We start from the raw sequence: 115,343 nt of genomic DNA, 5'->3' as shown, positions 1-115,343 counted from the left end.
GCCGACGCCCTTGATCTGTCCGCCGTCCGCGGGGGGCTCTGTGGAGTCGCCGCCGTTGAGCGCGTTGAGGACGGAGGTGTAGGCGGGCTTCTTGCTGCCGTCGTTGTTGAACAGCAGCGGCGTCTGCTCAGATCGCCAGGAGTCGCTGTCGCGCACACCCCAGACGGTGACGCCGAGGCAGCGGGAGACGGCCAGGCAGTCGTTGACCACGTTGGCGTAGGTCGTGGGCGAGGCGCCCTGGATGTCGAGTTCGGTGACGGCCACGTCGACGCCGAGGGCGGCGAAGTTCTGCAGGGTGGTGCGGAAGTTGCTGTTGTAGGGGCTGCCGCTGTTGAAGTGCGACTGGAAGCCGACGCAGTCGATCGGCACGCCGCGCTGCTTGAAGTCCCGCACCATGTTGTACATGGCCTGGGTCTTGGCCCAGGTCCAGTTCTCGACGTTGTAGTCGTTGTAGCAGAGCTTGGCGGACGGGTCGGCGGCGCGCGCGGTGCGGAAGGCGACCTCGATCCAGTCGTTGCCGGTGCGCTGCAGGTTGGAGTCCCGCCGGGCTCCCGAACTGCCGTCGGCGAAGGCCTCGTTCACGACGTCCCACTGCGCGATCTTGCCCTTGTAGTGAGTCATCACGCCGTTGATGTGGCCGATCATCGCCTGGCGCAGATCGCTGCCGCTGAGGCTCTGCATCCAGCCGGGCTGCTGGGAGTGCCAGGCCAGGGTGTGACCGCGCACCTCCTTGCCGTTCTGCACCGCCCAGTTGTAGACGCGGTCGGCGGCGCTGAAGTTGAACTGGCCCCGCTGCGGTTCGGTGGCGTCGATCTTCATCTCGTTCTCGGCCGTCACCGAGTTGAACTCACGGTTGGCGATCGACGTGTAGGTCGAGTCGCCCAGCTTGCCCGAGGCGACGGCGACGCCGAAGTAGCGGCCGCTCTGCGCCGCCGCCGCGCCGAGCGTGCTCTCGGCGGCGTGTGCGGTCGGCGGCGTGACCAGGGCGGTGGCCGTACCGGTGGCGCCGACGACCAGCGCCAACAGCAGGCCGCGGATCTTCCGGCGGACAACGGATCTGGGAAGGGCGTACGAGCCCATTACTGTGCCTCCAAGGTAGACGTCGGGGAAGGACTGGAGCGCAGGGGAGTGCGTCGTCCGCTCCCTTGCGGCAGACGGAACGGGGCGGGCCTGAGCCCGGGCGGCACGGAGCCACCGGACACCGTGGTCATGGAACGGGACGATCTGCGGCTCGGGCACGGGCACGGGAGTAATCCATCGCGGCTCAGCCGGATGCGCGGGTGCGGACATCACCGGAACGAAACGGGGTGGTGGGGGTGGTGGGGGGTGGTGGTGGTGCGGGTGCTTCGGTGCGCGGATCTGTGGTGCGGTGGTGCGTGGATCTGACGGGCGACGTGGAACACCCACGGTGGTGCAGGTCGAGATCTCGATCTGTGGCCGGTTTCCCAGACAGGAATGATTGAGGTGTTGACGATGCATCGTCAATACTCTCTACAGAAAAAGTTTCTGTTCTTTGTCCGAAACTTTCGAAGCTCCGATGGGCTGGACGGTGAAACCTCGGCGCTGCCGTCGGCGGGCCGGGTCGGAAGGTCGTGAACGCGTCGGCGCCCCGGCCCGAAGGGGTGGCTGGATCCGGCCAGGTCTGCGCGGTGTGGCCGGTGGGCTGGTGGGTCGTGCGCCGGCTGTCAATCGGTGGATCCGCGGCACCGCGACGACTGGGCGGTCCTCGCGATCCCGGGTGAGGCGACGGTGCGGTATCTAAGGTCCGCTCGCCGGTCCGCCGGATCCGTCGATCCGGCGTGACGTGCGGCGTTTCGTGTACGGGTCCCCGTACGGATTACCCCTAATGTTTCGGCGTCCATAGCGATACGTGCGAGAGGTATTGACGTCGTTCGTCGACTCCCTATCATTCAGGTTGCTCGATCCATCGACATTCGTTCGATATATCGAACCCGTCGACGTCTCATTGCACAGTAGGGCAACTCCGGGCCGTGACGCCCGGACGCGGGAGCCGCAAGGGGTTGTGCCGCGAGGTGTATGGCATGCGCATGTCATGGCCTCGACAATCCCTGTCGTCGCCCTCTTCGGCCGTGTCACCCGGACGCTCGGCTGCCGAGCTTCCGCCTCCGGGCGCCCGTGCCGCCCGAAGGTGCCGGGCGTCACCGGTCTTCCGAAAGGTCGCGAAGGGCCGGGAAGCCGCAAGCGGTATGCCGTGGTGCTCACGGACGGCTGTACACCGCACCGCACCGTCAGTCCGGGCAACCTCTGACGAGGCTGACCGGAACCGTCCATTCAAGGTTGAGGAAGTGCCCATGCACAGAGGAAGTCTCAGCCGCAGGCATCCGTCTGCGGTGCTCGCCGCCGTGGTCGCGGCCCTGGCCGCGTTGGCGGCGATGCTCGGCGCCACCCCGGCCCAGGCGGCCACCAGTGGCGCCTTGCGCGGTGTCGGTTCGGGCCGGTGTCTCGATGTGCCGGGCGCCGGCCAGGCCAACGGCACGTACCTGCAGATCTACGACTGCTGGAACGGAACCAACCAGCAGTGGACGTTGACGGACGCCAACCAGCTGACCGTGTACGGCAACAAGTGCCTGGATGTTCCGGGCCACGCCACCACGGCCGGTACCCGGGTGCAGATTTGGAGCTGCAGCGGTGCCGCGAACCAGCAGTGGCGGGTGAACTCCGACGGCACGGTCGTCGGTGTGGAGTCCGGGCTGTGCCTGGACGCGAAGGACAACGGTACGGCCAACGGCACGGCGGTGCAGCTCTGGACGTGCAACGGCGGCAGCAACCAGAAGTGGACCGGGCTGACCGGGACGCCGCCGACGGACGGCACGTGTTCTCTCCCGTCGACGTACCGCTGGACGTCGACCGGTGTCCTGGCGCAGCCGGCGAACGGGTGGGCCGCGGTGAAGGACTTCACCACCGTGACGCACAACGGCAAGCACCTGGTCTACGCGTCCAACTTCTCGGGATCGTCGTACGGCTCGATGATGTTCAGTCCCTTCACGAACTGGTCGGACATGGCGTCGGCCGGCCAGACCGGGATGAACCAGGCCGCGGTGGCGCCCACGCTGTTCTACTTCGCACCCAAGAACATCTGGGTGCTGGCGTACCAGTGGGGTTCGTGGCCCTTCATCTACCGTACGTCGAGCGACCCCACCAACCCCAACGGCTGGTCCGCTCCGCAGCCGCTGTTCACCGGGAGCATCTCCGGCTCCGACACCGGCCCGATCGACCAGACCCTGATCGCCGACGGTCAGAACATGTACCTGTTCTTCGCAGGTGACAACGGCAAGATCTACCGGGCGAGCATGCCGATCGGGAACTTCCCGGGCAACTTCGGCTCGTCGTACACGACGATCATGAGCGACACGAAGGCCAACCTTTTCGAGGGCGTACAGGTCTACAAGGTCCAGGGCCAGAACCAGTACCTCATGATCGTGGAAGCGATGGGTGCGAACGGGCGCTACTTCCGCTCCTTCACGGCCTCCAGCCTGAACGGGTCGTGGACCCCGCAGGCAGCCAGTGAGGGCAACCCCTTCGCGGGCAAGGCCAACAGCGGCGCCACCTGGACCAACGACATCAGCCACGGTGACCTGGTCCGCAACAACCCTGACCAGACCATGACCATCGACCCCTGCAACCTGCAGTTCCTCTACCAGGGCAAGGACCCCAACTCGGGCGGCGAATACAACCGGCTGCCGTGGCGGCCGGGCGTCCTCACCCTGCGACGCTGACCTTCCCGATGCACGGCGGGGTCGGTTGCACCTGCTGACCGGCCCCACCGCCTCGAGGAACCCCGGCCGTGCGGCGGCCGGGTTCCTCGAGAGGCCTCCGGTTCCGGGAGGTGCGGGCGGACTGGCACCACCCCACCCCCAGATACCAGTCCGGTATCATCGCAGTATGGCGATGACACTACGGCTCCCCGACGATCTCGACGCGAAGCTCACCGAGCGTGCCCGTCGCGAGGGTCGCAGCAAGCAGGAACTCGCCATCGAGGCCATCCGCGACGCCCAGGACCGGGCCGAGCTGAAGGTCGACGACGTCCTGGCCGAGCTCATGGACAGCGATGCGGAGATCCTGGACTACCTGAAGTGACCGGCGTGCGCCACATCCAGACCGACGAGATCGTGGCCGTCGCCCGCACGGTCAACGGCACCGAGCACAGCGTGCGCGACATGGGTCTCCTGGTGTCGGCGATCGAACGGCCCCGGACGAACGTGTTCGGAGCCGAGCTGTATCCCACGCCGTACGAGAAGGCGGCGGCGCTGCTGCACTCCGTCGCCCGCAATCACGCGCTGATCGACGGCAACAAGCGCACCGCCTGGCTCGCCATGCGCGTGTTCCTGAGGTTCAACGGCGTCAGTGCCGGTGTCGCCCCGCCGTCCGTCTCCGTGGCCGGCCCGTTCGTCGAGGAGGTCGCGCAGGACCACATCGACGTACCGTTCATCGCCAAGCGGCTGGCGGAGTGGTTTCCGGTCTCCTGAAGACCTCCCGGTGCGGTGCGCGGGCCGACGCGCGTCTCGCGGGCGGCACGGCACCGCCCTCCTCCTCGGCAGCCCCATGACGGCCCGCTCTTCGTCTCCGTGGCCCGGCGAACCGGCCGTACCTCACGTCGCGGTCCTTCAGCGCGCGTCGCTGCTGCGAAGCGTGAGGATGCGGATGGTGCGTTCACCTCGGTGGGCCTCCCGCCCGTGCCGGCAGCGGTAGTTGTCGAGGACGAGGATGTCGCCCTCGGCGAGCCGGAACCGGGGCAGTGACGCTTCGGCGCCGTGCACGGCCTCGCGGAGACGGGCGAGCTGCCGGTCGACGTGTTCGGAGGCCGGGTCGCGGTGGAGGGGCACGCGCCGTCGGTGCGGCGGGCGATGCGCCGGCCGGTGCGGGTGTACTCGACGTGCCGTGCGACGCGCGGCGGGGCCGGCAGTCCGCGCGGTCCGGCCCAGGCGCCGTACAGGTCGACGTCGGTGCCGGTGAGGAAGTCGTACAGCACCGGGTCGGACGTGGCGAGGCCGTCGACGAACGCGTAGGCGTCGAGGACGAAGGAGGCGCCGCCCTCAGGTGCCGGCCGGGCGCACTGGACCAGGACGTGGTCCTCGTCGGGGTGGCGCCGCCGGTGGGGCACCCCGACGATGTCGACGGTGCTGTCGAAGCTGTCCGCGTGCAGGTGGACCAGGCTGCCGTTGTGCGAGGTGCGGACCCGGTGCGGGTACAGCTCGCGCAGGCGGTCGCCGATGACCTGGGCCGCCGCGACCACCAGGGCGTCGGAGGTGTTCCCGTGACCGGTGAGGATCACCGCCCCGTCGCGGGAGAGCAGTCCGGGTGCCTCGCGGACACGGTCCCCAGGGACGCGGGCCGGGGTGATGCCCGGGCCGCGGGCGGGGTTCTCCTGTGAGGGGGAGGACTGAGCGGGTGCGTGCATGCCCACAGGTTGTCCCATCAAGGGGTTGTGCTTCGCCGGGACGGGTCAGGGGCGTCGTGGTGGGCGGGATTCCAGGAGAAGGTGCGGGCGCCGGGGGCGAGGGCGGCGGCGGCCGGTGCCGCGAAGCAGACGACCGCGCAGCCCGCGAGGACCGCCCTGGCGCCGAAGGTGTCGATGGCGGGGGCGATGACGGCGAGTCCGACCGGGGCGAGGCCGTAGGAGAGCAGGAAATCCAGGGAGGAGACCCGGGCCAGCTTGTCCGGGGCGACTTCGCGCTGGGCGGCGGTGAACCACGGGACGTTGAACAGCTCGATGCCGATGCCCGCGACGGCGTAGGAGGCCATCACGACGACCGGGTGCACGGGGAAGACCAGACTGAGCGGGGCGAGTCCGTAGGCCGCGAGGCCGGCCAGGGCGGCCCAGCCGGGGGAGCGCGGGTGCCGGCGGGCGATGAGCAGCGCACCGGCCAGCGCACCGGCGGTGTAGGCGGTCAGCGCACCCGCGAGGACGACTTCGGTGCCGTACTCGTCGCGGCTGACCAGGGGAAGCGCTACGCCGGTCGCGGAGTACCCGGTGGCTATGACGGCGGTCAGAGCGCCCAGGCCGGCCAGGAACCACGGGTGCCTGCGCGCCTCGCGGACACCTTCGGCGAACTCGTCGAGGAACGACGTCCTGCCCGTCCCGGCCGAAGGCTCCGACGCGTCCTCCGCGGTCCCGGAGCGTGCACCACGCCCGGGGACGAACGCGGCGACCAGCCAGAGCACTCCGATGCCCGCGAGCAGTGTCCGGGTGGCCAGGAAGACGGCGAGCAGGGCGGCCAGGGAGGGGCCCACGAGGGTGGTGACCCGCACGGCCAGGGTCATGGCGGCGTTGGCCTGTTGCCTGCGGTCGGCGTCGACCACCTCGGCTGTCAGGGCCTGGTAGGCGGGCCGGCAGGCGCCCTGGCCCGCTCCCGCCACGGCGGCGGCCGCCGCCGTCAGCAGCACCGAGCGGTCCAGACCGACGGCGATCACCGGGGCCGAGAGGCCGGCGGTGAGCCCCGCCCACAGGACCACGCCCCGGCGGGAGTGCCGGTCGGCCAGCACCCCGGCCACGGGCACCGCGGCGAGGAACCCGACCGTGCGTGCCGCGAGGAGCAGACCGAGATCGGTGGCGGCCAGGGTCCGGTCGAAGACGGCGAGGCCGAGCACGAAGGGCAGGGCCCACGTGGCGAGGCCCGACGCGGTGGCACCCGTCCAGAGGCGGAGGAAGGACGGGTCGAGCAGGATCGAACGCCGCCCGGGGCGTGGAGCCTCGACGGAGGAGGGCGGGGTGGAGGGGGTGGGCACGGGCAGGCACTCCTGTCCTGTCGGGGGCGACGGTGAGGACGCGAAGCGGCGTCAACTGCCGGCAGCGACAGTGAGGTTGCGGGACGACGTCGGCCGGTGCGCACGGCGGGCAACGCGGCGGCGCCGTGCCGGACGACACGCTACCGCAGTGATAATCATTTCCATTAGGGTGTCTTCGGTCGATGTCGCGCGGCGGCCGGTTCGGGGGTGCGTGTTCTGTCGCTCCAGACTGCCTGCCGCGTCCGGAGTGTGTGCCGGATTCCCGCTCGTGGTAACGATTTCCATTATCTGGAGGAGGTGAGAGTAGTGCACATGTCTCCGCCCTCGACCTCCGCCTCTGCTGACGGAGGGACGGTCGAACCGGCCGAAGTGCCGGATCCCCGGCCGGTGTCGGCCGCACACCGACTAGCGTCCCGGAAGGCGCTGCTGCTCGTTTGTGCGGTGCTGGCCGCCGTTCTGCTCCTGTCCGTCGTCATCGCCATCGGGCTCGGCCCCGCGGTCGTCACCCCGGGGGAGACCGCTCGTCATCTCTGGGCGGCTCTCAGCGGCGGGCGCGTCGGGGCCGACGAGGTGACGACGTATCAGATCATCTGGCAGATCCGTACACCGCGCGTGCTGCTGGCGGCACTGGTGGGGGCCGGGCTGAGTGCGGTCGGAGTGGCCGTCCAGGCCATGGTGCGCAACGCGCTGGCCGATCCCTTCGTCCTCGGTGTCTCGTCCGGCGCCTCGGTGGGTGCCGTCGGCGTCACGGTCACCGGAGGGCTTGCGGCACTCGGCATCTACGCCGTTTCCGTCGGTGCCTTCGTGGGGGCGCTCGTCGCCTCGCTCCTGGTGTACGCCGCCGCCTCCGTCCGGGGCGTGCTGTCACCGCTGCGCCTCGTGCTGACGGGCGTGGCCATGTCCCTGGGGTTCCAGGCTGTCATGAGCCTGACCATCTACTTCGCGCCGGACAGCGAGGCGACGAGCATGGTCCTGTACTGGACCATGGGCAGTTTCGGTGCCGCGACCTGGGGCGCGCTGCCGGTCGTCTCCGCGGTGGTGACCGTCGGACTCGTGGCCCTGTACCGGTACGGGCGGGTGCTGGACGTCCTCTCCCTCGGCGACGAGACCGCCGCGAGCCTCGGCTTCGATCCCGACCGGTACCGCAAGGTGCTGCTGGTACTCGTCTCGCTCGTCACGGGCGTCATGGTCGCCGTGAGCGGTGCCATCGCCTTCGTCGGGCTCGTCATGCCGCACGTGGTGCGGATGGCCGTCGGTGCCACGCACGCCCGGGTGCTCGCCGTGGCCCCACTGATCGGCGCGATCTTCATGGTGTGGGTGGATCTGGCGGCGCGAACCCTGGTGGCCCCGCGCGAGCTGCCGCTCGGGGTCATCACCGCGCTCGTGGGAGTGCCCGTCTTCATCACCCTGATGCGCCGCAGGGGCTACACGTTCGGAGGACGCTGACGTGGACCTGAGACTGGACGCGCTCTCCGTGGTGACGGACGGCAGGAGTCTCGTGCGAGGGCTGTCCCTGGAGGTGCCGGACGGTCAGGTCGTGGGGCTGGTGGGGCCCAACGGGAGCGGCAAGTCCACCGCGCTGCGGTGCGTGTACCGCGCGCTGCGGCCCAGTTCGGGAACCGTCTGGGTGGGCGAGCAGGACCTGGCGGGGCTTCCGCCGCGCCACAGTGCCCGCACCGTCGCGGCCATGACCCAGGACGGCGGCGTCGACTTCGACTTCACGGTCGAGGAGGTCGTCGCCCTCGGACGCGCGCCCCACCTGCGCGGCAACCAGGCGCTCAGCGCCCGGGAGCGCGACCTGTGTGCGCGGGCGATGGACCAGCTCGACATCGGACACCTCGCGCACCGCGGCGTCCTGACCCTGTCGGGCGGCGAGCGCCAGCGCGTCCTGCTGGCCCGGGCGCTCGTGCAGGAACCGAAGATCCTCGTACTGGACGAGCCGACGAACCACCTGGACGTCCGCCATCAGGTCGGCCTGCTCTCGCTTCTGCGGGATTCCGGGCTCACCGTCCTCGTCGTCCTGCACGACCTCAACCTCGCGGCGGCGGCCTGCGACCGGCTCGGCGTGCTCTCCCGCGGTCGCCTGGTGGCCTCCGGCGCGCCCGCGGAGGTGCTCACGACCCAGCTGGTCGGTGACGTCTTCGGCGTCAGGGCGAGCGTCGTCGCCCACCCGCTGACCGGGGACCCCCAGCTGCTGTACTCGCTCGACTCCACCTGCTGAAAGGCTGCTCACGCATGCGTACGTCCCAAACCCCCGGCACGTTCCGCCGGCCGGCCGCTCTCGGGACCGCCCTGGCGGCCGTGCTGGTGCTCGGCGGGTGCGGCGCCGAGGTCGAGTCGGACGCGGAGGAGTCCGGCAAGGTCACCGTCAAGCGCTGCGGTGAACCGGTGCAGTACACGGTGCCCGAACGCGCTGTCGCCTACGAAGGCGGCAGCGCGGACAAGCTGTTCGCCCTCGGCCTGACCGATCACGTGTACGGCTATGTGATGCCGCCCGCGAACCCGCCGGTGAGCGAGTCCCCGTGGGCGTCCGAGTACGCCAAGGTGAAGATGCTCAGCGACGACCTCCTCAACAAGGAGGTCGTCGTCGAGGCCGAGTCCGACTTCGTCGTGGCCGGCTGGAACTCCGGTTTCAAGGATGAGCGGGGCATCACACCCGCGATCCTGGACAAGCTCGGCATCCAGAGCTTCATGCACACCGAGAGCTGCTTCAACTACCCGGGTCACCCCGAGAGGATGAGCCCCTTCGAGGCCCTCTACTCCGACTTCGAACGGCTCGGAGCGATCTTCCGGGTCGAGGAGAAGGCCGAGGAAGTCGTCGACGGGTTGAAGAAGCGCGTGAAGGCGGTCGAGGCCAAGGCCCCGGAGAGTGATCCGGTGCCCGTCTTCCTCTACGACTCCGGCACCGACCAGCCGTTCACCGCGGGCAACCAGGTGCCCCCCAACGACATCATCGGGACGGCGGGCGGCCGGAACATCTTCGACGGCCTCGACGAGCGCTGGACCCAGGTCAACTGGGAATCCGTCGCGGCGGCCGAACCCGAGGTCGTCGTCATCCTCGACTACGGTGACCTGCCCGCCGAGAAGAAGATCGACTTCCTGAAGAAGTCCCCTCACACGAGAGGGCTCCCCGCCGTGAAGAAGAACAACTTTTTCATCCTCGACTACAACGAGGGCATCAGCGGCCCCCGCACCATCGACGGCCTGGAGAAGTTCGCCGCCTACCTGCGCGGACTCGAGGGCTGAGACACCCCGCGCCACGGCCTGCCCGGCCGGGGCGGAACGCCCGCCCGCCCGGCAGGCCGCACTCGGGCACGGGCGCGTGCCACCCCGTCGTGTGACGAGAAGGCCCCATGGACCGCTGAGTGATCGGCCAGGCTCTGCCGGCGCCGCAAGTCCCCCGTCCGCACGGACAGAGCGAGCCGGCCGGCCGGACCGGAAGCCCGGCCGGCCGGACCGGAAGCCCGGCCGGCCGGACCGCAAGCCCGGTCGGTCGGCCGACGTGGAGCCGGAGAGCGCGGGCGGGCGTCCTTGGTGGTAAGCAACCACCACGGAGGGGTAACCCGATGGATCAGCGAACGTCCGACCGCACCGCCGACGCGACCACCGAGTTCGAGAGGGACGTCGTCAAGCTGCTGCTGGAGACGATGCGCGCGGTGGCCAAGCAGGACCGTGAGGACGTCGGTACGGAAGGCCTGTTGTACGCACTCGTGTCGGGTGACTGGGCCGCAGGCTCGGCGATCGCCCCCGGTATGAAGGCCTCCGGCTCACTCGGCGGCTCGATCGCAGGCCGGGGGACCTCGGTGTGGATCAGTGGGGACGCCGGAGACGGCGCGGTGGGGAGTCCGGACGACGAGCGGGAGATCGACGCCTGCTGGCGGGAGGTCCGGCAGGAGGAGGCCAAGAGGCTGCGCTGGAAGAACCGGAAGGAGGAGGAGCCGGAGAGCTTCGCACTCCCTCCGATGACCGCCGCGTTGCGCACCTGTCTGCGCAGGGCGCTGGAGGCGGCACGGGAAGAGGGCACCGTTTCCGTACGCGTCCGCCACGTGGCGCGAGCCCTGGTGGAGCTGCCCGATACGCGTGCCCGCGAGGCCATGGTGGTGGAGAAGCTGGACGTCTCGGCGGCCTCGGCCCGGCTCGACGCGCTGCGGGGGAGCGACGAGGCGCCGGAGCCCGGTCCGGTGCTGATGATGCGCAAGGCCGGAACGTTCGGGAAGAGCGGTAATCCACTGACCCGGAAGTTCATCGCCTGGGTATTCGGGGGCGGCGCCGGGTTCGGCTCCGCGGTCGTCGGCGCGGTGCGCTCGGAGGCACAGCGGAGTGCGGTGCGGCGCGGGGCGCCGGAGACGGAAGCGGTCGATGTGCTGCTGGGGATCCTGGCGCTGGACCGGTCGTTGACCGTCGCGGAGCGTGAGCTGCCCGAGGAGCTGACGGGAGCGAACCGGGGGGCGGAACTCCTGCGCCGACACGGCGCACGGCAGGGTGCCGTCGCCCGGGTGCTGCTTCCCTCCACCGGGGTCGCGGAGGGGGTGCCCCCGGAGGTCGCCGGCTCCGCCGAGTTCGAGCGACGGCTCCTGCACGTCACGCAGTTCACCGCCTCCGCCCAGGGCTCGCCGACGGTCGGCACGACTCATCTGCTGGCGGCCCTGCTGGACGAGACCGGGACGGACCCGGAGTCCGCGGCGGAGGTCGGGCGGGTGCTGACGGAGAGCGGGGTGGACGTCGACGGGCTGCGGGCGGAGCCGGAGCTTCGGGTCCCGGTCCCCGGAGGAGCGGCACAGGGAGACTGAGACGGCCGCGGTTCACCCACGCGTACGACGAGGGCGGCTGTCGGGGGCGCCGCCACTCGTACGGAGGAAGCCATGGGCCCGGCGGTGCGGCCGTGGAGGCTGCCGCAACGCCGCAACGCCGGGCCGCCGGGCTGCCGCAACGCCGCACCGCCGCAACGCCGCACCGCCGGGCCGCCGGGCTGCCGCACCGCCGGGCCGCCGGGCTGCCGCACCGCCGGGCCGCCGGGCTGCCGGGCTGCCGCACCGCCGCACCGCCGGGCTGCCGCGAGAGCGTGGAACGGACAGGACGCACGGGACGGTTCGGCCGGCCGGCCCGGGAGAGTGCGCGTCACCGCCGGGGGTCTTCAGGGGCGGTCCACCGCGGTTGCCGCGCTCGTCGTTCTCCGGGTGCCCCCGGGCGGTCCTCCCGCTGGAGGAGGTGAGTTCCGTTGTGTCGCGTCCGATGGCTTCACCGAGCGGGACCGGGAGCGGGGCGCTCCAGACGGGCGGACGGGGCGGTCGCCCGGGAGAGCAGGTGGAGTGCGGCCTGCGACGGGGAGTCGGGTTCGGCGATGGCGAGCACGATGTGCCGTTCCTCGTCCTGCGGGGGACGCAGGCTCTGCTGCGTCACGGTGAGGCTGCCGACCAGCGGGTGGTGCATCTCGTACGTCGCGGAGTCACAGGGACTGACCCTGTGATCGGCCCACATGGCGGCGAACTCCGGACTCCTCATGGTCAACTCGCCGACGAGTGAGGTGAGCAGCGTGTCGTCGGGGTGTCGGCCGGCCGTCATACGGAGGTTCTCGACGACCGCCCTCGCCTTGCTCGGCCAGTCGGCGTACAGCGCGCGGGTGTGGGGGTCGAGGAAGACGAGGCGGGCCAGGTTGGGGCGGTCGCCGGGCTCCGCCGGGCCGGCCGGGTCGATGTGGGAGGCGAACAGCGCGTGTCCCATCCGGTTCCAGGCCAGTACGTCACCGCGCCGTCCGCTGACGAGGGCGGGGACGTCACCGAAGGCCGTCAGGAGGTTGAAGGTCGCCGCGTCGGCGTGTTCGGCGGGCGGGCGGCGGACGACCGTACGCCGCTTCGCGCTGTCCGCCAGGTCGTGGAGGTGACGCTGCTCGGCCTCGTCCAGGCGCAGCGCCCGGCTGATGGCGTCGAGGACCTCCGGTGAGGCGCCCACGGACTGGCCCTGTTCCAGACGGGTGTAGTACGAGGAACTCACGCCGGCCAGCAGTGCCAGTTCTTCACGGCGCAGACCGGGCACCCGGCGCCGGTCCCCGTAGTCCGGCAGCCCCACGTCCTCGGGGCGCAGCTGAGCCCGCCGGGTCTGCAGGAAGTTCCCGAGTTCTCGCTGTCCGCTCATGGGACCCAGTATGTGGATCCCGCCGGCCGGGAGCCTGACCCGGCCAGGGATAGGCACCGCCGGGTCTGGCTCGGCCGCCGTGATGCCGCTGACATGGGTCCCGCACCGTTCACCTGCTGCGACGACGGCACGCCCCGCGCAGCGCACATCTCCTGAGGACGACCCCATGACCGAGATCTCTGATTCGATCTCTGATTCCTCGGCGGGCCCCGGCGAAGCCGGCGGCGAGGCACCGGACCGCACCGCCGAGCGAGGCGGCACCACCAGCCCCTGACGCCGGGGCAGCATCCCCCGCCCCGCCCCGCCACGACAGCCGTCCCGCCGGACGGACCTCACGCGAAACACATTGGGAGACCGACCGTGAACACCATCACCCTGGGTGACGTCACCCTCACCCGTGTCCGGGAGTACTTCGGACCCGTGGACATGACTCCCGAGACGTTCTTCCCGGACAGCCCCGCGAGGGCGTGGGAAGAACACCGCACCATGCTGGTCCCGGACTTCCTGGCCGACGACACCCGGATCGTCAACTCGGCGATCCAGACCTGGCTGCTGCGCAGCGAGGGCAGGACCATCCTCGTCGACACCGGCGTCGGCAACCACAAGGAGCGCCCGTACGCCCCTGTGTGGAGCCGGATGGACACCGGATTCCTCGACAACCTCGCCCGCGCCGGGGTCCGCCCCGAGGACGTGGACATCGTGATCAACACACACCTTCACATCGATCACGTCGGCTGGAACACGTATCTCGACGGGCGTACGTGGGTCCCCACCTTTCCCAACGCCACCTACCTGATGCCGAAGGACGACTTCGACTTCTGGAACCCGGAGAACGGCCACGAGAGCGTACTCGGCCGCGGCAACCAGAACGTGTTCGAGGACAGCGTCCTCCCGGTGCACCGGGCCGGCCAGGCACTGCTGTGGGAGGACGGCCACCAGATCGACGCCGCTCTGCGCCTGGAACCCGCCCCGGGCCACACCCCCGGCTCCTCCGTGCTGACCCTCACCTCCGGGACGGACCGCGCGGTCTTCGTCGGCGACCTGCTGCACAGTCCGGTGCAAATCCTCGAACCGGACTCCAACAGCTGCTTCTGCGAGGACCCCGCGCAGGCGCGCGCCACCCGTCACAAGGTGCTGGGCCGGGCAGCGGACGACAACGCGCTCGTCATTCCCGCGCACCTGGGCGGCCACGGCGCCGCTCAGGTGGTGCGCGACGGCAGCAGGTTCGCCGTCAAGGGCTGGGCCCCCTTCACCCCGTACACCGAACAGGGCTGAGCCCTGCGGAAAGGCACTCCCGTGAACCAGCACACCGACCCCGTCGTCACCACGACGCGGGGATCCGTACGCGGCCTGCGCCAGGGCGGCGTCACCACGTTCCTGAACATCCCCTACGCCGCCCCGCCCCGCGGCGCCGGCCGGTTCGCGGCGCCCCGCCCGCACGAGCCGTGGGGCGGCGTACGGGACGCCACGAGGCCGGGGCCCAACGCCCCGCAGGCCGAACGCAGGCTCGGCCGCGTGGACATGTCCCCCTACTTCGGGGACGGTTGGCACCGTGGCGAGGACTACCTCACGGTCAACGTGTGGACACCGGCCGACGCGGACGGTGACCTGCCCGTCATGGTGTTCGTCCACGGCGGTGGATTCGTCGCGGGGTCGACGAGGTCCGCGCTGTACGACGGCTCCGCCTTCGCCCGCGACGGAGTCGTCCTCGTCACCCTCAACTACCGGCTAGGCACAGCGGGGTTCCTCGACCTTCCCGGAGCGCCCGCCAACCGGGGCCTGCTCGACGTCGTGGCCGCGCTGCGCTGGGTACGGGACAACATCGCCGCCTTCGGTGGCGCCCCGCACAACGTCACCCTCTTCGGCCAGTCGGCGGGAGCAACCGTCGTCGGGGGAGTCCTGGCCGCTCCCGAGGCCGCGGGACTGTTCCGCCGGGCGATCGTCCAGAGCGGCAGCGGCCTGGGCGCGTTCACGACCGAGCAGGCCGCCCGCGTCACCAGGGCGGCGGCCCGGGTCCTGGGCGTCGAGCCGCACGTCGACGCCTTCGCGGAGATCCCGGACGAGCGCCTGGTGGAAGCGGCCTCCGCACTCGCCGGCACGGACCTGCGGACGGCTGCGCACCACGACCCGCTGATCGGGCTCAGCCCCTTCAGCCTGGTCCTGGACACCCAGCCGGCCGTATCCGTCGCCGCGGGCCTCGGTGCCGGCGTCGATCTGCTCGTCGGCACCAACACGGAGGAGGGAAACCTCTACCTGGTCCCGGTGGACGCGTACGCCACCTCGACCCGTGCGGACGTCGACGCCGTCGCGGCACGCGCGCATCCCGATCCGGTCCGGCTCGTGGAGACGTACCGCAGGACCCGCCCGAGGGCGTCCTACGGCGAGCTGCGGTCCGCCGTCATGGGCGACGCCCTGTTCGGCGCGGGCAGCCGGGCCCTTGCCGACGCACACGCCGACCGGTCCGGTGCCGCCACCTACCGCTACGAGTTCGCGTGGCGCTCCCACGCCCTGGACGGACAGCTCGGCGCCGCCCACGCGGTGGAGCTGCCCTTCGTCTTCGATCTCACGCGGCTGCCCGGGTTGCACGGTGCCCATGCCCTGCTCGGCCCCGACAGTCCACCCGCCGATCTCGCTCCCCGCGTGCACGGGGCATGGATCCGGTTCGCCGCGACGGGCGATCCCGGCTGGGACCCGTACGGCCCCGAGCGCCGGGCCACCATGCGCGTCGACGCGGACTGGACCCAGATCGACGACCCTCGCGGCCAGGAACGACAGGCATGGAACTGACCCGGCACGCACGACGCGCTCCTTCGCGCGGTGAGCTGTGGGCAGGGCGTGGGCGGTCCCACGCGGGGCCCGGCCTTCGCGGTCGAACACCGCGCTGCCTCCGGTTGCCGGGCGGTCCTCAGCCGGGTGGCCCTCAGCCGGGTTGTCCTCAGGTGAGCGGCCAGTTGCGCAGGGCGGCGTCGGCCATCTCCTGGAGTTCGTCGCGGGTGACACCGCTCGCGGCTTGCACGGAGATGCCGAACGCCAAGGTGGTGACGTAGCGGGCCAGCAGTCCCGGATCGGTCCCGGGAGGCAGTTCGCCTTCGTCGACGGCCCGCTGGAACCGCTCGCGCACGCGGGAGCAGCCGTCGTTGCGCCAGGCGGCGAGCAGGTCGCGGACGTCGTGCCCGGGGTCGCTGGTGGCCAGGGCTCCATGGACGCCCAGGCATCCATGGGGACCGGCCGGGCGGGTGGTGGTCCGGACGGTGCCGGCCAGGACCGCGGTGGCGACGCCGAGGGCGGTCGGCTCCTCAAGAGCCCGGGTCAGGTAGGCGCCGGGGCCTTCGGTGTAACGCTCCAGGGCCTTGCGGAACAGCTCCTCCTTGTTGCCGAAGGCCGCGTACATGCTGGTGGTGGAGATGCCCATCGCCCGGGTCAGGCCGGACAGGCTGGCCCCTTCGTAGCCGTGCTCCCAGAAGACCACCATGGCGCGCTCGAGAGCCTCGTCGGTGTCGAATCCCCGCGGCCGGCCGACGGGGCCGCTCTGTTTGGTTCCCACCCCCGCAGCCTACCTCTTCCGCATCGAGCGATACGGAAGTGCTACTGTTCGACTTCCGCATCGATCGATGCAGAAACCGAAGGGGGTTGTTCACATGGGACTGCTGGAGGGCAAGACCGCTCTGGTCACCGGCGGCGGCAGCGGAATCGGCCTGGCCAGTGCGGTACGGCTGGCGGCCGAGGGCGCACACGTGTTCATCACCGGCCGACGCAAGACCGAACTCGACGCGGCCGTCGAAGTGATCGGATCATCGGCCACCGCGTTGACCGGCGACATCTCGGACCTGGCCGACCTGGACCGCCTGTACGAGACGATCCGCGGCCGGGGGCGGGGCCTGGACGTACTGTTCGCGAACGCCTCCGTCGCCGAGTTCCTGCCGCTCGAGCAGGTCACCGAAGAACACTTCGACACTCTCTTCGGTATCAACGCCCGGGGCACGCTGTTCACCGTCCAGAAGGCGCTGCCACTGCTCAACGACGGCGCGTCGGTGATCTTGAACGGCTCCACCAACGAGGACGTCGGCGCGGAGGCGTTCGGCGTGTACGCGGCGACCAAGGCCGCCACCCGATCGTTCGCCCGGACCTGGGCCAACGAACTCAAGGGGCGCGGCATCCGGGTCAACACCATCACGCCCGGCCCGACCGACACCCCCGGTCTGTCGGGGCTCGCCCCCGATCCGGAGCAGGCCGCCGGTTTCAGGCAGCACCTGGCGACGCAGGTGCCGCTGGGCCGGCTCGGGCGCCCGGAGGAGATCGCCGCCGCCGTGGCCTTCCTCGCCTCCGGGCAGAGCAGCTTCATCACCGGTTCGAGCCTGTACGTCGACGGTGGCATGAACCAGATCTGAGTTCCTCACCGCACGACCGGTGAGGACGGAGGTGCCCGGCCGACCGGGTTCGCCCAGGCGGCGAGCCCGGTCGGCCTCGATCGCCGGACGGCCGGGCGGTCAGCTGGACGCCGTATCGATCACGCGGTTCGCCGACGACGGCGAGGGCGAGGGCGAGGGCGAGGGCGGGATCACGGACCCGTGCGACGAGCACCCGCCTCGGCGCGCGGCTGACCCGGCGGATTACGGAACGCCGGGGTGGACGGGGCGGAGCTCACGCGTCGATCTCCCGGTGGGAGGAGCGCCGATCGGCGCGTGTGCCCCGGAAGGACATGATTCCCCGGTAGGCCGACGCGACGAGCGCGGCGAACAGGACGTTCACGCTGACCATGAAGGTCCACTCGGCCGGCGGCCGCCCGGTGCCCGCGGCCGACTCCAGCGCCGAGAACAGCTCCCTGCCCGCGGGGTAGAAGGCGGCACACAGGAGGACGAAGAGCCAGAACGGCTGCTTCTCCAGCGGTTTGGACCACACCACGACGGCAAGGGCCAGGGCGGCCACCAGGGCGGTGAGAACATCGATTCGATCCATGTGACGATCCTTTCGCCCCGGGGACGACGCGGCGTCGGCCACCGGGAGGAACACCGTCTAGGCCGCAGGACATAGAGCGTCGGCACGGCGCCCGGAACCGGCCCGGCACGCTTCCCCCGGTGGCAAGGACTTCAGGTGCCCGCGGAAGGTGCCGGAGCCGGGGCTGCCTCGCCCACACGAACGCGAGGACCGAGTCGACCGCCACGGACGTGTCACGGACGTGTCCGCGGCTTCGCGGAGGCCGGTTCTTCAGGGCACCAGCCGCAGCGTCCTGAGCGCGGGTTCGGTGGGGGCGAGTTCCAGGACGGAGACCAGGGACGCGGACGACATCGTCCTGACCGGCTTCAGGCCGGCCCGCTCGAAGAGGTTCTCGAATTCGTCGAGGCTGCGCTCGCGTCCGGTCGACAGGGCCATCATGTTGAGGTCCATCAGCGGCTCCAGGCCGGGTCGGCCCACCTCGTCCACGACGAGCTCCATCACCAGCACGCGTCCGCCCGGCTCGAGCGCCTCCCGGCAGTTGCGCAGGATGCGCACGCAGGCGTCGTCGTCCCAGTCGTGCAGGACGAACTTCAGCAGGTACAGGTCCCCGGACGGCACCTCCTCGAAGAAGTCACCGCCGACGAAGGTGAACCGGTCCGTGACGCCCAGGACCGACGCGGAGGCTTCCGCCTCGGCGCTCACGTGCGGAAGGTCGAGAACCATCCCGGTCAGTCCGGGATGCCGCCGCATGAGCGTCTGGACGAGGTTGCCGCCGGCGCCGCCGACGTCCACGACGACTTCGGTGCCCTCGACCTCGATCACGTCGGCCAGCTGATGGGCCAGGCCGTGCGTCATGGCCGTCATGGCGTTGGTGAAGACCCCGGCTTCGTACGGGACGGTGGCAAGCCAGTCGAAGAAGGGGGCGCCGAGGGCGGCTTCGGCCTGGGTGGTGCCGGTGCGGATCGCGTCCGACAGCCGCCCCCAGGGCAGCCAGTGCGACTCGGCGCCGCCCCACAGGGCCAGGTCCCGCAGGGAACCCGGGACGTCGCTGCGCAAGGTGTCCAGCAAGGACGTACTGACGAACCGTTTCCCGTCCGTCGACGAGGCGAGCCCGAGGGAAGCGCACGCCCGCAGGAACCGGAAGGTCGAGTCCGGGTCCAGTGACTCCGCCGCGGCCACTTCCGCAGGCGTGGCACCGCCGGCCCGCAGGTGGTCGGCGATGCGCAACTCGGCCGCTGTGCGCACCACTTGGGTCACCCAGTACCCGGTCATCATCTGGAGCATTCGCCCCGTGTCATCCACCGGCGGCTCGGTGGAGCCCGCCGCGACGAAATCATGCTCGAACAAGGTCATGTGCTGCGTCTTTCGATTGGAGAGGTCGTTTGAAGAGATCGATTGGAGAGATCCAGAAATGGTCCACGAGGGGGCGGAGCCGGGAACGTCCGACCGGATCGGCCCGGAGCGACGTTCCGCTCGGCCGGCGGGGAGAGCCGGTTCACATCGCGGCGACCATGGTGTGGGTGTCGAGGACGGTCTCGAAGTGCACGGGGACGCCGTCCGGCAGCCGCCACACATGCACGAAACGGGTCCTCATCGGCTTCCCGGTCACCAGATTCCGGCCGCTGTAGTGGCCGAGTGCGATGACACGGTCCCCGGCGTCCAGGATCTCCGCAGGGGTGACGGTGAAGTCGTGCCACTCGCTGACGAAACGGGCGAACACGTTCTCGAGCACCTCCTCACGTCCCCGGTACGTGCCTCCGTAGTGCAGACCCGGCGTAACGACCCATTCGATCCGCTCGTCGAGTCCCGCGAGCAGCGCGGTGACGTCCCCTTGGGCGAGCGAGCCGTACAACGCTTCCACCACCGCGCGCCCGGTGGTGGTGTGTTCGTCGTGGTGGTGCGTGGTCATGCGGTACCTCCGTGCTGTGTGGATGAGCGGCCGGCGCGTTCCGGCAGCCCGCCGCCCGGGCACGGAACGCGGGTCCGAGCGCTGCGGCCGAGCTCGCGCCCCGCCTCCGCAGATCCTTCTCGTGCACCGGCCGACGCACATCGGCTGATCGACCTATGTCGCTGGTCCACCTGCCTCGCGGGGATGTTCGCCCTCCTCGCACCGCGGCCGCCGGTGCGCGTCCTGCGCGCGTCCAGTGCGCGCGGGGGAGCCGTGCGGGCACGTCCGAGGCGCTGGTCAGGGGCGGTTACGCTGGAGCGGTGGAAGAGGTTCGTCTGGCCGAGGTACTGGCGGCACTGTCCCTGACGACCGACCTGGCCGCGGGCATGACCTTCGAGAAAGGCCTGCGTACCTGCGTCGTCGCCACGGTGTTCGCCCGGGACGTCCTCGCGGGCGACCGGGAGACCTGCCGGGCGGTCTACGAGACGGCACTGCTGCGCTCGGTCGGCTGCACGTCGTTCGCGCCCGAGCTCGCGGCGGTCTTCGGCGACGAGGTGGCGTTCCAGAGTGCGCTGAAGCACCTCGACCCGGGGGACGACGTGCCCATGTCCGAGCAGTTGTTCCGGCTCGGCGGCTGGACGCGGGAGAAGGCCCGGCGGTTGGCGGACACGTTCACCGAGGTGCTGCCCACGGTCGGGGTGGAGGCCATGCGCAACGGCTGCGAGGCCAGTCGGGCGCTCGGTTCGGGCCTCGGCGTGCTGCCGCGGACCCTCGCGGCGTTGGACGACGTGTACGAGCGTTGGGACGGACGGGGAATCCCCCTGGGAACCGCGGGTGAGCGCGTTTCCTTCGCCGCTCGTGTCGTCCACGTGGCCGAACAGGCGGTTCTGGCCCATGCGAGAGGCGGCGAGCCGGCCGCGGTCGCGCAGGTGGTCAGGCGCGCGGGCGGTCACCTCGATCCCGAACTGGCGCGTGCGTTCGCGGCCGGCGCCGCGAAGGTGCTCGCCCCGCTCCGGGAGCCCGACGCCGTCGCCTCCACGGTGGCCGCCGAGCCGCCGCCGTACGTCACGGTGTCCGCCGAGGAGGTCTCCGACCTGTGCGCGGTCCTCGGCAGGTTCGTGGACCTCAAGGGCAAGTGGCTGGTCGGCCACAGCGAGCACGTCGCGCGGCTGGCGGAGAGCGCCGGCCGGCTGGGAGGCCTCGCCGCCGACGAGGTGACCCGGCTGCGTCGCGCGGCCCTGCTGCACGATCTGGGGCGGGCCGGGATCTCCGCCGACGTGTGGGACCGGACCGGTCCGTTGAGCACCGCTGACATGGAGCGGGTGCGGATGCACACGTACTGGACCCAGCGAGTGCTGGAGCGCGTGCCCGCGCTCGCTCCGCTGGCGCCGATCGCCGCCGCACACCATGAGCGCGTCGACGGCAGTGGCTACCACCGCGGTGAGCTCGGCACCCGTACCTCTCCCGCGGCCCGTATCCTCGCCGCCGCCGACGTGTTCGCCGCACTGACCGAGCCGCGGGCGCACCGGGGCGCCTTCAGCGTCGACGAAGCCGTCGGGCACCTGACGCGCGAGGCGGACTCCGGCACCCTGGACCGCGCCGCCTGCGAACTCGTGATCCGGGCCGCGGGCGGACAGCCGTCCCGGCCCCGCCGTCCGGCCGGGCTCACACCGCGGGAGGTCGAAGTGCTGCGACTGGCCGCCCGCGGACTGACCAACCACCAGATAGGCGCGGAGCTGTCCATATCGAGCCGCACCGTGGGCCACCACCTCGGGCACATCTACGACAAGACCGGGCGGCGCACCCGGGCCGGGGTGGCTGTCTTCGCCATGGAGCAGCAGCTTCTGCCCTGACCGTCGACCGGCCCTCGCCGTCGCGGACGCCCCCTCGACGGGGCGAGCCACGGCACCGGGCCGCGCCCGGCCTGGGAGCACTGGGACCTGGAACCTGGAACCTGGAGCAAGGCTCCCAGCCGCTCGGGAGCCTGGCCTGCGCGCCATGACAACCTCGAAACCGGGCGACCACCTGCGGAGCAGGCGCGCCCAGGTGACGCCGTCCGACGTCGGTCTGCCCCCAGGGCGGGCGGCGGCGCGTGCCCGGCCCTCACCGCGTGCGCCTCGGCACCGGACAGCGGGAGACTCCCGGGCCCGGCCGTGGACATCCCGCCGCGCACGTACGCCGGGATGTGGGTGACCGCGGACGGCCACATCCGCCAGGAACTGCTCCCGAACGGCCGCTACGACGAGGCCCGGGGCAACCGCCGGAGCGCCTGCACCGGCCGCTGCACCGTCACCGGCAACCACCTCGACCACGTCGACGACTCCGGCTTCACCGCCACCGGCGACGTCCGCGACGGCGTTCTCTGCCACGAGCACCTCGTGCTCTACCGCGAGGACGACCCGCGCGCCCGGTAGGGAGCCCGAGCATGACCGGCATCCCGCGTCAGGCGACCTCGCCCGCCACCACTGCGAGAGCCCTGCCGAGCGCGAACGGACGGCAGGGCTCTCGCCTTCGTACGGTGGTCAAGCGGGCCGGAGGGCCCGGCAGGACGGTGTGGGCCGAGTGGATCCTCGCGACTTCCGCATGAGCTCATGGGCGGGCGCGTACGTCGCGGCGCTCGGGCGGCGCGGGGAGCTTCGAGCGGTTGCGCCGCACGCCATCGTCACGCAGTCGCGGGCGCTGCCGGTGGTCGCTGCGAGGCTCCCGCAGTGCTTCGTCACCCCTCCTGGCCGCGCCGGAGAATCCGCCGTTGACAAGGTTGGCTAATGACATTAGCTTTTAGCTAACAAGGTTAGCCAGGATCTGGGGGATGCCATGACCGAGTACCTTGCCGTCGACGGCGGCACGATCGCTTACGAGGTGACGGGGTCCGGCCCCCTGATCGTCCTCGCGCACGGCATGGGCGACAGCCGTGCCGCGTACCGTGCTGTGATCCCGCCGCTGGTGGCGGCGGGCTACCGGGTCGCCGCGGTCGATCTGCGCGGCTGCGGGGAGTCCAGCGCGGACTGGCCGGCCTGGAGCCGCACCGACATCGCCGGCGACCTGCTCGCGGTGGTCCGTCACCTGGGCGGCCCGGCCGTGCTCGTCGGCCACTCGGTCTCCGGCGGTGCCGCCACCATCGCCGCGGCGCGGGAACCCTCGCTGATCACCTCGGTGGTCGAGCTGGCGCCGTTCACCCGCAAGCAGTCGGTCCGCCTCGGCGACCTGCGCGTGAGGCGTTTCCGTCAGGGCATGCTCCGGCTGCTCGGCGCAGGGGCGTTCGGCAGCGTGCCGCTCTGGCGCTCGTACCTCGACGTGGCCTACCCCGGCGTGAAGCCGGCCGACTGGGCCGAGCGGCTCGGCCGCATCGACTCCCTGCTGCGCGAGCCGGGCCGGATGAAGGCCATGCAGGGCATGGGCCGCTGCGCCCCGACCGACGCCGGCGCGCAGCTCGGCAACGTCCGCTGCCCGGTCCTGGTCGTGATGGGCACGCTCGACCCCGACTGGGCCGACCCGCACTCCGAGGGTTCGGCGATCGTGGACGCCCTGCCGTCCGGCCTCGGCCGCCTCGAGATGATCGAGGGCGCCGGGCACTACCCGCACGACCAGTTCCCCGACCAGGTGGTTTCGCTCGTGCTCGCCTTCATCCGGACGGAGGCCGCTCGTGCCTAGGGCCGGCCTGGACCCGGCGGCCGTGGTCGCGGCCGGTGCCGCCCTCGCCGACGAGGTGGGCCTCGCCAACCTGACGATGGGTCTGCTGGCCGAGCGGGTGGGCGTGCGCACCCCGTCCCTGTACAAGCACGTGGGCGGCCAGGAAGACCTCAACCGGCGCATCGCGGCCTTGGCGTTGAGCGAGGCCGCCGACGCCGTCGGTGGCGCGATCCAGGGATATGCGGGCCGTGACGCCTTGGCCGCTGCGGCGCGCGCCTTCAGAGGCTTCGTCCTGGAGCACCCCGGCCGGTATGCCGCGACGATCGGCGCGGAATCGTCGGGCCCGGACGATCCGCTGGCCATCGAGGGGCAGCGGCTGCTCGGCGCGTTCACGGCGGTCCTGCGTGGCTACGAGATCGGAGAGGCCGACGCGGACCACGCCCTGCGCATGCTCCGCAGCCTCTGCCACGGCTTCGCCACGTTGCAGGCGGCCAACGGTTTCCAGTGGAGCACCGGCATCGACGAGAGCTTCGAGTGGCTGATCGCCTTTGCCGACCGGGGGCTGCGCGCCATGAGCATGCTGTCGCCGTCGACGACTCCGGCCTGACCGGCACTTCGGTCTGCCTCGTCGGCATGACTGTGACCGCGTACGCCTGCCCTGCGGGCGCTGACCGGCGGGCGCGGAGCGTTCCGTGACCTCCATGGCCGAGCGGATCTCCGGGGTGCGCGTTGCCAACTCGCGTGTTGGAGGGGAAAGTTGGGAATCATGCGCCGTGTTGCAGCTGGAGGGCAGCAGAGATGAGAGTGACACTGTCCGTCGATGCCGGGGACGGAGACGTGGCCGGAGCCTGCGACGACCTCTACCAGTGGCTTCGCCAGGACCCTGATCTGCGCGTGTTCGTCCGCCGGGAGGCTCCCGCCGTGCCGTCGGGCGGAGCCATGGGTGCCCTGGGGGAGCTGATCTCGCTGCTGCTGGCTCCCGGTGGTCCGACGGCGGCTGTGGGAGCGGCCGTCGTGGTGTGGCTGCAGGGCCGCCGGGGCAATCAGACCGTCACCCTCACCCTGCCGGACGGTACCCAGACCGTCGTCACCTCCGAGAAGGTGCGCGGGCTGACCGCCGAAGGCGCCAGCGAGCTGGCCGAACGGGTCGCCGCGGCGCTCCAGCAGGAGCGGGACCCGGGCACGGCGCCGGCAACGCGGACGCCGCAGGAAGCCCGAGGGCGGTCCCGACAGAGGGAAGAAGGCCAGGGGGCACAACGGAGTCAGGGGGCAGAAGGGGTTCCGGAGACAGAAACAGAAGAAGTCCGGGGGACGGGAGACACGGCGGAGGGCGACGGCCGCGTCGGTCCGTCCCGAGAAGCGGGCTGACCGTAATCGTGGGGGACGTGAAGGGTCTGGCGGTGAGTGCGGATCTGGCGGCGGCCGGCTGCCACGCGCTGGTGGTCGGGACGGCCGCCCACCCGGGGGAGCTGCTGCCCGCTCTGCCGTCCGCGCACCGGTCGGCACGGGACGTGGCCGAGACCCTGAGCACGGTGTGCGGCATGGGCGACCGGGTCACGCTGCTCACCGATCCGACCTCGCCGAGCGACGTCCTGGAGGCGCTGGCGACGGTCATCGGCCGGGCCGAGCCCACCGAGCAGCGGTACGAGCGCGGAACCGTCCTCCTCTACTTCGTCGGGCACGGGCTGCGCGGACCCGGCCGGCAGCTCTACCTCGCGACGGCGAGGACCAAGTCCCAGACCGACACGGCGCACTCCGTTCCGTACACGGAGATCGAGCACTATCTGAGCGACGCCGCCGCCGACCCGGTCGTGATCCTCGACTGCTGTTTCGCCGGCAACGCACAGGAACCCGGCCGGCCCGCCCACGCGGACCCGTTCGCCGGCGCCCGGCCCACCGGCAGCTACCTGCTCGCCTCGGCGATGCGCGACGCCCTGGCGTACGCCCCGCCGGACGCGGAGCACACCCTCTTCAGCGGCCACCTGCTCGCCCTGCTGCGGGAAGGCCACGCCGGCGGCCCCAAGTGGCTGACGCTGGGCGGCGTGTACCGGCTGCTCGACCAGCGGCTCCAGGGCAGCGCCGCCCGCCCGTACGGCGGTGGAACCGCGCGCATGAGCGAGCTGACCCTCGCCGTCAACCGGCGGTACGAGCCGCTGACGGGCCCGGACACCGAGCAGCGGGCGGCCGACACCCCGGACCCCGACGCCGTCTGCCCCTACCCCGGCATCCTTCCCTTCCTCCCCGAGCAGCACCGTCTCTTCTTCGGCCGTGAGGAACTGACCCGGGAGTTGCTGCTCCGCGTCCAACAGGCCCGCCCCGGCGAGCCGGTGGTCCTGGTGGGGCCGTCGGGGGTCGGCAAGTCGTCACTCCTTCGGGCGGGACTCGGCGTGGCCGCGGAACAGGCGGGTCTCGGCCCCGTGCGGCTGGTGCCGGCACCGGGTGACCGGCCCTTCCGCAGCCTCGCCGAGGCGTGGGCGGCGGCGGTGGGCAGGGCGCCTTCCGACGTCGTACGGGATCTGGAACGCGGGCACTTCAGCCGCCCCGCGGCGACGGGGGAGGGGACCGGAGCAGGGCAGGCACCGCGCCTCCTCGTCATCGACCAGCTCGAGGAGTACTTCACGCTCTGCTCGGACGACGCCGAACGCGAGCGGTTCGCCGCCGCCCTCACCGCGGGCGCGGACGGGGAGCGGGCCGGGGACGCGGCCCCCGGTCCGCGTCTGGTCCTGGCCCTGCGCGCCGACTACTACGGCGACGCCCTCAGCGACCCCCGTCTGGCCTCCGTCGTGCGGCCGGGCCACTTCGCGGTGCCCGCGCTGACCGACGACGAGGTCGAGGCCGCGATCGTCCGCCCGGCGCAGTACGCGGGCCTGCGGTGGGAGGAGGGCGTACCGCAGCTCCTGCGGCGCGATGTGAACGAGGAGCGACGCACCACGGGTGATGCCGCGGCGCTGCCCTTCCTCGCCTACGCCCTCCCCGAGATCTGGCTCAGGCGCCGGGGGACGACCCTGACGTACGCCGGGTACGCCGCCGCCGGCGGAATCCGGGGCGCGGTGGCCACGGCGGCCGAAGGGATCTACGACTCCCTCGACGACGCCGGCCGCACGGCTCTGCGGAGCCTCCTGCTCGCCATGGTCCACGTCGCCGACGGCGAGGGGCGGCTGGTCCGCCGCCGGGTGCTTCCCGCGGAGGCGGCCGGCAGCGAGGGCCTGCTGCGCCGGCTCGCGGACGCCCGCCTGGTCGTCGTGGACGAGGAGGGCGGGGCGCAGCTCGGCCACGACTCGCTGCTGCACGCGTGGGCGAGGCTGAGCGGCTGGATCGACGAGGTGCGGGACGACCTGCTGAGACTCCGCCGGCTGACCGCGGCGGCGGAGGGCTGGGCCGAGGCCGGACGCAGGCCGAGCGGCCTCTACGAGGGCGATGCGCTGGAGGAGGCGAAGAAGCTCACCACGGAGTACGCGCGGCGGCTTCGGGAAGCCCCGCTCGCCCCGGACCGCCGGCGGGTCGGGTGGCCGACTCGGAACGTCCCGACTCGGAAAGTCCCGCCCGCCCAGGGCGACCGGCCGGCTCGGAAGGCCCGGCACATGACCGCCGACGGTCCGGCAGGCGCGGCCGCGCAGACCGTGGTCCGCGTACCCGTCCCGCAGGTGGTGGGGGAGTTCGTCGCCGCGAGCGACCACGCGCAGCGACGACGACGCCTCGTCACGCGGGCGTGGATCGCCTCCCTGTCGGTGCTGTCGCTGGTGGCGGTGTCCCTCTTCGGCTGGGCCGCCCATGAGAACGAGCAGGCGGAAAGCCGGGAGAAGAGCCTGATCGCCAGGGAGCTGGCCGCCCGGGCCGACGCCCTGCGGGAGCACGACCCGCAGACCGCGCTCCGCCTGAGCCTGGCCGCCTACCGCACGGCGGTGACCCCCGAGACCCGCTCCAGCCTCTACACCGCCTCGATGACCGTGACACCGGCCCACCTCGTGCCCGAGGAGCGGCATCGCCAGGCCGTTCTCAACCTCGCCTACAGCCCGGACGGAAAGGTGCTGGCCGCGAGCCACCGGGACAGCGGACCCGACGGCGGCCGGGTCCAGCTGTGGGACGTGTCCGCGCCGACCAGGCCGGCCGAAGCGGGCCGGTTCCAGCTGACGAGCAGTCCGGTCATCGCGTTCCACCCCCGCTCCCGGATCCTCGCCGCGCAGTCGGCGGACGAACTGACGCTGTGGGACGCCGCGGACCCGCGGAAGCCGAGACGGCTCGCCCTGGTGCCGCTCTCCCACCAAACGACGTACACGCTGGCCTTCAGCAAGGACGGCCGGACCCTCGCGGCGGGCAGCGACAAGGGACTGCTGCGGCTGTGGAACGTGGCCGAGCCGGCCCGGCCCACGCTGCGAGCGCAGCGGACGGTCGCCGGGTCCCAGCTGATCTCCCTGGCCTTCACCCGGGACGGGGACCACCTGATCACGGGCAACGGCAACGGGGACACGGGCAGCGGACAGCCCGCACAGGTACGGCTCTGGGACATCGGCGACCCGGACCGGCCCGTGCTGCGGGACACGGAACAGGCCGAGACGGTCACCGCGGTGGCCGCCCATCCCCGCCGCGACCTGGTGGTCGCCGCCGGCGGATACGGAAAGATCGCCTGGTGGGAAGTGGTGGACGGACAGAACCTGCGGCGTGTGGAGGCGGAGGAGTACCGGGACACCTGGGGCACCGACAACGACGGTATGCCGTCGTTGGCCTTCAGCGCGGACGGCAGGTTCCTGGCGGGAGCCGACCGCGGCCACGGCGTCAGACGGACCGACACGACGAGGAAGGTGTCGGAGCTGGTGGACAGCGCATCCGGGGTGACGCTGCCGACGGGCGAACCGTCCCAGTCGGTCGCCTACAGCCCGGACAGCAGATACCTGGCAGTCGGCGAGGTGGACGGAGAGGTGCGGTTGTGGCCCGACCGGCCCAGGGCGCCGTCGATCGAGGGCGGCATCCACGTCATGCCCCAGAGGGGCACCAGCCCCTTCAGTGCCGACGGTGAGCTGGTCATCGCCTCGCAGAACGAGGGCGGGGGCCGCACGACGAAGGTGTGGGACGTCAGCGACATCGAGGCGCCGAAGGTCCGGTACGCCCTGCCGAGGGGATGGGAGGCGAAGTTCTTCCTGACACGCCGCGAGAAGCCGGTGCTCCTGGCCCACCACTGGACCGGAGGGCTGGACCACACTCTCCAGGTCTGGCAGCTGGAACCGGGCGAAGCCGTGCGGAAGGGGTCCGGCATCCGGTTCACCGCCGACAACCCGACCATCGCGGTGAGCCCCGACGGCATGCTCCTCGCGGTGGGCTCGCACGAGGAACCCGGCACCGCACTGTGGGACATCAGTGATCCGGCGAGCCCCGTGCGCCGGGGCACGCTCGAGGTGAGGGCGAGCAGCGCGCTCGGGAGCTCGGGAAGCCTGTGGTTCGCCGGAGACCGGTCGCTCGCGACGACGGAGCAGGGCCGGCAGATCAGGTTCTGGGACGTCTCCGACCCCGCCCGCCCCCGCAAGGGCGGTCGCATCGAGGACGCGGCGTCGATGGCCGGCGCGATGTACCACGGCTCGTCCCGGCTGCTCGTCACCGAGGCGGTGGGACACGAGATCCAGCTCTGGGACCTCTCCCGGCCCGCGCACCCCGTCAAGGGCGCCAAGCTTCCGGCCGCCCCCCGGGGGTACTTCCCCATGGCCAAGGGGCAGTTGGCGGTGATGCTGGCCGACGGAGGCGTCGAGTTCTGGGACGTATCCGATCCGGCGCGTCCCGAGAGGACGGGCCACGACCTCCTGTTCGACCGCGCGGTCGGTTCGATCGACCTGACCTCCGACGGCCGCTACGCGGTGACGAGCGAGCCCTATCGCCTCTGGTCCATCGGGAAGGACGGGCGGTGGGGCACCCCCGAGCTCTTCACGCTGGAGAACGCGGGAGCGGTACACGTGCCCCCGGTGACATCACCGGAGGGCCCCCGATGGCTGGCCGTCACCGCCCAGGACCCCACCGGCGTCACACCGGAGACGACCTACGTGCTCGACTTCGCCACCGACGGCCTCTACGAGGACCTGTGCACGGCCCATCCCGCAAGCATCCCCGAGGACCGGTGGCGCCAGATGTTCCCGCACCTGACCTACCGCCAGTCCTGCGACTGACGCTGGACGTCCCCGTCCCTGGAGTCCGGCTCGTGAAAGCGCCGTCTCGGAGCACGCGACGCGTGCTTGACGCTCCGGCCCGGCTGCCCGGCTGCCCGGCTGCCCGGCTGCCCGCCGTCCGGCACCGGCTGCCCCGCCGGACAGCCGGCGAAGGGTGAGTCCTTCACCGGCCACCGATGATGGGGCGTCAGGGCCGTAGCTCTCAGCGGTCCCTCCGCAAAGCCTGGATGAGCCAGGTGTACACAGGGATCAGATCCGGAATCACCTGCCAGTCGTTGACGGTCCACACCAGGCGCCAGTACTCGTCCACCCGGGGGTCGTGGGCCAGTTCGAACTGCTGGGCCATCCAGTCCCGGAATTCCGCGTCCGGAGCTTGGCCGAACGCCTCCGCGAATCGCCGCACGAGATCGTCGACGACGGGTGCGGCCTCGTCGCTGAGCGGGTCGATGCCGGCGCTCCTGGCCTCGGCGAGTCTCTGGCGAGTGAACCCCACCAGTTCGTCACCGGCGTCGGTCTCGATGTCGAGCGTGAGCTGATGGGACTGGTGGCCGGCCACCCGGCGCATGCGGGCCCGGAAGTCCTCGTCGCCGATCATCTCGGCGATCCCCACCCAGGCGGCGACCTGGTCGGTGGACGGATCATCCGGCAGATCAGGAGTGGCGGCGCGAACCATGGCCGCACTCGGGTCGGCGCTCTCCGCGCCGAAGGTCCTGTCGATGAAATCGTCGATCAGGCGGTGGCGCTCCTCGCCGGACAATCGCGTGAGCTTGTGCATGAGCTTGGTCTCCTTGGGACTGGATCCGAATCTGGCCGCAGCTCGCAGGACACTCCGACGCAGTTGCAGCGTCCGGATCTGGACGTCCAGGGCATCGGCGTGCGCCGAGGCGACTTCCGCCACGGAGCGTTCACGGTCCAGCACCTGCTGGATCGTGGGGAGATCGATCCCCAGCTCACGGAGAGTGCGCACGAGCTCCAGGCGAAGCAACGCGTCGAGGTCGTAGAGCCGGTATCCGGCGGGAGTGCGACAGGTCGGCGCGACCACGTTCGCATCGGAGTAGAACCGGATCGTCTTCACTGACAAACCGGTGCGCCGGGAGAGTTCGCCGATCGAGTAGAGAGTCGTGCCGCCCATGTCTCCTACCTTGATGTCTCCAGTTACTGGAGAGTCAAGGCCGGAGCGGGGCGATTGACCTGAGTCCCCACCGACCGGGACGTGTGGGCACCGTGCCGCGGGAGTCCGCCGAACACGCGGCCCACCTCGCCGAGCCGTGGTCCGCACTGCGCTGGTGTGCTGGGTGTGCCGGCCGCGCTGGTCCGAAGCCGGCCGCGGGGTCCCGGGCGCTGTCCTGACGGGTGGGGCTATCCGATCCGTGCCCGGCGGCAGGTTCCGGTGAAGACGCGGCCGAGTTGGCCGTCCAGGGCGGCGAGGGCCGCCGGTTCCGGTGTGCCGTCGGGGTCGATGTGCGTGTGCAGGGCGAGTCCTTCGGTGAACGCGACGATCCGCAGGGCGTGCTCGGTCGCGTCGACCCCCCGGGCGACCTCTCCGCAGACCGTGCCGTTGCCGATGGCCCGGGCGACGCGTGAGCGAATGCCCATGAGGGTCTCTCTCTGGACGGCGGCGAGGCGGGCGTCGTGCGCGGCCTGGCCCGCGAAGGCGAGACGGACCAGGAACTCGGCGCGGCGGGCCTCGTCGAGCGGTACCAGTTCGGCCAGCGCCTGCCTGAGCATCTCGGCGATGGTGCGGCCCGCGGCCTCGCCGCGGTTCACCAGTTCGTCCACTCGCGCGGTGAAACGCCCGTTGACCCGGGTGAACGTGGCCAGCAGCATTTCGTCCTTCGCCGCGAAGTAGTGCTGCACCAGGCCCACGGACACGCCCGCTTCGGCCGCGGTGCGCGCGACGGTCACGGTGCTCAGCCCGTACCGCACGATCAGGCGTTGGACGGCGTCGGTGATCTGCCCGTGTCGGGCGTCATGGTCGGCAACTCTCGGCACGCAAGGACGGTACCGCGTGCTATAACCGTATGCCTGTATTGCTATCCGAAGGGAGTCCTGCGGTGATCCGGAGACGAGCAACGCGCTTATGGGGTATCGGACTTGCTCTTGCCCTCCTGCTGCCGCCCGGTGTGGCCACCGCGGGCCAGGCCAGTGACGGACAGACGGCCGGCAGCCGCCGTGACCCGGTCCTGCAGGCCCTGGCCGACCAGGTGGTGGCCGACCCGAACCCCAACCCGGGCGCTTTCCTGCTCGCCCGCCACGGCTCGGACGAGCGCTTCGGCGCGGCCGGTGTCGCCGACCGGTCCGCCGGCACGCCGATGGCCCCGGACCTGAGGTTCCGCACCGGGAGCGTCACCAAGACCTTCACCGCGACGGTCGTCCTGCAACTCGTCGCCGAGCGCCGGCTGAGACTCGACGACACCGTGCAGAGCCTGCTGCCCGAACAGGTCCGCGCCGACAACGCGCTGTCCGGCGCGCCCATCACCGTCCGCCAGCTGCTCAACCACACGAGCGGGCTGTACGACTACCTCGACGGGTTGCTTCCCCACTTCCGCGCACTCGACCAGTACTGGCCCCGCGACCAGCTGATCGGCATCGGCCTCGGCCGGCCCCGGTACTTCCCGGCTCCCGGCGCCCGATTCCGGTACTCCAACACCAACTACCTGCTGCTCGACCTGATCGTCGAACGGGTCACCGACCGCGACCTGCGCACCAACCTCGAACGCCGCCTCTTCGCCCCCCTCGGACTGCGCGACACCTCGTACCCGCTGGCGCGGACCGCCATCGACGGAGCCCACGTCCACGGCTACGCGGACGTCTCGCCCCTGCTGCCGAACGCGCCGGACCCGACCCGGTCCGACGTCACCGCGTTCAGCCCGTCCGAGGCCGGCGCATCGGGCGCCCTCGTCACGACCGCGGCCGACATCTCACGCTTCTACCGGGCCCTGCTGCGAGGGCGTCTGCTTCCCCCGGACCTGCTGCGCCGGATGCTCACGGACACCGTCCCCACGACCGGCGGTGCCGCCCCGCCCGCTGTCGCCTACGGCCTGGGCATCTACGTCTACGCCACCGACTGCGGCCGTGCGTACGGCCACGGCGGCACCGCACTCGGGTACCTGACCTTCGCGCTCAACAGCCGCGACGGGCGCGGCCAACTCGTCGCCCACACCAACTGGAGCTCGCTCGCCGACACCGGGATCGACGACGATTTCTGGACCGCCTTCCAGCAGGGTTACTGCCGAACGTCGGGGCAGACCGGGACACCCGCGGCGCAAGGCGCGGCGGACTGACGTCGTGCGGGGCCGGGTGAGCACCGAACAGCGGGCGGGGCGGGGCGGTGCGCGGGCGGCCGCGCGGTCCTGTCACCGCCTTCACCTCTAGGCGGTCGCGGCATCCGGCCGGTGCCCGCCGGGTCGAGGGCGCCGTCGAAGCCGGTCACGGCGTCGTGCTCCCCGCCGGCGCGGACCCATCCGTCGCCCCCATCACCGGTCGCCTCGCCGTCCGTGTGTCCCTTGTCGATCCGGCGCTCGCCGGGGCCCGCGCCGTGCTCGAGCGGGTCCTCGGCTCGGTGTGGACAGGCAGGCGAGCGGGATCAGTCGGTGTCGAGGCCGTCGACCAGGCGGTTGAGGAACCGGGTGAACGTGGCCTCGGGGGTGAGGGCGCGGCCGGGCGCGGAAAGGGCCTCGGCGAGTTCCGGGTGGCGGCCGTCGGCGGCGACAGCGGCGAGGTAGCGGGCCTCGGCCGCGGCCCGGCCCGGGGACCGCGCGGCCGTGGCCTGTGCGATCTCGTGGGCTACGTGTCCGGCCACGAACGCGGTGAGCTGGGCGAAGACCTCCATCTTCGCGGCACCGTCCAGCCCGGTGGGCCGCAGGACGGCGAGGGCGTGTTCCAGGAAGGCCAGCGTGTTGGGGCCCGGCACGCGACGGGTGGACAAGGCGGAGGTCAGCCAGGGATGGCGCAGGATGTGGACGCGCTGCAGATGGGCGATGGTCTTCAGATCGGCGCGCCAGTCGCCGCTGGGCGGGTCGGTGACGGTCAGTTCGCCGGTGACGTGGTCGACCATCAGCTCCAGCAGGGTCTCCTTGTCGGGAGCGTAGCTGTAGAGCGACATGGCGCCGGCGCCGACCGCGGCGGCCACCCGCCGGATGGTGACCGCTTCGAGCCCTTCGGCGTCCGCCAGGGCGACGGCCGCCACGGTGATCTGTTCCCGGCTGAAGGAGGGCCTGCGGCCCTTGCGGGGTTCCTTGGGAGGCAGCCAGAGCTGTTCGGGGTCGACGCCCGCGGCGCCGGGCCTCACGTCACGGGGCACGGTCTCGCGCTCCTTCGCCTGGTCGTCGGGACGGCTCTTGCGTAGGTCATCCAAGCACCTCGTATTCTCGTACACTGTACGGAATGAAGGAGGGGACGATGTCATCACGCACGCCCGACGCCGTGGCCGGACCGGTAGGGGCGCGACCCGCCGGGAAACCGCCGCTGTCCTCACGGATGATGAGGGCGACCTGGCGGAACCTGCCGGCGAAACGGCACGAGGTGGAATGGGAGCCGGGGCTGGCGGTGCCGGCCGCCGACGGCAGCCCGTTGGTCACCGACCACTACTTCCCGCGTGCGGAGGGCGACTTCCCCACCCTCCTGGTCCGCTCGCCGTACGGCCGGGGCCTGCCGTGGTCGCCCCAGTACGGCCTGCTCTTCGCCGAACAGGGCTTTCACGTGGTCCTCCAGAGCTGCCGCGGCACCGGCGGCTCGGGCGGCGCGTTCGACCTGTGGCGCAACGAGGCCGCCGACGGCCGGGCCACGGTGTCCTGGCTGCGCGAGCAACCCTGGTTCAACGGAACCCTCGGTACCGTCGGCCCCAGTTACCTGGGTTACGTGCAATGGGCCCTGGCCCTGGACCCGCCGCCGGAGCTGAAGGCCATGGTGGTCCAGGTGGGCCTGCACGATCCCCACGCCCTGTTCCACTCCGGCGGCACGCTGCTGCTGGAGAACACCCTCGCCGTCGGCTCCGGCATGACCTACCAGCACCAGGGCATGGGACCGTTCGTGAAGGCGACCCTGCGCCTGCAACGCCGCCTGCGCACCGTCACCACCGCGCAGCCCCTGCGAGGTGCGTACGTGCCCGCCCTCGGCGGCGAAGTACCCTGGCTGGACGACGTGATGACCCACCCGGACGCCCAGGACGCCTACTGGCACGGCGCGTCGCCGGCGGAGTCGGCGGAGCGGCACCGCGTGCCCACGGCTCTGATCACCGGATGGCACGACGCGCTGGTCGACCAGACCTTCGAGCAGTACCACCGGCTGCGCCGGGCCGGCTGCGAGACCGCCCTGCTCGTCGGCCCCTGGACCCACACCTCCGCCCTGCAGCAGGGCTGGCCCGAGGTGTTCGCCGAAAGCCTCGCCTGGCTCCGCGCCCACCTGAACGCCGACCCCTCCGGCCTGCGCCCCACCGCGGTGCGCGCGCACATCGGCGGCGAGAACACCTGGCGGGACCTCGACGACTGGCCGCCGCCGCACACCCCCACCCCCTGGCACCCCACCCCGGACGGACACCTGACCCGGCAGACCCCCACGGACTCCGCACCCCTGACGACGTTCCGCTACGACCCGGCCGACCCCACCCCGTCCCTCGGCGGCCCGCTGCTCTCCCGCACCGCCGGCCCACGCGACAACAACACCCTGGAGGCCCGGGACGACGTCCTGACGTTCACCGGCCCGCCACTGACCGAGCCCGTGGACATCGCCGGCCCGGTCTCCGCACGGCTGAGCGTCTCCACGGACACCGGGCACGCCGACGTCTTCACCCGCCTGTGCGACGTGGACGCCCAGGGCCGCTCCGTCAACGTCTGCGACGGGCTGGGCAGGCTGCGGACGACCGGCGACACACCCTCGCAGGTCACCGTGCCGATGAGCACCACCGCCCACCGCTTCGCCGCCGGGCACCGCATACGCTGGCAGATCAGCGGAGGCGCCCACCCGCGCTACGCCCGCAGCCCCGGCACCGGGGACTCCCCGCTGGACGCCACCACCTTCACACCGGTGCGCATCACCCTCCACGCGGACTCGGCGCTGGTGCTTCCCCACGGCTCGGTCGAGGCACGCTGACCCGGGGAGGGCAGGAGCCGGCGCGCCGGTACACGACTGTCGCACCCCGTGACGTAGGCCACCCGTGTGCATTTCGCGTCGGGTGTTTGCCGTCGCGTCAGTGGGAAAGGCGCCCCACGTTCTCCGGAGTCACAATCCGGTGGACAGTACGTGAAAGCACAGGGAGAGGAGGCTTCGATGTCCTCGAAGCGACGTCGTAAGAAGAAGGCTCGCCGCAAGAACGGCGCGAACCACGGAAGCCGTCCCCAGAGCTGAGGACGCGTCGACGCATCGGGTGGGTGGCAGGTGCCACCCACCCGAGCGCTTTCCCGGCGCGGCGAGCGGCGGGACCATGGAGTGCTTCCCGTCCTGCGGGAAACCTGAGGCGCCATGGCGAGACTCGAGAAGCAGCCGTCGGCGGACGCGCGGGGCGGGCCGGCGCTCAAGCGCGCGCTGACCACCCCGTTGCTGTACTTCTTCATCCTGGGCGACGTGCTCGGCGCCGGGGTGTACGTCCTGGTGGGGCAGGTGGCCGCCGACGCCGGCGGAGCGGTGTGGGTGCCGCTGGTCGTCGCCCTGCTGCTGGCGATGCTGACCGCCGCCTCCTACGCCGAGCTGGCCACGAAGTACCCGTGGGCGGGCGGCGCCTCCCACTACGCCACCCGGGCCTTCGGGCCGTTCGCCGGGTTCGTCGCGGGCTTCTGCATGCTCGCCGCCGGCATCGTCTCGGTGGCCGCGCTGGCCCGCGGCTTCGGCGGCGACTACCTGTCGGCCTTCGTGACGCTGCCGGTCGGGCTCGTCGCCGTGCTGTTCCTCGCCCTGCTCGCGCTGGTCAACGCGCGCGGCATCAAGGAGTCGACCCGTGCCAACGTCGCCGCCACCGTCGTCGAGGTGGGCGGCCTCCTCGTCGTCGTCGTCCTCGGGGTCTGGCTGCTGCTGCGCGGCGACGGCGACCCGGCGCGCCTCGGGCAGCTCGGTACGCCGGAGAAGGGGGCCGCGGCGGCCGTACTGAGCGGGTCGGTACTGGCGTACTACTCCTTCGTCGGCTTCGAGACCTCGGTGAACGTCGCCGAGGAGACCCGCGACCCCCGGCGCTCCTACCCGCGCGCCCTGTTCGGTGCCCTCGCCACCGCGGGCGCCGTGTACGTGCTGGTGGGACTCGCCGCGTCCGTGGCGGTGCCGACGTCCCGGCTGGCCGGGTCGAGCGGGCCGCTGCTGGAGGTCGTCGAGACGGCCGGCGGCGTGCCGACCCGGCTGTTCAGCGCCATCGCGCTGGTCGCCGTGGCGAACGGCGCGCTGCTCACCGGCATCATGTCCTCCCGCCTGGCCTACGGCATGGCCCGGGACGGGCTGCTGCCCGCCGCGCTGACCAAGGTCCTGCCCGGCCGCCGCACGCCGTGGGCCGCGATCGCGGTCACCACCCTGCTGTCGATGATCCTCGCGCTCACCGGCAGTGTCGCCACCCTGGCGTCCACCCTGGTCCTGCTGCTGCTCGTGGTCTTCCTCATGGTCAACACGGCCGTACTCGTCCTGCGCCGCGACGACCGCGGCGAGGCCGACCACTTCCGGGCCCCGACCGTGCTCCCCGTGCTGGGCATCGCGTCCTGCGTGGTGCTCGCCACGCAGATCGAGGCCGAGGTGTGGCTGCGCGGGTTGCTCGTCGTGGCCGTGGGGACGGTTCTCGCCTCGCTCGGCGCCGTACGGCGGGCGGCCAGGGGCGCGGGCCCGGCCGGGCGGGGGTGACCGGTCGCGGAGCCGGCGGCGAGAGCCGTCGATGAGAGCCGTGACGAGATCCCCCGGCGAGAGCGGCCGACCGGGCAGCCGTCGGCCACGACAGTGTCATGCCGGCGCAGGGGAGGGCACGCCACCGGCCGGGCCGGGCCCGGACCCCCGTGCCAGAATGGACGCCCCCGCAGCCCCGCTCTCCGCCCAGAGGTCCCCCGTGCCCAAGCCCGTCGCCCGTGAGCCGCAGCGACGCAACGCGCGGTCCAACCGGGCGCGCATCCTGGCCACGGCCCGCCGGGAGCTGGGGCGGAACCCGGACACCACCCTCGAGGAACTGGCCCGGGCCGCCGGTGTCGTACGGCGGACCCTCTTCGGTCACTTCCCGGGGCGCTCGGCGCTGCTGGAGGCTCTTGCCGAAGAGGCATCCGAGGTGCTGCGCGGCGCGATGGCCGCCGGGGCGGAACGGACCGGGCCGGCCGAACCGGCCGAGCGCGCACTCGCCCACTTCCAGTTGCTGATGTGGCCCGTGGGCGACCGCTACCGAATGCTCCTGGCGCTGGCCCGGCACGACCTGGGCGTGGAGCGCGTGGCCGAGATCCTGGCCCCGGCCCGCGCCGAGGTCACCGCCATCCTGGAGCGGGGGCAGAGGGACGGTGTCTTCCCCGGTCACCTGCCTCCGGCCGTGTTGAGCGCCGGGCTGGAGGCGATGATGGTCGCGCTGCTGGAGCAGGTCAACACCGGGACGCTGGAGGACGACGGCACCCGGGCCGCCGCCGCCACGCTCATCGCGGCCGGCGTACCGGAGGAGCGGGCCCGCGCCGTGGTCGAGGACGTTGCCCCGACGGTCACCGCGGAAGTCGTCCCGGGCGAGTGAGCCGCCGCCCGCGTCGCCGTACGACGGGTGCGCCCGCGTAGGCCCCGGCCCGTCGCCGCGGAGACCGTGCGGGCTGCGGGCTGCGGGCCGCACGGGCCGCACGGGCCGCACGGGCCGTGCGGGCTGGGGACCGTGGCGTCCCCGCGAGCCGTGCGGTCTCCGCGAGCCGTGGGGACCGCGCAGCCCGCGTGCACCTCGTCTCGCTGACAAGGTCGCCGTCGTCGCACCCACCGCCGTCGCATCGGCGTTCCCCGTCCCGGCGACGGCAAGCGCGGCCACGGGGGGCGCCCGTGCCGTCGTCGTCCGGGACCGGCGCGCGGTCCGCGTCCGCCGTCGCGCGCCGTGCCGACCGCACCCATGGCCTCCTCGACGAGCCCTCCGCCCAGCGCGCCCAGGCCGGTGAAGCGGCCGTAGAGGGTGCGGCGCGTCACGCCGGCCGCAGCGGCGCCCGCGACTACTACGGAGGGGGCCGCCGTGCCGCGGGACGCCGAGAGGAATCCAGTTATTTGCACGTCACTGTGCAACAAACTACTCTGCACGAGCCTGCACACCGATGGGCAATTAACCCGTCCTCGTTCCCCCTGGGAGCCCTCATGCCCCTCCTGGCCACCACACCCGTCGAGAAGATGACCGGGCCGTACGCACGGCGCTGGTGGGCGCTCCTCGTGCTGTGCCTGAGCCTGCTGATCGTCGTCATGGCCAACACGTCCCTGATCGTGGCCGCCCCGGCCATGACCGCCGACCTCGGTCTGAGCAGCAGCGACCTGCAGTGGGTCATCGACGGCTACACCGTCCCGTACGCCGCGCTGATGCTGGTGCTCGGCTCGATCGGCGACAAGTACAGCCGCCGCGGCGCCCTGATCACCGGTCTGGTGATCTTCGCGGGCGGTTCGGTGATGGGCAGCCTGGTGGACGAGACCGGACTGGTCATCGCGGCCCGGGCGGTCATGGGCGTCGGCGCCGCCGTCGTCATGCCGGCCACGCTGTCCCTGCTGGTCGCCGTCTTCCCCAAGGAGGAGCGGGCCCGCGCGATCACGGCCTGGACCGCCACCTCCGGCCTCGCCATCGCGGTCGGTCCGCTGGTCGCCGGCCGGCTCCTGGAGGACCACGCCTGGGGCTCCACCTTCCTGGTCAACGTCCCCATCGCGGTCGTCGCCGTCATCGGCGCGCTGCTCCTCGTACCGCCGTCCAAGGCGGCCGGCATGGGCCGGATCGACTACGTGGGCGGCCTGCTCTCCATCGTCTCCGTCGGCAGCCTGGTCTACGCGACCATCGAGGGCCCGCACTTCGGCTGGGGCGCCGGCCCGGTCGCCGCGGCCGTCGTCGCGGTCGTCGGCCTGGTCGCCTTCGTGGCCTGGGAGCTGCGCCACCCGCACCCGATGCTGGACGTGCGCAGGTTCCTGCTGCGGCCGTTCAGCGGCTCGATGCTGGCGGTGCTGTTCTTCTTCTTCGGCACCTACGGCGCCATCTACTACGCCACCCAGTTCCTCCAGTTCGTCCTCGGCTACGGCGCGCTGGAGACCGGCGTACGGCTGCTGCCGCTGGCCGGGGCGGTGTTCGTCGGCGCAGCGGTCACCGGGAAGCTGACCCCCAGGCTGGGCGTGAAGACGATGGTGGGCTCCGGCATGGTGATCGGCACCGTCGGTGTCTTCCTGCTGGTCCTCATCGAGAAGGACTCCGCCTACGCCGACTTCCTGGCCCCGATGCTGCTGCTGGGCCTCGCGATCGGGCTGAGCGTGTCACCGGCCACCGACACCATCATGGGCTCCTTCCCGGAGAGCGAACTGGGCGTCGGCGGCGGCGCCAACGACACCGCCCTGGAACTCGGCGGCTCGCTGGGCATCGCCGTACTGGGCTCCCTGCTCGGCACCGCCTACCGCGACGAACTCGCCGACCTGGCCGGAGACCGGCTCCCGGCCGCCGCGCTGGAAACCGCCCAGGACTCCGTGGGCGGCGGACTGGCCGTCGCCGAGCGGCTCGCCACGAACCCCGCCGCCGGACCCCGGCAGGCCGAGGCCCTGGCCGACGCCGTGAACCAGTCCTTCGCCCACGGCGTCGCCACGACCAGCCTCGTCGGCGGGATCATCATGGCCGCCGGCACCCTGATCGTCCTCGCCGTCCTGCCCGGCCGCCGCGGCGCCCGGCAGCGGACCGAGGAGAAGCCGGCCGAGGTCAGGGAAGCGGAGCACAGCGCCTCGGCGCGGTGAGCCCGGAACACCCGAACCACGGCCCCGTCAGCCCGTGGGGCCTCGCGCAGCCGGCGCACGTCGTGGTCGCCGGGAAACATCTCCGCCGCGTCAGCCCGGAACACCGCCGCGCAGCTCGGCTCCGGCACCACCACCAGGCCACCGGCCCGTACGTGTTCGGCCAGGCCGCGCACGGTCCGGGTCAGGACCTTCCGCGCCGTCCCGAGCTGCCCGGTGGAGATCCAGGTCAGCCCGCAGCACAGCGGCCCGGCCGGCAGCACCACCCGCCAGCCGGCGTGCTCCAGCACCCGTACCGCGGCCCGTCCGATGTGCGGGTGGAAATGGTTGGTGAAGGTGTCCGGCCACAGCAGCACGGTGCCGCGCTCCCCGTCGCCGTACGGCTCGTGACGCGCGAACCACTGCTCGAAGGTCTGCTCCGCGAACAGCGGTACCTCACGGTCCGCCACCCCCGCGACGGCCACCGCGGCCCTCGCCAGCAGCGGGACGTGCGTGAGCGCGTTGACGGCCGGCGCGAGGCGGGTGCGGCCCACGACCCGCGCGAGCACGGGCAGCCAGCCCATCGACCAGTCGGAACGCGGCCTGCGCCACGGCCGCCCGCGTAGTGGTGGGACAGGAACTCCGCCTTGGACGTGGCCATGTCCACGTCCAAGGTGTCGGGCCTGCCCGGGATGTGCGCGGTGGCGCCGAGACCGGCCTCCCGCACCTGCCACAGCCGCCGCTCGTTCGCCGGGTCGTCCATGAAGGCGCAGTCGGCGTCGTGCTCGGAGCGGTGCACCGCGCGGAGCATCCGGTGGGCCCGCGCGTCCGCCTCCTCGACGGTGTCGCCGCCGAACTGCACCTTCAGGAAGGCGTTCCCGTCGGGCAGCTCGGCCAGCGCCTTGTCGTTGAGGCGCTTGATCCGCTCGTCGCGGACCAGCCGGGCGTCGACGCCCTCCAGCGCGATCGGCTCGTGCGGCAGGATCTCGGGCACCGCGTCGGCGGCCTTGTCGATGGTGTCGAACCCCAGCACCACCAGGGTCCGTTCCCGCACCACCGGCACCAGCTCCAGCTCCGCCCGCAGGACGGTGACCAGCGTCGACTCGCTGCCCACCAGCAGCCCGGCGACGTCGAAGCCGTACTCCGGCAACAGCGAGTCCAGGTTGTAGCCGGAGACCCGGCGCGGGATGTCCGGGAAGCGGCGGCGGATCTCCTGCGCGTAGGTGTCCCGCAGGGCGCGCAGCCGCCGGTAGACGCTCGCCCGCAGATCGCCCTGCCGCTCGATGTCGGCGTACTCCTCGTCGCTGGTCTCCCCGCACCAGAAACGGGTGCCGTCGTAGAGCAGCACCTCCAGACGGGCGATGTTGTCGACGACCTTGCCGTGCGCCTGTGCGGTGGCGCCGCAGGAGTTGTTGCCGATCATGCCGCCGATGGTGCAGTTGGCGTGGGTGGCGGGTTCGGGCCCGTAGCGCAGGCCGTGCGGCGCGAGCCGCCGGTTGAGGTCGTCCAGCACGATCCCGGGCTGCACGACACAGGTGCGGGCGCCGGCGTCCACCGACTCCACGCGCGTGCAGTACTTCGACCAGTCGAGCACCACACCGGCGCCCGTGCACTGCCCGGCCAGGCTCGTCCCGCCGCCCCTCGACAGCACCGGCGCGCCGAACTCCCGCGCCACCGCCACCGCCACCGCCTCGGCGCCGGCTTCGGGCGTGCGCGGCACGACCACGCCGAGCGGCGTCTGCCGGAAGTTCGAGGCGTCCGTGGAGTACGCCGCCCGGCTCCCGGCGTCGAAGCGGACCTCACCGTCGACCCGCTCGCGCAGAGCGGCCCGGAGTGCGGCGGTGTCGACCGGGGCGGCGCCCCTTCGCGAGTGACGGGCTCGGGCAGGTCCAGCGCACCCATGGGCTCTCCTTCGGGTGTCGGCGCGTACGAACTGCGCCCGCGTGTGCGGGACGACTGCGCCCGCGCGTGCGGGACAATGGCGTCCGTGTTTGCGGAGCAACGGCCCCTGCGCAGGCGGGAGAACGGCCCCCGCGCGTGCGGAGCGGCCGTCGCTGGGTACCCCGGCTGGCACCGGGCAATCACCGGATACGGAGCGTCGCGAACCGTGTCGGTGTTGGGCCGAACGGGTGACTTGGCGTAAGAATTGGCTGGTGCAGGCAATGAAGGCGAGTGAAATCGGGGGAGCCGGTGAACAGTCACGACGTCACCGATGAACAGTGGGAAGGGCTCGCCCAGGTCGTTCCGTTGCGCGGGCGCGACGCATGGCCGTCCGCGGTCGGCCACCGGGCGATGCCGGAGGCGGAGACGGAGACACGCCGCCGTTTCGTCGTCCTCAGGGTCAACGTGTTCGCGGACGCCCGCGAGGTCGCGGAGACCCTGATGACGGGCATTCCGGTCCTCCTGGACCTGACCAGCGCCGAGACCGACGTCGCCAAACGGGTCCTGGACTTCAGCACGGGCGTCGTATTCGGCCTGGCCAGCGGCATGCACCGCGTCGACCGCAACGTCTTCCTGCTGACACCCGCGGGGACCGAGGTGAACGGGCTGATGGAGAGCGCGGCGGATGTTCCCGGTATGTGACGGGGCGTGCGGGCTCGCCGGGGGTGAACGGGGCGTGCGGGCTCCTGGCTGTGAACCGAGCGTGCGGGCTCCTGGCTGTGAACGGGGCTTATGGGCTCCCGGGGTGTGAGCGGAGCACGTTGGCTGCCGGGTGTGAACGGGGACTGTGGGCTCCTGGGGTGTGAACGGAGCGTGCCGGCTCCCGGGTGTGAACGGGCCTCTGGGTTTCCGGGCTGTGAACGGTGCGTGCCGGCTCCCGGGTGTGAACGGGGCCTGTCGGCTCCCAGCGTGTGACCGGGGCCGGTCGACCCGCGGGGTGTGACGCGCCGGTCGGCCCCCGGAGGTGTGACCGGGCCGGCCGGCCATGACGGTCCCGTCCCCCGATCGTAGGAACGCGGGACGGGTAAAACGGTTCGGCGTGCGGCGGAGTTCTACGGTCCGCACATGGCAGCGTCACTTGCGTCACCTGCGTCAACGTCACCCGAGGCAGCGGTGCCCGCCGCGCCCCGTTCGGACCGGCCCCACGTCACGGAGCTGCGGCTGTCCGCCTTCGCCGGGCACCGGGGCACCGTGCTGCGGCTCGGGCCGCTCACCGTGCTCGCCGGGCCCAGCGGCTGCGGGAAGACCAGCGCGCTCGCGGCGTACGAGGCCCTGGCCCGGCTCGGGGGCGGCGCCGAGCTCGGCGCGGTCTTCCCCGATCCGGTCGCCTGCGTGCCCGAGCGGGCCCGGCCCGACGCCCAGCACCGCCGCGGCTTCCGCATCGGCTGCACGGTCGACGGAGCCGCGGGCCCGGTACGCCTCGACGTCGCCGTGCAGGCCGAGCCCGAGCTGCGCATCGTGGGGGAGCGGCTGACCGCGGACGGCGTCGTGCTGCTGCAGACCGCCCTGCGCGACCCAGGCCGCCGTGCCGTGCAGGCGGCCTGGCACACGGCCGGGTCGGCGCCCGTGACCCGCGCCCCGCTGCCGGACGACCGGCTCGGCACCCCACTGCTGCCGCTGCGGGTGGCCGGCAAGACGGAAGGGCAGCGCAGGGTGCTGGCCGCGGCCGAGCAGGTGGTGGTCGCCCTGCGCTCCGTCTTCGCCTGCGATCCGCGGCCCGGCCGGATGCGGGAGCCCGTGCCCGTCGGCTCCGGGCGCCTGCTCGGCGGGTGCGACAACCTCGCCGACGTGCTGTGGCGCACCCGTGCCGAGTGCGGGAGGCGGCACGCGCAGTTCGTCGGGGCGGTACGCGCCGGATGCGCGGGGCCCGTCGCGGACGTCCTGGCCGAGCCGGCCGCCGGCGGTGTGGTCCGTGCGCTGCTGGACCGGGGCGACGGCATCCGCACCGGCCTCGCCCGGCTCGGCTACGGCGAGCTGCGCTACCTCGCCCACGCGCTGGTGCTGTTCACCGGCCCCGGTGTGCTGGAGGTCGACCCGGCCGGAGAGGTGCCCGCCGCGTTGCAGACACTCACCGTCCTCGCCGACGGTTTCGACCGCGGCCTGGACGTGCGGCAGCGCGCGGAACTGCTCCGGCTGGCGGCCCGGATGTGCGACCGCGGGCACATCCGCCTCGTCGCGGCGGTCGCCGACGCTTCGTGGGTGGCCGGGGCAGCGGGTGCGGCTGGGGGAGCGGGTGCGGCTGGGGGAGCGGGTGCGGCTGGGGGAGCGGGTGCGGCCGGGGGAGCGGATACCGCCGGGGAAGCCAGTGCCGACGGTGCCGACGGAGTCACAGTGGTACACCTGGTCCCGTGACCGATCATCCCGACCTCGCGGCGTTGCAGCGCAGGCTGGCCGAGTTCGCCGCCGCGCGGAACTGGCAGCCGTACCACACCCCCAAGAACCTCGTGGCCGCGCTCAGCGTGGAGGCCTCCGAACTCCTGGAGATCTTCCAGTGGCTGACGCCCGAGCAGTCGGCCCGTGTCATGGCCGACCCGGACACCGCCCACCGGGTCCGGGACGAGGTCGCCGACGTACTGGCGTACCTGCTCCAGTTCTGCGAGGTGCTCGGCGTCGACCCGCTGGCCGCGCTGGAGGCGAAGATCGAGCGGAACGCGCTCAGGTTCCCCGCGCCCGGAGGGCCGGGGGACCGAGCACGGAGGAGCCACGAACTCCGTTATCACGCTCCGGAGTCGGAAACAGGCCCTGGTTCAACATAGTGTCCGAAGATTTCCGTCTTCCTCTGGCTTTTCGTCCCACATGCCTTCACTCTGGGTAGTGAACAACGGAGTTCGGGCGGACGCGCCGCGGGCGCGTCGGAGACAGACGGGGGCAGCGGCATGGACGCTGTGCGGCTCATCGTGGCGAGTGGGCGGGCCTTGGCCGCGGGCGGCGAGGTGCCGGAGATCCTGACCGAGGTGTGGCAGGTGCAGGCCCTGGCGCAGGCGATCGGCAGCCGGCTGGCGGTCTCCGGACCACCGGAACTGCGCGGCGAGGCACTGGGACTGACCGAGCTCGCGGGCCGCGGATGCGGAGTGCTGCGCACCCCGGAGCTGGCCCCGGGTGAGCTGCGTGCCGCCCGGCTCACCGAGCTGGGCGATGCCCGCCAGGCGCTGATGCGCCTCGGCACCCTGCTCGGCGAGACCGGTATCGCGCTCGTCGGCGTCGCCAGTGCCGCGGCCGACGAGGCCACGTACTGGCAGTGCATGGAGGCCATCGACGCGGCGGACGAGTCGCGGGACCGCGTCCTGGAGATGCTGCGCAAACTGGCGGACCGGGACGCGGAGTTACCGCAGCGGGAGGCGGGCTAACCACGGCACCGCGAGCCGTCGGCCGCACCCCCGCCCAGCCGCGGCAGCGGCCGGGAACGCGCCGGGCCGCCGGGAGCCTGTGCGCCGTACCCGCACCGAGCAGGCAGGATGGAGACATGGATCTCCGTATCTTCACCGAGCCCCAGCAGGGGGCCACCTACGACACCTTGCTCGCCGTGGCCAAGGCCACCGAGGATCTCGGATTCGACGCCTTCTTCCGCAGCGACCACTATCTCCGCATGGGCTCCGTGGACGGCCTCCCCGGCCCCACCGACGCCTGGATCACCCTGGCCGGCCTCGCGCGCGAGACCAAGCGCATCCGGCTCGGCACCCTGATGACCGCCGGCACCTTCCGGCTGCCCGGCGTCCTCGCCATCCAGGTCGCCCAGGTCGACCAGATGTCGGGCGGCCGGGTCGAGCTGGGCCTGGGCGCGGGCTGGTTCGAGGAGGAGCACAAGGCGTACGGCATCCCCTTCCCGAAGGAGAAGTTCGCCCGCCTGGAAGAGCAGCTCGAGATCGTCACCGGCCTGTGGGCCACCGAGACCGGCAAGACCTTCGACTTCCACGGCAAGTTCTACGACCTCACCGAGTCGCCCGCGCTGCCCAAGCCCGCGCAGGCGAAGGTCCCGGTGCTCATCGGCGGCCACGGCGCCACCCGCACCCCGCGGCTGGCCGCCCAGTACGCCGACGAGTTCAACATCCCGTTCGCCTCGATCGAGGACACCGAGCGCCAGTTCGGCCGGGTGCGGGCCGCCGCCGAGGAGGCCGGCCGCCCGGCCGATGCCCTCACCTACTCCAACGCCCTCGTCGCCTGCGTCGGCAAGGACGAAGCCGAGGTCGCCCGCCGCGCCGCCGTCATCGGCCGCGAGGTCGACGAGCTGAAGGCCAACGGCCTGGCGGGCTCCCCGGCCGAGGTCGTCGAGAAGATCGGCCGCTATGCCGAGGTAGGCGCGCAGCGGATCTACCTCCAGATCCTCGACCTCGACGACCTGGACCACCTGGAGCTGATCTCCTCCCAGGTCCAGTCCCAGCTGACCTGAGGCCGCCCGTCCGGCAACGGAAGGCGCCGGTCACCCGTCCGATAACCGAAGGCGGCGGTCACCCGTCCCGTGCGATGGTATGACCGTCGTCCTGCCGGAGCCCCCAGGATCAACACCCTGGGGGCTCCCGCGCGTACGGCACCTCGTCAGCATCCACCGGCCGGAGAGGCCCTCAGCATGTTCCTGACCATCACCACCACCGGTACCCCCGAGCACCCCGCGACCGATCTCGGCTTCCTGCTGCACAAGCATCCGGACAAGGCGCAGGCGTTCTCCACCTCCTTCGGCACGGCCCACGTGCTCTACCCGGAGGCGGAGCATCAGCGTTGCACGGCGGCGCTGCTGCTGGAGGTCGACGCGGTGGCGCTGGTCCGGCGCGGCCGGGGCAAGGGCCGTGGCGGTGCGCCCGACGCGGCACTCGCGCAGTACGTCAACGACCGCCCCTACGCGGCCTCCTCACTCCTCGCCGTCGCGCTGAGCAACGTCTTCTCCAGCGCGATGCGAGGCGTGTGCAAGTCCCGCCCGGAGCGCGCGGCCGAGCCACTGCCGCTGCGCGTCGAGGTACCGGCGCTGCCCGCTCGCGGCGGCCCCGGCCTCGTACAGCGCCTCTTCGAGCCGCTCGGCTGGACGGTCGCCGTCGAGGCCGTCCCGCTGGACACCGAGTTCCCCGAGTGGGGCGACTCGCGCTACGTCCGCCTCGTCCTGGAGTCCGCGGCCCTCACCCTCGCCGAGGCCCTGCGGCACCTGTACGTCCTGCTCCCGGTGCTCGACGACGCCAAGCACTACTGGGTCTCCCCGGACGAGGTCGACAAGCTGCTGCGGGCCGGCGAGGGCTGGCTGCCCGGCCACCCGGAGCACAAGCTGATCACCAGCCGCTACCTGTCCCGCCGCTGGTCCCTGACCCGTGAGGCGATGGACCGGCTGGAGCTGATCCGGCTGGCGGAGACCGACGACAGCGACGTCGAGGACATCGACAACGCGGTCGCGCAGGAGACGGCGCCCGAGGCCGAGGAGAAGCCCACGCCGCTGGCCGTGCACCGCCGCGAGGCGATCCTCACCGCCCTCCGGGACCACGGAGCCGCCCGCGTCCTCGACCTCGGCTGCGGCGAGGGGCACCTGGTGCGGGAACTGCTCAAGGAGCCGCGGTTCACCGAGATCGTCGGCGTGGACGTGTCGGTGCGCGCCCTCACCATCGCCTCGCGGCGGCTCAAGCTGGACCGCATGGGAGAGCGGCAGGCCGCCCGCGTCAACCTCTTCCAGGGCTCCCTCGCCTACACCGACAAGCGCCTGGGGGGCTACGACGCCGCCGTGCTCAGCGAGGTGATCGAGCACCTCGACCTGCCCAGGCTGCCCGCCCTGGAGTACGCCGTGTTCGGATCGGCCCGCCCGCGCACCGTCGTCGTCACCACGCCGAACGTCGAGTACAACGTGCGCTGGGAGACCCTCCCGGCCGGCCACGTCCGCCACCGCGACCACCGCTTCGAGTGGACCCGCGAGGAGTTCCGCACCTGGGCGGAGGCGGTGGCCGAACGGCACGGCTACACCGCTGAGTTCCGCCCCGTCGGTCCCGAAGACCCCGAGGTGGGCCCGCCCACCCAGATGGCCGTGTTCACCCAGGCCGCGAACGACCCCAAGACCGCGAACGACCCCAAGACCGCCATGACCGCCAAGACCGCCAAGACCGCCAAGACCGCGAACGAGAACCAGAAGGAGGCGAAGGCCGCATGACCACCACCGGAACCACCGACACCACCGACACCACCGACACCACCGACACCACTGGCACCACTGGCACCACTGGCATCGCCGACACCACTGGCACCACCGTGCGGGCCCGCGCCCTGCCGGTCACCGACCTCTCCCTCGTCGTACTGATCGGCGCCTCCGGCTCCGGCAAGTCCACCTTCGCCCGGCGCCACTTCAAGCGCACCGAGGTGATCTCCTCCGACTTCTGCCGGGGCCTGGTCGCCGACGACGAGAACGACCAGAGCGCCAGCCGGGACGCCTTCGACGTCCTCCACTACATCGCCGGCAAGCGCCTCGCCGCCGGCCGTCGCACCGTCGTCGACGCGACCAACGTGCAGCAGGACGCCCGGCGTCAGCTGATCGAGCTGGCCAGGAAGCACGACGTCCTGCCGATCGCCATCGTCCTCGACGTCCCCGAAGAGGTGTGCGCCGAGCGGAACGCCACCCGCACCGACCGGGCCGACATGCCCCGCCGGGTCATCCAGCGCCACACCCGCGAGCTCCGCCGCTCCCTGCGCCACCTGGAGCGCGAGGGCTTCCGAAAGGTGCACGTCCTGCGTGGCGTGGCGGAGACCGAGCAGGCCACCGTCGTCACCGAGAAGCGCTTCAACGACCTCACCCACCTCACCGGCCCCTTCGACATCGTCGGCGACATCCACGGCTGCGCGGCCGAGCTGGAGTCGCTGCTGGGCAAGCTCGGCTACACCGACGGCGTCCACCCCGACGGCCGCACCGCCGTCTTCGTCGGCGACCTGGTCGACCGCGGCCCGGACAGCCCCGGCGTCCTGCGCCGCGTGATGTCGATGGTGAAGTCGGGCAACGCCCTGTGCGTCCCCGGCAACCACGAGAACAAGTACGGCCGCCACCTGAAGGGCCGCAAGGTCCAGCACACGCACGGACTCGCCGAGACCATCGAGCAGATGGACGGCGAGAGCGAAGAGTTCCGCGCCGAGGTGCGGGAGTTCATCGACGGCCTGGTCAGCCACTACGTCCTCGACGGCGGCCGGCTCGTGGTCTGCCACGCCGGTCTGCCGGAGAAGTACCACGGCCGCACCTCCGGCCGGGTCCGCTCCCACGCCCTGTACGGCGACACCACCGGCGAGACCGACGAGTTCGGGCTGCCGGTGCGCTACCCGTGGGCCGAGGACTACCGGGGCCGCGCGGCCGTCGTCTACGGCCACACCCCGGTCCCCGAGGCCACCTGGCTCAACAACACCATCTGCCTGGACACCGGCGCCGTCTTCGGCGGCAAGCTCACCGCGCTGCGCTGGCCGGAGCGCGAACTGGTCGACGTACCGGCCGAGCGGGTCTGGTACGAGCCGGCCAAGCCGCTGCGCACCGAGGCGCCCGGCGGGCACGACGGCCGCCCGCTGGACCTGGCCGACGTGCACGGACGCCGGGTGGTGGAGACCCGGTACGCCGGCCGGATCACCGTGCGGGAGGAGAACGGGGCGGCGGCCCTGGAGGTCATGAGCCGCTTCGCCACCGACCCGCGCCTGCTGCCGTACCTGCCGCCGACCATGGCACCGACCGCCACCTCCGGGGTGGAGGGCTACCTGGAGCACCCGAAGGAGGCGTTCGCGCAGTACGCGGCGGACGGGGTGGCGCGGGTCGTGTGCGAGGAGAAGCACATGGGCTCGCGGGCGGTCGTCCTGGTCTGCCGCGACGCGGACACGGCCCGCGCCCGCTTCGGGGTCGACGGCCCCACCGGGTCCCTCTACACCCGTACCGGCCGCCCCTTCCTCGACGACGCGACCGTCACCGAGGCGATCCTCGACCGGCTGCGCACGGCGATCGCCGAGGCCGGCCTGTGGGACGAGCTGTCCACCGACTGGCTGCTGCTGGACACCGAGCTGATGCCGTGGTCCCTGAAGGCCGCCGGGCTGCTCCGCTCCCAGTACGCCGCCGTGGGCGCCGCCTCCGGCGCGGTGTTCCCGGGCGCGCTGGCCGCGCTGGAGGGCGCCGCCGCGCGCGGCGTCGACGTCACCGACCTCCTCGCCCGCCAGCGCGCCCGGTCCGCCGACGCCGCCGCGTTCACCGACGCCTACCGGCGCTATTGCTGGCCCACCGACGGCCTGGACGGTGTCCACATGGCGCCGTTCCAGATCCTCGCCGTCCAGGGGCGCAGCCTGGCCGCCCTGCCGCACGACGAGCAGCTCGGCCTCATCGACCGGCTCGTCGAGCACGACGGCAGTGGCCTGCTCCGGACCACCCGGCGGCTGTACGTCGACACCGGCGACCCCGAGTCGGTGTCGGCGGGAGTCGACTGGTGGCTGGAGATGACCGGCCGCGGCGGCGAGGGCATGGTGGTCAAGCCGATCGGCGCCGTCGTCCGCGACGCGAAGGACCGCCTGGTGCAGCCCGGCATCAAGTGCCGCGGCCGCGAGTACCTGCGGATCATCTACGGCCCCGAGTACACGCGCCCCGACAACCTCGCCCGGCTGCGGCAGCGGTTCCTGAACCACAAGAGGTCCCTGGCGATCCGCGAGTACGCCCTCGGCCTGGAGGCCCTGGACCGCCTCGCGGACGGCGAGCCGCTGTGGCGGGTGCACGAGGCGGTGTTCGGCGTGCTGGCGCTGGAGTCGGAGCCGGTGGACCCGCGGCTCTAGCGAACGTTTCCGGCCGAGTCGCCCCGAAGAGGCGACTCGGCCGGACTCCGTGTCCCCCACCCCACCGGTCCCTGGTGAACCGTCAGTTGCCGTGCTAACTTCGCAGGTCCGTCAGGCAGACGTACCGACTCATGGGGGACAGTCGGTGGAGACAGGCGCGGGATTCGGGGCAGCCGAGGGCGGTTCCGGGCATGCGCGCGGGCCGGCACTGCTGCTGGAGCTGACCGAGGCGCTGTGCGGGCTGGGCTGCACGGAGGATCCGCAGGGGCGGAGCCAGTTCGCCACGGTGCTCGGGGACCACCTGGGTCTGACACGCCCCGTCGACCTGCGCGGCGTCAAGCAGCGCGAGGACGTGGTCACCCTGGTCCGCACCGCCCTGAAAGTGGAGGGCGGGGAACACGTGCTCGTCACGGTGGTGCGCATCCTCGAAGGGACGCCGGCCGGTGACGAACTGGACCGGCTGATCACCCCCGACCCGCCCGCCCCGCCGCAGGCGCCCCCGGGCCCGCTCGGCCGCGACGACGAGGCCCGGGCGCGCGCCGTCCTCGCCGGGGGCGAACTCCCCGCCGGCCGGCTGCGCGACGACCTCGCCGAGGAACTCAACGGCCTCGACCTGCCCACCGGACTCTTACCCGACCAGCTGTTCCTCCACGTCCTCGCGTGGAACGCCCAGCCGGACGGCCTGCCGCCCGCCGTGCTCCTCCTCGACCGGGCGGGCCCGCTCGCCGCCACGCGCGGCCACCGCGCGGCGCTCTCCGGCTGGGTCGACGACTGGGCCCGGCGGGCCGGCCTCACCCAGGAGCTGGTCCGGCGCCGGGAGGCCCGCGCCCGGACGGTGCGCGACCCCGACATCCCCCGCTGCCTCGTCGTCGCCGTCGAGCCCGCCCGGGACGGCTCCGACGAGGTCGTCGTACGTCCCTGGCTCAACACCGTGCCGGGCCACTGGGACCCACAGCCCGGCGCGCCGGCCGTGACCACCCTGGACGCGCTCGGCCCGGCCGTCGACGACGCGCTGCGGCAGGGCGGCCGGCTCTGGGCCGGGCCGGGGGAGTCGCCCGCCGGTGGACACCGGCAGCCGTCGGCGTACGTGGAGTTCGTCCTTCCGTACGAGCTCCTCAACCACGATGTGGCGAGTTTGACGTACCGGATCGGTGACGGGCGGCCGTTGCCGCTCGGGCTGAAGTACGGGGTGCACCTGCGCAGTCTGGACCGGATGCGCACCGACGACGCACTGGTGCGACACCAGTGGCAGGAGCGCTGGCACGCGCTGAGGCAGCACGGGGTCAGCGTGCACGGCTGGAGCGAGCCGGACGCGCAGCGGATCGACGCATGGCAGGCGACACTCGCGGGGGACACCAGGCACACGGCCGTGGTGATGGACGCCCCGGCCCGGATCTCCGCCATGGAGGCCCTCAAGGCCGCCATAGCGGAAGGTGTCGGGCTGGCGGTGTGGGACCGCAGAGGAGCCTTCCCCGAGGAGCGACGTGAGGTGGTGACGGCCGTCTTCGCAGCCGTACCGACGCCCGGACAGATCCCGCTCGCCATCCACCGCCTGCGGCAGAACGCCGAACTGAACCGGCAGGGTCCCGGTCGGCTCCTCGGTCGTCACATCGGCTTCTTCTGGGACGACCCCACCCGCATTGTCGACATGCATACCATTGATCCCGGCGAACTCGCCGACGAGGAGGCACCGGCATGAACGCGCAGGAGCAGACGTCCCCGAACGGCTGGCGCGTGTTCCACGGCACCGGCCGGCCGCCGGTCGTCCCGCCCCCGCTGCCGCAGGCGCCGCCCTGGCGACGGTTCCTCGGCGCGCCGTCCCAGCCCGCACCGCCGGACGAGCCGGAAGCCGCGGTACGCAGGCTGGGTCGCGGAGACGTCACCCCGCAGCTCGGCCCCGACGAGATCGACACCGTCAACGCCGCCCTGTTGCTGCGCCGGCCGCTGCTGATCACCGGACCGCCCGGAATCGGCAAGTCCACGCTCGCCTACGTGATCTCCCGGGAGCTGGGCCTCGGCCGGGTCCTGGAGTGGAGCATCGTCAGCCGGACCACGCTGCGGGACGGGCTGTACGTCCATGACGCCATGGGCCGCGCCCAGACCATCGCGGCCTGGCAGGCCGGACTGCGCGGCACCGCACTCCGCGTACCGGAACCGGGCGGTACGACGGCGACGGCGGACGCGGAGGGCGGGACCGCGGAGCCGGACGGCGTCAACCCGTCGGTCGTGTCAGCGCACCGGCAACTCCCGCCCCTTCTGGGGGACTTCATCACCCTCGGCCCACTGGGCACCGCCCTGCTGCCCTACGATCGTCCCCGGGTGCTCCTCGTCGACGAACTCGACAAGAGCGACATCGACCTGCCGAACGACCTGCTGCACGTCCTGGAGAACGGAAGCTATGACGTCCCGGAACTGGTGCGCGACGCCGCGGACACCGCACGCGTCCACACCAGCGACCCCGCCGGTCAGGCGCTGGTGCGGGGCGGGCGCGTCGAGTGCCGGGAGTTCCCGGTCGTGGTGATCACCAGTAACGGGGAGCGGGAGTTCCCCGCCGCCTTCCGCCGGCGCTGCCTTCCGCTGGAGATGCGCACCCCCGGCCGCGAGCAGCTGCTCGCCCTGGTGGAAGGACACCTGGGTGTCCGGCCCGAGGGCACCGAGGACCTGGTGGACGAGTTCGTACGGCAGATCCAGTCCGGCGGAACCCACTCCCTGGACCAGCTGCTCAACGCGGTGCAGATGACTACCGCGGGTGGTTTCCAGGCGGACGGTGACGGGCGTAAGCTCGTGGAAATGCTCCTCCGCGACCTCGCGAAGGGCCGCTGAATTGACCGGCTTTCCCAGGGAGCGCGCATCCGGACCGGGCGACGGTGATCCCGTATCAGGGACGTCGCCCCCGTCGGCGTTCCCCGATTCCGTCGAAGGCGCGAGTGGGTACGGAGCGGCGCTCGCCACTGCCCCGGCCCAGGACTCCGGTGCCCGCGACCAGCCGTACCCCGACGCCTCGCAGCCCGCCGACCCGCACTGGCGGGAGGTCGCCGACGCGGTCTGGCTCGCCGCGTACTGGGACCGTCACGGCGGCCCCGGCTCCGGCCCGGGCGGCCCGGACAGCGGCCGCCCGGATCCGGCGCAGGACCCCGCACCCCCGCGGCCCGCTCCGCCGCCCGCCACCGAGGGCGAACGGACGGCGGACCGGCCCCCGGCCGACCCCGGCGCACGCGCCGCCGACCCGGCACCGGCCGCACGGCCGGCCCCCTCCGGCCCCGACGCCTCCGGCACCCCCGCCGCGCCCGCACCGCCGCCGGCCGACCCCGCGGACCGGTTCGCACCCACCGGCCACCCGGCCGGCGCGCACGCCGAACCAGCGGCCCGGCACCGGCTGTTACCCGACGCCGAGGGCACCTTCACCCTCCACGTCGGGCAGCCGCTGCTGCCCCCCGAGGAGCGTTCCCGGCCCGGCCCCGGCCGGACCACCGCGCTGCTCGCCCGCGCCCTGCACCGACTGGCCCGGCGCATCCCCTCGCGCCACACCCTCGAACTCGACGAGGAGGCCACCGCCGAGCAGGGCGTGTCCGACGGCCTGTGGCTGCCCTTCCTGCGGCCCGCCCGTGCCACCGTCTTCGACCTCGTCCTGCTCGTCGACGACGCCCCGACCATGGGGATCTGGCAGGAGACCTGCGCCCGCCTCACCGAAGCCGCCGAGCACAGCGGCGCCTTCCGCGGCGTCCGCGTCGTCCGGGTGCACGTCCCGCGCACCGGCACCGCCACCCTGCGCCGGGCCGCCGACCGCGCCGCCGCCGACCCCGCCGAACTCCTCGACGGCCGGGGCGGCCGGGTCTTCCTCGTCGTCACCGACGGGCTCGCCCACGGCTGGGCGGCCCCGGCCGCCGACGACCTGCTCGGCCGGCTCGGCCACGCCGGCCCCACGGCCCTCGTCCACCTGCTGCCGCCGCACCTGCGCCACCGCACGTCCCTCTACCCGTACCAGGCGGTCCTGGAAGCCGGCGGCTTCGGCGCCCCCAACGACGGCCTCGGACACTGGGCGCCGCCCGGCGGCCCCGACCCGCTGCGCCCGCTGCCCGAGGCCGGTGACGGCTCCGTACCGGTGCCCGTGCTGTCCCTCAAGCCCGGCTCCCTCGGCACCTGGGCCGACCTCGTCACCGGTGAGCGGGGCGTACGCCGGTCCCTGCCCGTCGTCCTCGCCGGTGCCCTCGCCAAGGGCGCGCCCGCCCCCGGCCTGCGCGCCCCACGCCTGCCGCGCGCCGCCTCCGCCGCCGTACGGCGCTTCTTCACCCTCGCCACCCCCGCCGCTCGCCGACTGGCCACCCAACTTGCCGCCATCCCCTTCGAGTTCGACCTCGTGGAGCAGCTGCGCCGGCGCACCATGCCGGAGACCGGTCCCGACCACGTCGCCGAGATCCTCATGGGCGGGCTGATCGACTGGAACAGCGGCGGCGAAGGCCGGCCCGAGTTCGCCGAGGGAGTCCGCGAGGCGCTGCTCGCCACCACCACCCGCAGCCAACTCGCCCGCACCGTCAGCATGGTGGGCGAGCTCCCGGCCGCCGGCCGGCGCGGTGTCGCCCTGCGCGCCGCCCTGAGCGACCCGGCCGGAGCCGCCCTGCCCGACCCGGCCGAACACGGCTGGCTGCGCAGCGAACTGGCCGTGATGCGCGCACTCTCGGGTCCCTACTCCGAACGGGCCAGGCGCATCGAACCCCGACTCTCCGGGCGCCTGCCGCCCGGTGCGGCCGAACGGGTGGGCGCCGGTTTGCCCGCGGGTACACCCACAGAGGTGAACCCTGCGGGCGGCGGGGGATCACCCGGCGGCCGAGAAGGCATGGATCCAGCGTCGAACCACCCCACCGAACCTGGAGACCACGTGCCGCCCCTGGTAACCGACGCGACCTCACCCGAAGCCCCGGAGGCTGAGCAGCTCATGCAGAGCACCACGACCGCGACGTCCGCCCTCCTGGTGAACGTCCCCCTGCGGAACACCTCGTTCGTCGGCCGGCAGGGGCTGCTGAGGGCCGTGGAGGAACAGCTGGGCGCCCAGGACACGGCCGCCGTGCTCCCGCACGCGCTGCACGGCCTGGGCGGCGTCGGCAAGTCCCAGCTCGCCCTGGAGTACATCTACACCCACCAGCACGAGTACAAGGTGATCTGCTGGATCCCCGCCGAACAGGAGAGCCTCATCCTGGCCGCGCTGGCCGGCCTGGCCGCCCGGCTGGGCATCACTCCGTCCGGGCAGGACCGCGGCGCCCCCACCGCGAACACCGCCGTCCCCGCGGTGCTGGAGGCCCTGCGCACCGGTGCCCCGCACTCCGACTGGCTGCTCGTCTTCGACAACGCCGAGGACATCGACGTGGTGCGCCGGTACTTCCCCGCCAATGGGCCCGGCAAGGTCATCGTCACCTCGCGCAACCGTGCCTGGGAGCGGGTGGCGACCCCGCTGCCGGTGAGTGTCTTCGAGCGGTCGGAGTCCATCGAGCTGCTCCGCAGGCGCTCGTCCGACCTGACGGCCGAGGAGGCGGACCGGCTCGCCGAGGCACTCGGTGACCTGCCGCTGGCGGTGGAGCAGGCGGGCGCCTGGCGCGCCGTCACCGGCATGCTCGTCGACGACTACCTCGACCTGCTCGCCCAGCGCAGTCCCGAGATCCTCGAACTGGACCCCAACCCCGACTACCCGGTCTCCGTCGCCGCCGCCTGGGACCTCTCCCTGGAGCGCATCCGGCAGAACAACCCCGGAGCACGGCAACTCCTCGACATCTGCGCCGGCATGGCGCCCGAACCGATCCCGCGCTCCATCCTGCGCGGCAGCCGGGGCGTCAGCATCACCCCCGAGATCGACCCCCTGCTGCGCGACTCGATCAAGCTGAACCGCGCCATCCGCGATCTCAGCCAGTTCTCCCTGATCAAGGTCGACACCCGCTCCAACACCCTGCAGATGCACCGCCTGCTGCAGACCGTGCTCCTGGCCAAGCTCGGCGCGCAGGAGCGGGAGCGGATGCGGGGCGCCGCACACCAGTTGCTGTCGGCGGCCAAACCGGGGCCGTACGGCTCACCGCTGGAATGGCCCGCCTACCAGTCACTGCTGCCCCACCTCCGCGCCTCGCAGGCGGTGACCAGCACCGACACCTGGGTGCGGGACCTCGTCGCCGACAGCGTGTGGTTCCTGTACTACTGGGGCGACCACGACGGTTCCGCGGAGTTCGCCCGGCAGACCTACAGCGCCTGGCTCGCGGCCTCCGGCGAGGAGGACATCCACGTCGTCCGGATGACGAAGTGCCTCTCGTTCCTGCTGCGCCAGACCGGGCACGTGCCGGAGTCGATCCCGCTGGCGGAGAAGGCCCTGGAGACCTCCCGGGCACTCGACGTCGAGCCCGAGGAGCTGATCGACTCGCTGTGCGAGACGGCCGACGCCCGCCGCTACCAGGGCCGGATCCAGGAGGCGCGGATCCTGAGCCAGGAGGCCACCGAGCTGGCCCGGTCCCTGTTCGGCCGCGACGATCCCTCCACCCTCCGCGCGACCCACTCGTGGGGCGTCGACCTGCGGCTGTGCGGAGAGTTCCGGGAAGCGCTGCCGCTGGACCAGGAGAACGCCCGGCTGCGTGACCTGCACTTCGGACCCACCAGCTTCTACACCCTCAACACCCTCAACAGCCTGTCCATCAACACGCGAGAGTGCGGCGACTACCCGGGTGCCCGCGAGGCCCTGGAGGACGTGTACCTCCGCGCGCGCTCCGCACTCGGCGGCGAGCACCCGCTGACCCTGCGCATCGCCCGCAACCTGGCGGTCTGCCGACGCCGTGACGGAGCACTGGACGCGGGTGCCGAGCTCGCCGAGGAGGCACTGCGGCACTTCACCCGCCGCTACGGGGAGGACCACTTCGACTCACTGGCCACGGCGACCAACGTCTGCGTCGACCTGCGTCTGGCCGGAGACCTCGAAGGCTCCCAGGAACTGGCGGAGAGCACCGTACGGCGTTATGCGCAGCGGCTCGGAGACACCCACGTGTGCACCCTGCTGGCCAGAGTCACCCTGGCCGCGACGCTGCGGACGCGCGGTGCCCTGGACAGCGCGCAGGAGCAGGAGGACGACGCGGCCCGGCTGCTGGCCGACACCGTGGGAGAGCGGCACATCGTCACACTGACCACCGCGCTGGGGCAGGCCAACACGGCCTACGCCCGCCTGGACTTCGAGCGGGCCCGTGAGATCGACGAGGCCAACCTGCCCCTGCTCGCGGAGGTCGCCGGCGAGGAGCACCCGCTCACGCTGTCCTGCACGGCCAACCTCGCCCTCGACCTGCGCGGCCTGGGCCGCGGCGCGGAGGCCGACGGAATGCAGCGCAAGGCCGTCGAGGGCTTCACCCGCGTGGTCAGCGCCGACCAGCCCTGGCTGGTGGCGGCCCGCCAACGGCGGCGCATCGAGTGCGACATCGCGCCGGTACCGATGTGACCGCCCGCCCGGCCGCCCGCCCCGGCGGCCGGGCGGCCGGGCGGCCGGTTCGCTCAGCCGACGTCCGAGGCCGGCTCCGTCGTCGTTCCGCCCTGGGCGGGCGGGGCCACCGGGACGGTCGCCCGGGCGGGGGGCGCGGTCCGGTCCGGTCCGGCCGACCGACGGGTGAGCAGCAGGAGCGGCTGCGTGAGCAGGGTCGTGGCGAGGGCCATGAAGACCAGCACCGTGTAGAGGGGGGTGCTCAGCAACCCCGCCTGAAGACCCGCGTCGAGGGCGATCAGCTCCGTGAGCCCCCGGGCGCTGAGCAGTACGCCCACGGTCCGCGCGTCGTGCCGGTCCAGTCCGCCGAGCCGGGCCGCGAGCGTGCCGCTGCCGATCTTCGTCGTGACGGCGAGCACGGTCACCACCAGCAGGACGGTCCAGCCCGTGCCGTCCATGCTGTTCAGCGCCACGGACTGACCCGAGACCACGAAGAAGAACGGCAGCAGCAGTGAGCTGACGTCGTGCAGCGGCCGCAGCAGGTCCGGGTCGAGCGTGCCGCCCTCCTCGCGCGGGACCACCACTCCGGCGAGCAGCGCCCCGAAGATCACGTGCAGTCCGAGGGAGTGCGTGACCCACGCGGATCCGAGGGCGAAACCGATGAGCAGCGCCAGCCGCAGCGAGGGCTCCAGCCGCGTCCGCCACAGCAGCCGGCGCAGCACCGGCCGGGCCGCGAGCACCATCACGGTGACGAAGCCGACGGCGAGCGCCACCCGCCACGGCCAGCCGAGCACCGCCTCGGCGCCGCCGCTGTCCATCAGGGCCGCGGCCAGCACCGTCCAGCAGACCGCGTCCAGCACCCCGGCCGCCGAGACCGCCACCACACCCGGCACGGACCGGGACAGTCCGTTCTCCCGCACGATGGCCGTCAGCACGGGCACCGCCGTTATCGACAGGGCGACCCCGGCGAACACCACCATGGCGGGGGAGAGGTCCCGCGGCATGCCCAGGCCGTGCAGCTGCTCCCGGAAGACGAGCGCGCTCCCGCAGCCCACCGCCATCGGCACCACGAAGGAGGCCAGCGCCACGGTCAGCGAGGTGCGGGCCCGGTCGCCGAGGATCTTCAGATCCAGCTCGTAGCCCACCGCGAACAGGAAGACCACCAGCGCGAACTGCGCGAACCCGGTCAGCGCCGGGCCGATCTCCTCGGGGAACAACGACGCGTACGCGTCCGGCGCCAGCGCCCCGAGCAGGGACGGGCCGAGCGCGATGCCCGCCGACAACTGGCCGACGATGTACGGCTGTCCCAGCCGCCGGGCCAGCCAGCCGGCCGCGTGGGCGGCCACCAGAACGAGAGCCGCGGCACCCACGAGGTGCGTGATCATCGCGTCAGGGCTCACTGTGTCTCCCCCCGTTGGTCCGGTGGCCAACCGGTGGCAGGCCTGTCCGACGGTCCTCCGCCCGGCGGCCCCCGGTTCGGGACGTTCGCCGCGGAAAGACTCGAACCTTCCTAGAATAGAAACGATCTGACGCTGCATCGGAAGTCGTACACGGACCTGGACCAGGGGCACGGGGGGCACATGACGGCGGTCGTCTTCATCCACGGCACGGGGGTTCGCGAACCGGGCTTCTCTGCGCTCGCGGGGCGCTTCTCCGTTGGAGTGACGGAGCTGCGCGGCGGACTGCGCGTCGTGCCCTACTACTGGGGCGGCGAGCACGGGGCGACGCTCGCCGCCGGCGGAGCGAGCCTGCCCCCGGTCTCCGGCCGAAACCGAGGCCCCTTCGCCCCGGACGCCGACGACGACGGCACGGCCGCCTGGGCCGCCCTCTACGCCGATCCGTACGCCGAACTCGCCCTCGCCGCCGCCGGAGCCGCTCCCGCGGCGGAGCTCCCCCCGGGCTCCCTGCCACCGGACCAGGCCTTACGGGCACGGCTGGCCGCCCTCGCCACCGAGGGCGACGCACCGGCGGCCGACCTGGGCCCCGGCCTGGCGCGCGCCGCCGCCGACCTGGCCGCCCACCCGCTGCTCGGCGCCGCGGCCGCGGCCCTCGCCCCGGACGACCTCCCCGGCCTCGCCGCCCGCAGCCTCACCGCCCGAGTCGTCGCCGGCGCCCTCGACTCCGACGCGCCCCTCGTACCGGCCGGCGCCACCCGGGACGCCGTCACCGACCGGCTCGCCCGCGCCCTGGGCGCACCGGCCCCCGGCAGGGAACGCGGCGTGCGCTCCCTGGCACTGCGGGTCGCCGGCTCCGCCGCCTCCCGTGCCGTCGTACGCCGCCGCCGGGCCCTCACCGAGGCCGCCCACCCGGCCGCCGGGGACGTGCTGCGCTACCTCAGCCGCGGCGAGGCGGTCCGCGCCGGACTGCGCACCCTGCTCGCCGGGCTGGAGCCGCCCGTCGCGGTCGTCGCCCACAGCCTCGGCGGCATCATCGCCCTGGACACGCTGGTCCTCACCCCGCTGCCCCAGGTGAGGCTGCTGGTCACCGCCGGCTCCCAGGGGCCGTTCCTGTACGAGTCCGGGTCCCTGCCCTCCCTCGAACACCCCGCGCCGCTGCCGGACCACTTCCCCGACTGGCTGAACCTCTACGACCCCCGCGACCTGCTCTCCTACCTGGGCGCCGGCCTGTTCCCGGGCCGCGTGACCGACGTCGCCGTGGACAGCCGCCAGCCGTTCCCGGCCGCGCACAGCGCCTACTGGACCAACCCGGCCGTGTACCGGCACATCGTGGACCGGCTCCCGTGACCGGCCCGCTCCCCGCCCCGGCCGTCGACCCGGCCCGGGTGCACGCGCTCGTCGTCGGCGTCGAGGCCTACGACGCCGGCACCGGCTGGGACCTGCCCGGACCAGCCCGGGACGCCGTCCGCTTCCACCGCCTGCTGCGCGCCGCCGGAGTGCCCGAGGCCAACATCCGCCTGCACCTGGCCCCGTTGCCGCCGTACGTCCCCGAAGTGCCGTACGCGCCCGCCGACCACGCCACGCTGCGCCGGGCCCTGGTCCGCGAACTCCCCGCCGCCCGGGGCGACGTGCTCTGGGTCTGGTGGGGCGGCCACGGCGTCCTCGACCGGTCCGGGCAGCTGCGGCTGTTCTGCGCGGACGCCACCACCGACGACAAGCTGGGCATCGACCTGGACTCGGCGCTCGCCCGTTACGCCGGGGACGCCGTGCCCGGCTTCGCGGACCAGCTGTGGATCGTGGACGCCTGCGAGACCTTCGAGGAGGCACTCGCCTTCCGCGAGCCGCTGCCGCCCGACGCGCTGCCCGTCGGACGGCGCAGCCTCGCCCACCGGCAGACCCTGCTCCGGGCCGCCGGGCGGGGCCGGGCCGCCGCCAACGACCCGGTGCGCGCCACCGGCCTGTTCTCCGACGTCCTGCTCGCCCTGCTGGCCGACCGGGCCGCGGTACTGCCCGCACCGCCCGATGCGGAGGAACTGTTTCCGGCCGTACGGACGCGTATCGCCGCCCTCAGGGACGCGGGTCGTACTCTGCAGTATCCCGAGATCCGGCTGCAGAGCCCCGAACGCACCGAGATCCTCGCCGCGGTGGGGCCCGGCGGCGGGGAACGGCGGGTCTCCCCGCTGCTGCGGGCCGTGGACGCCCTCCTCGCCTATCCGCTGATGAGCGACCCGACCGAGCGGCAGACGGTCGTCGGGTACCTGGACCCACGCGTCACCGGGACGCTGCCCCGTCACACCAAGGCACGCACGGACGCGACCGGCATCCTCAACACCCTCGCCCGGCGCCACCCACAGGCGCTGTGGGAACTGTTCGACGCCGTGGTGTCGGTCGATGACGACCCGCTGCGGAAGACCGAACTCTCCGATGCGCTGCGGGAGTTGGCGGATCCGCGGGAGTGACCGGGTGCTCGTGGATGATCGGGTGGCGTGATCGTACGGTTTTCGACATGGGTCGTAATGGCCATGATGGAAAGAGACACGGGGCATCGAGTGCCACCGTGCGAGAAGGGGGAGCATCTTGGACCAGCCGCCCGCTCTGCGCCATGCCGAAGCCGCCACCCGTGAACAGCCGGCCGCCCTCGGGCGCGCCGATGTCTGGGAGTCGGACCTGGCGGACGTCGCGGCGCTGCCCCTGACCGCCGTGGACGCTCTCACGCCGCTCCGCCCCACCGCCCGCCTGCTCGAAGAGGTCCTGCGCGCACGCGGCAGCATCAGAGGCGGCGGCGAGGGCGGCGGCGGCGCCCGGGCCGAATAGCCGCCGCCCGCACCTGAGCGAAGGGCCCCGACGGCAGGGCCCCGAAGACGAGCCCCGACGAGGCCGAGCGCCCGCCGGGGTCCGCGCGTGCCCACCCCCGACCGGAGGTCCCCGCCCATGACCAGTGAGCCGCGCCCCGCCCCGTTCCGCGTGCCGGACCGGATCTTCGCGGAACTGGCCGCCGGAGGTGGTTCCGCGGAGGCCGTGGCCTTCCTGGAGCGCGGGGAGCGGGCGCGGCGGCTGCTCCTGCTGCGGACCCTGCTGGACCGGCTCGCGGAGCTGCCCACGCCCCTGACACCGGTCGCCGAGGCATGGGACACCTTCAAAGCCGCCGCCGAGCGGGCGCCCGAGGCGGTCGACCGGCTGCTGCTCGCGCCGACGACGGGTGGCTGGATCGCCCACATGCTGCGCCGGGTGCACGGCACCGCGACGGGGCCGCCGCTGTGGGCGGAGGCAGGCCGGCTGAACGTCCTGGCGCTCACCGCGGCCCTGTACGCCGGTACGGAGACGTCGCTCACGGTCCCCCTCGCCGACGGCGCTCTGCACCTGCCGGGCCTCGGCCTGCTCCGGCTCCCGGCCACGTCGCCGGGGCCGGCCGTCGCGCGGGCCGCGACGAAAGCGGGTGAACTGACCCTCTCCGGCCCCCCGGCCCACGACGGCTCCCGCACCTCCGTGACGTGCCACCCGGCGACGGCACCGGCGGACCGGCAACGACCGGAGGAGCTTCGGACGGAGGAGCTTCGGACGAAAGGATCCCAGCTTCGGACGGAGGAATTCCGGCGGTATGGATCCCGCCCGGCCGAGTCACGCCCGGCCGAGTCACGCCCGGCCGAGTCACGCCCGGCCGGTCCCCGTCCGGCCGGGGCCCCGCCAGCCCCCGCTGCGGGGCCCGCCCCCGAAACGTCCGCGGCGACCTGGCTCCCCCTGCGTGCTCTCGTCCACACCACCCCCGCCGGTTCCGTCGCCATACCCCTCGACGATCTCGACCCCTACCGCGACCTGGACGACCCGGTCCCGCCCGCCCGGCTCGACGCCGAGGAGGCGGCCGAGTGGCAGCGGGTCTTCGACGACGCGGTCGGGATCCTCGCCGCGACCGGCACCGAGATCACCACCGGCATCGGCACCGGCAACGGCCCGGGACGGCTCGACCCTGCCCTGATACGCGCCGTCATACCGTACGGCCGTACCGCCCTCACCCCGCCCGCTCCGCCGACCGTCGGGGTCTCCGCCTCCAGCGGCGACTCCTTCGGCGCCATGGTGATCTCCCGCCCCGATTCCGCGCTCGCCCTCGCCGAGACCCTCGTCCACGAGTTCCAGCACAGCAAACTCGCGGCGCTCCTCCACCTCTTCCCCCTCCTCGACGACGACCGGGAGGAGCGCTTCTACGCCCCCTGGCGCGCCGACCCCCGCCACCTCACCGGGCTGCTGCACGGCGCGTACGCCTTCACCGGCGTCGCCGGCTTCTGGCGGGACCGGCTGGCCGAGCCGGCCCACGCCGAGACCGCCGCCTACCACTTCGCGCTGCGCCGGCTGCAGAGCCGGCTGGTCGTGCGCACGCTGCTGACCAGTGCCCGGCTCACCGCACCGGGGCACCGGCTGGTCGCGGGGCTCGCCCGGACGCTGGACGGGTGGCTGCGCGTACCCGTCGACCCGGCCGTACGGGCCAGGGCCCGTACGGCCGCCGCCCTGCACCGCACGCAGTGGCGGCTGCGCAACGTCGCCGCACCGGACGGGCCGGACGGGCCGCACGACGGCACCCTCCGCTTCCACCCGGACCGCGTCTTCTGGCCCGACACCCGCACCCACGCCTTCGCCCTCCGCCCCGCCGACCCCCGCACCCCCGACGAGCACCTCGCCGCCGGCGACCCGGCCACCGCGCTGGACGGTTACGCCAAGGACCTGGCCCGTGATCCGGCCGACCCGCACGCGCTGTCCGGCTGGATCGTCGCCCGCGCGGTCCTGGAGCCGGGCCGCTCCACCCGCCGCCCGCTCGCCCGGCCGGAGCTGCTGCTGCCGCGGCCGGGCGGCTGACCCGTCGGGCGGCCCGCGCGAGCCGGGTACGGGTCTGCTCAACCGGGGGGTGAACAGGCGCCCGAATGGTCAGGATGGAGTCATGGGATTCCAAGTCGACTCCGAAGCCGGGCGGCTCACCCGCGTCATCCTGCACCGGCCGGATCTCGAGCTCAAAAGGCTCACCCCCAGCAACAAGGACGCCCTTCTCTTCGACGACGTGCTGTGGGTGCGCCGGGCACGCGCCGAGCACGACGGGTTCGCCGACGTGCTCCGCGACCGCGGGGTCGCCGTGCACCTCTTCGGCGACCTGCTCACCGAGGCCCTGGACGTCCCGGCGGCCCGCCGGCTCGTCCTGGACCGGGTCTTCGACGAGAAGGAGTACGGAGTACTGGCCACGGACCACCTCCGGGCCGCCTTCGAGACCCTGCCCGCCCGCGAGCTCGCCGAGGTCCTGGTCGGCGGCATGACCAAGCGCGAGTTCCTGGACGCGCACCCGGAGCCGACGTCCGTGCGGTTCCACGTCATGGAACTGGACGACTTCGTGCTCGGGCCGCTGCCCAACCACCTCTTCACCCGGGACACCTCGGCCTGGATCTACGACGGCGTCTCCATCAACGCCATGCGCTGGCCGGCCCGGCAGCGCGAGACGGTCCACTTCGAGGCGATCTACCAGCACCACCCGCTGTTCCGTGACGAGGCGTTCCACCTCTGGTCCGAGGGACAGGCCGACTACCCCTCCACCATCGAGGGCGGCGACGTCCTCGTCATCGGCAACGGCGCCGTGCTCATCGGCATGAGCGAGCGGACCACACCCCAGGCCGTGGAGATGCTGGCGCACAAGCTGTTCGCGGCGGGTTCCGCCCGCACCATCGTGGCCCTCGACATGCCCAAGCGGCGGGCCTTCATGCACCTCGACACCGTGATGACGATGGTCGACGGCGACACCTTCACCCAGTACGCCGGGCTCGGCATGCTCCGCTCCTACACCATCGAGCCGGGCGTGGGCGAGAAGGAACTGAAGGTCACCGACCATCCGCCGGAGCACATGCACCGCGCGATGGCGGCCGCGCTCGGGCTGAACGAGATCCGTGTCCTCACCGCGACCCAGGACGTCCACGCCGCCGAACGCGAGCAGTGGGACGACGGCTGCAACGTGCTGGCCGTCGAGCCGGGCGTCGTCGTCGCCTACGAACGCAACTCCACCACCAACACCCACCTGCGCAAGCAGGGCATCGAGGTGATCGAGATCCCGGGCAGCGAGCTGGGCCGGGGCAGGGGCGGACCGCGCTGCATGAGCTGCCCGGTCGAACGGCAGGCCGTATAAGAATTCAGGGAGTCGTATACAATTCCATGGAGATCCGTCCCCGTACCTCTGGAGCGCCCCCATGGCGACAGCCCCGACCGCCCTCGCCGGCCGCCACTTCCTCAAGGAGCTCGACTTCACCGCGGAGGAGTTCCGCGGCCTGATCGAGCTGGCCGCCGAGCTGAAGGCCGCGAAGAAGGCCGGGACCGAGACACGGTATCTCCAGGGCAGGAACATCGCGCTGATCTTCGAGAAGACCTCGACGCGCACGCGCTGCGCGTTCGAGGTCGCCGCCGCCGACCAGGGCGCCTCGACCACGTACCTCGACCCTGCCGGCTCGCAGATCGGCCACAAGGAGTCCGTGAAGGACACCGCGCGCGTGCTGGGGCGCATGTTCGACGGGATCGAGTACCGGGGCGACAGCCAGCGGAAGGTCGAGGAGCTGGCCGCCTTCGCCGGCGTGCCCGTCTACAACGGCCTGACCGACGACTGGCACCCCACCCAGATGCTCGCCGACGTGCTGACGATGACCGAGCACAGCGACAAGCCGCTGCACGAGATCACCTTCGCCTACCTCGGTGACGCCCGCTTCAACATGGGCAACTCCTACCTGGTCACCGGCGCCCTGCTCGGCATGGACGTACGCATCGTCGCCCCGAAGTCCTACTGGCCCGCCCAGGAGGTCGTCGACCGGGCGAAGGAGCTCGCCGGGTCCAGCGGGGCGCGCATCACCCTCACCGAGACCCTGGACGAGGGGGTCCGCGGCGCCGACTTCGTCGTCACCGACGTCTGGGTCTCCATGGGCGAGCCCAAGGAGGTCTGGAACGAGCGGATCACGTCCCTCGCCCCGTACGCCGTGACCATGGACGTGCTGCGCGCCACCGGCAACCCGGACGTCAAGTTCCTGCACTGCCTGCCCGCCTTCCACGACCTGGGCACCAAGGTCGGCCAGGAGATCTTCGAGGCCCACGGCCTCGATTCCCTGGAGGTCACGGACGAGGTCTTCGAGTCCGCGCACTCGGTCGTCTTCGACGAGGCCGAGAACCGGCTCCACACCATCAAGGCGGTCCTGGTCGCCACCCTGGCCTGACCGGCCGGGACAGCCGTAGGGACCCGTCCCGCTATTCTGACCGGCGGCCCCGGAGCCACCCCTTCCGGTGCCGCCGGCCGCGACCACCGTCGCGCCCCCGCACCACCAGAAACGAGCACCACCCGCAATGCCCGCTTCCCGCGTCAAGTCCCCCCACCTCCTCGTCGCCGAATCCGGCGCCGACCGCGAAGGCCACGGCCTGAAGCGCACGATGGGGCTGTTCCAGCTCGTCTGCTTCGGCGTCGGCGCGATCGTCGGCACCGGCATCTTCGTCGGTCTGTCCGACTCGGTGGCCGAGGCCGGCCCCGCCGTCGTGGTCTCCTTCGTCCTGGCCGCGATCACCTGCGTGTTCACCGCGTTCGCCTTCGCCGAGCTGGGCGGCGCCATCCCGGTCTCCGGCTCCTCGTACTCCTTCGCCTACGCCGGACTCGGCGAGCGGACCGCCTTCCTGGTCGGCTGGTGCCTGCTCCTGGAGTACGGCGTGTCCGTCTCCGCGGTCGCGGTCGGCTGGAGCCAGTACGTCAACGAGCTGCTCGAGAGCGTCCTCGGCCTCCAGCTGCCGCACGCGCTCTCCGCGGGCCCCGGCGACGGCGGCGTGGTCAACCTGCCCGCCGTGATCGTCATCGCCCTGGCCTGCGTACTGCTGGTGCGCGGAGTGCGGGAGAGCGCCCGGGCCACGGCGGCGATGGCCGTCCTCAAGCTGGCCGTCCTCGTCGCCTTCTGCGCCGTCGGCTTCTACGCCTTCCAGGACGGCAACCTCAGCCCGTTCTCCCCGGCCGGCCTCGGCGGCATCGGCGCCGGCACCACGGCCGCCTTCTTCTCGTACATCGGCTTCGACGCGATCACCACGGCCGGTGAGGAGGCCAAGAACCCCCGCCGGGACATCCCCATCGCGATCCTCGTCTGCATCGGCCTGGTCACCCTGCTCTACTGCGCGGTCGCCGTCGCCGCGATCGGCGCCATCGGCGGCGACGCGGTCGGCGACCGGCCCGCCGCGCTGTCGTACGTCGTCAACGAGGTCACCGGCTCCACGATCGGCGGCGGTGTCGTCGCCTTCGGCGCGGTCGTCGCCATCGCCTCGGTGGTGCTCGCCGTGATGTACGGCCAGACCCGCATCCTCATGTCGATGTCCCGCGACGGACTGATCCCGAGGGTCTTCGAGAAGGTCTCGCCGCGTACCGCGACCCCCGTCGCCGGCACGCTGATCGTCGGCGCGGTCTTCGCACTGCCGGCGGCCTTCGCCCCGCTGGACGCGGTGGTCAACCTGTGCACCATCGGCACCCTCGCCACCATGGCCGCCGTCAACGTCGCCGTGATCGCGCTGCGCCGCCGCGAACCGGGCCTCGCCCGCACCTTCCGTGTGCCGCTGTACCCGGTGACGCCCCTGCTCGGGGTCGGCTTCTGCCTGTACCTGATCTACGAGACGGGCGCGGCGACCTGGCTCCAGTTCGCGGTGTTCCTCGCGGTGGGTCTGCTGGTGTACGCGGCCTACGGGCGCCGGCACTCCCGCCTCGCCCGGGCCGGTGCGGAGGTCACTCCGAAGGGCGACGTGGAGCGGGTACCGCAGGAAGCCTGAACCAGACCGCCTTGCCGGACCCGGCGGGCCGGTGACCGCAGGACGAGCTCAGGGCGCGGATCAGCAGCAGGCCGCGCCCGTGCTCCTGCCAGGGATCGGGCGGCTCCACGCCGGGGCGGGTGAGGTCGCCGGGCGGCGCCGGGTCCGGGTCGTGCACCTCGACCTGGCAGCCGGTCGGCAGCAGCTCCACCACCAGCTCTATCGGCGCCCCGCCGGAGGTGTGCTCGACGGCGTTGGCGACCAGCTCCGCCGTGAGCAGTTCCGCGGTGTCGCCGTCGGCGGTGTGCTCCAGCCCGGCCAGCGCCGTACGGACCAGGGAACGGGCCACCGGCACGGCCGCGGCGGAGTGCGGCAGTGCGATGCGCCAGGAGGCGGGGGCTGCGGGGTGATCGTGCACGGCTGGTCCGTTTCGTGGAGCAGGCGGTCCTGTCCGGCTTTCAACCTCATGAATGGTACGGCGCCGCCCGGCGGAGCCGTCGAGGGGCACCGCCCGGGGCCTCCCACCCGATGCACCGCCCGGGGCGCTCCACCCGATGCACCCCGGGGCCCTCCGCCCGGTGCACCGCCCGGGGCCCTCCGCCTGATGCCGGACAAGCTGTCGCGCACCCGTGACGACGGTCACAGAACGGTGATAACTTCGAGTGTCATGAGTCCCTTCACCGGCTCCGCCGCCCCCACCCCCGACTGGCGGCACCTGCGCGTCGACCTCACCGACGGCGTCGCCACCGTCACCCTCGCCCGCCCCGACAAGCTCAACGCACTGACCTTCGAGGCCTACGCCGACCTGCGCGACCTGCTCGCCGAGCTGTCCCGGGAACGGTCCGTGCGGGCCCTGGTGCTGGCCGGGGAGGGGCGCGGCTTCTGCTCGGGCGGCGACGTCGACGAGATCATCGGCGCGACCCTGTCCATGGACACCGCCCAGCTCCTCGACTTCAACCGCATGACGGGCCAGGTGGTGCGGGCCGTGCGGGAGTGCCCGTTCCCGGTGGTCGCCGCGCTGCACGGCGTCGCCGCCGGGGCGGGCGCGGTCCTCGCCCTGGCCGCCGACTTCCGCGTCGCCGACCCGTCCGCCCGCTTCGCCTTCCTCTTCACCCGCGTCGGCCTCTCCGGTGGCGACATGGGTGCGGCGTACCTGCTGCCGAGGGTGGTCGGCCTGGGGCACGCGACCCGGCTGCTGATGCTCGGCGACCCGGTGCGGGCGCCGGAGGCCGAGCGGATCGGCCTGATCAGCGAGCTGACCGACGAGGGCCGCGCCGACGAGGCCGCCGCCGCGCTCGCCCGCCGCCTCGCCGACGGTCCGGCCCTCGCGCACGCCCAGACCAAGGCCCTCCTCACCGCCGAACTGGACATGCCCCTCGCGGCCGCGGTGGAACTGGACGCCGCCACCCAGGCCCTCCTGATGAACGGCGAGGACTACGCCGAGTTCCACGCGGCCTTCACGGAGAAACGCCCCCCGAAGTGGCAGGGGAGGTAGGCGGATGCTCCCGGCCCAGGGGACCGCGGCGCCCTCGGGGGCGCGGGGCAGTGCCGATCCGCGGCTCGGCCGCGAGGCGCGACCAGCCACAACGGCGCCGCACTCGCCCGCGACGCCACGCCACCCCCTGCGCGCCGCGATCATCGGGGGCGGCCCCGGCGGCCTCTACACCGCCGCCCTCCTCAAACGCCTCGCCCCCGACCGGCAGGTCACCGTCTGGGAACGCAACGCCCCCGACGACACCTTCGGCTTCGGCGTCGTCCTCTCCGACGAGACCCTCGGCGGCATCGAACACGCCGACCCCGTCGTCTACGCGGCCCTGCGGCAGGACTTCGTCCGCTGGGACGACATCGACATCGTCCACCGGACCACCCGCCACACCTCCACGGGACACGGCTTCGCCGCCCTCGGCCGCCACCGCCTCCTGGAGATCCTGCACGACCGCTGCCGCGCCCTCGGCGTGGAGCTGCGCTTTCGCACCGAGGCCCCGCCCCCCGACCGGCTGGCCCGGGAGTACGACCTGGTCGTGGCCGCCGACGGCGTGCACAGCACCACCCGCGAGGCCTACCGCGACACGTTCCGGCCCCGCCTGACCGTCCACCGCTGCCGCTACATCTGGCTGGCCGCCGACTTCGCCTTCGACGCCTTCCGCTTCGACATCGCCGAGACCGAGCACGGCGTCGTGCAACTGCACGGCTACCCGTACGCGCCCGACGCCTCCACCGTCATCGTCGAGATGCGCGAGGACGTCTGGCGGGCGGCCGGTTTCGACGGACTGGACGAGTCCGAGTCCACCGCCCGCTGCGCCAAGATCTTCGCCGACGCCCTCGGCGGCCGGCCGCTGCGGTCCGACAAGTCGGCGTGGACCGCCTTCCGCACGGTCGTCAACGAACGCTGGTCGCACGGCAACGTCGTCCTCCTCGGCGACGCCGCCCACACCGCCCACTTCTCCATCGGCTCCGGCACCAAGCTCGCCGTGGAGGACGCCCTCGCGCTCGCCGCCTGCCTGGAGGAACAGACCACCCTGGAAGCGGCACTGACCGCCTACGAGGCGGAGCGGCGCCCCGTCGTCGCCTCCACCCAGCGGGCGGCCAAGGCCAGCCTGGAGTGGTTCGAGGACCTGCCCCGGTACCTCGACCAGCCGCCCCGCCGGTTCGCCTTCAACCTGCTCACCCGAAGCCGTCGCGTCACCCACGAGAACCTGCGGCTGCGCGACGCCCGCTTCACCGAGTCCGTCGAGCGCGAGTTCGGCTGCCCGCCCGGCACGCCCCCGATGTTCACCCCGTTCCGGATGCGCGGCCTGACCCTGCGCAACCGCGTCGTCGTCTCCCCGATGGACATGTACTCGGCCACCGACGGCGTCCCCGGTGACTTCCACCTGGTCCACCTGGGAGCCAGGGCGCTGGGCGGTGCCGGACTGGTGATGACGGAGATGGTCTGCGTCAGCGAGGAGGGCCGCATCACCCCCGGCTGTGCGGGCCTGTACACCGGCGCGCAGGGCGAGGCGTGGCGGCGGATCACGGACTTCGTGCACGAGCGGGCGCCCGGCACCGCGATCGGCGTGCAGCTCGGGCACAGCGGACGCAAGGGCTCGACCCGGCTGATGTGGGAGGGCATGGACGAACCGCTTCCCGAGGGCAACTGGCCCCTGGTCGCCCCCTCCCCGCTGCCGTACAGACCGGGCGGCCAGACGCCGCGCGAGCTGTCCCGGGCCCGGCTGACGGACATCCGGACGCAGTTCGCGGCCGCCGCCGCGCGGGCCGCCCGGGCCGGTTTCGACCTGCTCGAACTGCACTGCGCCCACGGCTACCTGCTCTCCGGCTTCCTCTCCCCGCTCACCAACCACCGCACCGACGCCTACGGCGGCTCACTGGAGAAACGGCTCCGCTTCCCGCTGGAGGTCTTCGACGCCGTACGCGACGTGTGGCCGTGGGAGCGGCCCATGACCGTCCGGATCTCCGCGACCGACTGGGCCGAGGGCGGCACGAGCGGCGAGGAGGCCGTGGCGATCTCCCGGGCCTTCGCGGCGCACGGCGCCGACGCCGTCGACGTCTCCACGGGGCAGGTCGTGGCCGACGAGCGGCCGGAGTTCGGGCGGTCGTACCAGACGCCGTACGCGGACCGCATCCGCAACGAGGCGGGCGTCCCGGTGATCGCCGTCGGCGCGATCTCCTCCTGGGACGACGTCAACTCGCTCCTCCTGGCCGGCCGCACCGACCTGTGCGCCCTCGCCCGCCCTCACCTCTACGACCCGCACTGGACGCTGCACGCGGCGGCCGAGCAGGGCTACGAGGGGCCGGGTGCCGTGTGGCCGGCGCAGTACCGGGCGGGCAGCCGCCGTCCGGTGACCGGACGGACCGACGCCCCCAAGCCCAGGCTGACGCTGCACGGACGGCGTCAGGACGCGGAGTCCGACGTGTAGCCCCAGGCCGCGCACATCGCGCGCAGCCGCTCGGGGATCTCGTCCTCCTTCGGCAGCGCGCGCCCCGGCTGCACGGTGCCGGTGCGGATGTTGTCGCGCCAGTCGCCGAGCCCCCTGACCAGTTCACGGCCGGTCTTCCTGCCGTAGTTCAGCATGGCCGGCGCGTAGTCGACGCCGAGGAACGCGCACAGGCGGCGCATCTCCCGCCCGGGGTCGGCGGTGATGTCCTCGTAGCGCACGGTGAAGCCGTCGGTGTCGGCCGCACGGGCCTCCTCGACGGCCGTCATGTAGCGCAGCACGTCCGTGACGGCCTTGTCGTACGGTCGCTTGACGGGATCGCTCTCGTGCCAGGAACGCGCGACGGACTCCGGATGACGCAGCAGGAACACGAAGCGCGCGTCGGGCCAGCAGTCCTTCAGGCGCCGGTACATGTACGCGTTGGCCGGGGTCTTCTCGACGATGAAGTCCTTGCCGGACTTGACCAGTTCACGGTGCATGACACGGTCCCAGAGCAGGTGCTCCAGGTCGCCGCGGGCGTGCCCGAGGGCGCCCATGGCGCGCTCGGAGTGCCAGTTGTCGCAGATGACGTCCATCCGTCCGAGGTGCAGTTCGTGCAGGGTGTGCAGCCGCGGGTGGGCGCCCAGCATCATGCGCAGCAGGGTGGAGCCGGAGCGGATGGACGAGATGACGAAGACGGGCTGCCGCAGCAGCCGGTCGGTCGCCAGTTCCTCGGCCGACGGACGTCGGTAGGCGGCCGCGGGGCGCGCCGCGGCCTTCGGCACGGCGATCCTCCCCTTCCCCGCCCGGGGGGCCCTCCGTACCTGGAGGCCGGTGGTGACGGTGAGGGCCCGGTTCAAGTTGCGCGCGAGACTCATGCGTCCGCACGGTAGGCGGCAAACCTGAGAAGAGGGTCTGAGGAGGCTGAGGGTTCCCTCATCATGGAGGAGTGTGACGCGAGTCACTGGCCGGGAGCGAGCCGGTGACCGGGGGTGCGGGTGCTCCGGGCGTCGCGTAGAGCGCGCCCGCGTCGCGCAGCCGCTCGTGCAGGCCCCGGAAGACGGCCGCCGAGCGCGTACCGGGCCAGTCCTCGGGCAGCAGCCGGGCGGGCAGTCCGGGGTCGGCGTAGGGCAGGTGGCGCCAGGAGTCCAGCGCGAGGAGGTAGTCGCGGTAGGCCTCCTCGGGCGGGGTGTCCGCCCGGCGCTCCCAGTCGCGCAGCACGCGCGCGTGGCGGTCGAGGAACGTTTCGTGCTCCTTGGCGATCGCGGCCAGGTCCCACCAGCGCCCCACCGCCTCGGCGGTCGGCGTGAAGCCGAGGTGTTCACCGCGGAAGAAGTCCACGTAGGAGTCCAGGCCCAGGCGGCCCAGTGCGTGCCGGGTCTCCTCGTACAGGCGGGCCGGGGCGATCCACACGCCGGGGGCGGCGGTGCCGAACCCGAGTGCGGCCAGGCGGGAGCGCAGCACGTGCCGCTTCTGCCGCTCGGACTCCGGCACGGAGAACACGGCGAGCACCCAGCCCTCGTCCGCGTGGGGCGTTGCGGCATAGATGCGCCGGTCCCCGTCGTCCAGCAGCTCGCGGGCCTCGGCGGAGAGTTCGTAACCGGCCGCGCCCCGGTCGGTGCGGGCGGGCAGCAGCAGCCCGCGCCGCTTCAGCCGCGACACCGACGAGCGGACGGAGGGGGCGTCCACCCCGACCGCGGCGAGCAGCCGGATCAGCTCGGCGACGGGTACGGGGCCCGGCGCGAAGCGGCCGTACGCGCCGTAGAGCGTGACGATCAGGGATCTCGGGGTGTGCTGCGCGTGCTGGTCGGACACGTTGATCATCTTAGGTTGTCGTCATCAGACCTGGTCACCACGGGGATCGCGACCGGGTGGGGGCAGGAGCCGGTAGCGCTGGAGCTTGCCGGTGGCGGTGCGCGGCAGCGCGTCGAGGAAGACGATCTCGCGCGGGCACTTGTACGGCGCCAGCTCGGACCTGAGGAACGCGCGCAGCGCGTCCGAGTCCCGCTCGGCGCCCTCCTTCAGCACGGCGTGGGCCACGACGACCTGTCCCCGGTTCGGGTCGGGCCGGCCCACCACGGCGGCCTCCACCACGTCCGGATGGCGCAGCAGCGCGTCCTCCACCTCCGGCCCGGCGATGTTGTACCCGGCGGAGATGATCATGTCGTCGGCGCGCGCCACGTAGCGGAAGTACCCGTCGGGCTCGCGGACGTAGGTGTCACCGGTGATGTTCCAGCCGTCGCGGACGTACTCCCGCTGCCGCGGATCGGCGAGGTACCGGCAGCCCACCGGTCCCCGCACCGCCAGCAGCCCGGGCTCCCCGTCGGGCAGGGGCGCACCGTGCTCGTCCTGCACGCGCGCGTGCCACCCCGGCACCGGCACCCCCGTGGTGCCCGGCCTGGCGGCGCCGTCCGCCGCGGAGACGAAGATGTGCAGCAGCTCGGTGGCGCCGATGCCGTTGATGAGGCGCAGGCCGGTGCGCTCGTGCCAGGCCCGCCAGGTGGCCGCGGGCAGGTTCTCGCCCGCCGAGACGCAGCGCCGCAGACACGTCACGTCGTACGCGTCCAGGTCGTCGAGCATCGCCCGGTACGCCGTCGGCGCGGTGAACAGCACCGACACCCGGTGCTCGGCGACGGCGGGCAGCAGCTGCCTGGGGCCCGCCTGTTCCAGCAGCAGCGCGCTCGCCCCGGCCCGCATCGGGAAGACCACCAGCCCGCCGAGCCCGAAGGTGAAGCCGAGCGGGGGGCTGCCCGTGAAGACGTCGTCCGCGCGCGGCTTGAGGACGTGCCGGGAGAACGTGTCGGCGATCGCCAGCACGTCACGGTGGAAGTGCATGCAGCCCTTGGGGCGCCCGGTGGTGCCCGAGGTGAAGGCGATCAGCGCCACGTCGTCGGCCGCGGTGTCCACGGCCGGGTACGGGGCGCCGGGCGGCGCACCGGCCTCGGTTCCGGCGTTCGCGCCGGCCTCGGTACCGCCGTTCGCGCCGGCCTCCGTACGGTTCAGCAGGTCGTCGGGCGCGTCCCCGCCGTACGTGGTGATCCGCAGCCCCGGGATCTCCGCCTCGGCCAGGTCGTCGACGGCCCGGACGTCGCACAGGGCGTGCCGCACCCGGGCGATCTCGCAGACGGCGCGCAGCTCGTGCGGGCGCTGCTGGGCCAGCACGGTCACCGCCACCGCGCCCGCCTTCAGCACCGCCAGCCAGCAGGCGGCCAGCCACGGGGTCGTGGGGCCGCGCAGCAGCACCCGGTTGCCCGGGACGACACCGAGGTCGCCGGTGAGGAGGTGGGCGAGCCGGTCGACACGGGCCCGCAGCTGCCCGTAGCTCCAGCGGTCCCCGGACGCGGTGCGGAAGACCGGGCGGTCGTCGGGCGGGCCGGTGAGCAGCTCCGCGGCACAGTTCAGCCGGGCGGGGTAGCGCAGTTCCGGCAGGTCGAAGCGGAGCTCGGGCCACTGGTCCGGGGGAGGCAGATGGTCGCGCGCGAAGGTGTCGACGTGGGCCGAGCGGTGCGGACCTGCGCGGTGCGTGACTGCCATGGCGGTTCGCCCCCTGTGTCGTGGTGGGCTCGCGCCATGAGCGTAACGCGTTGATGACGGCAGTCAACGGGGCGCGATAACCTCGGGTGTGGCCCAGCGGGCAGGGGAGCAGGGGAAGGGACCGGCGATGACCGCATTCTCGCTCGAACCGGCACGACTCGCCTGGTGCGCCGAACTGCGCGCCCTGGCCGCCGAACGGCTGCGCCCGCTGGCCGAGAAGGGCGCCCCGGGCCGCGTCGACCGCGCCCTCCTCGCCGAACTCGGCGCCCTCGGCCTGCTGCCCCGCCTGTTCACCTCCGGCGCCCTCGACCTGTGCCTGATGCGCGAGTCCCTCGCCCACGCCTGCACCGAGGCCGAGACCGCCCTCGCCCTCCAGGGCCTCGGCGCCCACCCGGTGCACGCCCACGGCACCGAGGTCCAGCGCGCCCGCTGGCTGCCCCGCGTGAGCGACGGCAGCGCGGTGGCCGCCTTCGCCCTCAGCGAACCGGACGCCGGCTCGGACGCGGCGGCGCTGACCCTGGCCGCTAGCCCGGACACGCGCTCCGACGGCCGCTCCGGCTGGCGGCTCGCCGGTGAGAAGTGCTGGATCTCCAACGCCCCCGAGGCCGACTTCTACACCGTCTTCGCCCGCACCACGCCCGGCGCCGGCGCCCGCGGCGTCACCGCCTTCCTCGTCCCCGCCGACCGCCCCGGCCTCACCGGCACCCCCCTCGACATGCTCTCCCCGCACCCCGTCGGCGCCCTCGCCTTCGACGCCGTGCCCGTCACGGCGGACGACGTGCTCGGCGAACCGGACCGCGGCTTCCGGGTCGCCATGGACACCCTGAACCTGTTCCGTCCCAGCGTCGGCGCCTTCGCCGTCGGCATGGCGCAGGCGGCCCTCGACGCCACCCTCGCGCACACCACCGCCCGCGACGCCTTCGGCGGCAAACTGCGCGACCTCCAGACCGTCGCCCACCAGGTCGCCGAGATGGCCCTGCGCACCGAGGCGGCCCGCCTCATGGTGTACGCGGCGGCCACGGCGTACGACGAGGGCGCACCGGACGTCCCGCGCCGCGCCGCGATGGCGAAGCTCCTCGCCACCGAGACCGCCCAGTACGTCGTCGACCAGGCCGTCCAGTTGCACGGCGCCCGCGCCCTGCGCCGCGGCCACCTCCTCGAACACCTCTACCGCGAGGTGCGCGCCCCCCGTGTCTACGAGGGCGCGAGCGAGGTGCAACGCGGCATCATCGCCAAGGAGCTGTACCGAACCCTGGACGCGCGGACGCAGGAGGCCGGCGCATGACCGCCGAACGGGTGAACCCGCCCGCACTCTCCCCAGCCGCCGGCTTCTCCCACGCCGTCGTCGCCACCGGCACCCGCGTCGTGTTCCTGGCCGGCCAGACCGCCCTCGACACCGACGGCAAGGTCACCGGCGACACCCTCCCCGCCCAGTTCGAGCTGGCGCTCACCAACCTCCTGACCGCCCTGCGCGCCGCCGGCGGCACCCCCGCCGACCTCGCCCGCGTCACCGTCTACGCCACCGACGTCGCCGCCTACCGCAGCCATGCCGCCGACCTCGGCCGCACCTGGCGCGAACTGGCCGGCCGCGACTACCCGGCGATGGCGGTCGTGGAGGTCGTACGCCTGTGGGACGAGCGGGCGTTGGTGGAACTCGACGGGTTCGCCGTACTGCCGTAGCGGCGCCGCGACCCCTAGCATTCCGGTATGCCGGACATCGAACTGGGCGCGGGAACCATCGAGTACGAGGACACCGGCGGAGACGGCCCGGTCGTCGTCCTCCTCCACGGTCTGGTGCACGACGCGACCGTCTGGCGCAAGGTCGTCGCCGACCTGCGCGCCGACCACCGGGTGATCGCGCCGACCCTGCCCTACGGCGCCCACCGTCGGCCCATGTCCCGGCCACCCACACCGGACCTCGTCAACGAGCTGATCGCGGAGTTCCTCGACCGCCTCGACCTGACGGACGTCACCCTGGTCGAGAACGACTGCGGGCGGGCCCAGACGGTGGCGGCCCGGCATCCGGAGCGCCTCGCGCGGCTGGCGCTCGTCGCGTGCGAGGCGTTCGACAACTACCCGCCGGGGCTGCCCGGGAAGCTGATCGGCGTCGCGTGCCGGATCCCCGGCGGCGTGTCCCTGCTGGTCCGCACTCTGGGGCTGAAACCGCTGCGCCGGCTGCCCGTCGGCATCGGCGCGCTCACCAAGCGGCCCGTGCCGGACGCGGTCGTCGACGGCTGGCTGCGCCCGTTGCGCACCGACCCGGCGATCCGGCGCGACTTCCGGCACTACGGCACCCACGTCCGGCGCGGCGAACTGCTCGAAGCCGCCCAGGGATTGCGGCGGTTCGACCGGCCCGCGCTCGTCGTCTGGGCGACCGAGGACCTGATGATGCCCCGTGCCCACGGCCGACGCCTCGCCGAACTCCTCCCGCAGGGGCGGCTGGTCGAGGTCGAGGACACCCGGACGCTGATTCCCGAGGACCAGCCGGAGCTGCTCGCCGCACTGCTGCGGGAGTTCGTCGCCGGGAAGGGCTGAGTGCTGCCGGGCCGGGCTGCGTACTGCCGGAAGGGACGAGTGCCGACGGGGGAAGTGATCAGGCGGCCATCGCGAGGCGCTCGCCGGGTACCCGACGCGGACTCGCCACCGAAGGGGTGACGGTCACGGGCGCCGGTTCGTCCGCCCGGTACCAGTGGAACCTCCCATTCCGAACAACCGGGAGGTCCCCCCATGCCCGTACGATCCCTAGCCCTCGCCACCGCCGTCGGCGCCGCCCTGCTCCTGCCGGCCGCCCCCGCCGCGACGGCGGCTCCCCACGACGCGACGACGGCCCCCCGCGACGCCCGTCACGTCACGAAGTCGGTGACGGTCGACCCGACCGGCCGCCTCGCCGCGGACGGCACCGTCACCCTCTCCGGTACCTACCGCTGCACCGCCGCGACCGGCCCCGTCTTCGTCGCCTCCTCCGTGAGCCAGGGCGACCCGTCCGTCCGGTACGGCATCGGCGGCAGTTTCGCGGTGTGCGACGGCCTGGAGCACCGCTGGGTCAACAGGGACACGACCCCCGTGAACGCCCTGAAGCCCGGCGCGGCCCGCGTCGAGGCCACCCTGCTGGAACTGCGGCCCCTGGGCACTCTGCCTCTCCCCAGCCTCCTCGCACGGCAGGGACAGGACGTGACGCTGGTCCAGGGCTGAGGCTGCCCCCGCACGGCTCCGCACCGGCACGGCCCCGCACCGACGCGGTGCGAGGCCGTGCCGGTGCGAGGCCGCCGGACGACTCCCGCTTCACGCCGCCCGGCCGCTTGCCCGGTCAGGTCCGTTTCCGGGGCCCGGGGCCCGGCCGTGACGGGCGCTGCGGGTACCGCCGCTGCTGTGGCAGCGACAACGGATCCGGAGCCGCCGTGCCCGCCGGTTCGATGCCCGGCGGGGGCGTGGGGCGTTGCCGGTGCCGCGGCACCGCACGCCGGGGCGGACGGGTGAGCGTGATCTGACGGACGATCTGCTGGAAGCAGACCAGCGAGGCCAGTCCCGGCAGGGCCGCGGCCGCACCGTCGCTGAGGGTTCTGGGCGCCTGGGCGATGCACAGCATCATCGCGATGGACGAGAACAGCAGGACCACGGCCCAGGAGTGGACCGCGCGGCGCTGGTGCAGCGCGGAACGCAGGACGGCCAGGGACGCCACCAGCCAGGGCCCGTAGACCAGCAGCGGCCACCACGACACGACGCTGCCGCGGGTGCGGGTCGCGGCGGCCAGGCGCAGCGGTTCGTAGGCCACCATGCCGCCGAACAGGCTCACGGAGGCCGCGATGACCGCGGCGAGCGCCGCGACGAAGAGGCTCGCGGCGCGCAGCCGGCTCACCTTCGGTTTGCGGACCTTGCGGTGACTGGCGGGGGAGTCTCTCAACGGTGGCAGTTCCGCCGTGATTTCCTGCAGATTGCTCAGCGGTGTACCGGGCGCGGGAGCGATCGCCGACGTGTCCGTCGTCCCGGGCGGGGCGATGGTCTGCTGTCCCATCGCGTCCTGGAGCAGGAAAGCGAGCTCTTCGGCCGGGTCCCAGCCGGGTTCCGGCGGGACCAGGGTTTCCTGGGAGTTCCGCTGGGAGGATTCGTCCGGCGCCCGGTGCCGGCCGCCGCCGGTCGAACGGAACGGGCCCTCGCCGTAGGGCGTGTGCTGGTGTGTCTGTTCCTCGTACACGGCGCGCGGGTCACTCCGCCCCGGAGTACGTCAGGGACCCCTGGGACCGTCCCCACCGCTCGGCGAGGCCGGTCTCCAGCTCGGTCATGACGTCCAGGAAGCGCTGCAGCACGGGCTCGGTCACCCTGAGTGGAACGGGGAGCCCGCCTCTGGTCAGAGTTCCGTCGCTCGGTGACGGACAGTGGTTCCTGCCAGGCCTGTAGACGTACGGGCCAAGCGTCACCAGTTCCCCGTTTTCCTCGCTCATATCCGAAGTAACGTCCGCCTACTCCGTCGGATGCGTGGCAGTCGAGTGAACGAATTCTGTGATACTTACCCCATCCCGAATTCGTATCGGTTCGACATGAATTCCGTACGAAGTATGAAGAACGTGAATCGGATGTACGGGGCGGATGGCGCGCACGCGGTGGGCGCTGCAGCCGGAGCGTGCTGGGCATCGAGCGGGCGACGGCCCCGGGGGCCCGCCGTGGTGCGTCGTCGCGCCCTGTCGACCCCGATCGCCGGTGATGGGCGGTGCCGGTGGGGCAGCCGCGGACTTCCGCAGCGGGCGGGGTCCCCCGGGAGGGACAGGTGGCGTTCGTGCCTCCGGCCCCTCCACGTACAGGCCCTTACCGCTCAGTCCTCGCCTTCCTCGTCGCCTTCGAAGAAGTCCCCCACCTCGTCGACGACCTCCGCGGCGACCATGCCGCCCACGACACCGACCGCGAGGCCGGCCGCGCCCGCCGCGACGGCCGTGCCCATGCCGGGACCGGAACGGTGACGGTCCTCGTGGCGGTGGTCGCCGTGTCCGTCGTGTCCGCCGAATCCGCCGTGTCCGTGGTCGGTGTACGAGGCGTCGTGGCCGTACACGGCCTGGTGACCGTATGCGGCCCGGTGCTCGACGAGCCGGCGGACCCAGCCGTCCACGGAGGCGTTCCAGTCACGGTCCTCGTGATGGCCGACGGCGAAGCGCGTGAGCGCGTCGTGCCCGGGGGAGAGGATGCCGCCGCGCTTGTCCGCCTCCAGGACCACTTCCAGCCCGCCGGGGCCGGCGAGGAAGGTCAGCTCGATCTCGTTGACCTGGTGGGCGTACTGGGGGGCCGGGGTGAGCTCGATCTCCTGGTAGAAGGGCAGCTGTTGCCCGGTGCCGCCGATGCGCCCGTACTCGAGATCGGCGGACTTGAAGCCGAAGCCGAGCTGTCCGAAGGCCTCCAGGATCGCCTCCTGGGCCGGGAGGGCCGCGACGGTGAGCTGGTCGAGATCGCCCTTGTCCCGGGCGCCGGCGACGGCCAGTTCGGTGCGCACGCCGAGCACGATGCCCAGTGGCTGCCCGTGCAGCTCGGTGACCGGCGTCTCCCAGGGCAGTGTGACGCCGAAGGGCACACTGCGCGGTTCCTCCGCGGCGAGCCGGAAACCGCCGCCGACGATGAACCGGTCGAAGACGACGACGCCCTCGCTCTCCCCGTCCTCGTGTTCGGCCTCGACCCGTGCCACGAGCTCGAGCGCGACGTGCTCGATGTCGAAGTCGGCCTGGCCGCCCTTGAGGTGTACTTGTCCGGTGAGCGTGCCGCCGGGCAGGACGGGAGCCGGGTCGAGCAGCGTGTCGACCGTGGGTGCGCCCACGCCGAGCGAGCCGAGAAGTCGTTTGAACACCATCGTGGCGTCCACTCCTTGTACGTGCGTGATGTTCCGTGAGGGTGGTGCCGCCACTCGGCCGACAGGGGCGAACGGCGCCACGGTTGCCCGCTGGTGGGCTACTTGGCCGCTTCGAGAGCGGCCAGCGCCTGCGCCCAGCGGGCGTACTTCAGTTCGGCGAGGTCGGCTACGGTCTTGACTCCGAACGCCTCCTGGAGCAGCTCGCCGTCGCGGTCGGAGACGCCCTTCAGCGCTGCCACCGGGGCGGCGAGTACCTCCGTCAGGCTCTTGTCCGCCCACGCCTTGTCCAGCACCTTGTCCAGATCGATCGAAGCCATGTGTGTCGTCTCCAGGGGTGCGCGGCCCGGGTCTCACCCGAAGCCTGCTTCTACAAGTGTGTAGAAGTATAGGGTCGTTGAGGCGGGCGGGGAGTGTGCTCCGGGCGGCCTCGCCGGGAAAGGCCGAAATACGCTCCCGAACCGGCCGGGGGCCGCTCACGGCACCGGTTCTCCTCCGGCGTCCCGCCGGTGCGGAGCAAGCGGCGTGCCCACGCGGGCCGGCGCGTCCGGCGGTCGAAGGGCTGATTTCGGCCAGAGCCGTCTCTGCGTCCGCGCGCCCGGGTGGGGCGTCAGGGGAGATCCGGACCGCCGGACCGCCGGACCGCCGGACCGGCCGCGGCGGACGTGCGGAGACGACGCGGCGGTTCGAGGGCGTGAGGGGGCCGCGCGGCGACGACGTGGCGGTTCGACGGCGTGAGGGGCCGCGCGGGGACCGGTTCCGCTTCTGCGCGGCCGGGGGCGGACGGACCGAGGTCCGCCCGCGCCCGCGGAACAGGCGAACGGGGTGGGGCTCACCGGGAGGCGCATCCGGGCGCCGGTCGCTGGTCGGCCTGCCCGACTCCCCGGGCAGGCAGGCCGCGTCGGCCCCTCGTTCGGCCCGCCGGCCCGGTGCGGGCCGAGGTCGTCTCGGCGTCAGGTCCGGGGCCGTGTGTGTGGGGGGAACCGTGCCCACGCTCGACGGCGCGGGCACCTCGCTGGTGTCCGCCACGGCCGGGGAGTCTGCCGCCGGACCGGGCTCAGTGTTCGAGCCGCTGCCGGAGCGTGGCGGCGAAGTCCTCGGCCATCGCCAGGCGGGCGCGGAGCGTCTCGCAGCGTGCGTCGGCCACCTCCCGGTAGGAATCCAGCCGCTCCCGCAGCCGCTCCCGCTCCTCGCCGGTGGGGGCGTCGTCGGACGCGGCGAGCCGGTCGGTGATGTCCAGCAGGTCGCGCATCTCCTCCAGGGAGAAGTCGAGCGGCTTCATGCGGCGGATCACCATCAGCCGGTCGACGTCCGCCGCCGTGTACAGCCGGAAGCCGCCCTTGCTGCGGGCCGAGGGAATAACCAGGCCGACTTCTTCGTAATGACGGATGGTGCGCAACGACAAACCGGTCCGCTCGGCCACCTCGCCGATCTGCATCTGCCGGTGTTCCGTCATCGCTGAGCCATCTCCCTCTGTCGTCCGCCTGATTCGAAACCGTCAAGTGCGCCAGTCCAGGTGAGAACAGTCACAGGACCCCATGTGCTGTTTACCTGCGCTTCACAAGCCGCAACTCGCACTCTGCCTTTACGTCAGGGTAGAGTTGCGGACGTGCTCGCCTCCGCCGCTCCCTGCACGGTAGGGGCACGATCGCCGCAGTGCGGGCCCCGACGGAGCCTGTGACGGCACCGAAGACTTCCAGGCAATGATGCCCGACCGGCGACCAGAGGGTTGCCGCCCCGTCCGGCAAGCCCCCGCCGAGGCGGCCGGGCTGCCGGGGGGATTCCGCACCTTCGTGGAATCACGTACACCCTGCGCGTGTGTCCAGCGGCAACGGACGCCTGCGCCCGAACAGGAACGGTTGCATGTCCTCACCGCTGTCCGCAGCTCCCAGGCTCCGCATGTCCAAGCCCGACTGGCTTGCCTCCCCGAAGGTCCTGCGCACCGAGGTGCTGGCCGGCCTGGTCGTGGCCCTCGCGCTCATCCCCGAGGCGATCTCCTTCTCGATCATCGCCGGAGTCGACCCCAGCATCGGACTCTTCGCCTCCTTCACCATGGCGGTCGTCATCTCGGTCGTCGGCGGCCGCAAGGCGATGATCTCCGCCGCCACCGGCGCGGTCGCCCTGGTCATCGCCCCCCTGAACCAGGAGTACGGGCTGGGCTACCTGGTCGCCGCCGTCATCCTGGCCGGTGTCTTCCAGGTGATCCTCGGCGCCCTCGGGGTGGCCAAGCTGATGCGGTTCGTGCCCCGCTCGGTCATGGTCGGCTTCGTCAACGCCCTGGCCGTCATGATCTTCATGGCCCAGGTGCCGGAGATGCACGACGTCCCCTGGGCGGTCTACCCGCTCCTCATCGGCGGCCTGGCTCTCATGGTGTTCTTCCCGAAGGTCACCAAGGTGGTCCCGGCGCCGCTGGTCTCCATCGTCGTGCTCACCGTGATCACCGTCGCGGCCGGCATCGCGGTCCCCACGGTGGGTGACAAGGGCGAGCTGCCGTCCTCCCTGCCCGTTCCGGGGCTGCCGGACGTCCCGTTCACCATGGACACCCTGACCACCATCGCGCCCTACGCCCTCGCCATGGCGCTGGTGGGCCTGATGGAGTCCCTGATGACGGCCAAGCTCGTGGACGACATCACCGACACGCGCTCCAACAAGACCCGGGAGTCCGTCGGCCAGGGCATCGCCAACATCGTCACCGGGTTCTTCGGGGGCATGGGCGGCTGCGCCATGATCGGCCAGACGATGATCAACGTGAAGGTGTCCGGGGCCCGTACCCGCCTGTCCACCTTCCTGGCCGGCTCCTTCCTGATGGTGCTGTGCATCGTCTTCGGCCCGGTCGTCTCCGACATCCCCATGGCCGCACTCGTCGCCGTCATGGTCATGGTGTCGGTCGGCACCTTCGACTGGCACTCCATCCAGCCCAGGACCCTCAAGCGCATGCCGCTGGGCGAGACCGTCGTCATGGTGGCCACCGTGATCGTCGTGGTCGCCACCGAGAACCTGGCCATCGGCGTCGTCGTCGGCTCCGTCGCCGCGATGATCATCTTCGCCAAGCGGGTCGCCCACCTGGCCAACGTGTCCGGCGTCGTCGACCCCGACGGCAAGCAGGTCGTCTACTCGGTCACCGGCGAACTCTTCTTCGCCTCCTCCAACGATCTCGTCTACCAGTTCGACTACAAGGGCGACCCCGACGACGTCGTCATCGACCTGTCCGGCACCCACATCTGGGACGCCTCGTCGGTCGCGGCCCTGGACGCCATCGAGACGAAGTACGCCCAGCGCGGCAAGAAGGTCACCATCACCGGTCTCAACGAGCCCAGTGCCGACATGCACGGGCGGCTCGCGGGTCAGCTCACGGGCGGTCACTGACCGTCGAGCCCGGCGGCCCGCACCGCCTGGCGGCGCGCAGGACCGGCCTCCCGGCGCTTGGCGGAGCGCAGGACCGGCCTCCCGGCGCCTGGTGAAGTGCAGGTCCGCCCGCCCGCCGCGTGACCAAGCGCGGGGCGGGCGGTGCGTCAGAAGGCCGGCGTCGTGCGTCGCGCCTTCGGTGGCGGACGTTGGGGGACCCGCCCGTGTCCGGTACCGCGGCCATGGTCCGGATGCCTGGTCCGGATGCCTGGTCCGGCGTCTCCGGGATCACCGGCTCCGTCTCCGCTCGGTGCTGCGTGCCCGGTGGCCGTGCCTCCCGGCGTTCCCACCCTCACCACCCTCACCCGAACGCGCCGACATGCCGTCCACCCCCCTGCTACGCCGGTGAGCGGGACACGGTCGTAACCTGCGGCCCATGAACGACGTCACCCCTGGAACCCCCGCCACTCCGCGCGAAGCCCTCGACCTGCTCCTGGCAGGCAACCAGCGCTTCACCGACGGCACGCCCCGGCACCCCAACCAGGACGCCGGTCGCCGCGCCGACACGGCGTCCGCCCAGCACCCGTACGCCGTACTGCTCGGATGCTCCGACTCCCGGCTGGCCGCCGAGATCATCTTCGACCAGGGGCTGGGAGACCTGTTCGTCGTCCGGACGGCCGGGCACGCCGTGGGATCAGAGGTCCTCGGCAGCATCGAGTACGGAGTGAGCGTGCTGGGCTGCCCCCTGGTCGTGGTCCTCGGCCACGACGCCTGCGGAGCCATCGGGGCCGCCCGCGCGGCCGTGGAGAACGGCACCGCCCCGCCCGGTTACGTACGGGACGTGATCGAGCGGGTGACCCCCAGCGTGCTGGCCGCCCGGGCCGCCGGCGTGAGCGAGAACGACGGCTTCATCGACACGCACGTCCGCCACACCGTCGACCTCGTCCTGGACCGCTCACGGGAACTCGCGGACCAGGTCGCCTCCGGGCGTACGGCAGTCGTCGGCCTGTCCTACCGCCTGGCCGAGGGCAGCGTACGGCTGGTCACCTCGCGCGGCCTGGACGTGCCGCAGGGTCCGGCCACAGCCTTCGCGACCGCCCCCGCCTCGAACAGCCGATGACGCCCGCGCCGCCGCTTCCCGAGGCCGACCTGACCGTCGACGGCACCGGCCTGCTCTGCGTCACCCTCCTGCTCCGCCTGCGCAAGCAGGTCGACGGCGCGCCGCCCGGCACCGTCGTCCACGTCGTCGCCACCGACCCCGCCGCACCGCTCGACCTGCCCGCCTGGTGCCACATGACCGGCCACACCTACCTCGGCCCCGTCCCCGGCGAACGGCCGGTGTACGCCCTGCGGCTCACCGCCGGCGCCCGCCTCACCCGCCCGGACGCACCGTGGCACCCGGCACGGCCGGGGCCGGATCTACTCCAAGGTCGGTGAGAGGTTCTCCCGGCGGCAGAGGCACCGATGCAGCGCGCGGCTTCGCCACGGCCGCCCCGTGGCCGAAAGCCGTTCGCCCTCGGCGAGGCCCGCGGCACCGGCGACCACCGGCAGTCCGAGAGTGGCGGCACCGAGTACGGCCGGGTCGTCGTCGGTGAGGGCGTCGGCGACGATGTGCCGGACACCAGCCTGCCGGTGCGCAACGACCGCGTCGCGCACGGCTCCGACACCGCGGCGCACGGCGGCCCGGTCGATCAGGCACACCGGGTGGCGTGCCTGCGCGGACAGCAGCCGCACCAGGGCGGAGTCCGTCATCGGGTTGAGCGGGTGGTGGCGCAGCGGCGAGTCGGACAGCAGCTGGTCGTCGACGAACAGGTGCCCCTGGTAGATCTGTGCCGCCCCCTTGGCACACAGCCAGCGCTGGGCGGTGACGGAGTCGGCGACGGCCCCGTCCTCGCGGAGCCCATCGGCGACCCCCGCGGCCTTCCCGGAGCTCCGCCGCTCGCGACGCGTCCGGGCAGCGAGCCGCAGCCGGCGAGGACCAGCACGACGTCCACGCCGCCAGCACCGAGTGCCGCGACGTGCTCCCCTCCCGAACCGGAGTCAGTCGGCCCGGAACTTGTCGGCGAGCTGGAACTCGAACTCCTCGGGCAGGTCGTAGTGGAAGACCTCGGGGGCGTCGCGCTCGACGTGGGCCTTCCAGTAGAGGTCGGCGATCACGTCCGGCTCCGAGTTCGGCCGGCCACTGCCGATCTGCGCGCCCAGAGCGACATGCGCGACGTGCACTCCTTGATCGGCGACGGACTCGTTCAGCGCGAGGAGCCAGTTGCGCATGGCGGCGTTCGCGACGTTCGCGTTGGCGACCTGCGGGACGACCATCGGGCCCGATCCGGCACCGCTCGTACCGATGATGGTGCCGGCACCGCGGTCGATCATGCCGGGAAGCACCTGGCGAACAGCGGCGACCGCGCCGAAGAAGTTGGTCTCGAGCTCGGGCAGAACCGCCTCGACGGTGAGATCGACCGCGGAGACGAGCGGCCGGTCCGCCAGGTCCGACAGCGTCGGGGCAGGTGAGTACTCCAGGACGTCGATGGATCCGAAGTGCTCCTCTGCGGCCGCCAGCGCCTTTCCGAGACTCGGGCGATCAGTGACGTCGGCCGCGAAGGCGGCAGCCGACACTCCCGCGTTCCGGAACCGGTCGACCATGGCCGCGAGTTGCGATTCACGTCGCGCCACGAGCGCCACGTCGAAGCCACCCTTCTCGGCGAACTTCGCACCGATGGCGTACCCGAGTTGCGGCCCGGCCCCCACGATCGCAATGGTCGACACAGTTCGTCCTCCAAGAGTGGACCTGCATGCCCTGGCGCCGGCCGGACCCGGGTCCGGCTCACCGACCAGCCGATGCCCGACCTTGCCGTCGAGCTCCTTCTGATCGTAGTACCGCGGCTTTCTCCTTCCCCTGGAGACCGGCCACTACCGGCGCGTGGTGCACCGGACCGGCAGACCGCTCCCGCCGGAGGGACCGGCGCAGTCGGCACGTCCTCCCGGAGCGGCGAGGGACAGCGGGCGAGCGGACAGGAGCGCTCTCAGGGTGTGGCAGGAGTGTGCGTGCACCACGTTCGTCCCGCCAAGAATTGAAAGGATGACGACCCCGACGCTCGGGGAAGTCTCTCGCTCGCCGTCACAACTGCCTCGCCTTGCGCGATGTATTGACAACCGATTTCAGAAGTCTTACTTTTCCGGGCACCTGAGAGCGCTCTCAGTCCGGCTCCCCCCCACTCTCCCCGCAACGGTTCCGCCGCCACCCCGGGGCACTCCACCCCGGCTGCCGCGGCCTCCGTTGACGAGCCCGTCCCCCTTCGACGACACGAGGTGCCCCCATGCCAACTCCCCGATCACGGCCGGCCGCCGCGGTGGTCCTGGCCGCCGCCCTGGCGGCCGTGGGCCTCGGCCCGGCCGCGTCCCCGGCCGCGGCCGCCACCGTCCCCGTAGGAGCCGGGAGTTACTCCGACACCCGGCCGGCGGGCACGACCGGCCCCACGACCAACACCGGCGCGCCGGTCACCCCGAAGGTCACGCAGGCCGCCAAGGGCAGACCCGTACCCACCAACGACTGGTGGTCCTCCCTCGCCTTCCAGCGCTACGGCGACAACCCGTACTCCACGCCCATGTACGGCCACCCGCTCACGTACCAGGCCGTCTCCGGCGGACTGGAGGTCGGCTACCCGACCAGCCCCGCCGTCGTGGGCGAGGGCCGCCAGTACGAGTACGCGCACAAGCGCGACCTCACCCTCGGCCTGAGCGGGCTCAACTCGCCCGACACCAAGGCCGACGCCTGGTCGGACTGGACGGTCACCCCGTACTGGTCCGACGGCGCCCGCACCCTGCGGACCACCATCGGCCACGGCATGCCCTTCGTCTACGCCCAGGGCTCCGGCGGCAACGCCCAGATCACCACCGCGGCCACGCCGACCGTCTTCTCCGACCAGGGCAACACCCTCGGCATCACGGTCGGCGGACACCACTACGCCCTCTTCGCACCGACCGGCAGCGACTGGAACATCTCCGGCACCACGATCACCGCCGGCCTCGGCGGCAAGGACTACTTCTCCCTCGCCGTACTGCCCTCCACCGACGCGCTCGCGACCTTCCGCACGTACGCCTTCAGCTTCGTCACCGGATCGCAGGTCGACTGGAGCACCTCCGGCGGCACGGTCGGGGCCACCTACAAGCTCACCACCGAGGCCAAGGAGGGCACCGAACGCGGCACCCTCCAGGCCCTCTACCGCCACCAGTGGCTGAACACCACCGACACCCTCACCCCGTACACCTACGTCTCCCCCCGCGGCACCATGAAGGTCCGGGAGAGCGCCTCCTTCACCACCCGCCAGAAGGCCGCCCCGGTCCTGCCCGCGCTGCCGAGGACCAGCGCGGTCGACACGTCCCGGCTGCGCACCCACCTGTCCGAGGTCGCCAACTCCTCGGACCCGTTCTCCGGGGCCACGGACACCTACTGGACCGGCAAGGCGCTGGGCAAGCTCGCCCAACTGGTGCCGCTCGCCGACCAGATCGGTGAGACCGCGGTCCGCGACAAGCTCGTCGGCCTGCTCAAGGGCCGTCTGCAGGAGTGGTTCACCGCGGGCGGGGCGAGCGAGTTCTCGTACGACAGGGACTGGAAGACCCTCACCGGCTACCCCGCCTCCTACGGCAGCGACGCCGAACTCAACGACCACCACTTCCACTACGGCTACTACGTGTACGCCGCCGCGATCGTCGCCCAGTACGACGCCTCCTGGGCCGCGGACTCCGCCTGGGGCGGCATGGTCAAGGCCCTGATCCGCGACACCGCCAACCCGAGCCGCACCGACAGCGCCTTCCCGTTCCTGCGCGGCTTCGACGTCTACGCCGGACACAGCTGGGCCTCCGGCCACCAGGGCTTCGCCGCCGGCAACAACCAGGAGTCCTCCTCGGAGTCCACCAACCTCAGCGCGGCGCTGGTCCTGTGGGGCTCGGCCACCGGCAACACCGAGCTGCGCGACCTCGGCAGCTACCTGCTCGCCACCGAGGGCGAGGCGATCGCCCAGTACTGGTTCGACGCCGACCAGCAGGTCTTCCCCGGCTCCTTCACCCACGACACGGTCGGCATGGTGTGGGGCAGCGGCGGGGCGTACTCCACCTGGTGGACCGCCAACCCGGAGGAGATCCACGGCATCAACGTCCTGCCCGTGACCGCGGGCGGCTCCCCGCACCTGGCCGGGAACAAGGACGCGATCCGGCGCAACATCGCGGAGATGGAGCGCGAGAACGGAGGTCCCGCCGTCGAATGGCGCGACATCCTCTGGGAGTTCCAGTCGCTGGCCGACCCGGCCGGCGCGAAGGCGAAGTGGGACGCCGGCCACGCCGGATACACCCCGGAGCAGGGCGAGTCCAAGGCGCACACCTACCACTGGATCACCACCCTGGACGCGCTCGGCGCCCCCGACCCCTCGGTGACCGGCGACCTGCCCACGTCCGCGGTGTTCAGCAAGAACGGCGCCCGCACCTACGCCGCCCACAACCACGGTTCCACGGCCCGCACGGTCACCTTCTCCGACGGCAGGACGCTCACCGTGCCCGCGCGTTCCACCGCGACCGGGACCGGCACCGGCCCCGGCGGCCCGGACCCCGAGCCGCCCACCGGCAACACCTTCCAGCTCCGCTCCGGGGGCGCCCTCACCACGGCCACCGGCGGCACGCCCGTCAGCGACACCATCCCGTCGGCCGAGGGCCGCAACCACGACGGCACCCCGAACAAGCCCCTCGTCTACGAGGTCAAGGGCGTCAACGCCACCCTCAAGCCGGGCGCGTCCACCACGTTCCGCCTCCCGGTGGACGCCCGTACCACCGTCGGCCTCGGCCAGCAGGCGCGTATCAGCTACGACCTCACCGGCGACGGCACCTTCGACCGGACCGAGACGTACCGGTACTTCGCCACCGATCCCGTCACGGGCTGGGAGGAGTACGACCAGACCCGTGGCCTGAAGGCCGCGACAGGCACCCTCGGAAACCTGAGCGGGGGAACGGTACGGCTGGAGGTCTGGAGCGCCATCGGCAACGGGAGCGCGCTGCTGCGCACCGGCGGTGACACGTCCGTGGTGGTCATTCCCTACGAGTGACGCACGCGGCAGCCTCCGGCAGGTGACGGCGGCGGGCGCGGGGCTCCGGCCCCGCGCCCGCCGTTTGCCGTCCGCTCCTGCCTCGTGCGCCGAGGGCGGTGACGCGCACGCTCCGGCCGCCGGCACCGGCCCGGCCGCCCTGGCCGGAGCGTCCCTCAGCGCCGGGCGCCGCTCGTCAGGCCGAGGCCCGGCGGACCAGCGTCGTCCGGGTGATCACGGAAGCGGGCACCTCCTCGCCGGGCGCGTCGAGCAGACGCATCAGCAGCTTGACCATGATCCGGCCCATGCCCTCGATGTCCTGGCGGACCGTGGTGAGCGCCGGCTCCGCGGCCCGGACCACGGAGGCCATGTCGTCGAAGCCGACCACCGCGACGTCCTCGGGCACCCGCACCCCCCGCTCGCGCAGCGTGCGCAGCGCGCCCAGAGCCATCGAGTCGTTGGAGGCGAAGACCGCGTCGATTGCGGGACGCCGGTCCAGCAGCTCGCCCATCGCGCGGGCTCCGCTCTCCTCGGTGAAATCGCCCTCGCACAGCAGCAGCGGATCGGCGTCGACCAGGACATCGCGGTAACCGTCGATCCGGTCCATCGCCGAGGTCTGGTCGCGGGGGCCCGTGATGTGCGCGACGTGCCGGCGGCCCAGGCCGACGAGATGACGCACCGCGTCCCGGGCACCGCCGCGGTTGTCGCAGTCCACCAGTGGAATGCCGAGGTGTTCGCTCCCCGTCGGTCGGCCCCCGAGCACCGCCGGCACTCCGGTCCGGGCGATCAGGGACGGCAGCCGGTCGTCGTGGAGGGAGAAGGCGAGCGCGCCGTCGACGTGCCCGCCCCCCAGATAGCGTGCGATCCGCTCGTGGTCCTCGGGGCCCTCTGCCCACAGCAGCACCAACTGCGCGTCGTGCGCGGTCAGTTCCCGGCTGATCCCCCGTACGTGCTGCTTGAAGAAGGGATCGGCGAACACCCGGAACTCGGGCTCCGCGATGATCACGGCGACAGCGCCGGTACGCCGGGTGACCAGGGTGCGGGCCGCGTGGTTGGGCACGTAGTCCAGTTCCTCGACCGCCCGGCGCACCCTGTCGGCCAGCGCGGGCCGCACTCCCGCGCCTCCGTTGACGACCCGGGAGGCCGTCGCACGGGAGACGCCGGCGCGCGCGGCGACGGCTTCCAGCGTGGGACGAGGCCTCACGGTCTGCTCCGACACGGTGGGCGCTCCTTTTGTGTGCGTCTGCGATGGATCTGGCGACTGTTCTGCCATGAATCCGTGTGTCCCACGATAGACGCAGGCGATTGCGTGCTGAGAGCGCTTCCATGGCGGCCCGCACGAGGGTGTCCCCGGTGGGCTGCGGCCGGAAGGAGCCGCGGTGCGGTGAAGCGGGCGGAGAGTCGTCCTCGTCGCCGCCGTCCGGGGCGGCGACGAGGACGAGCCGACGGGCTACCTCTGGCGGGTCATCCCTGAAGGATCAGCCCCGCTCAGCCGTCCACGTGGATGTGGCGGAGCGGGTAGAACTGTCCCGACAGGGACTGGTACTTGCCGAAGTGCTGCACCTTCACGTCACCCGGAGTGGGCTCGTAGCTGAACCAGCCCGAGTGGTTGCCGGTGCTGACCCAGCTCGCTTCGGTGTTGAACGTCGGCTCCACGTCGAGGTCGCCCACGCCCTTGAAACAGCGGCTCCACCCCATGAACTTGGTGAACTTCAGCTGATCCTTGTCAGTGGTGCACTGGACCTCGGTGAGCGCCGCCTGCTGACCGGCGTGGGCCGGAGCGGCGACGGTCAGGGATGCGGCAGCCAGTGCGGCGGCCACAGCGGCCTTGGCCGCGAACGGTATGCGCATGTGAAACCCCTTGTAAGTGAGGGAATTGGACCACCTCATACTGCTTCGCGCACCGTCGGCGGTGATGGTCCGTGACCGCTAGATGCCAGCCTTCCGAGGCCGGGAGCAACTGGCTGCCACCGGCTGACCGGGCGCTGCGGCTCTTCCAGCGGTACTCCCTCCCGCCCCGCTGCCCTCTCTCCGGCGTCAGCGTCCTCAAGATGACGGAAGCAGCCCACCTGCGGCCCGTCGCGGACGACGCCGAGCAACAAAACCAGGTCGACGAAGAGCAGTACGGCACCCGATCATGCGTTCATGCCCCTGAGAGAGACCCTTGCCCGAGTCGATGCGGATCTGGCTGCCGGCCGGGTCCCCATCGCGCGCCAGCGCTTGCGCGGTCTGGTCTCGTCCTTCCCGTACGACCTGACGCTCCGCCGGCGTCTGGCCGAGGTGTACCGGCTCCACGGCGACGCCGCCGAGGCCGGACGCTGGATGTACCTCGAAGAGGACCGCGATGCCGGCGAGACCGCCGCCTTCGAAGCGCGGTACGAGTCTTTCGGGTGGCGGATGAAAGCCCTCGCCTGGCGCGGCCCCGAGACGGTGGCTGCCACCGCCTTCGCGGAGGGGCAGCTGGCCGCGGTGCGGACCGCCTGCGCCGAGGAGCTGGGGCACCCCGTCGACTGGGACGACCCCGCCTCCTACCGGGACGGCCTGGAAAAGTACGAGGGGTCCTCCGAGCCGTGGTCGTTCAGCGGTGTGCTGGCGGGCGTCGGCTGCCTGGTGGGGGCGCTCGCGTTCCTTGCGATCTGGGTGAACGGGGTCGTTGCCCTCTTCGGCTGACTCAGGTCACCGGGTCGCGGTGTGCGTCGCCGACCGCGAGGCCGTCGATCAGGTCTGTACTACCTGGCGACCGAGGCCGAGCTGACCGTCGCCGAGCTCACGAAGGAGGGCGTGAAGGGAGACGGCGACATCCACGTCGGCACCATGCATCGCTTCAAGGGGCGCATCGCTTCAAGGGGCTCGATTACCAGAGGCTCGCCATCGTCGGTGCCCGCGGCGGCGTCATCCCCCGCGCGTCCGTCGTCCAGCGCTACCGCGACACGGACCCCCGGCGCCTCGCCCGCGAGGAACTGAAGGCGCGGTCACTGCTGTTCGTCGCAGCCACTCGCGCCCGCGACACCCTGCGGATCAGCTGGTACGACAGGCCGAGTCCTTACCTGCCCAGGTAGGGGTGTGCGTGAGCCCTGCCGTCCTTGATCAGGCGGCAGGGCTCACGGTTGACGCACGACCGTCAGGCCTCTCCGACGAACCCGGCCCACGCTTCACGTGACACACGGATGACGGGTCCGGCCATGGCCTTGGAGTCCCGGATGTGTACGACTCCCGTATCGGCCGCGACCTCGACGCACTGGCCACCCTCGGCTCCGCTGTAGCTGCTCTTGAACCAAGCGAGGCCGGAGGCTACGGCTGAGGACTCAGAGCTTCTCATAGCGATCTCAGCAACCTTTCCACGAAGTCGAACGACTCTCGGGATGGGAGAGCCTGCGATCGGATGATCCCATAGCGGGCGGCGGCGAGAGTCGTCTGCTCCGGCTCGGTTTGAAGGGCGCTGGTTCCTTGAACTTCGGTGTAGACGAACCTCATTCCGTCCTTGCGTGTGATCACCGTGAACGCGCCGTCTACCCCGGCGTTGTACTCGCGCTCTGTTGGCATGACTTGCAGCTCGACATTCTGCTTTTCACCGATCAGGAGCAGAAGTTCCAACTGACCCCGATGCACGGCCTTGCCTCCCCAAGGGTGCCGCAGTGCCGCTTCTTCGAGTACGAAGCTCAGCAGAGGCGCGGGCCACCGGTTGAAGATGTCCTGCCGGGCCAACCGGGCCGCCACCCGTTGCTCGACGGTCTCCTGGTCCAAGACCGGGCGCCGCATGTCGAGTACGGCCCTCGTGTACTCCTCCGTCTGCAGCAGACCGTTGAGAACGTGGGTGTCGTACGCAAGCAGCTCAAGGGCCTCCTTCTCCAGCGTCGCCATCCCCTGGAAGAACACCGGATACTGAGCCCGCTCCACCTGCTCCTTCCACACCGTCAGCAACCCGCCCGCGTCCAGAACCTCGTCGGCACGCTCGATCGTCCTGGGTGAGGGGATCCGCCGCCCCTGCTCGTACGACGCGACCGTGGACGCCGAATACCCGATCCGCCGCCCGAACTCCTCCCGCTCCAGCCCCGCCCGTACCCGCAGCGTCTTCATCGTCTGCCCGAACGCGACGACCACGGCCTGGCCGGACGTGTCCGCCGTCGCCTGGCCCGCGTCGTCCGCCACCACGGCGTCGGCCCCTTCGCGTGCAACCTCGGTCATCGCTACCGCCTCCCTGACCCCAACGCCGCCCCGGCGGCCTCGTCACGCCGCGCGTCTCGTACCCGTACCGCCCCAACGCGTACAACGGGCCGCGTCGGTGCGTCACCGCTGGTCACGCTACGCGACCGAAGACACCGTTGCCGGCATGACGAGCCAACTCCCCAGCCCCATCAGCGCCTCCCAACCCGACTGTCTCAGCGGCGACTGGAACCGCACATTCGAGATGCGTTTCACTTCCGCCCCACGGGGCGCCCGCCTCGCCCGCCGGCTGGCCGCACACCGGTTGGACGCCTGGGGAATCCCCTACGGCACCGGCCCGCACGAGGAGATCGTGCTGGTCGTCGGTGAGCTGACCGCCAACGCGGTACGACACGGTCACGTCCCCAGCCGGGACTTCCATCTGCTCCTGCACGCGAGCGAACACGCCCGCACGGTCAGGATCGAGGTCACCGACACCCGTACGGAACGCACACCACCCGAACCGGACGCGCTGCCCGCCCCCGACCCGGAGGACACCAGCGGCCGAGGGCTGCTGCTGGTCGCGGGTCTCGCCACCCGCTGGGGCTGGCACCTCCGGCCGGGAGGTCCGGGCAAGACGGTCTGGGCGGAGTGCGTGTGCGCAACTCCCATGTGAGCTCGGGACCGCGGTGGAAGGGTCGGGCGAGATGACCTCCTGTGGGCCCCACCCAGCCCTCGCCGTCGCTCTCGCCGAGCGCGGTGTCCGGGTCGAGGAGGAAACGGTGCTGAACGACCTGCTCACGGACCTGGGCACGCGGGCTCGCCGAGGCGAGTCCCCGTGCACCCCCTATCGCCTGATACCGGAACGTCGGCCTGCCTCGCGACCCCGCCAGGTGACCGTGCCGTTCCGTTGCGTGAGGCACCTGCCTCCGCAGGGTGACGAGAACTGACCGCCGGGTGAGCGGCTCTGTGAGGGCGCGCACAGGACTCACGTCACACGGGGCCGGGGTTAGTAGACGCTCGACGGCCGCTTGCCCCCGTGGTCGCCAGCCGTCCGGGCGGTCACGCGGCCGGTCTGCGATGCGACGTAGTAGGTCACACACTTGTCGCGGCGCCGGAACGTTCCGCAGTGTGTTCGGCGTACCGGGGAGCCGAGCGCCGGACCGGGACGGGGAAAGCCCGTCCGGGATCCAGACACCGGCCCTGATGACGCGAAGACGCGTCCCGCGCGGACACCGCGTCGCCGACCCCCCGTCGGCCTCCCCATCACGTTCCCGAATGGAGAGGTACACCCATGCACGCCCTCATGCGCCGCCCCCACATCCGCAAGTCCGCCGTGGCCTCCCTCGCCGCCGCGGGCGCCGCCGCCGTCAGCCTCACCCTCGTCCCGAGCCCGGCGCACGCCGCCGAGCCGGCCAAGGCCTCCACCGCGCAGACCCAGGCCCAGACCGACAAGATCGAGGCCATCGTCAAGGCCGGCGAGAAGAAGCACGGCGACGACCTCGACGGCTGGATCCGCACCGCCCTGGACGTCATGCACGCCAAGAACATCCCGGGCACCTACGAGGGCGTGCACCGCAACATCATGCGCGAGTCGTCCGGCAACCCGAACGCGCAGAACAACTGGGACGTCAACGCCCAGAACGGCATTCCCTCGAAGGGCCTGCTCCAGACGATCCAGCCCACCTTCGACGCCTACCACGTCAAGGGCACGAAGGACTCCATCACCGACCCGGTCGCCAACATCGTCGCCGCCTGCAACTACGCGGCCGACAAGTACGGCTCCATGGACAACGTCGACTCCGCCTACTGACCGGCGGACCCACCGACCGCCTGAGCCCCCGGGACAACCGGTCCCGCGCGGAGGCCGGCGGGGCCCAGGCAGCACGGCGGGGCCGGAGGGACGACACGTCCCTCCGGCCCCGCCTGCGTCGCACCCCGTGCGTCCCAGAGAAGTCGCAGAGGTGCCACCACGCCCCCCTACGGCCGTACGGAGCTGTCCGACGATTGAGCGGGCCGTCGGCAGGATCCGAGGGACCTGGCCCGGCCCCGCATGCAGCTCAGTCGAACAGCCGTGCCGACGCGGTCTCGCCCGGCGAGATCCGCCAGGCGGGCACCCGCACCGTCCGGCTCACCGAACAGGGTCTGGAGATGGGCTCGTGGAGGGTGTGTGAGTGTGACCGTAAGGCAGTGGGTCGACCACACGGCCCCACTTGTCCTCGTCCATGAGTCGTTCAGGCCGACGCCCTGCCCGTGACCCATCACGTGTGTAGTGCCGGGCATTCCGTCCCTCAGCCCCTGAGCCCGTTCTGCGACCTGCCGCGATGAGTAGCTGCGGGGCGGCGTGGTCGGCGAGCACGGTCAGTCCCTCATGGAGGTAGCGGTAGGCCGTCGGGACGGAGATCCGGTTGTCGCCTTAGGCCGTGTCCGCAAAGTCCCGTCTGCTGCCCGACGCCCGGCACGCTCCCCCAAGCTCTTCGAGCAGAGGGCCCACTCGCCGCATCGGACGTCGCTCGGCCCCCTTCACGGTCAGCCTCCGTGCACGGTGAGCCGGTAGCCCTCGGGTCCGGTGAAGGAGAACGTCGGCCCGAAAGGGCTGTCCTGGAGGGGGGTGACGTCCTGTGTGCCGGCGGCGAGGAGCTGCTCGCGCAGCGCCGGGGCATCAGAGGTGCGCAGCCACAGAGCCACGCCCAGGCCAGGACGGGCGACGGTGTCCAGGTCAACGCCGGGCAGCAGCTCCCGGACGGCGAACGGGATCGGGGTCGTGGCGAAGACGACCGCGTGCGCCGGCCCGGGGGCCCGGCGCAGTCCGAGTTTCTCCTCGAAGAACGCGGCCGCAGCCGGTACGTCCCTGACCTGCAGGGCGATGAAGTCGAGGCCTTCGACGGTGGCGGTCATGATCTCTCCCAGGGTTGGTCAGCGGAGACGTGAAGTCAGAACTTTGACATAGGGGACAGTAGGCATCCGCCGTCGCTATGTCAAAATGCTGACATGGAAGACCAGGTACCCGTTCCCCCGCCGCATCCAGCCAAGGACGTCACCGAACACGTGGGATACCGGCTCAAGAAGGCCTCCGCCGCTCTGCGCGGCGCCATGGACAAGGCCCTGCGCGAGCACGACCTCACCGTCCCGCAGTACTCCTGCCTCGAACTCCTCGACGAACAACCCGGCCTGTCCAACGCTGACCTCGCCCGCGGCACCTTCGTCACCCGGCAGTCGGCCAACGTCGTCCTGCGCGGCCTCAAGGACGCAGGTCTGATCACCCAAGCCACCAGCACCGACCACGGCCGCGCCCTGCCCATCCACCTGACCGATACCGGCCGACAGCGCCTGCACGCCGCCCGCAGCGCCGTCTACGCCATCGAGGAACGCATGATCGACAGCATCCCCGCGCACCGGCTGACGGCGCTCCTGGCCGACCTCGACGCCATGACCGAAGCCTTCGACACATGACCACCGGCCCCTTCCCGCGGCCGGGAAGGGGCCGGGCAGCCGGCCCGAAGGGCTGCTCCAGTCTCGGAGCCGACGACGCCGAGGCCGGCATAGGCGATCGGGCTGGCGTGCTGCCACTCACCCGGACGAGGGGATTGTTGGCGAGCCCTCTGAGGAAGAGGCACGGGCTGTTGAGGTCGAGTTGCCCGGCCTGTACCGGTAGCGCCCGACCCCACGGAGGGCGGGGCCGAGCGCTGCGCCAGGGCCCGGACCGAGGCAAGGCCGGATGCCCTCTTCGCGTTATCCGCAACGGGGCGGACCTTCATTGAGGTTGATCCCCGGGAGCGGACACCGGGTTTCATGCGACGAGCGTCCCACCTGGACACCCCTCCCTGGACCAATCAAGATCCATTGTCAGGGTGTCCACTCCAAAGGATCGGCCTCAGTGGCCGATGCGGGCCTTGGGTCAAGGCCCGTCCCGACTTGGCCCTTCTCCTGGACTCGCTCCGGCACACAAGACGACGTCTTCGGTTCCGGCCAACAGTCCCAGAAAAGTCCCAGAGGTGCCGCAACGCCCCCTCTTTCCGCGTGTTTACGCAGGTCCGAAGGGGTGTGGCCTCCGTCTGCATCATGTGCTCCGACCAGGCACGACACCTCATCCGCTGTCACGCACCAACTCGTCACCGCCGGGAAGGGGGACATCGATGGCGTCGAGAGCCCCAGCTGGGGCCCTTCCTACCGTCCCGATGACGTACACCTTGCTGCCGGAGAACGAAGTTGAGGTGTCGTGTCGGCCGTAGTCAGGGCTGGTCGACCTCGATGCGCAGGATGCGGTCGTCGCCTGGGCGCGGGTCGGTGCCGCCCCAGGTGGCGAGGTCGGTGTTGGAGGTGACGATCCACAGCGCTCCGTCGGGCGCGACCTCGACGGTGCGGATACGGCCGTAGTCACCTCTGTGGTGGGTGATGGGCTCCGCGGTGGCGACGGTGGCGTCGACGGGCAGTTGCCAGAGCCGCTGGCCGCCGAGGGCGCCGATCCACAGTGACCCCTCGGCGTAGGCGACCCCGGACGGACTGGCGTCGTCGGGGTGGATGACCGCGATGGGTTCCTCGCCGGCCGATCCCCGGGTGCCCTCGGACTCGGGCCATCCGTAGTCGGCGCCCGCGCGGAGCACGTTCACCTCGTCCCAGGTGCGGTGCCCGAGTTCTGAGGCGTAGGCGGTGCGGTCGGGGCCGAAGGCGATGCCCTGGACGTTTCGGTGCCCGCTGGAGTAGATCGGTGAGTCCCCCGGATTGTCGCGCGGGACGGAGCCGTCGGTGGCGATGCGCAGGATCTTGCCGTTGAGGGATTCGTCGTCCGCCGCGTTCTCGGGTTCGAAGGCGTCGCCGGTGCCGATCCACAGGTGGCCGTCGGGTCCGACGACGATGCGGCCGCCGTGGTGACGGTCGGCGGTCCGGATGCCGTCGAGCAGGACCCGGTTGAGGGTGAGGGAGCGGAAGTCTTCTGCGATCGTGAGTGCGACGATCCGGTTCTCCGTGGCGCCGGAGACCGAGGCGTAGACCGTGCGGTCGTCGGCGAAGTCGGGTGAGGCGACGATGCCGAGCAGTCCTCCCTCGGAGGTGGCGCGCACGTCGGGGACGACCCCGACCGTCCGCGCCCTTCCGCCGTCGGCAGGGACGCGCCGGATCTTGCCGGTGATCCGTTCGGAGACGAGTGCCGAACCGTCCGGCAGGAAGGTCAGCCCCCACGGTGCGTCGAGACCGGTGGTCACCTCGGTGGGCTCGCCGAGCGTCGCCACGGCGTCCCTGCCGCCGGGCGGCGCGGACGCGGTCGCCGGCAGCGACGCCCTGGACCGTGGCTCCTCGGGCGATCCGGAACAACCGCTCAGTACGAGGCCCAAGGACAGGACCCCGCTCGACAGCCCCAGGGCCGTTCGCCTCAACCTGCCGTGCGGATCCGGGCCCTGCCTGCGCGACACATCGTTCATCGCTTCATCTCCCGTGTCTCGGCGGATCCAGGCCGCCGTACGAAGACCTCGTGTGTCAGGTCGCCGAGCGCTGCGGCTGGGCGGTCCGTGATTCCCGGAATCACAGGTGCCCCGCCCCCGACAGGGAGGGAACGGCCGCCGGGGCCTCCTCCCGGTGGATCGGACCCGTGCCCCCGGACAGCCGGGCACCGCGGCCGCCATGGCGGAGGAGGAGGATTTCGGCGCAGACGGCCAGGGCGGTCTCCGCTGGATCGGCACCACCCAGGTCGAGCCCGGCGGGGGAACTGAGCCTGGTCAGTTCGTCGTGGCGCACCCCCGCGGCCTGCAGCGATGCCCCGCGTCGCTCGGTGCTCCGGCGGGAGCCCAGGGCGCCGACGTAGGCCAGGTCCATCCGCAGCGCCGCCTGAAGCAGGGGCACGTCGAACTTGGGATCGTGGGTGAGCGACACGACCACGGTCCGGCCGTCGATCCGCCCTGCCGCCGACTCGGCGGCGAGGTGGCGGTGGGGCCAGTCCACGACGACCTCGGCCGCGTCCGGAAAACGCTCGGGGGTGGTGAACACCGGCCGCGCGTCGCACGCCGTGACCCGGAAGCCGAGCAGTACGCCTTGGCGGGCGAGGGCCGCGGCGAACTCGTTGGATCCATAGATCAGCATGCGCGGCGGCGGCACGAGGGAGTTGACGAATATCCGCGGGCCGGGACTGGAGTCCTCGTCGGCCGAGTCTCTGCGCAACACACCGGAGCGCCCCTGCTCGAGCAGGCGTCCGACGGTACCCACGGTGTCACCGTCGAAGGCGGGATCGCCCGTGCTGCCGCTCGTGCCACCGTCCCAGCACACGAGGTGCTTTCCAGCGCGTACCGGCCCGTCGGCCTCGACGATCGTGGCCAGAGCGACGGCCACCTCGTCCCGCATGTGCCGGACAAGGGTGCCCAGTTCGGGGAAGGAGTGCCGGTCGACGCGCTCGATGAAGACTTCGATGGTTCCGCCGCACGTCAGACCGACCGCTCCGGCGTCGTCGTCGCTCACCGCGTAGCGTTCGAGCACGGGGATGCCGTCCTGCATGACCTGCTGCGCCAGGTCGTACACGGCGCCTTCGACGCAGCCGCCCGACACGCTGCCGGTGACGGTTCCGTTCGGGGCGCAGACCATGACGGCTCCGGGCCGACGGGGGGCCGAGCCGTACGTCGAGACCACCGTGGCGACCGCGCAGGGTGTGCCGGCTTCCCAGAAACGGTGGACCTGCTCCCACACGCCGGTCATTCCGCTTCCCCGTCCCCGATGATCCTGTCCTGGGTGAGGGGAAGATCGCGGATGCGGCGCCCGGTGGCATGGTAGACGGCGTTGCCGATGGCTGCCGTCATCCCGGTCATCGGCGTCTCCCCGAACCCCCGCGCTCCGAACGCTTCCTCGAAGACCGGGTCGGGCTTGTCCACGAAGCCGATGTGGATCTCGGGAACATCGGCGTTGACGGGTACCAGGTAGCCCGACAGGTTGGGGTTGACGATCCGCCCCAGGTGGTGGTCGACCAGGGTGTGCTCGGTCAGGGTGAAGCCGACGGCCCAGACCGCCCCGCCGATCGCCTGGCTGCGCAGTGTCCTGCGGTTGAGGATGCGGCCGGCGTCGAACACCCCGTGCATGCGGGTGACGCGGACCTGTCCGAGCCCGGGGTCGACCCGTACTTCCGCGAAAACGGCCCCCGTGGAGTAACCGGGGGGAGTGGCGACGGGGCTGGTGGTCGCCTCCACCGGCCGGCCGTGCCGGGTGACGACCGCACGGACGGTGTCGCGGCGCCTGGGCCGTTCGGTGTCGTACAGGACACCGCTCTCGACCGTGATCCGGTCGGCCGGGACGCGGTGGAGGGGAGAGCGTGTGTCCGCGACAGCGATGTCGATCACGGTCCGGCGCGCGGTGGTGCATGCGCGATTGACCGCGGCCCCCACGCCGGGGACGGTGGCCGACGCGGCGGAGACGAACGCGTACGGGAAATCGGTGTCGCCGAGTTCGAAGTCCACGTCGTCGAACTCGACTCCCAGGCTGTCCGCGGCCACTTGCGACATCACCGTGTACGTACCGGTGCCGATGTCGTGGGTGGCGACCTGGACCGCTGCTCTCCCGTCGGCGGAGATCACGACACGCGCGCCCGCTCCCGGCCTTCCGCCGGCCGTATGCGCCGCGGACGCCATGCCCCAGCCGACCAGGGTGTCCCCGTCACGCATCGACCCGGGCCGCGGATCGCGCTTGCTCCAGCCGAATCCGTCCGCTCCGCGGCGGTAGCACTCCCGCAGGTGCTTACTGCCGAAGGCGGCTCCGTTGTCAGGATTGACAGAGGTGTGATTGCGCAGTCGAAGCTCGATGGGGTCCATGCCCAGTTCGTAGCTCAGCTCGTCGAGAGCCGTCTCCAGACCGTGGGAGGCCACGACCTCCGGTGACCTCATGTTGCTCGGAGCGGGCAGGTGCAGCTTCACGGCCCTGTGGGCCACGTGGACGTGGGGACAGGCGTACAGCATGCGCGTGGGTTCGCTGGTGTTGAACAGCAGGTCCTCGGTACGGCTGACCTGGGATGTGGTGACGTGGTCGATCGCGGTGAGCGTGCCGTCGCGCTTGGCTCCGATCCTGAACCGCTGGTGGGACTCGGGGCGGTGACCGTTGGAGGTGTACGCCTGGGCGCGGGAGAGCACCAGCTTGACCGGACGCTTCAGACGGCGGGAGACGGCGGCGGTGAACAGGGTGTGCGGCCACACCGGGCCCTTCGCGCCGAAGCCTCCGCCCAGGAACGGGGACAGCACACGGACGTTCTCCACAGGCAGGTCACCGAGCGCTTCGGAGAGGCTGAGACGGGTGGCGCCGATGCCCTGCGCGGTTTCGTACACCGTCAGCAGGTCGCCGTCCCAGACGGCCGTGGTCGCAGACGGCTCCAGGGCGTTGTGGTGGTGCATGGGGGTGGTGTAGCCGACGTCGATGCGGACGTCCGCCTGCGCCAGCCCCGCCTCGACGTCGCCGCGGATGACCTCGTTGGGACCTTCCAGGCCCGGCGGGGGTACGTACGCCTCGTCCATGGCGTCGGCGAGGCTGGCCCGGGGCGTGCGGGTGTCGTAGGAGACGCTGACGAGCGACGCCGCGTGCTGAGCCTGCTCCAGAGTGTCTGCCACCACATAGGCCACGGGCTGGCCGCTGTGGTGGATGTCCGCGTTCTGCAGGGGGACGGTGCGCTTCCAGTAGGCCGCGAGCTGCGAGGTGGGAACGGTCAGGCGGGGCATGTTCTCGTGGGTGAAGACGGCGACCACACCGGGCGAACGCTCGGCGTCCTGGGTGCTGATGCGGGTGACTCGTCCGTTGGCGACGGTGCTGAGGACGAGGTGGCCGTACAGGGCTCCGCGGACCTGGACGTCCGCGGTGTAGGTGGCCGCACCCGTGACCTTGGCGCGTCCGTCGGTCCTGGCCACGGGGCTTCCGACGATCGGACTCATGCGCGACCTCCGAGGTCCTCGAGGATGTCGGTGAGGGCGCGTTGCACCAACTCGACCTTGAACGCGTTGTGTTCACGCGGCTGAGCGTGTTCGACCAGGGCCTTGCCGGCTGCCGTGATGGTGGCTCGGGTCAGCGGGCGGCCGCTCAGGGCCGCCTCGGCGCCCTTTGAGCGCCACGGCCTGGTGGCGATGCCGCCGAAGGCGAGCCGCACGTCGGTGACGACTCCTCCCCTTCGGGTCAGGGCAGCCGCCACGGAGACTACGGCGAACTCGAACGAGGCCCGGTCGCGCAACTTCAGGTAGCGCGAGCCTGCCGCCGGTCCGCCTTCGGGGATGTCGACACCGGTGATGAGTTCGCCGTGTCGCAGCGCCGTCTCCCTGTCGGGGGCCGTACCGGGCAGGCGGTAGAAGTCCTCGACGGGGATGGACCGGCGCCCGTCCGGTCCGAGGGTGAGTACCGTCGCGTCGAGAGCGGTCAGCGCGACGGCCAGATCGGACGGATGGACGGCGATGCAGTGATCACTGCCTCCGTGGATCGCGTGCCAGCGGTTCTGCCCTTCGATGGCCGGGCATCCGCTGCCGGGTTCACGTTTGTTGCAGGGGCTGCCGATGTCCCGGTAGTACCAGCACCGGGTCCGTTGCATGAGGTTCCCGCCGATCGTGGCCCTGTTGCGGACCTGCGGGGAGGCGGAGGCCAGCAGTGCTTCGGACAGGACCGGGAACTGTTCGCGGACCACCGGGTGGTCCGCGACATCACTCATCCGGGCCGTGGCACCGATGTGCAGTCGGCCTCGCCTCATGCCGACGTCCGCCAGCGCCAGCGTGCTCACGTCCACGACGAGGTCGGGAGCGAGGACGCCGTCCTTCATCAGATTCGTCAGCTCGGTCCCGCCCCCGATGAACGCGCCACCGGGGTGGCCCGCAACCAGGCGCACGGCGTCGGCCGCACGCGCCGAACGCGCGTAGTCGAAGAGTTTCACCGCTTGTTCCCCTTCGCGGCGTCGCGTACCGCTTCGACGATGTTCGGATAGCAGCCGCACCGGCACAGGTTGCCGCTCATCCACTCCCGGATCTCGGCGTCGGACCCGGCATGGCCCTCCTCGATGCAGGCGACGGCGGACATGATCTGCCCCGATGTGCAGAACCCGCACTGGAAGGCATCCCGCTGGATGAACGCCGCCTGCACGGGGTGCAGTTCGTCGCCGCGGGCCAAGCCTTCGACCGTGGTGATCTCACGGCCGTCCTCCATGACGGCAAGCGTCATGCAGGACTTGATCCGCCGGCCCTCGACCAGAACGGTGCAGGCGCCGCACTCACCGCGGTCGCAGCCCTTCTTCGGGCCCGTCACACCCAGGCGCTCACGCAGGGTGTCCAACAAGGTGACGCGGGATTCCACCGTGACACGCCGCTCCCTGCCGTTGACGCGAAGGGTCACTTCGGCCGTCGGAGCCGGGGACGACAGCGCGCCTTCCGCACCGGCGGCGGTCGGAGAGGCAAACGCGAGCGGCGCTACGCCGCCCGCCGTGGCCACGGCGGCGCCGACGGCGCCGGCCTTGAGCACACTCCGGCGACTGTGCTCATCACCTGAAAGGTCGTCAGGATCGGACATGGTGTGTCTCTCCTCGCGGGGATGATTACGGCAGGATCTGCGTTCCTCGGCACGGCAAGGCATCAGCGCGTCGCGTGGGGGTACAACCGGTCGCCATGTGACCGAGAAAGGTGCTGCTCGGCGGCCGGCCTTCCGGCCGGGCAGGGTTCACCCCCTCCACAAGATATGGACGCCGCATCCACTTGAGACGATACACAGAAATGTACAAGCGGTCCACAAGAGAGAAACTTCGACGTGGCCGATCGCGGCTTCGAACTCACCGCGCACGAAGGGGGGTTGAAGGAGTAACCCTCGGACAGTCACCTTCGCGGGGTGACGCGCACCGCCGTCTCCGCCGTCTCGGGACGAGCGCCGTCTCGGGACGAGCGCCGCCTCGGGACGAGTGCCGCCTCCACGTGGCAGCGCATCCAAGCCGCCCCACCCCGCCGACCACGGAGATGCGGCACCGCGTCGAACTCGTCGCGCACTGCGACAGACACGGCAAGGCCCACCGGCCCACCCCGTCGACGGGGTGCCGCTTCCGCCGCTCCGGCGACCAGGTTTCAGTCCTTACGCCGTCGAGGCGCCATCCAGGACGTTGTTCACGAGGGCGATGGCGTAGTCCTCGTTCAAGGGTGCGTCGGGGATGAGCAGACGGTTGTAGCAGGCGCCCCACAGCTGGTCCACGAGGATGCCGAGATCGATGTCACCGCGGAGCTGCCCGCGGTCGCGGGCCCTCTCGAACACGGTGAGCGCCAGGGCCCGGCGTGGTGCGGAGTAGTGCTGGGAGAACGCCGCGGACAGCTCCGGGTCGGTCTGCGCCACCCCGATCAGCCCCGCGATGGCCGTCCCCGTGTCGGCGTGCGTGATCAGCCGGACGAAAGCGCGGAGCTGGGAGGTCAGGTCGGCCCTGATGTCGCCGGTGTCCGGGAACTCCAGCTGGTGCTCGCTGTGCGCGAAGAACGCCTCTGCCGCGAGCGCTCCGGCGGACGGCCACCATTTGTACAGGGTCATCTTGCTGGACCCGGCCGCCTTGGCGACCCGGTCGAAGGTGACGGCCTTGATCCCCTCGTTCAGCAGCAGGGCGGCGGCTGCCCGCAGCACCCCCGCCCGCACTTCGGCCGCCGGTCGTCGCCCACGTCCACGACGAGGTGGGGATGCACTCAACGGCTCGTCCGTCATGGGGCCACTCCTTCCGCTGGGCCAGCGGTGCCCAGCTTAGTGGACGGGGTGTCTTTATTCGGCTACCGTTATATGTACAGGAAGTCCACATAGCTAGGAGTCCTCATGTCCGCAACTCAGACCTCTTCACGCGTCGCCGTCGTGACCGGCGGCTCGGGGGGTATCGGCAGAGCCGTCGTCGAACGCCTGGCGAAGGACAAGGTCTCCGTGGTCGTGCACTACAGCTCGAACGAGGCGAAGGCGCGGGAGGCTGCGGAGGCTGTCGCCGCCCTGGGTGGTCGAGCCACAGTCTTCGGAGGTGACGTCGCCGACCCGGAGGCGATGGCGGCACTGTTCGACCACGCCACCGACACCTTCGGCGGTGTCGACGTCGTCGCGCACACGGCCGGCATCATGCCGCTCGCCCCGATCACGCAGATGGACCTGGACACCTTCGACCGCATCCAGCGGACGAACGTCCGCGGCACGTTCGTCGTCAACCAGCTCGCCGCCCGACAGGTCCGCTCCGGTGGGGCGATCATCAACTTCTCCACTTCCGTGACGCGGCTGCAGATGCCGAACTACGGCCCCTACGCGGCGTGCAAGGGTGCCGTCGAGGCAATGACCCTGATCCTCGCCCGGGAACTGCGCGGCCGTGACATCACTGTCAACGCCGTCGCGCCGGGACCCACTGCCACACCCCTGTTCTTCGAGGGCAAGAGCGAGCAGGTCGTTCAGCACATCGCGAGTCTCAACCCGATGGAGCGTCTGGGCACGCCCGCGGACATCGCCGAGGTCACGGCGTTCGTCGCGGGTCCGGGGCGCTGGGTGAACGGCCAGGTGCTGTACGCCAACGGCGGGGCCGCGTGATGTCCGTCGTCCTCATCACCGGTTCCAGTACCGGTATCGGCCGCCTGACCTCACTCACCCTCGCCCGGCAGGGTCACCGTGTCTACGCCGGCATGCGTTCCCTCACCAGCGAGGACGGCGCGGCCACTGCTGCTGAGATGGCGAGGATCGCGGCCGCCGAGAACCTCGACCTCGTGGCGGTGCAACTCGACGTGTCCTCCCAGGAATCGGCCGACGCCGCGGTGCGTACCGTGGTCGACCGTGCGGGCCACCTCGATGTCGTCGTCAACAACGCCGGTCATCTCTGCGTCGGCTACGCCGAGGCGTTCACCGACGACGACCTGACCCACCTCCTCGACATCAACGCGGTCGGCGCCCACCGCGTCAACCGCGCCGCCCTGCCCCACCTGCGTGAACAGGGCTCCGGCACGCTGCTGTACGTGGGCAGCACCATCATCGTCTCCACGCCGCCGTTCCTCGGTCCCTATGCGGCCTCCAAGGCAGCCTTCGACACGCTGGCCGTGGCGACCTCCTACGAGGTGGCCCCGTTCGGCATCGAGACCAGCATCGTCATGCCCGGTGCCATCACGCGGGGAACCTCTCATTTCCCCCGTGCGAGCCGCGCATCCGACGCCACGGTCGCATCCGCCTATTCCGCCCTCGACCCGATGGTCGCCCGCAACGAGGACGCCACGGCAAGTCTGGTCCGGCCCGGCCTTGACCCGGATCCTCAACGTGTCGCCGACGAGATCGCGCGGGTGCTCGCCCTGCCCCGCGGGCACAAACCCTTCCGTACCGTCGTCGACTTCACCGAAGCCGGTGTCGACCACGTCATGGCCTTCTCCGACCTCGTCCGGGAGAGCTTCGTCCACCGCATGGGATTCGGCGACCTGCTGCGACTGCGCGAGTAGACCCCCGGACGCGGTTTCCCGGGTGGTGTCGTGCCTTGGCCGCGGCGGCCCGGCGGGCCGCCGCGGGCGCGGCCGGTCCCGCACCTTCCTGGACATCACACGACAGGCCGAGGCGCTCTCGGTCTCGTGTCCGGCCGCCGGCTCACAGCGGGTGGTGCGGGCGGATTCACGGTCGTCACCGGGGAGGTCCGGGTGTCGGCCGGGCGGAGCATCTGGCCGGCGGCCAGTTCGCGGTAGGTGGGACTGCTGGTGAAGAGTTCCTCGTGACGTCCGCAGACGACGGCTCTGCCCTCGTCCATCACGACGATCCGGTCCGCGTGCTGGGCCGTGGACAGCCGGTGCGCGATCACCAGGACGGCGCACTCCTGCGCCACGTCCCGCATCGCGGCGGTGAGCGCGGCTTCGTTGACGGCGTCCAGGTGGGACGTCGGCTCGTCGAGCAGCAGGAAGACGGCGCCAGGACTTCAGGCGGGCGAAGCTTCGCCGTGGTGACCCAGTCGTCTGCACCGATGTAGGCCATGTCCGCGAGGACCGGGAGGTCTCGGTGCCCGAGGTCGCGGCCGCACACGCCGACGCCCTGGACGCGCAGATGCCCCCTCGGCTGCGGCGCGCGGCAGGGCTTGATCAAGTTTCCTGAGCGTCGGGGTTGTCGGTGGTGCCCAGGAGTGGGAGGGCTCGTTCGGGCTGGTCTCGGGTTGCGCGGGTGGTTTGGCGACGTTGGCGGCTCCGAGGGTTTTGAGCAGGCCGATGGCGAGGTTGCGAAGTGTGGCCATGGCGCGGGGTGCGGTGCCGGTGTGGACGGGTGGAGGCGCTGTCGGCGTAGGTCACGTCTCTCATGTGGTGCAGGGACTCCACGGTCCAGCGGCCGCGGATCGCTGCGGCGAGTTCGGCGGGTGTGGTCTGGTGGGCGTCGAGGCTGGTGACGGCGTAGACGGTCTCGCGGCTCTTGCGTCGGCGTGTCCGAAGGAGGAGCGCGGTCAACGAGTACCAGCGGCCCCGCCTCGCACGCGGGTCCGGCACCAGCTCAGGGAAGCGCCGCAGGTCAGCGACTTGCCCGGCGCCCAGCGGACCCAGCTTCACCAGTACCGGCGGGATGAGGGAAGATGCAGCGGCAGGCACGGGCCACCTCATGAACGTCGGCGGAGAAGCGGTAAGGGGCATCACAAGCTTGCGTCCGCAGTGAGCGGGACGGGCTCTGGGCGTGACAGGGGCAGGGAGCCGACACCTGCCCTGAACTGTGCTTTTCTATGACTCGCTCAGGCCGACGTCCTGCCGGTGACGCATTACGTGGAGTGCCGGGCAATCCGTCCTCCAGCCCCTGAGGCCGACATCTCTCGGCCTCTCGGCCTCGGCCCAAAAGTCCCTGAGAAGTCCCACAGGCGAAGCAGAACCCCTCCTGGCTTACATACACAGGAGGGGTTTAGTGGCGTTGTTTCTGAAGGCTCTCAGATGTCCCGGAAGATCTCGATCTGCGCCCCGATCGAGTTCAGCCGCTCCGCCAGGTCCTCGTAACCCCGGTTGATGACGTACACGTTGCGCAGCACGGACGTGCCCTCCGCCGCCATCATCGCCAGCAGGACCACCACGGCGGGGCGCAGGGCCGGCGGGCACATCATCTCGGCGGCGCGCCAGCGGGTGGGGCCCTCGACCAGGACGCGGTGGGGGTCCAGGAGTTGGAGGCGGCCGCCCAGGCGGTTCAGGTCCGTGAGGTAGATGGCGCGGTTGTCGTAGACCCAGTCGTGGATGAGGGTCTGGCCCTGCGCGGAGGCCGCGATGGCCGCGAAGAAGGGGACGTTGTCGATGTTCAGGCCCGGGAAGGGCATCGGGTGGATCTTGTCGATCGGCGCTTCGAGCTTGGAGGGGCGGACGGTGAGGTCCACCAGGCGGGTGCGGCCGTTGTCCGCGAAGTACTCCGGGGTGCGGTCGTGGTCGAGGCCCATCTCCTCCAGGACCGCCAGCTCGATCTCCAGGAACTCGATGGGGACGCGGCGGACCGTCAGCTCCGACTCGGTGACCACGGCGGCGGCGAGCAGGCTCATCGCCTCGACCGGGTCCTCGGAGGGCGAGTAGTCCACGTCGGCGTCGATGACCGGCAGGCCGTGCACGGTGAGGGTGGTGGTGCCGATGCCCTCGACCCGTACGCCCAGGGCCTCCAGGAAGAAGCAGAGGTCCTGGACCATGTAGTTGGAGGAGGCGTTGCGGATGACGGTGACGCCGTCGTGGCGGGCGGCGGCGAGGAGCGCGTTCTCGGTGACCGTGTCGCCCCGCTCGGTCAGCACGATCGGCCGGTCCGGGCGCACCTGCCGGTCGACCACCGCGTGGTAGTGGCCCTCGGTCGCGGCGACGTCCAGGCCGAACCGGCGCAGCGCGATCATGTGCGGCTCGATGGTCCGGGTGCCGAGGTCGCAGCCACCCGCGTAGGGCAGCCGGAAGCGGTCCATGCGGTGCAGCAGCGGGCCGAGGAACATGATGATCGAGCGGGTGCGGACGGCCGCCTCGGCGTCGATGGCCTCCATGTCCAGCTCGGCCGGCGGCACGAGTTCCAGGTCGGTGCCGTCGTTGATCCAGCGGGTGCGTACGCCGATGGAGTTCAGCACCTCCAGGAGGCGGTAGACCTCCTCGATGCGGGCGACCCGGCGGAGCACCGTGCGCCCCTTGTTGAGCAGCGAGGCGCACAGCAGGGCCACGCAGGCGTTCTTGCTGGTCTTCACGTCGATGGCGCCGGAGAGGCGCCGGCCGCCGACCACACGCAGGTGCATCGGACCCGAGTAGCCGAGAGAGACGATTTCGCTGTCCAGCGCTTCGCCGATGCGGGCGATCATCTCAAGGCTGATGTTCTGGTTGCCGCGCTCGATGCGGTTGACGGCGCTCTGACTGGTGCCGAGCGCCTCCGCAAGCTGTGACTGTGTCCAGCCACGGTGCTGCCGGGCGTCACGGATGAGCTTGCCGATGCGTACGAGGTAGTCGTCTGCCATGAGGTTGAGGCTATCTCAGATATGAGATGTCGCCTCTCGGGGGGTCCGCCCGGGTGACGAGCTGTCAACGCCGCCTCAATGATGCCTGGTCGAGCGGGTACGCCGCCATCCGAAAGGTCCGGGCAAATCCCACGATGTCGTACGACGTCCCGTGCTGCTGCGGGTGTGGCGCGGGCCGTTCCGGCCGCCGGTCGTGAGGGGCCAGGAACGTTTGTTGATGTTCAGCCGTACTCCGGGGAGGATCCGGAAGCTCTTGCGGAACGTGAGGGGCATCGTGCCTCCTGCCGAGTCGTGCCGGGTGGTCCCGGTGCGAGTCGGATACCCCCGTTCGGCGTAGTGATGGCCGCACGGGTCACTCGGGATGGGGTGCACGCCACACCGCGCCCGGGCATGACCAGGCCGCCCCCATGTACTAGAGTTATCTCGACATCGAGATATCTGCCGAGGCGCACCGCAGCCGCCACCCTGGTAAGGGTTCCCTAACTTAGCCTTACCTTAGCGGATCGGCCAGGGCGGCGTGGCGGCAGGATGCGGTGGTACGCGCACATAAATGAAGGAGACTGTCGTGTCGGCGAACAGCTTCGACGCCCGCAGCACACTGCAGGTGGGCGACGAGTCGTACGAGATCTTCCGGCTGGACAAGGTCGAGGGCTCCGCGCGCCTTCCCTACAGCCTGAAGGTGCTGCTGGAGAACCTGCTCCGCACCGAGGACGGCGCGAACATCACCGCCGACCACATCCGCGCCCTCGGCGGCTGGGACTCGCAGGCCCAGCCGTCGCAGGAGATCCAGTTCACGCCGGCCCGCGTGATCATGCAGGACTTCACCGGCGTGCCCTGCGTGGTCGACCTCGCCACCATGCGTGAGGCAGTCAAGGCGCTGGGCGGCGACCCGAACAAGATCAACCCGCTCTCCCCGGCCGAGATGGTCATCGACCACTCCGTCATCGCCGACAAGTTCGGCACCAACGACGCCTTCCAGCAGAACGTCGACCTGGAGTACGGCCGCAACAAGGAGCGCTACCAGTTCCTGCGCTGGGGCCAGACCGCCTTCGACGACTTCAAGGTCGTCCCGCCGGGCACCGGCATCGTCCACCAGGTGAACATCGAGCACCTGGCCCGCGTCGTCATGACCCGTGACGGCAAGGCCTACCCCGACACCCTGGTCGGCACCGACTCGCACACCACCATGGTCAACGGCCTCGGCGTCCTCGGCTGGGGCGTCGGCGGCATCGAGGCCGAGGCCGCGATGCTCGGCCAGCCGGTCTCCATGCTGATCCCGCGCGTCGTCGGCTTCAAGCTGACCGGCGAGCTGACCCCCGGCACCACCGCCACCGACCTGGTGCTCACGATCACCGAGATGCTGCGCAAGCACGGCGTCGTCGGCAAGTTCGTCGAGTTCTACGGCGAGGGTGTGGCGGCCACGAGCCTCGCCAACCGCGCCACCATCGGCAACATGTCGCCGGAGTTCGGCTCCACCGCCGCGATCTTCCCGATCGACGACGAGACGCTGAACTACATGCGCCTGACCGGCCGCAGCGACCAGCAGGTCGCCCTGGTCGAGGCGTACGCCAAGCAGCAGGGCCTCTGGCTGGACCCGAAGGCCGAGCCGGACTTCTCCGAGAAGCTGGAGCTCGACCTGTCGACGGTCGTGCCGTCCATCGCCGGCCCGAAGCGCCCGCAGGACCGCATCGTCCTCGCCAACGCCGCCGAGCAGTTCAAGCAGGACGTACGCAACTACGTCGACAGCGTGGACGAGGCGGGCCAGGAGTCCTTCCCGGCCTCCGACGCCCCCGCCGTCTCCAACGGCGTGCCGTCCAACCCGGTCCCGGTCACCGCCCCCGACGGCACGACCTACGAGCTGGACCACGGCGCGGTGACGGTCGCGGCCATCACCTCCTGCACCAACACCTCCAACCCGTACGTCATGGTCGCCGCCGCCCTGGTGGCCAAGAAGGCGGTCGAGAAGGGCCTGACCCGCAAGCCGTGGGTCAAGACCACCCTCGCCCCGGGCTCCAAGGTCGTCACCGACTACTTCGAGAAGGCGGGCCTGACCCCGTACCTCGACAAGGTCGGCTTCAACCTCGTCGGCTACGGCTGCACCACCTGCATCGGCAACTCCGGCCCGCTGCCGGACGAGGTCTCCAAGGCCGTCAACGACCACGACCTCGCCGTCACCTCGGTCCTCTCCGGCAACCGGAACTTCGAGGGCCGGATCAACCCCGACGTCAAGATGAACTACCTGGCGTCGCCGCCGCTGGTCGTCGCCTACGCGCTCGCGGGCTCCATGAAGGTGGACATCACCAAGGAGGCCCTGGGCACCGACCAGGACGGCAACCCGGTCTACCTGAAGGACATCTGGCCCTCCGAGGCCGAGGTCAACGACGTCGTCGCCAACGCCATCGGCGAGGACATGTTCTCCAAGTCCTACAGCGACGTCTTCGCGGGCGACGCCCAGTGGCAGGCGCTGTCGATCCCGACCGGCGACACCTTCGAGTGGGACGCCGAGTCCACCTACGTCCGCAAGCCCCCGTACTTCGAGGGCATGGGCATGGAGCCGGCCCCGGTCGAGGACATCTCCGGCGCCCGCGTGCTCGCCAAGCTGGGCGACTCGGTGACGACGGACCACATCTCGCCCGCCGGTGCCATCAAGGCCGACACCCCGGCCGGCAAGTACCTCACGGAGCACGGCGTCGAGCGCCGCGACTTCAACAGCTACGGCTCGCGCCGCGGCAACCACGAGATCATGATCCGCGGTACGTTCGCCAACATCCGCCTGCGCAACCAGATCGCGCCGGGCACCGAGGGCGGCTACACCCGCGACTTCACCCAGGACGGCGGTCCGGTGTCGTTCATCTACGACGCCTCCCGCAACTACATCGAGCAGAACATCCCGCTCGTCGTCCTGGCCGGCAAGGAGTACGGCTCCGGCTCGTCCCGCGACTGGGCCGCCAAGGGCACCGCGCTCCTCGGCGTCAAGGCCGTCATCGCCGAGTCCTACGAGCGCATCCACCGCTCGAACCTCATCGGCATGGGCGTCCTGCCGCTCCAGTTCCCGGAGGGCCAGTCCGCGGCCTCCCTCGGCCTGACCGGCGAGGAGTCCTTCTCCGTCTCCGGCGTCACCGAGCTGAACGAGGGCACGACCCCGCGCACGGTGAAGGTCACCACCGACACCGGGGTCGAGTTCGACGCGGTCGTCCGCATCGACACCCCCGGTGAGGCGGACTACTACCGCAACGGCGGCATCCTGCAGTACGTGCTGCGCAGCCTGATCACCAAGTAGGCGGTACGGCACAGCGGTTCAGGGCCGCATCCCCGGCGACGGGGGTGCGGCCCCGCGCGCGTTCCGGCGCGGGGCGAGTTGCGTGACCACCGGTGCCTCGGGGCAGGGTGGCATCCGTCACCTGTGGGGAACGGGACGGCACACGGGAGTGGGGGGGGGGGGGGGGGGGGGGGGGGGGGGGGGGGGGGGGGGGGGGGGGGGGGGGGGGGGGGGGGGGGGGGGGGGGGGGGGGGGGGGGGGGTCG

At 72.0% G+C, this 115,343-nt stretch carries 91 protein-coding genes and 2 pseudogenes (1 of these 93 only partly in view); 56 read left to right on the top strand and 37 right to left on the bottom strand.

Going from position 1 to position 115,343, the window contains the following annotated elements; all coding sequences use genetic code 11:
* On the bottom strand, nucleotides 1–1,080 hold the 5' portion of the coding sequence (locus ACZ7G3_RS12350) for an endo-1,4-beta-xylanase (protein ID WP_470925130.1). It extends 354 nt beyond the left edge of the window; only the first 1,080 of its 1,434 coding nucleotides appear in the window; its start codon is at nucleotides 1,078–1,080; its stop codon lies beyond the left edge, outside the window.
* Nucleotides 1,081–2,312: 1,232 nt separating this feature from the next.
* Between ACZ7G3_RS12350 and ACZ7G3_RS12345 the strand changes: the two genes are divergently transcribed.
* From ACZ7G3_RS12345 to ACZ7G3_RS12335, 3 genes are all read left to right on the top strand, one after another.
* A complete protein-coding gene (locus tag ACZ7G3_RS12345; RefSeq protein ID WP_470925129.1) occupies nucleotides 2,313–3,737 on the top strand; it encodes a non-reducing end alpha-L-arabinofuranosidase family hydrolase in 1,425 nt (474 codons plus the stop codon).
* Nucleotides 3,738–3,903: 166 nt separating this feature from the next.
* Nucleotides 3,904–4,098, top strand: coding sequence for a ribbon-helix-helix protein, CopG family (locus tag ACZ7G3_RS12340; protein WP_007445201.1), 195 nt, complete (start codon nucleotides 3,904–3,906; stop codon nucleotides 4,096–4,098).
* Complete coding sequence (locus tag ACZ7G3_RS12335) at nucleotides 4,095–4,487, top strand: type II toxin-antitoxin system death-on-curing family toxin (protein WP_470925127.1); 393 nt, start codon at nucleotides 4,095–4,097, stop codon at nucleotides 4,485–4,487. The genes ACZ7G3_RS12340 and ACZ7G3_RS12335 overlap by 4 nt, the downstream gene beginning before the upstream one ends.
* Nucleotides 4,488–4,625: 138 nt before the next feature.
* Here ACZ7G3_RS12335 and ACZ7G3_RS12330 read toward each other — a convergent pair whose 3' ends face one another.
* Together ACZ7G3_RS12330 and ACZ7G3_RS12325 are read right to left on the bottom strand one after the other, a co-directional pair.
* Nucleotides 4,626–4,844 (bottom strand): TauD/TfdA family dioxygenase, encoded by a 219-nt coding sequence (locus tag ACZ7G3_RS12330; RefSeq protein WP_470925125.1) that lies wholly within the window; start codon nucleotides 4,842–4,844, stop codon nucleotides 4,626–4,628.
* Between the two features lie 592 nt (nucleotides 4,845–5,436).
* The gene (locus tag ACZ7G3_RS12325) at nucleotides 5,437–6,747 is read right to left on the bottom strand and encodes an MFS transporter (protein ID WP_470925124.1); all 1,311 of its coding nucleotides are present in this window, start codon (nucleotides 6,745–6,747) and stop codon (nucleotides 5,437–5,439) included.
* A gap of 426 nt (nucleotides 6,748–7,173) precedes the next feature.
* Between ACZ7G3_RS12325 and ACZ7G3_RS12320 the strand changes: the two genes are divergently transcribed.
* The 4 genes from ACZ7G3_RS12320 to ACZ7G3_RS12305 all read left to right on the top strand — a co-directional run bounded on the left by ACZ7G3_RS12320 (nucleotide 7,174) and on the right by ACZ7G3_RS12305 (nucleotide 11,537).
* Nucleotides 7,174–8,193, top strand: a complete 1,020-nt coding sequence (locus ACZ7G3_RS12320; RefSeq protein ID WP_470925428.1) for a FecCD family ABC transporter permease — start codon at nucleotides 7,174–7,176, stop codon at nucleotides 8,191–8,193.
* Nucleotide 8,194: 1 nt separating this feature from the next.
* The gene (locus ACZ7G3_RS12315) at nucleotides 8,195–8,968 is read left to right on the top strand and encodes an ABC transporter ATP-binding protein (RefSeq protein WP_470925123.1); all 774 of its coding nucleotides are present in this window, start codon (nucleotides 8,195–8,197) and stop codon (nucleotides 8,966–8,968) included.
* Nucleotides 8,969–8,982: 14 nt separating this feature from the next.
* Nucleotides 8,983–9,993, top strand: coding sequence for an ABC transporter substrate-binding protein (locus tag ACZ7G3_RS12310; RefSeq protein WP_470925121.1), 1,011 nt, complete (start codon nucleotides 8,983–8,985; stop codon nucleotides 9,991–9,993).
* 320 nt (nucleotides 9,994–10,313) lie between these two features.
* Complete coding sequence (locus ACZ7G3_RS12305; RefSeq protein WP_470925119.1) at nucleotides 10,314–11,537, top strand: hypothetical protein; 1,224 nt, start codon at nucleotides 10,314–10,316, stop codon at nucleotides 11,535–11,537.
* Between the two features lie 448 nt (nucleotides 11,538–11,985).
* Here the strand turns inward: ACZ7G3_RS12305 and ACZ7G3_RS12300 are convergent, their stop codons facing one another.
* Nucleotides 11,986–12,879: a helix-turn-helix domain-containing protein gene (locus ACZ7G3_RS12300; RefSeq protein WP_470925117.1), complete on the bottom strand. Its 894-nt coding sequence runs from the start codon at nucleotides 12,877–12,879 to the stop codon at nucleotides 11,986–11,988.
* A 360-nt stretch (nucleotides 12,880–13,239) separates the two neighbouring features.
* Here ACZ7G3_RS12300 and ACZ7G3_RS12295 point away from each other — a divergent pair, with 360 nt between their 5' ends.
* Both ACZ7G3_RS12295 and ACZ7G3_RS12290 read left to right on the top strand, forming a co-directional pair.
* Nucleotides 13,240–14,154, top strand: a complete 915-nt coding sequence (locus ACZ7G3_RS12295; protein WP_470925115.1) for an MBL fold metallo-hydrolase — start codon at nucleotides 13,240–13,242, stop codon at nucleotides 14,152–14,154.
* A gap of 21 nt (nucleotides 14,155–14,175) precedes the next feature.
* A complete protein-coding gene (locus ACZ7G3_RS12290) occupies nucleotides 14,176–15,666 on the top strand; it encodes a carboxylesterase/lipase family protein (RefSeq protein ID WP_470925113.1) in 1,491 nt (496 codons plus the stop codon).
* Between the two features lie 148 nt (nucleotides 15,667–15,814).
* On the opposite strand, the gene ACZ7G3_RS12285 is transcribed toward ACZ7G3_RS12290, so the two are convergent.
* Nucleotides 15,815–16,423 carry a TetR/AcrR family transcriptional regulator gene (locus ACZ7G3_RS12285; RefSeq protein WP_470925111.1) on the bottom strand — a complete coding sequence of 203 codons (609 nt, stop codon included), beginning with the start codon at nucleotides 16,421–16,423 and terminating at the stop codon, nucleotides 15,815–15,817.
* A 94-nt stretch (nucleotides 16,424–16,517) separates the two neighbouring features.
* Between ACZ7G3_RS12285 and ACZ7G3_RS12280 the strand changes: the two genes are divergently transcribed.
* Complete coding sequence (locus ACZ7G3_RS12280; protein ID WP_426597943.1) at nucleotides 16,518–17,267, top strand: SDR family oxidoreductase; 750 nt, start codon at nucleotides 16,518–16,520, stop codon at nucleotides 17,265–17,267.
* A 253-nt stretch (nucleotides 17,268–17,520) separates the two neighbouring features.
* On the opposite strand, the gene ACZ7G3_RS12275 is transcribed toward ACZ7G3_RS12280, so the two are convergent.
* The 3 genes from ACZ7G3_RS12275 to ACZ7G3_RS12265 form a co-directional block, all read right to left on the bottom strand.
* Complete coding sequence (locus ACZ7G3_RS12275; RefSeq protein ID WP_470925109.1) at nucleotides 17,521–17,835, bottom strand: hypothetical protein; 315 nt, start codon at nucleotides 17,833–17,835, stop codon at nucleotides 17,521–17,523.
* Nucleotides 17,836–18,084: 249 nt separating this feature from the next.
* Nucleotides 18,085–19,167 (bottom strand): methyltransferase, encoded by a 1,083-nt coding sequence (locus ACZ7G3_RS12270; RefSeq protein WP_470925107.1) that lies wholly within the window; start codon nucleotides 19,165–19,167, stop codon nucleotides 18,085–18,087.
* 142 nt (nucleotides 19,168–19,309) lie between these two features.
* Nucleotides 19,310–19,723, bottom strand: a complete 414-nt coding sequence (locus ACZ7G3_RS12265) for a nuclear transport factor 2 family protein (RefSeq protein ID WP_470925105.1) — start codon at nucleotides 19,721–19,723, stop codon at nucleotides 19,310–19,312.
* A gap of 299 nt (nucleotides 19,724–20,022) precedes the next feature.
* Between ACZ7G3_RS12265 and ACZ7G3_RS12260 the strand changes: the two genes are divergently transcribed.
* The 6 genes from ACZ7G3_RS12260 to ACZ7G3_RS12235 all read left to right on the top strand — a co-directional run bounded on the left by ACZ7G3_RS12260 (nucleotide 20,023) and on the right by ACZ7G3_RS12235 (nucleotide 29,481).
* Nucleotides 20,023–21,555 carry an HD domain-containing phosphohydrolase gene (locus tag ACZ7G3_RS12260; RefSeq protein ID WP_470925104.1) on the top strand — a complete coding sequence of 511 codons (1,533 nt, stop codon included), beginning with the start codon at nucleotides 20,023–20,025 and terminating at the stop codon, nucleotides 21,553–21,555.
* A gap of 330 nt (nucleotides 21,556–21,885) precedes the next feature.
* A complete protein-coding gene (locus tag ACZ7G3_RS12255) occupies nucleotides 21,886–22,116 on the top strand; it encodes an Atu4866 domain-containing protein (protein WP_470925426.1) in 231 nt (76 codons plus the stop codon).
* Nucleotides 22,117–22,516: 400 nt separating this feature from the next.
* The gene (locus ACZ7G3_RS12250; protein WP_426597948.1) at nucleotides 22,517–23,353 is read left to right on the top strand and encodes an alpha/beta fold hydrolase; all 837 of its coding nucleotides are present in this window, start codon (nucleotides 22,517–22,519) and stop codon (nucleotides 23,351–23,353) included.
* A 22-nt stretch (nucleotides 23,354–23,375) separates the two neighbouring features.
* The gene (locus ACZ7G3_RS12245) at nucleotides 23,376–23,939 is read left to right on the top strand and encodes a TetR/AcrR family transcriptional regulator (RefSeq protein ID WP_426598016.1); all 564 of its coding nucleotides are present in this window, start codon (nucleotides 23,376–23,378) and stop codon (nucleotides 23,937–23,939) included.
* 191 nt (nucleotides 23,940–24,130) lie between these two features.
* Entirely contained in the window at nucleotides 24,131–24,700 is a 570-nt protein-coding gene (locus tag ACZ7G3_RS12240; RefSeq protein WP_470925102.1) for an effector-associated constant component EACC1, read from the top strand.
* 32 nt (nucleotides 24,701–24,732) lie between these two features.
* The gene (locus tag ACZ7G3_RS12235) at nucleotides 24,733–29,481 is read left to right on the top strand and encodes a caspase, EACC1-associated type (protein WP_470925100.1); all 4,749 of its coding nucleotides are present in this window, start codon (nucleotides 24,733–24,735) and stop codon (nucleotides 29,479–29,481) included.
* Nucleotides 29,482–29,683: 202 nt separating this feature from the next.
* Here ACZ7G3_RS12235 and ACZ7G3_RS12230 read toward each other — a convergent pair whose 3' ends face one another.
* Entirely contained in the window at nucleotides 29,684–30,613 is a 930-nt protein-coding gene (locus tag ACZ7G3_RS12230) for a MerR family transcriptional regulator (RefSeq protein ID WP_470925098.1), read from the bottom strand.
* A 227-nt stretch (nucleotides 30,614–30,840) separates the two neighbouring features.
* Complete coding sequence (locus ACZ7G3_RS12225) at nucleotides 30,841–31,473, bottom strand: TetR/AcrR family transcriptional regulator (RefSeq protein ID WP_470925097.1); 633 nt, start codon at nucleotides 31,471–31,473, stop codon at nucleotides 30,841–30,843.
* Nucleotides 31,474–31,604: 131 nt separating this feature from the next.
* On the opposite strand from ACZ7G3_RS12225, the gene ACZ7G3_RS12220 reads away from it, so the two are divergent.
* Nucleotides 31,605–32,765: a serine hydrolase domain-containing protein gene (locus tag ACZ7G3_RS12220; RefSeq protein ID WP_470925095.1), complete on the top strand. Its 1,161-nt coding sequence runs from the start codon at nucleotides 31,605–31,607 to the stop codon at nucleotides 32,763–32,765.
* Between the two features lie 302 nt (nucleotides 32,766–33,067).
* Here the strand turns inward: ACZ7G3_RS12220 and ACZ7G3_RS12215 are convergent, their stop codons facing one another.
* Nucleotides 33,068–33,784, bottom strand: coding sequence for a TetR/AcrR family transcriptional regulator C-terminal domain-containing protein (locus tag ACZ7G3_RS12215; RefSeq protein ID WP_470925424.1), 717 nt, complete (start codon nucleotides 33,782–33,784; stop codon nucleotides 33,068–33,070).
* 179 nt (nucleotides 33,785–33,963) lie between these two features.
* Here ACZ7G3_RS12215 and ACZ7G3_RS12210 point away from each other — a divergent pair, with 179 nt between their 5' ends.
* The 5 genes from ACZ7G3_RS12210 to ACZ7G3_RS12190 all read left to right on the top strand — a co-directional run bounded on the left by ACZ7G3_RS12210 (nucleotide 33,964) and on the right by ACZ7G3_RS12190 (nucleotide 40,356).
* Nucleotides 33,964–35,571 carry a CocE/NonD family hydrolase gene (locus ACZ7G3_RS12210; protein ID WP_470925422.1) on the top strand — a complete coding sequence of 536 codons (1,608 nt, stop codon included), beginning with the start codon at nucleotides 33,964–33,966 and terminating at the stop codon, nucleotides 35,569–35,571.
* Between the two features lie 177 nt (nucleotides 35,572–35,748).
* On the top strand, nucleotides 35,749–35,826 hold the full coding sequence (locus ACZ7G3_RS12205; RefSeq protein ID WP_370443954.1) for a 50S ribosomal protein bL37: 78 nt from the start codon (nucleotides 35,749–35,751) through the stop codon (nucleotides 35,824–35,826).
* A 114-nt stretch (nucleotides 35,827–35,940) separates the two neighbouring features.
* The gene (locus tag ACZ7G3_RS12200; RefSeq protein WP_470925093.1) at nucleotides 35,941–37,293 is read left to right on the top strand and encodes an APC family permease; all 1,353 of its coding nucleotides are present in this window, start codon (nucleotides 35,941–35,943) and stop codon (nucleotides 37,291–37,293) included.
* Between the two features lie 157 nt (nucleotides 37,294–37,450).
* The gene (locus tag ACZ7G3_RS12195; RefSeq protein WP_470925091.1) at nucleotides 37,451–38,149 is read left to right on the top strand and encodes a TetR/AcrR family transcriptional regulator; all 699 of its coding nucleotides are present in this window, start codon (nucleotides 37,451–37,453) and stop codon (nucleotides 38,147–38,149) included.
* Nucleotides 38,150–38,742: 593 nt separating this feature from the next.
* Entirely contained in the window at nucleotides 38,743–40,356 is a 1,614-nt protein-coding gene (locus ACZ7G3_RS12190; protein WP_470925089.1) for an MFS transporter, read from the top strand.
* A 167-nt stretch (nucleotides 40,357–40,523) separates the two neighbouring features.
* Here ACZ7G3_RS12190 and ACZ7G3_RS12185 read toward each other — a convergent pair.
* Nucleotides 40,524–42,154, bottom strand: a pseudogene (locus tag ACZ7G3_RS12185) (FAD-binding oxidoreductase); the annotation flags it as partial.
* Between the two features lie 368 nt (nucleotides 42,155–42,522).
* Between ACZ7G3_RS12185 and ACZ7G3_RS12180 the strand changes: the two are divergent.
* The 10 genes from ACZ7G3_RS12180 to fxsT all read left to right on the top strand — a co-directional run bounded on the left by ACZ7G3_RS12180 (nucleotide 42,523) and on the right by fxsT (nucleotide 58,468).
* Nucleotides 42,523–42,915, top strand: a complete 393-nt coding sequence (locus ACZ7G3_RS12180; protein ID WP_426597963.1) for a cell division protein SepF — start codon at nucleotides 42,523–42,525, stop codon at nucleotides 42,913–42,915.
* Nucleotides 42,916–43,338: 423 nt separating this feature from the next.
* On the top strand, nucleotides 43,339–44,625 hold the full coding sequence (locus ACZ7G3_RS12175; RefSeq protein WP_470925087.1) for an AAA family ATPase: 1,287 nt from the start codon (nucleotides 43,339–43,341) through the stop codon (nucleotides 44,623–44,625).
* The gene (locus tag ACZ7G3_RS12170; protein WP_426597965.1) at nucleotides 44,622–45,029 is read left to right on the top strand and encodes a nucleotide pyrophosphohydrolase; all 408 of its coding nucleotides are present in this window, start codon (nucleotides 44,622–44,624) and stop codon (nucleotides 45,027–45,029) included. The genes ACZ7G3_RS12175 and ACZ7G3_RS12170 overlap by 4 nt, the downstream gene beginning before the upstream one ends.
* Nucleotides 45,030–45,149: 120 nt before the next feature.
* Nucleotides 45,150–45,620 carry a DUF6099 family protein gene (locus tag ACZ7G3_RS12165; RefSeq protein WP_426597966.1) on the top strand — a complete coding sequence of 157 codons (471 nt, stop codon included), beginning with the start codon at nucleotides 45,150–45,152 and terminating at the stop codon, nucleotides 45,618–45,620.
* Between the two features lie 116 nt (nucleotides 45,621–45,736).
* Entirely contained in the window at nucleotides 45,737–46,660 is a 924-nt protein-coding gene (locus tag ACZ7G3_RS12160) for an LLM class F420-dependent oxidoreductase (protein ID WP_470925085.1), read from the top strand.
* A 177-nt stretch (nucleotides 46,661–46,837) separates the two neighbouring features.
* Nucleotides 46,838–48,388: a 3' terminal RNA ribose 2'-O-methyltransferase Hen1 gene (locus tag ACZ7G3_RS12155; RefSeq protein WP_470925083.1), complete on the top strand. Its 1,551-nt coding sequence runs from the start codon at nucleotides 46,838–46,840 to the stop codon at nucleotides 48,386–48,388.
* Nucleotides 48,385–51,015, top strand: a complete 2,631-nt coding sequence (locus ACZ7G3_RS12150; RefSeq protein WP_470925082.1) for a polynucleotide kinase-phosphatase — start codon at nucleotides 48,385–48,387, stop codon at nucleotides 51,013–51,015. Before ACZ7G3_RS12155 ends, ACZ7G3_RS12150 begins: the two co-directional genes overlap by 4 nt.
* Before the next feature lie 145 nt (nucleotides 51,016–51,160).
* On the top strand, nucleotides 51,161–52,714 hold the full coding sequence (locus ACZ7G3_RS12145; protein WP_470925080.1) for a VMAP-C domain-containing protein: 1,554 nt from the start codon (nucleotides 51,161–51,163) through the stop codon (nucleotides 52,712–52,714).
* Nucleotides 52,711–53,838 carry a MoxR family ATPase gene (locus tag ACZ7G3_RS12140; RefSeq protein WP_470925078.1) on the top strand — a complete coding sequence of 376 codons (1,128 nt, stop codon included), beginning with the start codon at nucleotides 52,711–52,713 and terminating at the stop codon, nucleotides 53,836–53,838. The genes ACZ7G3_RS12145 and ACZ7G3_RS12140 overlap by 4 nt, the downstream gene beginning before the upstream one ends.
* A 1-nt stretch (nucleotide 53,839) precedes the next feature.
* Nucleotides 53,840–58,468 carry an FxSxx-COOH system tetratricopeptide repeat protein gene (gene fxsT, locus ACZ7G3_RS12135; RefSeq protein ID WP_470925076.1) on the top strand — a complete coding sequence of 1,543 codons (4,629 nt, stop codon included), beginning with the start codon at nucleotides 53,840–53,842 and terminating at the stop codon, nucleotides 58,466–58,468.
* A 53-nt stretch (nucleotides 58,469–58,521) separates the two neighbouring features.
* Here the strand turns inward: fxsT and ACZ7G3_RS12130 are convergent, their stop codons facing one another.
* Nucleotides 58,522–59,847, bottom strand: a complete 1,326-nt coding sequence (locus ACZ7G3_RS12130) for a cation:proton antiporter (RefSeq protein WP_470925074.1) — start codon at nucleotides 59,845–59,847, stop codon at nucleotides 58,522–58,524.
* Between the two features lie 180 nt (nucleotides 59,848–60,027).
* Here ACZ7G3_RS12130 and ACZ7G3_RS12125 point away from each other — a divergent pair, with 180 nt between their 5' ends.
* The 7 genes from ACZ7G3_RS12125 to ACZ7G3_RS12095 all read left to right on the top strand — a co-directional run bounded on the left by ACZ7G3_RS12125 (nucleotide 60,028) and on the right by ACZ7G3_RS12095 (nucleotide 68,640).
* A complete protein-coding gene (locus ACZ7G3_RS12125) occupies nucleotides 60,028–61,191 on the top strand; it encodes a hypothetical protein (protein WP_470925072.1) in 1,164 nt (387 codons plus the stop codon).
* Nucleotides 61,188–62,303 carry an effector-associated domain 2-containing protein gene (locus ACZ7G3_RS12120; RefSeq protein WP_470925070.1) on the top strand — a complete coding sequence of 372 codons (1,116 nt, stop codon included), beginning with the start codon at nucleotides 61,188–61,190 and terminating at the stop codon, nucleotides 62,301–62,303. The genes ACZ7G3_RS12125 and ACZ7G3_RS12120 overlap by 4 nt, the downstream gene beginning before the upstream one ends.
* A gap of 118 nt (nucleotides 62,304–62,421) precedes the next feature.
* Nucleotides 62,422–62,658 (top strand): hypothetical protein, encoded by a 237-nt coding sequence (locus ACZ7G3_RS12115; protein WP_426597976.1) that lies wholly within the window; start codon nucleotides 62,422–62,424, stop codon nucleotides 62,656–62,658.
* 117 nt (nucleotides 62,659–62,775) lie between these two features.
* Nucleotides 62,776–64,689 (top strand): aKG-HExxH-type peptide beta-hydroxylase, encoded by a 1,914-nt coding sequence (locus ACZ7G3_RS12110; protein ID WP_470925068.1) that lies wholly within the window; start codon nucleotides 62,776–62,778, stop codon nucleotides 64,687–64,689.
* A gap of 82 nt (nucleotides 64,690–64,771) precedes the next feature.
* Nucleotides 64,772–65,995, top strand: coding sequence for an arginine deiminase (locus ACZ7G3_RS12105; protein WP_426597978.1), 1,224 nt, complete (start codon nucleotides 64,772–64,774; stop codon nucleotides 65,993–65,995).
* A 61-nt stretch (nucleotides 65,996–66,056) separates the two neighbouring features.
* The gene (gene argF, locus ACZ7G3_RS12100) at nucleotides 66,057–67,064 is read left to right on the top strand and encodes an ornithine carbamoyltransferase (protein WP_470925066.1); all 1,008 of its coding nucleotides are present in this window, start codon (nucleotides 66,057–66,059) and stop codon (nucleotides 67,062–67,064) included.
* 127 nt (nucleotides 67,065–67,191) lie between these two features.
* The gene (locus ACZ7G3_RS12095) at nucleotides 67,192–68,640 is read left to right on the top strand and encodes an amino acid permease (RefSeq protein ID WP_470925065.1); all 1,449 of its coding nucleotides are present in this window, start codon (nucleotides 67,192–67,194) and stop codon (nucleotides 68,638–68,640) included.
* Here the strand turns inward: ACZ7G3_RS12095 and ACZ7G3_RS12090 are convergent.
* Nucleotides 68,597–69,037 carry an ATP-binding protein gene (locus ACZ7G3_RS12090; protein WP_426526212.1) on the bottom strand — a complete coding sequence of 147 codons (441 nt, stop codon included), beginning with the start codon at nucleotides 69,035–69,037 and terminating at the stop codon, nucleotides 68,597–68,599. The two genes, ACZ7G3_RS12095 and ACZ7G3_RS12090, sit on opposite strands and share 44 nt — an antisense overlap.
* A 249-nt stretch (nucleotides 69,038–69,286) precedes the next feature.
* On the opposite strand from ACZ7G3_RS12090, the gene ACZ7G3_RS12085 reads away from it, so the two are divergent.
* Entirely contained in the window at nucleotides 69,287–70,114 is an 828-nt protein-coding gene (locus tag ACZ7G3_RS12085; protein WP_470925062.1) for an enoyl-CoA hydratase family protein, read from the top strand.
* Nucleotides 70,115–70,118: 4 nt separating this feature from the next.
* Nucleotides 70,119–72,536 (top strand): bifunctional salicylyl-CoA 5-hydroxylase/oxidoreductase, encoded by a 2,418-nt coding sequence (locus tag ACZ7G3_RS12080; RefSeq protein WP_470925060.1) that lies wholly within the window; start codon nucleotides 70,119–70,121, stop codon nucleotides 72,534–72,536.
* Here the strand turns inward: ACZ7G3_RS12080 and ACZ7G3_RS12075 are convergent.
* The 3 genes from ACZ7G3_RS12075 to ACZ7G3_RS12065 all read right to left on the bottom strand — a co-directional run bounded on the left by ACZ7G3_RS12075 (nucleotide 72,512) and on the right by ACZ7G3_RS12065 (nucleotide 76,130).
* Nucleotides 72,512–73,411, bottom strand: a complete 900-nt coding sequence (locus tag ACZ7G3_RS12075; RefSeq protein WP_470925059.1) for a sulfotransferase family protein — start codon at nucleotides 73,409–73,411, stop codon at nucleotides 72,512–72,514. The two genes, ACZ7G3_RS12080 and ACZ7G3_RS12075, sit on opposite strands and share 25 nt — an antisense overlap.
* 61 nt (nucleotides 73,412–73,472) lie before the next feature.
* Nucleotides 73,473–74,357: a PaaX family transcriptional regulator gene (locus ACZ7G3_RS12070; protein ID WP_470925057.1), complete on the bottom strand. Its 885-nt coding sequence runs from the start codon at nucleotides 74,355–74,357 to the stop codon at nucleotides 73,473–73,475.
* Between the two features lie 15 nt (nucleotides 74,358–74,372).
* Nucleotides 74,373–76,130, bottom strand: coding sequence for an AMP-binding protein (locus tag ACZ7G3_RS12065; protein ID WP_470925421.1), 1,758 nt, complete (start codon nucleotides 76,128–76,130; stop codon nucleotides 74,373–74,375).
* Between the two features lie 64 nt (nucleotides 76,131–76,194).
* Here ACZ7G3_RS12065 and ACZ7G3_RS12060 point away from each other — a divergent pair, with 64 nt between their 5' ends.
* The 4 genes from ACZ7G3_RS12060 (at nucleotide 76,195) to ACZ7G3_RS12045 (ending at nucleotide 79,259) form a co-directional block, all read left to right on the top strand.
* Nucleotides 76,195–77,352, top strand: a complete 1,158-nt coding sequence (locus tag ACZ7G3_RS12060; protein ID WP_470925055.1) for an acyl-CoA dehydrogenase family protein — start codon at nucleotides 76,195–76,197, stop codon at nucleotides 77,350–77,352.
* On the top strand, nucleotides 77,349–77,747 hold the full coding sequence (locus tag ACZ7G3_RS12055) for a RidA family protein (protein ID WP_470925053.1): 399 nt from the start codon (nucleotides 77,349–77,351) through the stop codon (nucleotides 77,745–77,747). The genes ACZ7G3_RS12060 and ACZ7G3_RS12055 overlap by 4 nt, the downstream gene beginning before the upstream one ends.
* A gap of 27 nt (nucleotides 77,748–77,774) precedes the next feature.
* On the top strand, nucleotides 77,775–78,602 hold the full coding sequence (locus ACZ7G3_RS12050) for an alpha/beta fold hydrolase (protein WP_470925052.1): 828 nt from the start codon (nucleotides 77,775–77,777) through the stop codon (nucleotides 78,600–78,602).
* A gap of 192 nt (nucleotides 78,603–78,794) precedes the next feature.
* Nucleotides 78,795–79,259, top strand: a complete 465-nt coding sequence (locus ACZ7G3_RS12045) for a DUF6299 family protein (protein ID WP_470925050.1) — start codon at nucleotides 78,795–78,797, stop codon at nucleotides 79,257–79,259.
* Between the two features lie 115 nt (nucleotides 79,260–79,374).
* Here the strand turns inward: ACZ7G3_RS12045 and ACZ7G3_RS12040 are convergent, their stop codons facing one another.
* From ACZ7G3_RS12040 to ACZ7G3_RS12025, 4 genes are all read right to left on the bottom strand, one after another.
* The gene (locus ACZ7G3_RS12040) at nucleotides 79,375–80,259 is read right to left on the bottom strand and encodes a DUF2637 domain-containing protein (protein ID WP_470925048.1); all 885 of its coding nucleotides are present in this window, start codon (nucleotides 80,257–80,259) and stop codon (nucleotides 79,375–79,377) included.
* Nucleotides 80,260–80,874: 615 nt separating this feature from the next.
* On the bottom strand, nucleotides 80,875–81,894 hold the full coding sequence (locus ACZ7G3_RS12035) for a sporulation protein (RefSeq protein WP_470925046.1): 1,020 nt from the start codon (nucleotides 81,892–81,894) through the stop codon (nucleotides 80,875–80,877).
* Between the two features lie 98 nt (nucleotides 81,895–81,992).
* Complete coding sequence (locus ACZ7G3_RS12030) at nucleotides 81,993–82,211, bottom strand: hypothetical protein (protein WP_426597991.1); 219 nt, start codon at nucleotides 82,209–82,211, stop codon at nucleotides 81,993–81,995.
* A 737-nt stretch (nucleotides 82,212–82,948) separates the two neighbouring features.
* Nucleotides 82,949–83,347 (bottom strand): MerR family transcriptional regulator, encoded by a 399-nt coding sequence (locus ACZ7G3_RS12025; protein WP_470925043.1) that lies wholly within the window; start codon nucleotides 83,345–83,347, stop codon nucleotides 82,949–82,951.
* Nucleotides 83,348–83,754: 407 nt separating this feature from the next.
* Between ACZ7G3_RS12025 and ACZ7G3_RS12020 the strand changes: the two genes are divergently transcribed.
* From ACZ7G3_RS12020 to ACZ7G3_RS12010, 3 genes are all read left to right on the top strand, one after another.
* Nucleotides 83,755–85,257, top strand: coding sequence for a SulP family inorganic anion transporter (locus ACZ7G3_RS12020; protein ID WP_470925041.1), 1,503 nt, complete (start codon nucleotides 83,755–83,757; stop codon nucleotides 85,255–85,257).
* 415 nt (nucleotides 85,258–85,672) lie between these two features.
* Nucleotides 85,673–86,356 carry a carbonic anhydrase gene (locus tag ACZ7G3_RS12015; RefSeq protein ID WP_470925039.1) on the top strand — a complete coding sequence of 228 codons (684 nt, stop codon included), beginning with the start codon at nucleotides 85,673–85,675 and terminating at the stop codon, nucleotides 86,354–86,356.
* The gene (locus ACZ7G3_RS12010; RefSeq protein WP_426597995.1) at nucleotides 86,353–86,673 is read left to right on the top strand and encodes a sulfurtransferase TusA family protein; all 321 of its coding nucleotides are present in this window, start codon (nucleotides 86,353–86,355) and stop codon (nucleotides 86,671–86,673) included. Before ACZ7G3_RS12015 ends, ACZ7G3_RS12010 begins: the two co-directional genes overlap by 4 nt.
* On the opposite strand, the gene ACZ7G3_RS12005 is transcribed toward ACZ7G3_RS12010, so the two are convergent.
* Both ACZ7G3_RS12005 and ACZ7G3_RS12000 read right to left on the bottom strand, forming a co-directional pair.
* Nucleotides 86,656–87,063 carry a four-carbon acid sugar kinase family protein gene (locus tag ACZ7G3_RS12005; RefSeq protein WP_470925420.1) on the bottom strand — a complete coding sequence of 136 codons (408 nt, stop codon included), beginning with the start codon at nucleotides 87,061–87,063 and terminating at the stop codon, nucleotides 86,656–86,658. The genes ACZ7G3_RS12010 and ACZ7G3_RS12005 overlap by 18 nt on opposite strands.
* Nucleotides 87,064–87,276: 213 nt before the next feature.
* Entirely contained in the window at nucleotides 87,277–88,002 is a 726-nt protein-coding gene (locus ACZ7G3_RS12000; protein ID WP_470925037.1) for an SDR family NAD(P)-dependent oxidoreductase, read from the bottom strand.
* 551 nt (nucleotides 88,003–88,553) lie between these two features.
* On the opposite strand from ACZ7G3_RS12000, the gene ACZ7G3_RS11995 reads away from it, so the two are divergent.
* Complete coding sequence (locus tag ACZ7G3_RS11995; protein WP_470925035.1) at nucleotides 88,554–91,328, top strand: glycosyl hydrolase; 2,775 nt, start codon at nucleotides 88,554–88,556, stop codon at nucleotides 91,326–91,328.
* A 175-nt stretch (nucleotides 91,329–91,503) separates the two neighbouring features.
* Here ACZ7G3_RS11995 and ACZ7G3_RS11990 read toward each other — a convergent pair whose 3' ends face one another.
* Together ACZ7G3_RS11990 and ACZ7G3_RS11985 are read right to left on the bottom strand one after the other, a co-directional pair.
* Entirely contained in the window at nucleotides 91,504–92,526 is a 1,023-nt protein-coding gene (locus ACZ7G3_RS11990) for a LacI family DNA-binding transcriptional regulator (RefSeq protein ID WP_470925033.1), read from the bottom strand.
* Between the two features lie 269 nt (nucleotides 92,527–92,795).
* Nucleotides 92,796–93,158 (bottom strand): hypothetical protein, encoded by a 363-nt coding sequence (locus ACZ7G3_RS11985; protein WP_426597999.1) that lies wholly within the window; start codon nucleotides 93,156–93,158, stop codon nucleotides 92,796–92,798.
* Between the two features lie 294 nt (nucleotides 93,159–93,452).
* Between ACZ7G3_RS11985 and ACZ7G3_RS11980 the strand changes: the two genes are divergently transcribed.
* Nucleotides 93,453–93,977: a DUF6584 family protein gene (locus ACZ7G3_RS11980; protein WP_470925031.1), complete on the top strand. Its 525-nt coding sequence runs from the start codon at nucleotides 93,453–93,455 to the stop codon at nucleotides 93,975–93,977.
* Between the two features lie 451 nt (nucleotides 93,978–94,428).
* Here the strand turns inward: ACZ7G3_RS11980 and ACZ7G3_RS11975 are convergent, their stop codons facing one another.
* Nucleotides 94,429–94,626, bottom strand: coding sequence for a DUF397 domain-containing protein (locus ACZ7G3_RS11975; RefSeq protein ID WP_426598002.1), 198 nt, complete (start codon nucleotides 94,624–94,626; stop codon nucleotides 94,429–94,431).
* The gene (locus ACZ7G3_RS11970) at nucleotides 94,623–95,492 is read right to left on the bottom strand and encodes a helix-turn-helix domain-containing protein (RefSeq protein ID WP_470925028.1); all 870 of its coding nucleotides are present in this window, start codon (nucleotides 95,490–95,492) and stop codon (nucleotides 94,623–94,625) included. The genes ACZ7G3_RS11975 and ACZ7G3_RS11970 overlap by 4 nt, the downstream gene beginning before the upstream one ends.
* A 145-nt stretch (nucleotides 95,493–95,637) precedes the next feature.
* Here ACZ7G3_RS11970 and ACZ7G3_RS11965 point away from each other — a divergent pair, with 145 nt between their 5' ends.
* Nucleotides 95,638–96,126, top strand: coding sequence for an ATP-binding protein (locus ACZ7G3_RS11965; protein WP_470925027.1), 489 nt, complete (start codon nucleotides 95,638–95,640; stop codon nucleotides 96,124–96,126).
* A 618-nt stretch (nucleotides 96,127–96,744) separates the two neighbouring features.
* Complete coding sequence (locus ACZ7G3_RS11960; RefSeq protein WP_470925025.1) at nucleotides 96,745–97,263, top strand: transglycosylase SLT domain-containing protein; 519 nt, start codon at nucleotides 96,745–96,747, stop codon at nucleotides 97,261–97,263.
* 716 nt (nucleotides 97,264–97,979) lie between these two features.
* Here ACZ7G3_RS11960 and ACZ7G3_RS11955 read toward each other — a convergent pair.
* A complete protein-coding gene (locus tag ACZ7G3_RS11955; protein ID WP_426526035.1) occupies nucleotides 97,980–98,348 on the bottom strand; it encodes a VOC family protein in 369 nt (122 codons plus the stop codon).
* A gap of 93 nt (nucleotides 98,349–98,441) precedes the next feature.
* Between ACZ7G3_RS11955 and ACZ7G3_RS11950 the strand changes: the two genes are divergently transcribed.
* Nucleotides 98,442–98,903: a MarR family winged helix-turn-helix transcriptional regulator gene (locus tag ACZ7G3_RS11950; RefSeq protein WP_470925023.1), complete on the top strand. Its 462-nt coding sequence runs from the start codon at nucleotides 98,442–98,444 to the stop codon at nucleotides 98,901–98,903.
* A 779-nt stretch (nucleotides 98,904–99,682) separates the two neighbouring features.
* On the opposite strand, the gene ACZ7G3_RS11945 is transcribed toward ACZ7G3_RS11950, so the two are convergent.
* The 6 genes from ACZ7G3_RS11945 to ACZ7G3_RS11920 form a co-directional block, all read right to left on the bottom strand.
* On the bottom strand, nucleotides 99,683–100,678 hold the full coding sequence (locus tag ACZ7G3_RS11945; RefSeq protein ID WP_470925022.1) for a PQQ-dependent sugar dehydrogenase: 996 nt from the start codon (nucleotides 100,676–100,678) through the stop codon (nucleotides 99,683–99,685).
* Between the two features lie 289 nt (nucleotides 100,679–100,967).
* A complete protein-coding gene (locus ACZ7G3_RS11940) occupies nucleotides 100,968–102,128 on the bottom strand; it encodes an XdhC family protein (protein WP_470925020.1) in 1,161 nt (386 codons plus the stop codon).
* A complete protein-coding gene (locus ACZ7G3_RS11935) occupies nucleotides 102,125–104,335 on the bottom strand; it encodes a xanthine dehydrogenase family protein molybdopterin-binding subunit (protein WP_381944832.1) in 2,211 nt (736 codons plus the stop codon). Before ACZ7G3_RS11935 ends, ACZ7G3_RS11940 begins: the two co-directional genes overlap by 4 nt.
* Nucleotides 104,332–105,315 (bottom strand): FAD binding domain-containing protein, encoded by a 984-nt coding sequence (locus ACZ7G3_RS11930; protein ID WP_470925018.1) that lies wholly within the window; start codon nucleotides 105,313–105,315, stop codon nucleotides 104,332–104,334. The genes ACZ7G3_RS11935 and ACZ7G3_RS11930 overlap by 4 nt, the downstream gene beginning before the upstream one ends.
* On the bottom strand, nucleotides 105,312–105,944 hold the full coding sequence (locus tag ACZ7G3_RS11925) for a (2Fe-2S)-binding protein (protein ID WP_426526047.1): 633 nt from the start codon (nucleotides 105,942–105,944) through the stop codon (nucleotides 105,312–105,314). Before ACZ7G3_RS11925 ends, ACZ7G3_RS11930 begins: the two co-directional genes overlap by 4 nt.
* 549 nt (nucleotides 105,945–106,493) lie before the next feature.
* Nucleotides 106,494–107,105 (bottom strand): TetR-like C-terminal domain-containing protein, encoded by a 612-nt coding sequence (locus ACZ7G3_RS11920; protein ID WP_470925016.1) that lies wholly within the window; start codon nucleotides 107,103–107,105, stop codon nucleotides 106,494–106,496.
* 105 nt (nucleotides 107,106–107,210) lie between these two features.
* On the opposite strand from ACZ7G3_RS11920, the gene ACZ7G3_RS11915 reads away from it, so the two are divergent.
* A complete protein-coding gene (locus ACZ7G3_RS11915; RefSeq protein ID WP_470925014.1) occupies nucleotides 107,211–107,954 on the top strand; it encodes an SDR family oxidoreductase in 744 nt (247 codons plus the stop codon).
* Nucleotides 107,954–108,844, top strand: a complete 891-nt coding sequence (locus tag ACZ7G3_RS11910) for an SDR family oxidoreductase (RefSeq protein WP_470925013.1) — start codon at nucleotides 107,954–107,956, stop codon at nucleotides 108,842–108,844. The genes ACZ7G3_RS11915 and ACZ7G3_RS11910 overlap by 1 nt, the downstream gene beginning before the upstream one ends.
* Nucleotides 108,845–108,939: 95 nt before the next feature.
* Here ACZ7G3_RS11910 and ACZ7G3_RS11905 read toward each other — a convergent pair.
* From ACZ7G3_RS11905 to ACZ7G3_RS11895, 3 genes and pseudogenes are all read right to left on the bottom strand, one after another.
* Nucleotides 108,940–109,290: pseudogene (locus ACZ7G3_RS11905) on the bottom strand (hypothetical protein); the annotation flags it as partial.
* Nucleotides 109,291–110,289: 999 nt separating this feature from the next.
* Nucleotides 110,290–111,819 carry a helix-turn-helix domain-containing protein gene (locus tag ACZ7G3_RS11900; RefSeq protein ID WP_426598009.1) on the bottom strand — a complete coding sequence of 510 codons (1,530 nt, stop codon included), beginning with the start codon at nucleotides 111,817–111,819 and terminating at the stop codon, nucleotides 110,290–110,292.
* Between the two features lie 75 nt (nucleotides 111,820–111,894).
* The gene (locus tag ACZ7G3_RS11895; RefSeq protein ID WP_470925011.1) at nucleotides 111,895–112,092 is read right to left on the bottom strand and encodes a DUF4236 domain-containing protein; all 198 of its coding nucleotides are present in this window, start codon (nucleotides 112,090–112,092) and stop codon (nucleotides 111,895–111,897) included.
* A 292-nt stretch (nucleotides 112,093–112,384) separates the two neighbouring features.
* Here ACZ7G3_RS11895 and acnA point away from each other — a divergent pair, with 292 nt between their 5' ends.
* Nucleotides 112,385–115,099 carry an aconitate hydratase AcnA gene (acnA, locus tag ACZ7G3_RS11890; RefSeq protein ID WP_470925010.1) on the top strand — a complete coding sequence of 905 codons (2,715 nt, stop codon included), beginning with the start codon at nucleotides 112,385–112,387 and terminating at the stop codon, nucleotides 115,097–115,099.
* Nucleotides 115,100–115,343: the final 244 nt, after the last annotated feature.

This window comes from Streptomyces sp. NPDC037271, assembly GCF_055603605.1.
The sequence above is the reverse complement of the archived record's forward strand: the minus strand, read 5'-3'. Positions and strand labels throughout refer to the sequence as shown.

Bases quoted from the DNA above. Each gene is read 5' to 3' on its own strand.
- ACZ7G3_RS12310 (WP_470925121.1), top strand. From the start codon at position 8,983: ATGCGTACGTCCCAAACCCCCGGCACGTTCCGCCGGCCGGCCGCTCTC.
- ACZ7G3_RS11950 (WP_470925023.1), top strand. From the start codon at position 98,442: ATGGAAGACCAGGTACCCGTTCCCCCGCCGCATCCAGCCAAGGACGTC.
- ACZ7G3_RS12165 (WP_426597966.1), top strand. From the start codon at position 45,150: ATGGACGCTGTGCGGCTCATCGTGGCGAGTGGGCGGGCCTTGGCCGCG.
- ACZ7G3_RS12140 (WP_470925078.1), top strand. From the start codon at position 52,711: ATGAACGCGCAGGAGCAGACGTCCCCGAACGGCTGGCGCGTGTTCCAC.
- ACZ7G3_RS11960 (WP_470925025.1), top strand. From the start codon at position 96,745: ATGCACGCCCTCATGCGCCGCCCCCACATCCGCAAGTCCGCCGTGGCC.
- ACZ7G3_RS12105 (WP_426597978.1), top strand. From the start codon at position 64,772: ATGGGATTCCAAGTCGACTCCGAAGCCGGGCGGCTCACCCGCGTCATC.
- ACZ7G3_RS12025 (WP_470925043.1), bottom strand. From the start codon at position 83,347: ATGACGGAACACCGGCAGATGCAGATCGGCGAGGTGGCCGAGCGGACC.
- ACZ7G3_RS12155 (WP_470925083.1), top strand. From the start codon at position 46,838: ATGTTCCTGACCATCACCACCACCGGTACCCCCGAGCACCCCGCGACC.
- ACZ7G3_RS12080 (WP_470925060.1), top strand. From the start codon at position 70,119: ATGCTCCCGGCCCAGGGGACCGCGGCGCCCTCGGGGGCGCGGGGCAGT.
- ACZ7G3_RS12075 (WP_470925059.1), bottom strand. From the start codon at position 73,411: ATGAGTCTCGCGCGCAACTTGAACCGGGCCCTCACCGTCACCACCGGC.
- ACZ7G3_RS12030 (WP_426597991.1), bottom strand. From the start codon at position 82,211: ATGGCTTCGATCGATCTGGACAAGGTGCTGGACAAGGCGTGGGCGGAC.
- ACZ7G3_RS12265 (WP_470925105.1), bottom strand. From the start codon at position 19,723: ATGACCACGCACCACCACGACGAACACACCACCACCGGGCGCGCGGTG.
- ACZ7G3_RS11940 (WP_470925020.1), bottom strand. From the start codon at position 102,128: ATGACCGGCGTGTGGGAGCAGGTCCACCGTTTCTGGGAAGCCGGCACA.
- ACZ7G3_RS12195 (WP_470925091.1), top strand. From the start codon at position 37,451: ATGGACGCCCCCGCAGCCCCGCTCTCCGCCCAGAGGTCCCCCGTGCCC.
- ACZ7G3_RS12055 (WP_470925053.1), top strand. From the start codon at position 77,349: ATGACCGCCGAACGGGTGAACCCGCCCGCACTCTCCCCAGCCGCCGGC.
- ACZ7G3_RS12160 (WP_470925085.1), top strand. From the start codon at position 45,737: ATGGATCTCCGTATCTTCACCGAGCCCCAGCAGGGGGCCACCTACGAC.
- ACZ7G3_RS11980 (WP_470925031.1), top strand. From the start codon at position 93,453: ATGCCCCTGAGAGAGACCCTTGCCCGAGTCGATGCGGATCTGGCTGCC.
- ACZ7G3_RS11895 (WP_470925011.1), bottom strand. From the start codon at position 112,092: ATGCCCCTCACGTTCCGCAAGAGCTTCCGGATCCTCCCCGGAGTACGG.
- ACZ7G3_RS11985 (WP_426597999.1), bottom strand. From the start codon at position 93,158: ATGCGCATACCGTTCGCGGCCAAGGCCGCTGTGGCCGCCGCACTGGCT.
- ACZ7G3_RS12190 (WP_470925089.1), top strand. From the start codon at position 38,743: ATGCCCCTCCTGGCCACCACACCCGTCGAGAAGATGACCGGGCCGTAC.
- ACZ7G3_RS12010 (WP_426597995.1), top strand. From the start codon at position 86,353: ATGACGCCCGCGCCGCCGCTTCCCGAGGCCGACCTGACCGTCGACGGC.
- ACZ7G3_RS11910 (WP_470925013.1), top strand. From the start codon at position 107,954: ATGTCCGTCGTCCTCATCACCGGTTCCAGTACCGGTATCGGCCGCCTG.
- ACZ7G3_RS12045 (WP_470925050.1), top strand. From the start codon at position 78,795: ATGCCCGTACGATCCCTAGCCCTCGCCACCGCCGTCGGCGCCGCCCTG.
- ACZ7G3_RS12035 (WP_470925046.1), bottom strand. From the start codon at position 81,894: ATGGTGTTCAAACGACTTCTCGGCTCGCTCGGCGTGGGCGCACCCACG.
- ACZ7G3_RS12230 (WP_470925098.1), bottom strand. From the start codon at position 30,613: ATGGGCGGCACGACTCTCTACTCGATCGGCGAACTCTCCCGGCGCACC.
- ACZ7G3_RS12125 (WP_470925072.1), top strand. From the start codon at position 60,028: ATGACGGCGGTCGTCTTCATCCACGGCACGGGGGTTCGCGAACCGGGC.
- ACZ7G3_RS11970 (WP_470925028.1), bottom strand. From the start codon at position 95,492: ATGACCGAGGTTGCACGCGAAGGGGCCGACGCCGTGGTGGCGGACGAC.
- ACZ7G3_RS12060 (WP_470925055.1), top strand. From the start codon at position 76,195: ATGACCGCATTCTCGCTCGAACCGGCACGACTCGCCTGGTGCGCCGAA.
- ACZ7G3_RS11995 (WP_470925035.1), top strand. From the start codon at position 88,554: ATGCCAACTCCCCGATCACGGCCGGCCGCCGCGGTGGTCCTGGCCGCC.
- ACZ7G3_RS12340 (WP_007445201.1), top strand. From the start codon at position 3,904: ATGGCGATGACACTACGGCTCCCCGACGATCTCGACGCGAAGCTCACC.
- ACZ7G3_RS12305 (WP_470925119.1), top strand. From the start codon at position 10,314: ATGGATCAGCGAACGTCCGACCGCACCGCCGACGCGACCACCGAGTTC.
- ACZ7G3_RS12345 (WP_470925129.1), top strand. From the start codon at position 2,313: ATGCACAGAGGAAGTCTCAGCCGCAGGCATCCGTCTGCGGTGCTCGCC.
- ACZ7G3_RS11900 (WP_426598009.1), bottom strand. From the start codon at position 111,819: ATGGCAGACGACTACCTCGTACGCATCGGCAAGCTCATCCGTGACGCC.
- ACZ7G3_RS11965 (WP_470925027.1), top strand. From the start codon at position 95,638: ATGACGAGCCAACTCCCCAGCCCCATCAGCGCCTCCCAACCCGACTGT.
- ACZ7G3_RS12020 (WP_470925041.1), top strand. From the start codon at position 83,755: ATGTCCTCACCGCTGTCCGCAGCTCCCAGGCTCCGCATGTCCAAGCCC.
- ACZ7G3_RS12210 (WP_470925422.1), top strand. From the start codon at position 33,964: ATGAGGGCGACCTGGCGGAACCTGCCGGCGAAACGGCACGAGGTGGAA.
- ACZ7G3_RS12175 (WP_470925087.1), top strand. From the start codon at position 43,339: ATGGCAGCGTCACTTGCGTCACCTGCGTCAACGTCACCCGAGGCAGCG.
- ACZ7G3_RS12240 (WP_470925102.1), top strand. From the start codon at position 24,131: ATGAGAGTGACACTGTCCGTCGATGCCGGGGACGGAGACGTGGCCGGA.
- ACZ7G3_RS11935 (WP_381944832.1), bottom strand. From the start codon at position 104,335: ATGAGTCCGATCGTCGGAAGCCCCGTGGCCAGGACCGACGGACGCGCC.
- ACZ7G3_RS12250 (WP_426597948.1), top strand. From the start codon at position 22,517: ATGACCGAGTACCTTGCCGTCGACGGCGGCACGATCGCTTACGAGGTG.
- ACZ7G3_RS12255 (WP_470925426.1), top strand. From the start codon at position 21,886: ATGTGGGTGACCGCGGACGGCCACATCCGCCAGGAACTGCTCCCGAAC.
- ACZ7G3_RS12205 (WP_370443954.1), top strand. From the start codon at position 35,749: ATGTCCTCGAAGCGACGTCGTAAGAAGAAGGCTCGCCGCAAGAACGGC.
- ACZ7G3_RS12095 (WP_470925065.1), top strand. From the start codon at position 67,192: ATGCCCGCTTCCCGCGTCAAGTCCCCCCACCTCCTCGTCGCCGAATCC.
- ACZ7G3_RS12085 (WP_470925062.1), top strand. From the start codon at position 69,287: ATGAGTCCCTTCACCGGCTCCGCCGCCCCCACCCCCGACTGGCGGCAC.
- ACZ7G3_RS11925 (WP_426526047.1), bottom strand. From the start codon at position 105,944: ATGTCCGATCCTGACGACCTTTCAGGTGATGAGCACAGTCGCCGGAGT.
- ACZ7G3_RS12275 (WP_470925109.1), bottom strand. From the start codon at position 17,835: ATGGATCGAATCGATGTTCTCACCGCCCTGGTGGCCGCCCTGGCCCTT.
- ACZ7G3_RS12110 (WP_470925068.1), top strand. From the start codon at position 62,776: ATGACCAGTGAGCCGCGCCCCGCCCCGTTCCGCGTGCCGGACCGGATC.
- ACZ7G3_RS12070 (WP_470925057.1), bottom strand. From the start codon at position 74,357: ATGATCAACGTGTCCGACCAGCACGCGCAGCACACCCCGAGATCCCTG.
- ACZ7G3_RS12200 (WP_470925093.1), top strand. From the start codon at position 35,941: ATGGCGAGACTCGAGAAGCAGCCGTCGGCGGACGCGCGGGGCGGGCCG.
- ACZ7G3_RS12015 (WP_470925039.1), top strand. From the start codon at position 85,673: ATGAACGACGTCACCCCTGGAACCCCCGCCACTCCGCGCGAAGCCCTC.
- ACZ7G3_RS12270 (WP_470925107.1), bottom strand. From the start codon at position 19,167: ATGACCTTGTTCGAGCATGATTTCGTCGCGGCGGGCTCCACCGAGCCG.
- ACZ7G3_RS11915 (WP_470925014.1), top strand. From the start codon at position 107,211: ATGTCCGCAACTCAGACCTCTTCACGCGTCGCCGTCGTGACCGGCGGC.
- argF (WP_470925066.1), top strand. From the start codon at position 66,057: ATGGCGACAGCCCCGACCGCCCTCGCCGGCCGCCACTTCCTCAAGGAG.
- ACZ7G3_RS12150 (WP_470925082.1), top strand. From the start codon at position 48,385: ATGACCACCACCGGAACCACCGACACCACCGACACCACCGACACCACC.
- ACZ7G3_RS12280 (WP_426597943.1), top strand. From the start codon at position 16,518: ATGGGACTGCTGGAGGGCAAGACCGCTCTGGTCACCGGCGGCGGCAGC.
- ACZ7G3_RS12300 (WP_470925117.1), bottom strand. From the start codon at position 12,879: ATGAGCGGACAGCGAGAACTCGGGAACTTCCTGCAGACCCGGCGGGCT.
- ACZ7G3_RS12050 (WP_470925052.1), top strand. From the start codon at position 77,775: ATGCCGGACATCGAACTGGGCGCGGGAACCATCGAGTACGAGGACACC.
- ACZ7G3_RS11920 (WP_470925016.1), bottom strand. From the start codon at position 107,105: ATGACGGACGAGCCGTTGAGTGCATCCCCACCTCGTCGTGGACGTGGG.
- ACZ7G3_RS11955 (WP_426526035.1), bottom strand. From the start codon at position 98,348: ATGACCGCCACCGTCGAAGGCCTCGACTTCATCGCCCTGCAGGTCAGG.
- ACZ7G3_RS11975 (WP_426598002.1), bottom strand. From the start codon at position 94,626: ATGAGAAGCTCTGAGTCCTCAGCCGTAGCCTCCGGCCTCGCTTGGTTC.